The following is a 101,518-nucleotide window of genomic DNA, read 5'->3' as shown; positions in this document are numbered from 1 at the left end:
ATCAAAATTAGCTTCAGCGCCGCAGCTTCGCTGCGGTGGTAATGTGCATACAGTGGATAAAATATATTAGCTAGCGGCATCATATTGGAATATGCCCAAGTAAGGTTAGAAGGTGGGCATTAACATGGCTGTTGGTAATAAATTTTGCGAATGGGGGTAACAATCGGATTGGTATGACCGACGTTTTAGCCTCCAGGTTCCAATCCATTACTTGTCTTGTGAAATCAGGAGCCCATCTTACATTACCCATTTGCGATAAACCAACTGCATGTAAAAATCCAGTCAGGATACCGGTGCAGGCAGGATTATTAAGACCGAAAGTGATGTCGAAGCGAATATATTTAAATCTAAATGCGTAAACCAGTTCTTTTAAAAGTTGTAACATCGGACCTGCCAGATTAAAAAAATCTTTTATTGCCCAATGTCTCTTTAATTTTTCTGGCTTTTTTGGATGTTCAGGCGTTGGCTTCTTCTTTTCAAGGTGACGGAATATGCGTCTTCCGAATATGAGAATTTCGAGTTGCCTTTCCTTCAATGAATATAGGAGTATGAATATTGTCCAGTTAAGCTGAAGGCTTCCTGTGATTTTTTGTCCCGACCTGATTGAATTGATGGCTATCGTCACAGGAAACAACAGCGCTGCAATCGCCAATACAATAATGATTAACAGTATTATAGAAATCATCAGGAAATTAGCTTTATTTTTTTCTTATTCTGGCTTTTCTTCTTTTTTACCTTCTTCCCTGGATGACCTGCATTTATCTATTATTTCGGGAATAACTTCTGCCAATTGCGACACTATACCCTTATCTTTTACAGAGTATACTTTCACATCTTCCTTGGATATGACAAGAAATGCAACAGGTTGAATCACAGCACCTCCACCTCCGCCCCCTCCAAAGCCTTCATCTCCGCTTTTTCCTTTACCTTCACCTCCACCGCTTCCAAAGCCAAAACTCACTTTAGTGACAGGAATAATTGTCCTGCCTTCTATGGTAATGTGCTCTCCAATAACCGTCTTTGTGGAAATCATATTGGCGATCTCTTCTGTTAGTGTTTTTAAGATCTCTTCTACTTTCATTAATAAACCCCCTTCATCTAATTATTGTTATGCACGATTCTATTTATAAGTTATCGATTAACACTTTATCACAAAAATTAATAGGGAAGCCATTCATAATTGCCCTGAGGAGAGGATAATGAATCTTTTAACCCAGTACAAATTGGGAGATCTCAAACTATCAAATCGGATGGTTATGGCGCCGATGACCCGTTGTCGTGCACTCTCTGGCAATGTTCCTAATCCATTAGCCGTCACCTATTACACGCAAAGAGCCTCTGCAGGTTTGATCATCACGGAAGGATCGCAGGTAAGCCCTCAGGGAGTCGGTTACATCCGTACGCCTGGAATTCACTCGGAAGAGCAGGTCGCAGGCTGGAAAAAAGTGACTGGCGCCGTTCATAAGGCAGGCGGGAAAATTTTCCTTCAACTCTGGCATGTGGGACGAGTATCGCATCCCGACTTCCTGGGAGGTGAAGTGCCTGTAGCACCTTCTGCACTTCCATTCGAGGGCGAAGTTCATACACCACAGGGCAAAAAGAAATTCGTGACTCCAAGGGCTCTCGAACCAGACGAGATAGCTGGCATTATTGATCAATTTCGAAAAGGTGCCCAGAATGCGAAGGAGGCGGACTTCGATGGGGTTGAGATCCACGGTGCCAATGGATATCTGCTGGATCAGTTCCTGAGGGATGGCTCAAATCGACGGAGCGACAAATACGGCGGAAGCATCCAGAATCGCGCACGCCTTCCGCTTGAAGTCACAGAAGCCGTAGTCGGAGTATGGGGTGCGAATAGAGTCGGATACAGGATTTCGCCGCACTTTTCAGCCTATTCAATGTCTGATACTGATCCGCGTCAAACCTTTTCATACTTTGTAGAGGAACTTAACAATATCGGGCTCGGGTATCTTCACATGGTTGAGCCTGTTGGTGGCAGGATGGGTGCAATAGCACCCGATGCGCGAGTGACTCCCATTATTCGTGAGATATTCAAAGGGACACTCGTTTTGAATGGAGGCTATGATGCCCGCAGTGGAAACGAAGCAATTGAAAAAGGCGGCGCTGACCTTATCTCATTCGGAGTTCTGTTCCTGGCTAATCCAGACCTACCTCTGCGCTTCAGGAAAAATGCCCCGCTGAATTCCGCAGATGTTGCGACCTTTTACATGGGCGAGGAAAAGGGTTATATCGACTACCCTGAATTGGGAGAGTAAAAGTGGTAAATATATATCCTTACGATTGATTCTTACTTCGAGTCCAATTATCCTTCTGCTTACCTGTGTCACATTTTTTCCGATATCCAAAAGCGGGCTAATAATCCGCTATAACCAGTATTCTGGATATTTTCTATCTTTTGAAAGATTATTCACTAACAGAGCAACAATAAGAAGAATGAAAGCTCCCAATCCTGCAGGCAGGAAGGCATAGAGAAAGCCAAGATCGTGAATTTTTTCACCGCCGATTACTGCTATTAATGCAGTTGCACCTCCCGGCGGGTGAAGCGTCTTGGTGGCAAGCATTAAAACTATGGAAAATGATACAGCAAGAGCTGCTGCAGCCCATATTACATTTCCAAATATCTGGTAGCATAATACCCCCGCAAGTCCTGAGAGAATATGTCCACCGATAAGGTTCCTTGGCTGTGCCAGGGGACTTTTGATTGCAGAATAAATTAAGACGGCAGATGCCCCGAAGGAACCAATTATCATTGTCTGATCTCTGGGTTCAAAGTACATCGATGAAAGATATCCCAATATGCCGATACCTGTGACAGAACCGAGAAATGCCCACATCACCTCGGAAATACCAACCCCCGGAGGGCTTCTGGCACCACCTCTCATTTTCAGGAAATATTCTTTCATTGTTTCCCCAGGTATCTCAGAATGTCAGCCCTTGAAATAATCCCAATAAGCTTATTATTTTTATCCACAACGGGAAGCCTTTTGATCCTTTTCTCATCCAGTATCTTTGCCACTTCCCTGATATCCCTGTCAGGTGATGTTGTTATTACCCTGGTAGTCATTATCTCTTCGACCTTGCTCCCATTCCTGATTTTCGGATGTGGCTCACCAAGAATATTCCTTAAAATATCCCCAAAATTATGGCTTTTTTCCATTCCTGCTGAATAAAGGATATCAGCTTCTGTTACAATCCCTATCAGCCGCTTTTCTTCATTGACAACAGGCAGACCGCTTATCCTGTTTTCTGAAAGGATTCTGGCTGCTTCATGAATATCGGCATCTTTACTGATGCATATCGCATTCCCGGTCATCACATCTTTAACAGGAACTTTGAGAGTGAGCCTTTCTTTTGCATGCCGAAGAGCAATTACATAAATTTTCTTGAGGTCTTCTTCAGTTATGTCAACATATTGATGCAATTCCTCTAACGCTGCCTGAATGTCCTCACTTTCAAGTTCCATATCTTTCATATTTTTTTTGTTATTTCTTCCTGACCAGGATTAAGAAGACTATTGTCCCGAAAGCTGCAATTGTAACTTCGAATCCTGCTGCTGCTTTTGTTCCTTCTCCCATTGTCTTTTGAGCTTTTTCAAGCTCTGCTATCCTGCGTAATGTCCTGTTCTCAGACTTTATTTTTTCAAGGTCAAGATTAATCTGTGCCCATCCATACCAGTGGGCATAGTCAGGGTTCATATGATACGCCCCTTTCCAGGAATGAACGAGCGCGTATTTATACATTTCAAAGAATTCCGATTCTATTCCTGAGGTATTGGAGTATGTCTGCTGCCCGGTGAGAGTTAGTTTATCCCCCGCAACGGGATTTGGTGTCCTGTTTTCAGGCATGGGGTCAAGCAAGCCATCTTTATAAAGTCCTTCGATTATTGTTATGCCTTCTCCCACTTTTTTGTCAGCCTGGACCTTTATCTCATCCGCATTTTCAAGAACATTTTGTGCAAAATTCCTGGAATGGCAGCGTGCACATATAGATAGCATCTTTTCCCTGTTAGTATCGAACTCTTCCTGGGTTATTGCTCTCATTACAATGCCGTTTCCATCTTTGACATAATCATTTCCGCTGCTCTTGTTGCTTATGAACGCTCCCTGCGATACTGTGCCTATGGTTATTCCCTGGCTGACATCATGAGTGCCGCCGTCCATATGGCAGGTAAAACAAGCCGGGGCGCGGGAACTCGTTCTGTTCGTCTCCTGGATCATCCCATGTTTTGATTTCTTGTAATATTCTATCTGTTCATGGTCAAGTCCCATGTGACAGGTCTCACATGCTTCGGGCTGGCGTGCTTCAACTTTACTGAATACATGCCTCGTATGGCACGAGTCGCATTTACCAGTAGAACCGTCAGAATAAACTTTTCCTACGCTATGGCAGCCTTCACACATACTTGCCCGCATTTTATCATTCGGGATTGCCTTATATCGGGCTGCAACCTCCATCTTCGTCCAGCCTAGGCTGTGTTTCCCCGCACCGAATTGATTTACCTGGTCCGGATGGCATTTGGCACAGTCTTTAGGAGATGGCGTTTTTGTGATCAGAAAACCATTATGACTTAATGAGTCCTTATCCCCCTCTTCCGCCCCATGGCATTTATCGCATGTCACATTCTTTAACGCATGTTTGCTCTCTTTCCAGTCATTGATTATCCCTTTTGTGACCCCCACCGATGTATGACAGCCCACACAAGCGTTTTCAACTGCTGCAGACAATCCTGTCAAAAACAAAAAAACAATAGCTATTCCAATGAATCGCTTGATCATCTATTAACCCTCCATACGTTACTATATATCCCCGCATTAAAATTAAGGTGCGCTCTGGTCCGGCGCACCAATTTCTTCTATTTGGGATGGATTCTGTTACGCTGGAAGCCCCAGTGCCATCCGTTTCTTCATGATATGGGCCTCTATGCCATTTGCCGCGTCAACCATGTCCGTCTCTACGGCAATCTTCCCGCCTGTTATCCCTTCGAGGTCAGAAGTTAAGAGTTTCACAAGACGGGGAGCTCCTGCCACCGGCGGCATAGGCGCCACATGTGTATACAGGCCAAAAGCCAGCGCGAATATCGCATCGATCGTTGCCTTCTGTTCCATGTACTCAGGAGCTGTCACTGCAACAGGCAATTCAGACGGGTCAACGCCGAGAGCATCAGACACTGCCGTAACAAGCGAAATAATTCTTCCGGTATCCGTGCAAGTGCCAAAGCTCAGCACTGGCGGGATCTTGAGCAATTCACATACCGCCTTTAGACCAGGACCTGCTTCCTGCTTTGCCTCAAGCGTGGTAAGTCCTCCCACCTGAAGGGCAGCATTCCCGCATCCTGCGCTGATGACCAGTATATCCCGTTTGATAAGTTCGCGTGCCATTTTAAGTGTATTTACATCCTGACCGCTATCTCGCAGCGTTGTACAGCTCACAAGAGCCACAACACCTTTCAAAGTTCCCTTTTTTATTACGTCCAGAAGCGGGTCAAGAGTGCCGCCAAGCGCCCCGAGGCATGCTTCCGCCGAGAACCCGATCACAGCGTTCTGCTTAATTCTTGACGGGTTTGTGGCTTTTCCTTTTCTCTTCTTGAAATTCTCAATAGCGATATCTATGAGTTTTTGCGCCTGAGCAGCTGAATCTTCCGGTTTATATACAATATGGTCTTTCATTCCCGGAACATTGACGAGTTTTGAGACTGAAATAAGGGAGGTGTTGTATTTTTCCTGATACACTCCCATTGCCGGAGGCGAGCAGTTCATGTCCATGGCAAAAACATCGATGCCGCCTGTTGCAAGCGCTGGCTCGATCGATAACCAGTTACCGGTCATGCCCACGAATACATCGTCTATCTCGAATCTCTGCACAAGTTCCTGGCCAGTCTCGATAGAACCAATGATATGCAGGCCTTTAGCGCCCGCCTTCTTTGCATTTTCCTGGTTCTTTGCCTCATGGGCAGCTTTGATGAGAGCTGCTCCGATAAAGGGTTCATGACCGTTGGCGGCGACATTAACGTAGGCGGGGTCTATGATCCCGAGGTCCACATTGACCGCATGGGGCTGGGGAGTCCCGAAAAGTATGTCCTGTCCCATCTCAAGCGGTATCTGAGAGCCGTATATGCAGGAAATACCGAGGCGCAAAGCCTTCTTTGCAAGTGAAACATAATCCCCGTCGATATTTGTCATTGTGCTGCATACGGAATCCATTACTTCGTGAAGCGGTCCTCCCGGAAGGATGCCAAGCTTTCTCCATAGTTCTATCCTTGACTTTGGGGCAAAGAGAAGAACATTGGAAAGCTCGCTGTCTGAATCAGAGTTTATTGCAGTGATCATTGCATCTGCTACTGAAATTGCAATTTCTTTGGTACCCACCTTATCAGTTTTTATCCCAAGCTTCCCGGCAAGACCACGAAGCTTTGCTTCATCCTTGATCTGGAAAGGTGTTTTTCCCAATGCTGTTGCTTTGAGTGTTTTTGCAACTTCCTTTGCATGGAATGTATATGTTGCTGTTCCCATGGTATTCAGGAACATAAGGTTCCTCATAGCCATACCATCTGCATCTATGCCGCAAACCCCCCTCTCTGCGCCCGGTTTAATCCTGCACGGGCCGTTGCTGCAAAGCTGGCAGCTTATCCCCTGCTCGCAGAAAGAGCAGCGTTTTCCCTGGGCTTCTGCTCTATCAAAAGTGTTCGTTACTTTGTCTTTGTTCAATATATTGTGCAATTCTATTATTGATCTATGTGCGCTAACCGGTCCCATAATATCACTCCCGTATATTGTTGGTCAAATCTTCCCTGAATCTATTGTTGTTCAAGAAACTCTGCTGTTCTGATATTGTTTCTTGCGTTAATGTACATCCTTTTTCCTTCTTATTGACATTTTCGGTTCTGCGTTTGTCAATTATTTCAACCATTCGTATTACCTCCTTAAGGGCCGGTATCTAAATAGCATGCTATTATGTATAAATTTAGCTCCTATATATTATAAGCGAAATTTCAATAAAGACTATTAAAAATGCCTTCTATGATAGAATACCCGATGCCAACCAGACACCTGCCGCAATAATATCATACAGTCCCCATGGATTGGGTCTTTTCTAACCACCATTGACAATATATTTATTTATCATAGTGAACCAGTCATTTCCTGCGGGTATTACCTTTCAGGCAGTATTTTCCTGTGTTCATCTATTATGAACCTGATAAAATCACTTACATCCGACTCCCTTCCTTTCTCAAGATAGTTGAAATACTCGTATTTTTTTTCAGGGTTAAAAGCAAAGATAGGGTATCCATTCTTTAGCAGTATGAAAGAATGAATAAGTCGTGCCGCTCTGCCGTTACCGTCTTTGAATGGATGGATAGAAACAAAAAGAAAGTGGAATATCGAACCAAGTATGAGAGGATGAATGTGGTTTTTGTTAAGATTATAATAACTTATGAGCGACCTCATCAAATATTCAATCTCTTTGTTGGTCGATGGTAATTTCAATTTAGAACCTACAATTCGTTTTGATGAAGACGCAAAGAACAATCCTGCTTCTTTTATCAATCCGCGCATCAGTATCTGATGAGTGGTTTTAATAAGGTCAATATTCAAGTCCGTATCTTCATACACTTCTATTATATGATCCAGAGCATCTTTTGTGTTTTTAATCTCGATTATTTCCTTTGGTGTAAGGTTGGTGGGAAGGTCATTTATGATGCGTTCAACATCTTCATTGGAGGCAGTATTTCCTTCTGTGACTGTGGAAGAGTAAATGTGCAGTTTTATGAGTTTATCCATAATCTCCCTTGATCCGGTAATATCTCTATTGGCGTCCATATTGGAGATAGAATCTTTGCATTTGCTTTCCATATCCGGAACTGGCAGACCTTTCATTGTCAGATACCACAGCGTTACATCATTTAGAAGGAACTCGAAAACCATCGGTTTTTGTTGGATTGTGTGAATGAACCGGTTATCGATAAGAGCCCTTATATGCTTCCTGAGGGTTTTTGCTGACATTTTTGAACTCTGTAAAAGATTCTCATGGGATATTTTTTCAAATTTCAGGATATTAAAGATTAGAGTTTCTGTTCTGGGAGCCAGGAGCCTATTGTAGTCAATACCTTCTTTCCTGCACCAGATAAGGAAGGAAAGGTGATTGATGAGTGAATCGTTTTCAAGATTCAGGGAGTATTCGTAACCTCTTTTAGCAGATAAGGGTATTTTCAATACAAGCTCACCATCTATCAATTCCCTCAAATGCCTGTACAATATCTGGGTGTTCAGGTCTTCAAACAGTATGTTTCCCCGGAGAATATTTTCAAGAGTGTTAAATGTAACTGGCTGGTTGAAATGCAAGTAAATCAGTATATCATATTTGCCGGGTGTGGCCATATGTGGTAATTATGGTATACTGATATATAAATTCAATCCATCTTAGTTTATAAAAAATTCCTTTTTTTGTGATTGATAAGTAAAATGTGATAGAACATCAATTTCCTTGACGTTCTTTGTTATTCGGAGGGGTCTTTGGATGGGATGGCGGGTGAGGCACGCCAGCACCATCATGGTTTTTTCACGCTTTGTGATATTTTATGTAAGTGGTTCTACCGGAGGCTTAGCAGGCTCTTCTGACCTCAGAAGGCGAAAGGCGAGATTCCAGTAGCAACAAACCAAGCACCAGCGCCACAGCTAAAAATTTTATCTGCGAATCCATGCTTTCTTTAATCTACACGTAACTTTCCTTTTTCCGTCTGTGCCGCTTCATTTCCCCCACCAATATTTTCTATCATTGCCCTGGCATCCACAGCAACCGCTCCATTCTCATCCACCATGAGAGGATTGATATCAAGCTCGATTATCCTTTCCTTTTCAGCCAGAGCCGAGACCGAAATAAGCACACGAGCGATCGAGTCTATATCTGCAGGTTTCTTCCCCCTGATCCCTTTCAGTATCGGGTAGCCTTTAATCTCGGAGATCATCGCAAAGGCTTCTTTTTTTCCGATAGGAACCACCCTGAAAGAAACATCCCTGTATACCTCAACGAAAATACCACCAAGCCCGAACATCAGGGCATGGCCGAACTGAGCATCCTTCTTCAGCCCTACAATGATCTCATGGCCCGGCGGCGCCATCTGCTGCACCAGTATTCCCTCGATATTTGCATCTGGAACCGTCTTCCTTACACGCTCCAGGATCCCTGAATATGCAGCCTTCACTTCCTCTGCCTTTACATTCAACTCCACACCGCCTACATCGGTTTTGTGGGGAATATCTGGCGATGAGATTTTCATGGCTACAGGCGCGCCTATCCGGGCTGCGATCTTAAGAGCTTCTTCCGGACTCCTTGCAATACTCCCTTCAGTCACGGGAATCCCATATTTTGCAAGAAGTTTTTTTGCGTCGTTCTCGGTGAGAATTTTCATGCTATCCCTGCCCTGAGGAATCGGTTTTTACTGTATCAATGAATTCTTTATGTTTGATAAGGCATGCAAGTGCCTTCACTGCTCTTTCAGGCACAGAATAGTTGGGCAGGCATCCGCTCTTCAGGATATCCACCCCTTCCTCCGTACCCGCTCCACCCATCCAGCATGAGATCACCGGTTTTGGGGATTTCCGCTTCAACTCAACCACAGCCTCGGCCGGAGGCATTGCATTTGACATCTGGGTATGGACATAAATAACGATAAGGGCATCTACATTAGGATCAAGGAGAAGCGCTTTTATGACATCAGTATAAACCTCATATGTGGACGTGCCTGCTGTATCGATCGGATTTGAGCTGGAAGCAAATTCAGGTATGGCTTTTTTTATTCGCTCTTTCGTCTCTTCGGTCAGGTCGGCGATATTTATCCCATGCTTTTCGCACTCATCCGTAGCCACGATAGCAGCGCCTCCACCATTTGAAACAATAGCTACGTTATTTCCTCTGGGAAGAGGCTGGCATGAGAATGCGAGTGCTGCATCGAATACCTCATCTATGGTATCGACCCGCAGTATCCCTGCCTGCCTGAATGCAGCAGAGAAAATCTCATCCGAACCCGCGATCGAACCTGTATGCGAAAAGACGGCCTTTGAACCCCTTTTTGATCTTCCTGTCTTGATCGCGATTATGGGTTTTCTTATGCGCCGGGCAGCTTCCATGAAATCCTTTCCGCGATTGATCCCCTCTATGTACATCGCTATTACACCAGTGGAGGGATCATTATCCAGGTATTCGATCAGGTCGATATCATCAACATTAGCCTTGTTGCCCGTGCTGATTATCTTGCAGAGCCCAAGTCCCATATCGATAGTCCATTCTGCAAGTGCTAGGCCCAGCGTTCCGCTCTGGGTGATGAAAGAGATGGGACCGGGACGCGGCAGCCTGCCTATAATGCTTGCATTCAGGCGCATTGGCTCGTTGACGATTCCAAGCGAATTCGGTCCTATCATCCTCATGCCATAATCATTTATTACAGACACGAGCTTTCCTTCAAGTTCCTTACCTTCACTTCCCGTCTCCGCGAATCCTGCAGTTATGACAACAAGCCCTTTAACGCCTTTCTTCCCGCACTCTTCCGCTACACTGATAACATGTTGGACAGGCACCACAACCACCGCCATCCCGACTTCACCGGGTATGTCGAGAATAGAGCGATACGATGGCAAGCCCTGCACTTTCTCTTCGTTAAGATTCACAGGATACACCGGACCTTTGAAATTCTCGGCCAGGTTTTTCAGTATCCTCCCCCCCCATTTATTGATATTACTGGATGCGCCAATCACCGCTATTGAAGAGGGCTCAAATATCGAGGAGAGCATTTCTATGTTCACTCCCTGTATTTCATTGCTCGCTGAACCCTTTGTTTTGCTATGGCAAGCGCAGCATCGCGTGGATATACTTTTTCCCCATAGACTTTGTCCAGGATCTCTCTTGTGTTCTTTGGAATGGTGCTCCTTATCCTTTCAAATGCCTGCGTCTCAGTCCCGCCGTGATATTCGACAGACGCAGTAATAACCCCGCCTGCATTAGCCACGAAATCTGGCACGACAAGGATGCCCCTGTCATGAAGCATCCTCTCAGCATTTTCCGTAATTGGGATATTGGCCCCTTCGATCACTAATTTTGCTTCCAATACATCGGCATTGGCTTCAGTTATTACATCAGGTCTCGCCGCCGGGACAAAGATATCGGTGCTTATGGTAACGAGGTCAGTAGTTTTCAATACTTCCCCTTTTCTGTAATTTATTACAGAGCCGGTTGAATCCTTGATCCTTATCAATTCTTCGACATTCAGTCCTTTGGGGTCGTAAATCGTACCTTTTGAATCGCTTACGCCAATCAGTTTTACTCCCTTCTGTGCAAGGTTTCGAGCTGTGGGTTTTCCCACATTTCCAAAACCCTCAATGGTCAGGCGCGCTCCATTGAGGTCAAGGTTGATGTAATCCTTTGCCATTTCTGTACATAGCGCCACCCCATATCCAGTGGTGCCGATCTCATCGAGCGGTATCCCGCCAAGCTCTCTTGGAAGTCCCACCGAGCGGTGGATTTCATCGTGGATATACGCCATGCTGGTTTCGTCAGTACCCATATCAGGCCCTGGGATGTAATCCTCTAGATCTTTGATAGCGCGGGCAAATGTCCTGACCACCTTCTCCTTATCCACGGTTTTTAGATCGGCTATTATCCCCGATTTTCCACCCCCATGAGGAAGGTTTGCCATTGCGTTCTTGTACGTCATTGCGCGTGAAAGCCTTCGTACTTCAGTTGCCGTAACATCGGGCGCCATGCGCACCCCGCCGATAGCAGGGCCAGCTGCCACATTATCGATAATGACAATAGCTTCCAGCTGCGTTTTTGGCTCATATAAAAAAATGGTCTTCTCAGGGCCGATATCATCTATGACTTCGAACACATTATAAGTTATTTCCATTATTTTTCCTTATCCTTTAAGAGATTATTTTGTTTGTATAGTAAATTAACATTGTGGTGTTGGTAAATTTTATAACAGGATGATTCATATAAGCAGTGAAATGATTAAAAAATGCCCGAATCATGGATATTTCAGGGGAGATGTATGCCACTGCGGCGAGGTCGGAACCCTCATGCTGGATGACGGACAGACCGAGCGACTGGGGCGGTTCATCTCCGGGGCACTCAGGCATTTCCCCGACGACCTGGGGCTCGCTATGAACCAGCACGGGTGGGTGGATGTGGACGTGCTTTGTGACGCCATGCGGACGCGTTACAAATGGTCCAACAAGGAAAAACTTTATTCGATAATCGAATCTGATGAAAAGGGGAGATACGAAATATTGGGAAGGAAGATCAGGGCAAGGTACGGCCACTCGGTTGATGTTGACCTTGATTACACTGAAAACGCGCTGCCCAAACTTTATTATGGGGCAAGCCGCGAGGAAGTCGATATTCTGCTTGAAAAAGGGATAAAGCCGATGAAACAGAGATATGTCCATCTCAGTACATCGATCGATAAAGCTCTGGAAGTGGCAAGGATCCACACAGATGACCCGGTAATGATTATAATCAATGCGAAAGAGGCGCAGGAAAATGGGGTTTCAATGCTGTCAGCTACGGAAAATATTGTGCTTTCAGAGGAGATACCGCCCCAGTTTCTAAGTTTAAACCAGGACTGATTTACTGTACCTTTTTCCGAACTCAATGATGAAGCAAATCATATAATGTATCGGTCTGCATCATGGGAAAAATCCACATCCTCGATGAAGCCACAATAAATAAGATAGCAGCCGGGGAAGTAATAGAGCGACCGGCATCGGTTGTCAAAGAGCTCGTCGAAAATTCAATAGACGCGGGGGCTACAGATATCAGGATCGATGTGATGAAAGGGGGAAAGAAAATGATACGCGTCAGCGACAACGGATGCGGGATGAGCAGGGATGATGCTGCACTCTCTTTCGTTAAACATTCCACGAGCAAGATACAGAAAATTGACGATCTTGAAAATGTGATGACAATGGGATTTCGGGGGGAAGCGCTATCCTCCATGACAGCGGTGGCAAAAGTGGAAATTATCACGAAAACAAAAGAGGAACTGGCAGGCACAAAGATCAGCATTCACGGAGGGAAACTGATAGGAATAAACGATACAGGTGCGGCCGAAGGCACGGTTGTAACTGTCGAAGAACTTTTTTACAATACACCGGCCAGGAGAAAATATATGAAATCGGACAGCACAGAACTTGCCCATATAATCGAGGTTGTAACGAAAAATGCACTTGGTCACAACGATATCTCTTTTACGCTTCTCCATAACGGGAATGAAATACTGCGCTCGCCGGCCTCAGAGCTCTATGATACCATAATTCATATCTACGGCCAGGAAGCCGCAAGATCGATGCTTCCTGTAGATTCAAGCTCCAGGTTTGCCAGGGTGACGGGTTTTGTATCAAAACCTGCTGTCACGCGGGGAAGCATCGATCATCAATCTTTTTTCATCAATAACAGGAGCGTGAGTTCAAGGGCGATAAGCTATGCGCTTCGGGATGGATATGGAACACTTATTCCAAAAGGACGCTTTCCAATGGCGGTCCTTAAAATATCCGTGGATACGGGAGAAGTGGATGTCAATGTGCATCCAGCAAAGAACCAGGTTCGCCTGAGCCATGAAAGGGAGATCGCGGAGGCCGTGACAGAAGCCGTAAGGTGCGCTCTTTCAAACCAGAACCTCATTCCCGATGGGAATATCGCGACAGCACAGACTTCATTTTATGAGATCCCCCCGGAAATCCGGACGGCTGTCAGAGAAACTGATTCAGGATTCAGAGTACCCTCAAGAGATACGGAAAAAAGGCTTCGACAAACCGAGCGGAATACATTCGAAGAAGATATCAAGGCAGGCGAGATGCCGAAAGTTAAGGTTCTCGGACAGGTTGACGCTGTTTATGTTATCGCAGAAACAAAAGACGGATTAATGATAATCGATCAGCATGCTGCCCATGAGCGAGTACTTTTTGAACAGGTTAGGGACTCCAAGCGCGCCGATTCTCAGGAGCTTATTGTTCCCATTAATCTGGAACTGGATTCCAGGGAGAAGGTACTGATGAAAGAATGCATTCCTTTCCTTGAGGAATTCGGTTTCAGGATTTCGGAGTTCGGGCCTGATGCATTTGCCGTCACTGCTGTCCCGGATGTTCTTGGAAGGCTTGAGGACCCTTCCCTGATACATGACATAATATCCGATATACTTTCTGAAGGAAAAATAAAAGGCGAAACCGGGTTTTTTGAACGTGTCACGAAAAGTATGGCATGCAGGGGCGCTATTAAGGCAGGTGCATCATGTTCTACCGAACAGATGGAGAACCTTATCAAGCAGCTTTTTTCCACGGAGAACCCCTATACATGCCCGCACGGAAGGCCCACAATGGTGTCCTTTGGCAGGCAGGAACTGGATAAGATGTTCAAAAGAATCTGAATGAGTTCTTGATCCATTCTCGCTGTTAATCAGAAATCAGCGATTTCTTGAACTTCCAGAAATAGACCGCCAATATAACAAAAGCCACGATTATAACGATATCCAGACCGTTGAAAAATTTTATGATGTCTTTCCAGTAGGGGCCAAGCCTGTAGCCTGCATACGCCAGCGCAAAACACCAGGGCAGGGAGCCGATAAAGCTGAATGCGACAAGCTTCTTGAAATTATATTTCCCGATGCCGGCAGGAAAAGATATGAAAGTGCGTATCACGGGTAAGAGCCGCGAGAAAAAAACCGCTTTGTCGCCGTACCTATAGAACCATTTTTCTGCAAGATCCAAGTATTTATGCTCAAAGAAAAAATATTTTCCATATCTTTCAAGAAATGGTCTGCCTCCTTTCAATCCCACGAGATAGGAAAGCACAGAACCTGCAGCACAGCCCGCGGCTCCCACAAAACTTATGAGGACCAGATTGAATGTACCAAGGTATGAAAGGTAACCGGCAAAAGGCATCACCACTTCGGAAGGCACAGGCAATGCCGCACTCTCAAGCATCATGAGGATAAACACGCCCCAGTACCCGATCGAAGAGATAAATGCCGTGATATAATCAGATAACAGTTCAGCGATCATAAGTCCTGATTATAAAATCACCAATTAAAGGTTGCGGAATTAATACTGAGAATTTTGAAAAACCCACCAGCTAAAATCGGAACATTTACTACATAATAACTATATTTAGATACTATGGCATAGTTTATTGATTTTTCATTCCAGGAAGATACCAAAGAGTAAAGCGTTTAGGAGACAAATTAGCCGAAATTGATTCATTGATTGACTGGGAATCCTTTCGAACGATAGTGAAAGATATGTGTAACAACAAAAGCGAGCAGGGTGGACGACCAAACATTGATGAGGTGGTAATGATAAAAATCCTGGTTTTACAGGAATGGAATGGTCTATCTGACCCAGAACTCGAAAGACAGATCACAGACAGAATATCCTTTCGGAAGTTTTTATGCTTTCTGGAAGCCGTACCTGATTACACAACGGTATGGGCTTTTAGAGAAAGATTGAGCAAAACAGGCAGGGATAAAAAAATCTGGCAGGAGTTGCAGCGTCAGCTTTGCCCGGCCTGAAACCGGGAATTTTTACGTGTTCGGCCAAACATTCTATCGCTGATCATGATAGTGTTTCCATTTTTCAGCCGGAATTTCAATCGTCAGTTCAACTTGCGACTTGGGAAGTTTTTTAACATCTATTTTCATAATTCATCCTTAAAATTTATTTATTATTGGCCGGTCTTATGTTAAGCATTTTTAAAACAAAAAACCAAAACATATAAAGATACACGGTTCGCGTAAAAGAGATTTGCATTGGAAGTATTTTAAACAACGAAAGTATTCCAAAAGAGAAAATGGTTATACAAATGGTAAAAAATCCTACCATTCCGTTAACAAAATATACAGAAGCAATTTTAGCCGCCCATTCTTTGCCTTTAGAAAATATTCTTGCGTATGCCATTGTTCCAACATATGATGCCATGCTAAACAAAACAGAATATATTGCCAGCCAAAAAAAACCTTCTATGTTCGATGGAATTCCAAGTATCTTAATGGCGTATTCCACAGGTATAATCTCAATATTTAAAACAGCTTGAATTAGAAAAAATAACCCACAAAGTAAATATATAAACGACAATCTTTCTTCTCTTTTTATCATATTTATTTACTTAATTCCGCCATCAACAGTTGGATGCATCGGTCTTTCTATTTCAAACCGCCTGCATCGGGTACAGTACAGTCCTATCTTTTCTTTACCGGGCGCTGCCCTCCCATGCCCGAAGTACGCCGAGACCATCATGGAGCCGCAGCAGCGAGGTCGCCTGAATCTATAATTATCTTTTCTCATTTGCTGACTATTATGATTTCAAAGTATAAAAAAGTGTATATACTATGTGAATAAAATGGCATTGCTGGTATTTGAATTTCAAAATACTGTTGAGTTAAATTAATAATTTATATATATAGATAATATACTATAAAGGAATAATTACACTAATCAGATGAAACAAAATGATAGACCCTGTTAACAATTTTCATATTCCGGATGAATGGATGATGAGGGCAAACGTCCCGGCAAATGAACTCGATTCGATGATTTCGAGCGGGCGCTACGTGCTTCTTTCAAACGGTTTGCTGCTGCGGCGGGGTTATACCACGGGGACTACAGCGTCTGCTGCCGCAAAAGCCGCTGTATTGTCCTTGAGAAAAGGGATCTCAGAAGTATCGGTACCCACACCCGCAGGTCCGCGGGCCATCATGCCTGTAAACGCCAGGGATGGAAAAGCATCTGCTATTAAAGACTCAGGCGACCATGCCTTCGATGCTACAAAGGGCGTGGAAATCATCGCCGAGGCAAAGGATAATGAAAACATCATAATCAAAGCAGGCTTCGGTATAGGCAGAAAAAATGAGACACCCGCTATCAATCCAATTCCCATGCGGCAGATAGAGGAATCGGTCAAGGAGGCGCTTATTGAAACCGGGCTGAAAGGTGCTATAGTCACCATTTCAGTACCCAGGGGTAAGGAGATCGCAAAACATACGCTCAATGAAAAAGTGGGAATAATTGGCGGCATATCTATTCTTGGCACCACCGGCTTTGTCGAACCATGGAATGAGCATCTGGGTGAAATGAAAGAAGAACTCATTAGGCGCTCGGACAGGATAGTGTTCACAACGGGGCGCCTTGGCATGCGTTTCTCCCATTTGCTTTTCCCGGATTACGATGTGATACTTATCGGGAGTGATATTACCAGGGGATTAAGAGCGGCAAAGGGAGAAGTGATTATCGTGGGACTCCCTGGCTTGATCCTCAAATGGGCGTCCCGGGATCTGTTGAAAAACAGCGGGTACAGGACGATTGCGGATATGATCGAAGATAATCCAAAAAATGCTCTCATCGACAGCGCTCTTGCGGAGGCTGTGAAGTTATCGGGCAAAAGGGTCGTGCTTTTGAACAGGGATGGAACAATACTTCGGGACAGTGGTGAGCGAAAATGAAAATAGTAGGCGTAGGGGCTGGCCCGAATCTCCTTACTGAGGAAGCAATATCTGCAATTGAAAGCGCTGAAATAATATTCGGATCAAAGAGAGCGATAGAGCTCGCAAGAGAGCATAAAAAATGTGAGACTCATGAGATCACTGATTATAAATTGGATTCACTCCCTGAAAATGCAGTCGTGCTTTCAACAGGCGATCCTATGCTCTCAGGTCTTGGTAAATTCGCAAAAAAATACGACGAAGTGATCCCGGGGATATCATCGCTGCAGCTGGCATGCTCCCGCCTGTGTCTGGATATGGACAATCTTTCCGTGATCACAGCCCATTCAGGCGAAAGCATTATTGTGGAAAAACGAATCGTCGAACAGCTTAGGGAAGGGAGAAAACTGTTCATTCTACCGGGCCGGGACTTCGGGGTGAAAGAGATCGCAGATGTTATGAAATCCCGGGGGCTTTCGAGGAAAATCTCCGTTTGCGAGAGGCTTGCCTATCCGGATGAGAGAATAGTGACAGGCACGACAGAGGAACCGCCATCTGTAAGCTCTTCCCTTTATTGTATCGTAATCAGCGGGTAAACACAGGTTCCTTGCCAGTCAGGTTTTTTCTTCCCGCTGGATGATTATCTTTTTTATATCCTGCCAGTTAATGAAGAGGGACGGAGAACGATCGGCAGGCTCAAAAAATACCCCGGTCGGCCTGTTTGAGAAAGCCCGAGTACTGTTCTGTGGCAGCCACTTCACAGAGAAACGAAAGATTCGACCATTTATTGTTCTTATGCACTATTGGACAAAAGTATATTGGAATTGTTTTAGTGTCTAATTCAGGAAAAAATTACACTTTAAACGGAAAGACATAAATAGTCAACTAAATTAAACCTATTAATTATGACAGAAAGCGAATATGCATGCGGCAAAAGGGTTTCCAGCTCGCAATCATCTATTTCGATATCTAAGAATCCCAAATTCCATCTTGAATGCACAGGCTGTTCGGGCATTTATTTTGACGACCGGCTGAAGTGCACTACCGACAATGCCCTTTTGCGGACAAAGTACAGCAATCGCCAGATCATGCTGAAGGATGTTCCAGGGATGGGAAAGTTCCATGACTGGCTGCCCGTAAATGAAATCATCACTTCAGATTCCGGACCGATCACATACAAAAGCACTGAACTTGCGGCAGAATTGGGATTGAATAATTTATACGTATCTTTTAACGGCTACTGGCCAGAAAATGGGGCTTTTATCAAAACCTGCAGTTTCAAGGAACTGGAAGCCTTTCCCACCATCCAGAAGATCAAGAATTCAGGCAAATCTCTTGTCCTGGCGTCAGCCGGGAACACCGCGCGTGCCTTTGCCCACGTATCCGCGCTGACAGGCGTAAAAGTTTATATCGTTGTGCCGGCAAGCGGAGTGCCAAGGCTATGGCTTCCCGAGGAGCCTACAGATTCAATTCATATTATCCAGATGGGAAAGAACTGCGATTATACTGATTCCATTCACCTTGCAGAGCGCCTCTCATCCCTTCCTGGCATGATGGCGGAAGGGGGGGCAAGGAACGTGGCGCGGAGGGATGGAATGGGAACCGTGATGCTGGACGCCTCATTATACATGAGGCGGATGCCCGATCATTATTTCCAGGCCATAGGGAGTGGGACGGGCGGCATTGCGTCATGGGAAGCGTCGATGCGCTTGCTTGAAGATGGAAGGTTCGGAAAAAGACTGCCGCAGCTCCACCTTTCGCAGAACCTGCCTTTTGCGCCCATGTTCCATGCATGGAATGCAAAAAGACGCGAGATCATTAAGGACCTTGACATGCCTAATCCCAAGGAGCTCATTCATAAGATGTACGCCGACATACTATCCAACAGAGAACCGCCGTATTCTGTTCCGGGCGGTGTCTACGATGCGCTGTGTTCCACCGACGGAACGATGTACGGAATCTCAAATAATGATACAAAAGACGCACAGAGGTTATTCGAGCGGTTTGAAGGGATAGACATATTCCCTCCGGCCGCAGTTGCGGTTGCATCCCTTATGGAAGCGGTGAATAGCCATAAAGTAGACGCAGAGGAACACATTTGTCTGAACATAACGGGGGGAGGCGTGAAGCGACTCGAAATGGATTATTCCCTGCACAAAATAGAGCCGGCGGCATGTGCCGAAAATGCGATCGTGCCGCTTGAAGAGATAATCCACAGAAAAGTATTGGCCGTATAATGATAAGTCCGGAGAGCAAAGTCGTTGAAATCCTGAAAAAGAACAGGATAAATTTTGCAGCTACGCTTCCGTGCGATAGGATCAAAGCCCTTCTCCCTCAGATCGGCAAAAATATGACAACGCTTCCTTTGACCCGAGAAGAGAACGGTGTGGGAATATGCGCAGGCATATACCTGGGGGGCGGAAGACCTGTTATGGTGATCCAGAGCACAGGGATAGGCAATATGATAAATGCCCTGGAATCCCTCAATTTGACATACGGGATACCTTTACCAGTGCTGGCAAGCTGGCGCGGCGTTTACAGAGAATCGATCGAAGCCCAATGGCAGTTCGGTAAAAGGCTTCCTGCAATCCTGGATGCCGCAGATATAAAATATACGATCTTAAATACCCAGGATGAACTGGATGAGATCGATACTGCGATCAGGGATTCTTTTGACAATTCAAGACCTCATGTCATATTGGTTTCACCTGCAGTATGGGAAGGCTCCATGTGTGAAGTGTCTGAGCCTCTTGAGATAACCCCCCGAACAACGGAATTGAGGTTAAGGTCGGAAATAAGGAAACCTGCAATGACAAGATATGAGGCAATTAAGGTAATTACCTCACTGGTTAATGATGATATCATTGTCGCGAACCTCGGCATCCCTTCAAAGGAATTATTTGAGATCAGGGACAGGAAGTTTAATTTCTATATGCTCGGTTCGATGGGTTTGGTGTCTTCCATAGGTCTCGGTCTTTCCATTGTGCAGAAAAGGCATGTGTATGTGATCGATGGAGATGGGAGTCTCCTTATGAATCCGAACGCTCTGACAGCTATCGGCGCCTGCGCTTCCGAAAACATGACTGTGGTTGCCATAGATAATGCAGCATACGGCTCCACGGGAAACCAGGAAACGGCAACCTTCAGGCAGATTGATCTCGAATTTCTCGCAAAGGCAAGCGGGATAGGAGATACCGTCAAAGTGCATACCATTGAGGAATTGAGAGAGGCGTTGCAGCGCAAAGCAGGTTTTGTTCATGTGATAGTGAAGCCTGTAAACATGAAATGCAAGGAAATCCCCCTGTCGGCGCACGAGATCAAAGAGAGATTCATGAAAGCGTTGGCATGAACCGTCATCCGGAATTATCCGGAAAAATGAGCGAACTGTATAAATAGAAAGTCAGTGATAGTCGCTGATGCCGGAAACCTGCATTCGGCTGCAGTTCTAAAAAAGAAACCTATTTTGCCTAATAGAATCTTCAGAACCGCATGAACCCAGCGCAAATCCGGAATATCTTTGCAGGCTACGGGGAGATAATTGCAGCAGCTATACTCTGGGGACTTGCAGGAATATTTGGGAAAATGATCATTGGAATGTCAGCCCAGAGCATTATTTTTTACAGGGTGACCATTGCATTCATAATACTGTTCGCTGTATTATTGATTTCAGGAAATCTTTATAGAGTACACCTTAAAAATAAGAAATCCTATCTGGTCATGTTCAGTATTCTTCAGGCAGCAACCATGCTTACGTATTTCGAGGCCATATTGAATGCATCGGTCTCTATTGCAGTTCTACTTTTATATACAGCGCCTGTATATGTTACGGTACTTTCGCCACTGCTTTTGAAGGAAAGGGCAACTAAGAAAGGGTTGATAGCCCTTCTTCTATCCATCGCAGGCATCCTGTTCATTGTTGGCCCTGAAAAACCTGATTTCTCGCTGCAATCCATCGGGATAATAGCAGGCATACTTTCTGGCATAGCTTATGGCTTCCAGATAATGACCTCAAAGTTCATCAGCTCCACATATTCAGGTTACACCCAGGCTTTCTGGAGTTTCCTGGTAGCCGCGCTCGTCCTCCTCCCATCGGGTCTTGTACCAATGGATGTCTTTTCCTCCAACGTAATTTTTCTCATACTTTTAGCTATATTCCCGACCATACTTGCCGTTTCACTTTATTTTAACGGATTGGCGAAAGTGAGAGCTGCAAGTGCGAGCATCCTCGGGTTGATAGAGCCAGTAAGTGCTATTGTATTATCAGTTCTTATTCTTAATGAAAGGCTTGCATTTCCAGAGGTAATCGGGGGGGCATTTATATTGGCGGGTGCAGCATTAGTTGCTACGGACAGATGAACGAAACTATCCATGAATACTATATCGAAGCAGGAAAAATAGCCGCAAGTGCGAGGAACGAAGCCATTTCCAGGGTAAGAGCAGATGTTCCGCTTATTGAGATCGCCGAATTTGCCGAGAACAGGATAAGAGAGCTGGGGGGAAAACCTGCATTCCCCTGCAATATTTCTGTCAATGAGATTGCATCACATTACACACCCGAAGACGGCGCACCATGCTTCAAAAAAGGTGATGTTGTAAAAATAGACGTTGGTGTTCATATCGAAGGGTATATCGCGGATACAGCAAGCACTATCGAGATAGGGACAGATAAGCACTGCTGTCTGATAAAAGCCTGCGAAGAGGCGCTTGGGAATGCCATTACATCCACTAAGGACGGTATCCAGACAAGAACGATCGGGAAGATAATTGAAAGCACGATCAAGAGATACGGTTTCAACCCGATCAGGGATCTGACGGGGCACAGCCTGGAGCGATATGACCTGCACTCAGGTATCACTGTTCCGAATTATGGGAGCGTCTTCAGCCAGAAAATGAAAAAGGACATGGTATTTGCGATTGAACCTTTTGCCACATATGGCAAAGGAGATATAAGATACGGAAAATCCCACATTTTTGCACTAACGGGAAGGACAAAAGTGAGTGCTGAACTGAGAAAAAGCATTGGATGCCTTCCTTTTTCGCGCCGCTGGATTCCAGGTATAAGGATGGAAGACCTGAGAGGGCTTCGGGAATATCATGAGCTTATTGAAAAAAGCAACGAAATTGTAGCCCAGGCAGAACACACGGTGATAGTACACCCCGAAGGATGCGAGATTATTACATGATGACGAAAAGTAATATGTGCTATGAAACTTATTATTAACAAAGGAAATGGACAGAAAAGACATTATTATCTACGAAGCACACGGGAACCTGTATCTCAACATTACTAACAGATGTACCGCAGAATGTGTTTTTTGCATAAAACGCCATTCTGATGGAGTATACGGATACAACCTGCGCCTGTCAAAAGAACCAGCACTTTCTGAAATAATAAATGAACTCTCGATGAGCGACCTTTCAAAATACAATGAAGTGGTGTTCACCGGGCTTGGGGAACCTCTGGCGCGCTTGAACGAGGTTCTCGAGATTACAAAATGGCTCACGACGCGGGGTATGAAAACCCGGCTTGATACTATCGGCCATGCCAAACTTTTGTACCCTGATAGAAAGGTGGCAAGGGAACTGGCAGAAGCAGGTATGAAAATTGTATCCATAAGCCTGAATGCGCATGATGAAGATACATATAACCAGCTTTGCGATCCAAAGTTCAAGAACTCATACAAAAAAATGCTTGAATTTGCCCGGGACGTCTCGAAAGCGGGGATGGAACTTCGGTTCACAGTGGTAAATCTGCCGGTGGTGGATATTGGAAAATGTAAAGAGATTGCCAAAGATTATTGTGCCGACTTCAAGGTCCGGGGTTATGGGGGGCCTGCATAAATTTTTTACCATAAGTTATAATAATTAGGTTGGTTATCTATCCTGAATTGCAGGGTAGGAGGAGAATCTCTGAAAAAGCTACTGTGGTATCTGATTGCAGGAACGCGCGGAGGACAGACCCGCGCATTGATCCTGAAATATCTTATTGACAGGCCGTATAATGCAAACCAGTTAGCTGAGGTTTTGAATATGGATTATAAGACAATCAGGCACCATCTGGATGTTCTTATTAAAAATGGAGTGATAACGATGGAAGGAGACAAATACGGCGCAATGTATTTTATTTCCAAAGCTATGGAGGCCAATTTAAATGAGTTCAATGACATTTGGGAAAAAATTGATATGCAGAGTAAGAATAAATAGGAAGGAGGAAATTTTATTCAGATAACAGAGGTTGCTTATTATATCACGGCAGGTAATATCGTTTTACTTCTTGTGCTCTTTGTTTCTTACCTTGAGATTTACAGCAAGATCAAATCTAATTTTACTCTGGGGCTTATTATTTTCACCATAGCGCTCCTGCTCCAGAGCTTTTCCCGGGCTATCCTCTTGCTTTTGATTATCGGCAGTCCTCCTCCCCCGCAGGTGTACCCGATAATAGTGAATCTTCTGGGATATAATCCAGTGTATGTGGTAATCCCTGATGCACTTGAGTTCATAGCATTGAGCATATTGTTATATTTCACAAGGGAATAAGAACTGTTTAATCGACTTGACTCCAGAAAACATAAAAACGAACGACATCGAGAGGGAAATAAAAGATATAATTTCCTTCCCGGAAGACCATTTCATTGAAATAATCCGTGAGGTAGGATTTGAATGCAATAGCTGTGGCAAATGCTGCACCAGTGAATTCAATGATCATGTTTTTCTCCTTGATGAGGATGCGGAAAGGATCATCGAACATGCTGGCAAGGACTTCCTTCGCCCCGCGCCTTATTATGAATTTTGCGATAACAAGGGAAGATTCTATGTCATGGGCTATGCCCTTAAGAACAAATCACGAGGACATTGTATATTCTACACCGGGGGGCGTTGCGAACATTATGACATAAGGCCGCTTATCTGCAGGATATATCCATACACGCTTCACAGGGAGGCGGATGAAAAGGGAAATATTGATTGGAGACATATAGCCGGTTTGAACCAGCATGGTTTTTATTATAGTGATATGAACGATGAAACAAGCGAAAATATTGTAAAAGACGTAAAAAAATATGAAATAGCGTTCCTGGAGCAAAAACTGAGATTCATGAATTCAATTAGAGACCTTTTCAAAGAACATTCTCTCAGGCACAGCCAGCAAATGTATGATAAAAAAATGAGGGAGTTTGAAAAGGGAAAAGAAATAGAAGTATTTGTCTTCTTTCAAGGCAAATTTGAAAAAGAGACAGTATCCAAACCTATTATTATCCCGGGCTGATATAAGGACATAAAATTTCAGGTACCATGGCAAAAGAATGTGATTATTGTGGTTTCAGGGACCCCATGCCCTTCACATGCAAGTTCTGCGGCAGGTCATATTGTTATAATCACCGATTGCCCGAATCCCATGATTGCCAGGGACTTGCCGCCTACAAAGAAAAGGTCCGTGAGAGCGGGAAGTTCCCGTATAAACCCGCCGCCAATGTAAAGAAATACAGAAAGCCATTTTACAGCCCTTTGATGGGTGCATTATCAGTAATGAAAAGCAATTATTCGCTGACTATCCTGATAGTGGTTGCGATATCATTCATCCTGCAATATCTTATCCCATCGTATACTCTGGATCTGGCTCTTTTTCCTCAAGAAGTTCTAACACGTCCATGGACTCTCGTGACGCATATCTTTCTGCACTCAGGTCCGATACATATCCTATTCAACATGATGTTTTTATTTTTCCTCGGGCCTGAACTTGAGCGCAGGATTGGAAGCAACAGGTTCTTGATGGTCTTTTTCCTTTCCGGCATTGTGGCAGGTATTGGCTATTCGCTATGGTCCGTTCTTGTCCTGGATTCTTCTGCTCCCGCAATCGGGGCATCCGGAGCGCTATTTGGGATATTTGCATGCCTTACAGTCCTGGCCCCGCATATGGAAATATACGTCTATTTCATCCCGATGAAAATAACATATTCACTGATATTTTTTGCCCTGCTTGACCTGCTGTTCATAGGTTCGGGAGACGCGATCGCTCGCAGTGCCCATTTAAGCGGTGTGCTTGCAGGGCTGCTGATTGGCAGGCACCTCAAAAATACCGGGAAATACATCAGTTATTAGGAACCCGGTCCTACGACCCGCCTGTTATCGCTGTGGTACTCGTATAACCTATCGCCAACTTTCAGGATTATCCTGAATCCCGGGGTTATGACCTGCGCATACATCATTCCTTTTTGGGGGTATCCGAGGCTTGTATCCGGCCAGTCAACATTTTCAATTTTGACGACCTGGACCTGATCGATAGAGATATTGAGTCTTTTGGCAAGGTCGTTCTTTGCAATATCCACAACCGGGGGGGCCTCTGATTTATTATTGACCGCTGTAATGTTGGGTGCGGGAACTTCAGACCTGTTATCGGTGACATTGGGTTTTGTTTTCACACAGCCTGAAATGAGAAAAAGAAGTATCATGAGAGCCAGAAGTTTTTTCATACCCTAAATAGTACGCATGGCTTGTATTAAAGATTAATCGATGCACGAATATTTTAGATGAGTCCGAGTCAAATAATTATTAAATGTTGATCGAGGTGGATGGTGATTTTTTACAGAAAAAAAATTTGATGAAAGAATCAAGAATAACTATAAGGTGTACCAATGCTGTGGACGACCCGTTTCACAGGATTAGCTAATTTCAATATATCCTTATCCAGACCGCCTAACGCCGCAGAACAGTACGAATTTTCGATTTAAGTTCATTTAGATTAAATGGCTTTGTAATATATTCATCTGCCCCTAATTCCATGCCTGCCATTCTTCCTATTTCACCCATCCCTGTCAGCATAATAATTGGAATTGATCGGGTCAATGGATCTTTTCTAATCCTGTTACATACCTCATAGCCAGTCATGTCTCTAAGCATGATATCCAATAAGATTAAATCAGGAGCTTCGCTGCGTGCTTTCTCTATCGCTCCGTCACCAGTGTATGCTTCGACAACTTTGTAGTTATCTGATTCAAGAGACATCCTCAATGTATTTACTATAACTTTCTCATCATCTACAACTAATATTTTGATCTGCGTATCAGATAAATGGATTTTCCTATTCATCATCTCGTTTCTTCTGTTTTAATTAGACATGCTCACCGGCACCATGTTTTGCACCTATAACTTCATGTATAGTTTTCAATAATTTCTCGGCAGTGTAAGGCTTTGGTAAAAAGGCATTTACATGAGCCTCGGCGATTTTTTTAAGTTTATCCTTCTCTGCCAATCCACTAACTGCGATGATTTTGACTTCAGGATTGACTCCGCTTATTATTCTAATGCTTTCCTGACCCTCCATTACCGGCATCATCATATCCATAAGAACAAGTTTTATTATTTCTCTATTTTGTTTGTACAATGCAATCGCCTCTTCTCCATTATTGGCTGTGATTACTCTATATCCATGTGTTTCCAATGTTTTTCTGGTTAACTCAAGAATCTGGTCTTCATCATCAACAACAAGAATTGACTCTCCATGACCCACCGGCAGTTCATGTTGATGCTGCTGCGCTTTCAGTGTTTCAGTTGTTGTAATAGCAGGCAAATAAACTTTAAATACACTTCCTTTTCCAATCTCGCTATATACTGTTATAAACCCACCATGACTTTTCATAATCCCAAGTGCTGTAGAAAGACCTAGTCCTGTGCCTTTTCCATGTTCCTTTGTCGTAAAAAATGGCTCAAAAATCCTATCCAATATGCCGGGAGAAATTCCAGTTCCTGTATCAGATACTGTGACTACAATGTATGGACCGACTTTGGCATCATTATTGATATGAGCGTAATCTTCATCAATGAATAGATTTTCAGCAGATATGCGAAGTATTCCGCCGTCTGGCATCGCATCACGTGCATTCACGCAGAGGTTCATTAAAACCTGATGCAACTGTGTGGCATCTCCAGAGATATTCCACAGGTCTTTAGGTATATCAGTTCTGATTTCAATATTTCTTGGGAAAGTCTCTTTTGCTATCTGCCTTATCTCCGATATAAGGTGCGCTATTTGAAGCGCATTGCGTTCACCCTCAACGCCTCTTGCATATGACATAACCTGTTTCATCAAACTAGCTCCGCGTTGTGTACTCCTCTCGATTGCATTAAGCAATCTATGGCTTTCTTCATCTGTGAATTTTTCTTGTAATAGTTCCTGTGACAGCATTATTGGTGTCAGCACATTGTTGATGTCGTGTGCTATGCCGCTGGCGAGCGTTCCTATGCTGTCCATCCGCTGCGCTCGGAGTAACTGCGACTCAAGTTTTTTCTTTTCCGTTATATCCTTCACTGTCCCCATACTTGCCATCCCGCCGCGAAAAGTGATAAGTCCAACGTTCATATTGACAAGCATTCTGTTTCTCCCGTCCTTGTGCAGCATATGGAATTCATATTCACGAGGGATATCCTCTCCCGCCTGCCTTCGATGATAATGATCTGCAACTATCTTCAAATCCTCCGGTGCAACAAGTTCTCTAAAGTCCTTTCCTATAACTTCTTGCACCGTGTATCCAACCACTTTGGCAAATGCTTCATTGGCAAATTGGATCTTATCACCCTGTATAATGAACACGCCATCCTGAATGTTATCTATTAACATGCGATATTTTTCTTCAGATTGTATCAATGCCTCCTCCGCCATCTTATGCTCTGTAATATCGCGGATGATTACCTGTATCCCGGACTTACCCTGATAGGTGAAAGGCATTGCTATCACCTCTACATCTATAACTGACCCGTCAAGTTTGATGAACTTTTGTTCAGCAGGAGATACGTTCTTCCCTTCCTCTCCCATCAATTGGATTCGCTCCCTGGCGATATCCCGATAATCAGGATGAACGAAATCCATCACTGGTTTTCCAATCAATTGTTCAGGATTTGCAGCACCAAGAAGTTTCGCACCGGCAGCATTGATAAATACAATCTTGCCCTCGCTGTGAATTGATATTGCATCCGGAGACAACTCTACAAGTTTGCGGTAGCGTTCCTCGCTTTCTCGAAGCTCCTCGTTCACACGCCTATGCTCGACAGTCTCTTCTACATTGAAAATGTTCACTATATTCCAGAGAGACCAGGCAATTCCCACCGCAATCATAGCACGGAAAATTTGAACAGGAATGCCAAACGAGGAAGTAAACCATGCGTTGTTTATCGCCGAAGCTGGATAAAAATTCGCTTGGGGGACTACCCACCCTCCAAATATCGCATAAAGCCCAAATAATAAAGCGATAAGAATAAAATATTTTTTAACTTTGGCTTCTCCTAATTTCTTAGCTTCACTTTTATAATATAAAACAAATCCAATAGCACTTAAAATCGCACCTGGAAAACCCAAAAAGTATCTTGATGAAATATTCCAGTTATCAAAAGATGTTGCTCCAAATACTGCTGGCAGTCCAAAAAATAAAAGGGCGATTGTAAATGGAAACCAAGACCCGAGTCTCTTTCTCTCGCCGATATTAATCATCCGATAACCGAATAAGAAGAGAAATAAGAAAGAAATAAACAAAACCAAGGCACCAAGAATTCTTAGGAAAAGAAGGTTCCCTTTAATGAGCATGAACATATCGATGAATTCGCTTATTCCGTGAATGAACCCAAACCAGGCCAAAAGCCATAAAATATCAAGCAATCTAAATTTGCTCTGTTTGGTAACCCTGAGCTGCACGAAGATGATAATCCCAAGGATCGTAAACGCAAATCCATAAATAAAGAAGACCGAATCCAGATTTCTAATAAAAAAGTCAGTGAACATTATACTGTCCTCCATAGCCTGGCGGACATTTCCAATTCAATAATTTGTCGAAATATTTCCACTACAGTTATCATCGTTTTTCACGTGGTTGCATCTTGAGATAGAAACGCGTACTCTGATATCACTCAAATAACCCTTGTTATCTTAAATATGACGCCACCGAGTTCACCATGAAAAGTTCAACACATCACAAAATATATTCTAATATTCAGCAGGGATGGGTTTTCTTAAATCCATGGCACCCTGACGTGGAATTCAAGAAAAATTCATCTGCCAGCAATTAGCTAAAGCGCTATTAAGAAATACACATCCCAAGATTATCCCTGATGAAACCTGGTCAGAGAAAATTTGATATGTATTAATCTTAAGCATCCAATCTTCCAGCGGAAGCAGTGCGGTTTTACAGAACCTTCAAAAATGAATGAATGGTAAATGAAAAATAAGCCGGGGAGGTTTAAAGCCGAGGGGGATGACAGGGAAAAAGTGATGACATGCACATAGATTAAGATAAAAATTTTATTGTATAAATATTATCGCATATATATCATGAAACAAGACGAATCTTAAAAGGGTAAGGGGAAAAATAGTCTTTATATGGATAGGATAAGTCACCCCCCTTTACCCATTAGTATATTTGTAATATCGATGATATAAGCTTTTTTGTCTATAATACGATTGCATGAGCAGATTAATGAAAGTAGCATTTTATTACTTCGTATGAACAAATGCAATTTTTCATATTTATCTATGAACCTGTTAGATTCATGAATAGTTTCACCCCGCTATCCTATAGCTTTTACTATTGCTGACCTAACCAGATTATTATTCATGAACAAAGGAGAAAACCATGAACCATCGTATCAACTCTCGCCATCTACAGCTTTGCATTGAGCGATTAGTGGAGGAAGGATATACCATAAGCATTGAACACTGTAAAAAACTCATAATGATAAACTCTGAGGGGAGAAATCTCATACTCTTTGGTCAGACAAGATTAAACGAATTTGGTGGGTAATATGGCAGAACCGTGCGGAGCTTCCGTATGTTGCTTGACAAAATTGTTATGGAGCTTTCAGTATTTCGAAGAGCATTGCGGGGAGAGGATAAGGTTGCTTATTTCTTTTCGAACAATAGCATAACTGGAATAGGAAGCGTTTCATTTGGAGTTGATGTACTATTAACATTGAGTACAATATCTCCTGAAATTGTATTTGTTTGGCTAAGAAATTCATAATCCTGCGGGACATTTATATAAAAGTCTGCAGTTCGCGTTTCTTCTTTGGAAATCCATAACCCATCGCCTTCCATGCCTACCTGAAACTCTTTGGGTAAACTTTTATCCCTGCTAAGTTCTACAAAGCCTTCAAATCCGTTATGCGAAATGAGTTCAACAGGAAAAGTGGCTTTCTGTCCGGGTGTTATTTTTATTATCCCTTGAGGCAAATAATAACCAAGATGTGACCCATCAAGAGGCCCACCTAGCTCTGCCGTAACTTTTATTTCATTTTCTGAACTTCCACCATCCCCGACGCTTGGAAAATAACCTCTTTTCTCTGCAAAATAAGAATAATAGATAGCACTCATGTATATGTTAAGCTTACCGTTTTCTTGTTTTATTTCTAGAGCAGAGGTTAGTCCTGGAGAGCTGCTACTTTTCAGCACTGCTCCTTTCTTGTCTTTGTTGAGCTGTATCTCGACTGATTTCCCCCCGCTAAAGACCTGGAGGGTGTTTCCATCATCTATTTTGATGATTGTCACATTCTCCAGATCCCCGCCCTCGGTAATGAAATCATTATGCAGCACCCGCAGGAGTCTGCTGTTGTCTATTCCAGGAACATTGTCCCAGCTAAACAAATAAGTGCTCCATACAGTCTCAATTTCGGCTTTTCCTTTGGCATCAGTAATCAGCTTTACTATTGTGCTATTCGGAGTAAACTGATCTTTATGCTCGACAACGTAAACCTCTGCATTCTCCACTGGCATTTTATTGGAATCCACCAACTCTACCGAGAAGTTTCTATGTATTTCAGGAGCTTGTGTTTCTGGTCTATTTCCGATACATCCGCTTAATAACAATACTACCAAAGCGCCAATATACAACATCTTTTTCATTTTAGTTTCCTAATCACTCTGAGCCATATTGAATTTGTTTGCCGATATAGGTTTAGATCTGAAAACGAACAGTACAATGGTTATTACCCCGCTCAAAAATGCGATGCCTGGGGTTAAATACACCTAACATATCCCAGCCTATGTAAGAATTAGGGGCATCCGCACCAGCAATAACCCCCAGAACCACGCTTTTTTACAACCTTATTCAGATAAGAAATAAAGGTTTTTGGAACAATTTTTAAGCAAACAAGGTGTCTATATAAAAAATATGACACGCACGTTTATCGCTGTGGAATTGCCTGAAAGGTTAATCCCGGATATAGAGAAAATAGAGTCCATCCTGAAAGCTCCAAGTATCAAACTGGTAGAACCAAAGCTGGTACATATAACTTTGAAATTCCTGGGGGATATATCTGAAGACAGAGTCGAACCTATCGTTTCTGCTCTATCAGGGATCAATTGTGAGCCCTTCGAGGCAAGGATAAAAGGTATAGGTGTTTTCCCGAAGCCCAGTTATATAAAGGTCATCTGGCTGGGTACAGAAGGCAATTTTGACTTATTGCATAAAGAAGTAGAACGCGTGCTTTTCCCATTCAAATTCGAAAAGGACAGGAATTTCAGTGCGCATGCGACACTTGCGCGTGTAAAATTTCCGGGTGAAAAATCGGAGATCCTTGAAAAAATAAAAAAACTTGGAGAAGTGGACCTCGGAACGATGAAAGTGGATTCTTTAAGTCTGAAAAAAAGTACCCTTACACCGAAAGGACCAATATATGAAACCTTACGGGAAATAAGGCTGAAAACCGCCTGAAATTCCTGAGAAAATTGAAGCGATATTTATTCAATATCGCTCAGATCGGGTTTTTTCTTCGGGCGTTCATCTTTTGCAGATGCCATCACATCATCGATGCGCAGTATCATAGAAGCGGCTTCTGTCGCCGAAGTGATCGCCTGAGTTTTCACTCGAAGCGGCTCGATGACGCCAGCTTCCAGCATATCAATGGGTTTGCCCTCATAAACATCGAGGCCAACGTTCCTGTTGCCTTTCATATGCTGGTTTCGAAGTTCTGTGAGCATGTCTATGGCATCCAGCCCTGAGTTTTCCGCAAGGGTCTTGGGGATGATCTCCATTGCATCCGCGAATTTATTCACCGCGATCTGTTCCCTTCCTTCAAGCGTGGAGGCATACTCGCGAAGGTGCAGCGCCAGTTCCATCTCGGGAGAGCCGCCGCCTGCTACCAGTTTCCCGTCTTCAATAGTCACACCCACGACCCGCAGTGCATCGTGCATTGCCCTGTTAAGGCTTGTTACAACGTGTTCGGTTCCACCACGCAGTAAGATAGAATAAGTATCAGGATTCTTGCATTCTGTGATGAATATCATTTCGCCGTTCCCGACCATCTTCTCTTCGACAAGTCCCGCCTCTCCAAGAGCCTCCGGAGTTATCTCATCCAGGCTCGTAATGATCTTCCCGCCTGTGGCCCGTGACAATTTTGAAAGATCGTTCTTCTTGACCCTGTGGGTCACAAAAACACCCGCCTTGGCAAGGAAGTAGCGTGCAAGGTCATCCACCCCTTTCTGGCAGAATACTGCATTAGCGCCGCTTTTGATAACCTTATCGGCTGCTTCACGGACCTGCCTTTCTTCCTGTTCCAGGAACATCCGTGTCTGTCCCGGAGCTTCGATGGCTATCTCGGATTTTGTCTCGGCTTTACGGACCTCTATTGGCGTTGCCAGGATCGCTATCTTTGCGTTCTCTATACGCGCCGGCATGCTCTGATGGGTTTTGGTCTTATCCAGGATGATACCAGGCACAAGCTCGCTGTCCTCCACACTCCCTTCACCGCGTCTTTCAATGGAGATGTCCTTGATGTTTACTGTCCTCTTGCCGTTTTCCTGTTTGACAATAGACTTCACTGCTCTGACCACGAGGTCAGAAAGTTTTTCTCTTGAAAATTCAACCCCCTTTCCTGTCAGAGCCGTCTGGGCGATCTTACGCAGATGCCCGTCGTTCGCATCAACTGATATCTCCGATAAGATCTCTTTAGCCTTATGCGATGCAAGGGTGTATCCGGCAACTATGGTCGTTGGATGGATACCCTTTTCCATAAGCACCTGTGCTCCTTTGAGTAGTTCCCCGGTAAGCACAGCGGCCGTGGTTGTTCCGTCCCCGACTTCATCGTCCTGTGTCTTCGCCACCTCTGCAACTATTTTTGCAGCCGGGTGTTTAATATTCATCTCATCGAGAATAGTGGCTCCATCATTGGTGATGGTTACAAGTCCTGCCGAGTCAGTCAGCATCTTGTCCATGCCCTTAGGACCAAGAGTTGTCCTTACAGCTTCTGCGACTGCCCTCGCAGCCATTATATTACTTCGTACTGCCTCTTCTCCGCGTGTTCTCTCCGTTCCTTGTTTCAAAATTAAAATCTGCTGTCCGCCCATTTGGCCTGCCATAAATTACCTCCTTATAAGCAATCAAATACAATTGTGTGTGCCAGCTTTTTTTGTTGTTCCATGTTTGTGGTTCGATAAAAAGATTTCGCTCCAATAAATTTTTATTTTATGAAAATTTTAATTAAAAGATATCTTTTTTGGCAAAATATGAATTCATGATCCTATGAATTGCAGTAAACAAAATAAGGTCTGGATTGAACTGAATTCTTATTCCAATTCAAACCTGATTGTGCACTCGCCAACCGGACCCGGTTTTTCCACACCTTTCGTCAATACATTCCTCCCGATCTTCTTGACCGCTGCGTACTTGGCAGCCTGCACAATAGGGCATGCTGTTGCCAAACCTTCCTTTCTCAAGATCTCGTTCCCGTGGCATATGGCACATCCTTTGATATCGAGAGAATAGTTCTTTTCATCGCAGTCGACCTTAACGTACCTTGCGAATTCAAGCTGATTTTTAAGATAATCCTCGAAACTCTGTGCAAACTCGGCGTTGCTATTGATTTTCCCTGCATTATCTGCCCATTTGTCCGCCATTATCGAACCGACTTTTGCATTTACTTTCTTGGCATCTTCTCCCAGCGCTTTTATCACAGTGCTATGATATTGTTTGAAGAAATTCAGGCTTGTTGTCATGTTCTCTCCATTTATAGTTTTGCCAAAATCATACATAACCATCATCGGATATAAAGATTATGGTCGATATGGTCAATATTTTGATCAGAGACAAAAGCCTCGGGTTATCGCAACAGCCTGGCAAAATCGAAAGGCTCAGCCTTTCTTATCAGTTTGGCCCTATCTACGGGCTTATAGCCAGGATCCCTGCCCCTGCCTAATGTGCGAAAAATATGCTCTTCCGTAACGTCAAGTATGTTCATACCGCATCACATCCGGACGATTTTCAAACGTCCTTTAAAATCCATCCTTCGAATAAAACCGCATCCCGAAGTGCTCACATTGGCCACTTTCACAATTTTCCCCTTGGCGCTCTTCACAATGTGATTGAGTCAGGAGTCTTATTGCCATATCATGTTTCCTGCAATAAGGTGACACTATCATTTTATTCCTCCTATTATTAACGACCAAAATTATTTGGATTATTCGTTAACAAATAAACATTGACCACATAGTATATAATATTAACCCTTATTTATATATGTGTTATTATTATGATAATCATCTATCATTATCATTAATAGGAAGGGATGGCAAAAATTGCTCGGCAAATGGATATTTAAACTATCTGCAGCCTTCGAATTTTTCGCGGTAAAAAATCTCAGGGATATCTTTTCTTTCTGAAACCCGCGGTTTCTTAACAGGATGGCCGAAGGCCAGAACTGCCATCAATTCTTATCGCCAGGTGCTTCAAGAATTTTGTTCACCATCTCTTTTTTCTTCAGTATCTCGCCAAGCCAGACACCACCCAGACCGAGCGAATGAATGGCGAGAAGCATATTCTGGATACATGCCCCGATGGACTGGACATCTTTTGTTCGGTCATATAGATGTTCGGAGTCCAGAAAAACCACTATCAGTACAGGGGCATTCTTGATTATCACACCATAATGAGTGAGTCCGGAAAGGGCCTCTTTCGTATCAGGATTCTGGACTATTATGAACCTCCACGCCTGATTGTTCAAACCTGACGGGGCCCACCTTCCGGCATCTATGATCTTTTCTATGGTCTTATCATCTACTTTTTCATCTGTAAATTCACGCACGCTTCGGCGCGTTTTTATGGCCTCGATAGTCTCCATTGCTTCATCCATACATGTTAGGATCAGGTGGCTGCAGCTTCAAGATCGCAATGAGATCCTCCAGGGATGTCGGGAACATAGTAATTATTACCCCACCGCAAGATGGACATTCTCTTGATAATTGGATAGGTGTTACGATGATGGTTTCATCGTAAACAGATTCAGATATGAATGGACTGATAATTGAAGCAGGCTGCCCGATATTGAATTCCCCGCCAGATAAAAGGTCGAAATACATGATTTTTTCCAGATAGCCGCATTTACACTTCATTTCGATTTTATTCTTCAAAAACTCATTATCCCTGTTTTTCCGTAATAGTGAGATGATAGTATCTTTCATTTGTTCCTAGATTGGATTTAATGTACTAAATTCCTTCGGGCTTTTTCTCCAGATAATAAAATGTCAGAGCGCAGGTTATTATTGTAAGGGAGATGGTCACCAGACTTACGACTCCGATGCTTTCCTGCGGGATAATGGGGTGTGTCCCGACGACATAATCAAAGAAATCTGATATCAGGAAAAAACCTGCGATCAAAAGATATCTCCGCATGTTCAATTTCTTCATTTCCTTTAATAGTGTCATGGCAACAAGTATCATTCCGATATGCAGCAAGAGTATTATAAATCGATAGTCACTCGTCTCCGGGGAGAAATAATAGTCATAGTTCCAGAACAAAACGAAGATGGTCCATATACCGACTTTATTTAACCCGATAAACGTGAAAGCATCGAAGGCATTAGAACGCACGCCGAAAGAATAAAAAAGAAGCACAATGACATACATGAACGTGAAAAAGGGGCTGTCTGGAACAAAAAACCATAAATATACAGGTGTGATTTCAAACTGGCCTGTATAATAATAAAAACCGAAAAGAGTTCCCATAATGCATGAGATAAGCACGAAAATACGGGGTAGAGGCTCTTTTTTGAACCAGAAGAAGAAATCTATTACATCGTATTTCATAATCCCTGTTCTGTTTTCAGTGGGCGGGCAGGCACCCCTCCCACAAAACCCGAAACGTCGCTATTTACAAGAGAATGAGCTGAAACCGTGCTTCCGTCTGCGATAGTAACGCCAGGGAGGATGGTGGTGTTCGCACCGACGGTGACGTTCTTACCTATGACGACGCGACCGAGCCTGTATTCCTTCACCAGGAACTCATGGCACAGGATGGTGGAATTGAATCCGACTATGCTGTCATCTCCGATCTCTATGAGTTCAGGGAAGAACACGTCCATGTTTACCTCCAGCCCGATTGATACATGTTCGCCTATTTTGATCCCCATGGCGGTATAGAGCACGTTCTTCATCCGGAGTGAGGGTGAGATGCGTGCAAGTGACATGCAGATGTAATTGAAAATGACTTTCAGGGGGGAGACGATATCAGACCAGTACCAGAGAGAATTATGAGGGCCTTTGGATGGGAAGGTTTCAAGACTGCGCATTTATTTTTCTGCCTGCATAGTCACAGTTTTTATTTCTTTAAAAACAAAGGCTGCATCTTCAAAAGCTTTCCTTGCATCCTCTGATGTAAAGTCTCTTTCGCCATAGAACGAAGGTGCTCTTGCCTCTGAGAGCCACCGTGAAATCCTCTCGATTTCTGTTAGTGTGTTTTTATTAAAATTAAGTTTTTTTTCAGCTATTTTTACAAAAAGTAAACCTGCATCATGCACTTTTGGATAATCTATGCCCAATACTCTCAAACACCCTTTGAGGGAAAGCTCAACCACTTCCTGCGCTCTTCTGATTGCGAGATTATAGTTTTCTTCTTCCATAGCGCCTTTCAGGTCTTTTTCAAATATCCATTGCGCCTCTTTTAACAATTTCTCGCCCTGCTCTTTACTGGTGGTCATAATTCAATGACTTCCCCCGGTACACTGTCGGGTTTTAGATTCCAGTACCATGTTTTGTCCTCAAGCGTGATTTTTTTTGAGCCAAGCTGCAAAAGCCGTTTCTTCAACTCTTTGAGCCTGTTTTTGAAAAAGTTATTTTTGTCGTACAGGATTATGGAGGCATCAATCATGTCCAGAAATATATTGCGATTCTCCATAGCTTCTTCTTTTGATAAGACGATACTGCTGAAAATTAGCACAGCCTCGGTAGTTTCAAAGGCTTCCTCACGCAGTTTTAGCTCGATATCTATTACAGGTTCGAGGCGCTTGTAATAAGAATCGGGGGCATCTTTCAGAATTATGAGCAGGTCGATGTCGCTTTCTGTTTTTGCTGTGCCTCTGGCAACGGAACCGAAGAGGACAAGAGAGATGAGGTTGTCGCTGAATTTTTCCAGAAGTAGTTGCGAGAATTTGTCGAGAATTTGTTTGTAATCTTTGTATCCGCACATATTAATTCACTATATATATTATGTTTCAGCGATATCCAGCCTTCCGTATATTTAGAGTCGTAAATAAACATTCGTAGCTTATTTTTCCCTTAGTGCTACCCAAATTACAAAAGTAAAAATCAACCAGTAAGGAAAAAATACAAAAAGGTATGAAGTTGCTGCTGAGGATGCTGTTAAAAAATCTTTAGCCACACTGATAGCTAAAAAACTAGCCATTATTGCCGAGAAAAAAATAGCAATAACAAATCCAATAACCGATACAATTTTATTTTGATTCTCATTTACCTCTTTTTGTATAAGGATAAAATATAAAACTGAGAAAAAGATAACAATCATAAAGAGCGTTGTAATATTATTATCTTTTAAATGTATAATATTGCCATTTAGAGTTTCTGGAGTTTTAAGAGCAATAAGGATAGAGCCTACTATTAGAATAAGTTCGATTAGTCTTTTCCTAGATTCTCTCTCCAGATACAAATTATCCAGAAACTTCACACAAAACAAATGAACTTTTTTTTATTTAAAGTTATCTTTTTTGATAATTATATATGTTCAAATTTAAAATCCGTCCACCCTCCTCACCACCACCGACCCATCCCTCATCCTTACAAGCCTTTCCCTCATTATGCCGTACTTATGATAGCTCATGGCCTCCACGTGTCCCAGCCCAAGATATTTCATTATCTGTTTGCCATCCTCCTGCGTCATCGCCAGCTCCTCAATTGGAGGCGCTGTTTTTACTTTTTTCTTTGCAAGAACCACCCCGTCTTTGAGATTGGCACCCGCGTATCCTTTTGCATCCGTTAAGATAAGCGTGCCCTTTTTCATGTACGCGCCCGCGAACTCGCCCGCACGGCCTTCCACGATCACAACACCGCCATCGAGGTGAGCGCCGCTGTTCATTCCTGCATCACCCCTGACATGAACAATTCCTTTCTTCATCAATAAACCGGTACCGTTGTAAGCATTCCCTTCGATCGTTACCATAGCCTCACAGTTGCATCGCGCTGCCACAGTTCCCCGAAGAATTCCGTCGTCCAGCTGCAAATGCTTATTCAGCTCATCGAATTTATTCCTGATGAGGACATCATTCCCCAATCCTTTGCAGATGATCCCGGTTATTGACCTGAACTTCCTGTAACCTGGCTCGTCCGAAGCCATTTCTACCACATTTCCTACCGGCTCTTCAATGCTCCCTTTTACATATATCGTGCCGGAAACCATTCCCATTCCCATTTCCAGTGAGACATCACCATCGATATAGAGCTTTCCTATCTCTTCAGGCGCCCCACTTCCACCGAAATGCGCAAGGTCAACACCCATGCTGTAACCCAGTCTCTTGCCGGCGTTTCCAGTGATACACACCTCTTTGCCTTTCCTTAGTTCATCAACAAGGTCTTTATAAGTGTACTTTTTCCCCTGCTGGTAAGGTATGATGCTATCAGGTTTTATCTTATTATTCTGCCATGTGAAATTATACGTATAATCGCACAGGTTATCCACGCGTTCTTTTATGACAAGGTGCATAATATTTAACTCAAAATACTATTTACTTCGTGCTTTTTACGAACTTGGCGGTGGTAAATATTTGCCTACCGCAGAGAACACAAAAGACGCAAAGATATATTAATTCTTAGCTGCTGATATTGGACTAGAGAAAAAACCATAGCGGGTATCCACGCATGGCGCAGCCATGCGTGTGTGGGGAGTCGAGAACCCGCAGGGTTTCGGCGTTCATCTGCGGTCTTGTATATGCAAATTACTTCAATTTGTTCGGATCCGTGACGCCAGTCAGCACCGCAGTCACCTTCACACGTCCTGCAAGCGACTCATCCACTTTCGCACCCCATACGATGCGCCCGGTATTCGGCGCTTTCTGGAGGATGATCTCGCCCGCCTGGGTGACTTCGCCAAGGGTCATATCCTCGCCGCCCGCTATATGGACAAGAACCCCATAAGTACCCGAAATATCCGCAACATCAAGCAGGGGCGTCGAAAGTGCCTGTTCCATTGCTTTCTCTATGCGGTTCTCACCCTCAGCATCTCCGATACCGATCGCCGATATCCCACCGCGCTCGACAACACTTCGAAGGTCGGAATAATCGAGGTTCACAAGGCTGGGCTGCGTTATGGTTTCTGTTATGTTCCTGATAAAGGCGCCTACGAATTCGTTCGCTACTGCGAAACCTTCACGGAGCGGCAGACTGCCTGCGATGGCCCGGAGCTTGGAATTGTCTATGACCACAAGTGAGTCGCATCTCGCCGCAAGTGCCTTTATTCCCGCGATCGCTTTCTTGCGCCGTGTAAGCTCATAACTGAAAGGCAACATCACGCACCCTATGGTAAGTATCCCTGCTTCGCGTGTTGCTTCCGCCACTACAGGCGCAGCGCCTGTTCCTGAGCCGCCTCCCAGGCCTGCTATGATGAATATAAGGTTTGAATCCTTTAGCTCCTCCTTAATTTCCTTGAGGCTTTCCCTGGCTGCTTCAGTGCCGCGCTCGGCGAAGCCACCGCATCCCTTTCCCTGGTAGGTTTGCTCACCGAGGAGGACCTTCGCATCCGCCTTTGCGCCCATCAAATGCGTCGCATCAGTATCAGCCGCAATAATCCTGCTTCCAACCATTTCTTTTTGCGCTATCCACGAAACGATATTGCAGCCTGCGCCGCCCAGACCGATGATCGCCACGGTGGGTTTTGCAGCTTTTGCAAGCTCAGAAATTCTTGAATCAAGTGTCATAAAATCCCTCTATATTTCGATCGTACTTTTCGTACTTTTTAATATTTTGTATATTCCCTTATCACAAGATATATAACCTTTATCCAATAAGTTTGCAGGAATCAATGAGCAAGATAAACCTCGACCCCAATATCAAATACATCGAAGGTACCCAGCGCGTGCTCGACCCAGAGACCACGCTTGCCAATACAACAAAGCTCCTCCCCAGGATCGGCGTGACCAGAATAGCCAATATCACTGACCTTGACCGTGTGGGCATTCCGGTTTTCTCAGCCATAAGACCGAGCGCAGCGGAGGGTGCTATATCCATATATTCCGGAAAAGGCGCCACCGAGACCAATGCAAGGATCTCTGCGATCATGGAAAGCTTTGAGCGCTGTCTTGCGGAGCAGCCCGAGGTCAGCATCAACCTGAGCGGCGTTCCGCTCAAGGCGGAGAGGACCGTTGATACTTATGAGTCGCTCAGTGAGAACTATCCCACTTTATACCCAGATGCCCTCCTCCTGCCACAGCCAGTCTCTGAGTTTACAAGCCTCGAATGGGTCATGGGGTATGATTTCATGAACGACATTGAAGTTTTCGTCCCTGCCAATGCAGTTTTCCATCCGTACAATCCCCAGGGCGCAAGTAAGCTTTTCCGGAGCAACACCAACGGGCTTGCATCCGGGAATACCATCGAGGAAGCCGTGCTCCACGGCCTGCTCGAAGTGATAGAAAGGGATGCCCTCAGCATTGCCGAGTACACCCACAATCCCGGGAAAGAGATCATGCTTTCAGAAAGCGACGGCCTGAATTATGAACTCAAGAGGAGAATGGAAGAAACGGGGATAAAGGTCAAAATCTGGCTCCTCGATTCTGATGTGGATATTCCAACCGTGGTTACAGCGCTTGATGATACAGTTCTGAAGGACCCTGCGCTTCTCGTGATGGGAGCTGGAGCGCACCTGTCGCCTGAGATAGCGGTCACTCGGGCTCTTACCGAGGCAGCCCAGAGCCGCGTGGTCCAGATACATGGGGCGCGTGAGGATACGGACAGGGAGCGCGTGGTGCGCACCTTTGGTTATGAACACATGAAGAAAATGAACAGCTACTGGTATGAAGAGCTTCCATCCACAAGCATGGATGAGATGGAGGACAGTTCAGGCAACACGCCCTCTGCAAACATCAGAACAGTGGTGGAGCGTCTGGAAGGGATCGCTGACGGGACAATAATCGTTGACCTTTCAAGAGGCGTTGACGTCCCCGTTATCAGGGCGATAATCCCCGCATTTGAACTCTATACCCTTGACCGCGAGAGAAAGGGTGAGCGCATCAAGAAGAAAAAGAAGAGAGTGGCTAAATGAAGGCCGTGGTATACACGGGCACGAGCATAAGCCACCGCGATGCAGGAAAGATACTGGATGCAGATTATCGCCCGCCCGTAAGGCGTGAAGATATCAGGAGGCTCTTAAGATCGGCGCCGGAAATTATCGGGATAATCGACGGGGTTTTTTTCGACAGCGCTGCAGTAGCGCACCGCGAGATAATCGAAGCCCTTAAAATGGGCATTATCGTGGTGGGCGGGGGAAGCATGGGGGCGCTTCGCGCATATGAACTTGAGCCCTACGGGATGATAGGCGTAGGGAGGATATATGAAATGTACCGAAGCGGTGTTATCGAATCGGACGACGAAGTTGCATTGACTTTTGACCCGGAAACGATGCAGCCACTGTCAGTGCCGCTTGTAAATCTCCGGCTGACGCTCAGGCTTGCACAGGATAAGGGGATATTGACCGCAGAAGAGACAGCCGGCATCCTGGACATCACCAGGAAAATATTCTATCCTGACAGGAATTTCAGGAGTATAATCAATGAATGTGCAAAAAAGGGGATCATTGCAGATCCTGAAAAGGAAAGAGTGTTAGATTTTTTCAAGGGAAATGAAGTGGATGTAAAGAGGGAAGACGCCATTCTTGTTCTTGAGAAGATCAAAGAGCTGTGCAAGTGACAGTTTGGATTTATCGAAGAAAGAGTTTGAGCCGCAGGATTTTTATTGCAGTGAATGTATATCTTTTTCCAGCATCCTCAAAAATATTCCGTAGGCTGTATCGCGGGGGAGTGAAATAACAGAATGGGTTTTCTTGGCACCAAAGCTGGTCCGTTTACAGATTAAACCTTGATCATCTCAATAGCGGGTTTTATTATGCTCTGTTTGAGCGTTGTATGTGCAAAAAGAAAGATTCTTGTAAAGCATTTTAAAATGTCAAGACCTCGAGCATCCTCACCTGATGCGCTCGGAATTCATTCCGGCGGTCTGTGACTATAAACGATTGATTTTTCATGCTTGGAAAGGCGAAAAGAGGTAAAAGCAATAGACTTTGAATCTTAATTGGACGCGTCGAATATCGTCAACAAAAGCAGATAAAATATATTCTCATTAGCTTTCAGATAATTTACTATTAAATCATTTGATTATATAATCGGAAGGGTTATATCAAATAAAAAATATCTTCTCCTGATATGAGTATTTGCCTTTGGAAAGGTTGTGAGATCAATGGTGATACTAACATTAAGCAGGCAATGGTACAATAACCCTTTTGCAAAGGTAAACCCTCAAATCAAAAACTGCAATAAAAGAAGAAATACAAAAAACGGAAAGGTGAACATATGACTGCAAAGAAGATTTTGATAATAACAGGTGACTACGTAGAAGATTATGAAATGATGGTTCCATTTCAGGCACTACAAATGGTTGGACATACTGTGCATGCTGCGTGTCCAGGTAAGAAAGCTGGTGAACAGATACGAACTGCAATCCATGACTTTGAAGGAGATCAAACATATAGCGAAAAGCGTGGTCATAACTTTACTCTGAACACCACTTTTGATGATATCAATGCTGAAGATTATGATGCACTGGTAATTCCAGGTGGACGAGCACCAGAATACATTCGTTTAAATAAAAAAGTAATACAAATTGTACAAGATTTTGCTAAAAGAAATAAACCAATCGCTGCCATCTGTCATGGTCCACAGGTATTAGCCGCTGCCAACATTCTAAAAGGAAGAAATTGTGCAGCATATCAAGCTGTTGGACCCGAAATAAATTGTGCCGGTGGCAAATGGGTAGACATAGCTTTGGACCAGGCTCACATAGATGGTAACTTGGTAACTGCACCGGCATGGCCTGCACATCCTGAATGGCTGGCTAAGTTTCTTGATGTACTAGGGACAAAGATTGAACCATGAGAGAAATAAATTAAAAATATAAATTTTAAAATCCATGAGCATCCCTGTGATGCCTCCCGCTTCTAACGGGAGACTAAAGACAATAGGCGTTCTCGTGCATCCATAGCGGTATCTCTTATCAAATAATAATTAAGGCGCTAAAATTGGGTATGGTTAAAACCACAAAGTAGGCATAAAGAAAGGAGCTTATTCATAGTCCCAGTTTAGGTGATTATTAGGCGTGGAAATGCCTATAAAACTCAGTGAGTTTTGTTAATAAAGTCGTAGTTCAAGCATACAACTATGACCTCAACCGAAGCTTCTGGAATTAACGAAGAATTAACGGAAAAGGATTTAAATTTACACTAAATTATAATTATTTTAAAGTATGAAAATACTTAATTGCATGCATACCGTAGGTAGTAATATAATCTATTGATATATTTCCGCCATATGTCCCTTTCTCCGCATTATCTGGAATTGCAATTGTTACTTCTACCTGAGTAGGCTCATCCAAGACAAAGTCGTTCCTATTTAAGATGGTCCAGTTCTGTATCGTCCCGTTTACGGTGATATGAATCTTCGCTGGCGGCTCATTTCCCCTTGTCAGATTCATTGTTTTTTGAACCTTGGTTCCCGGGAATGTGGTTCCAAAGTTGAACATCCTCTGGGGCTCCTTTGTTGTATACACTCCGATTTGTCCTGGCTCGCTTATTGTTATTACAACAGGCAGTGTCTCACTGAATTTCCCAACCGGAATATTCCATATAATAGCTAAGAAGAAAAATAAAAAAATGAGAGGAATGAGCCAATACAATCTCATTTTCGTCGCTTTAAGACCACTACTAAGAGAACTACAAATAGAACGACTATTCCGGCGGCTGCAATCAGAGTGCTGTTGCTCCCTCCTTTTTCTTCACCTATGATCAAAGGCACGGGCTTATACGCAGCCGATGTTGTCCTCTCCGAGCCTTTAGCAATTGTTGCGGCTTCGACATACACATCATAATTACCATCTGTTATCCCTTGAGTGTCCCAGAAAAGCTTAACGGTCTTTTCTTCACCGAGAGCAAAATCAACAGGAGTGCTCGGAATGCTTGCCATAACATTGCCATCCTTTTTGACCTCCAGTTTAAAGCTGGCAGAAGTGGCTACATTTCCGTTATTCTTTGCTGTAACTGCAAACCTAGCGACACTGCCTGCCGACACGGTTGCGGGAACTTCAGCTCCTGTTATTTCAACCGAAGCAACAGCTCCAGGTTTTATCACATTGGCATAGATATTTCCCTTCGTAGCTACCGCATATCCAACATTTGCGCCTCCGCCACCGCCAGAAGTAGGCACAGTCTTTTTACCTTCAGCAGTTACAGTACCTGTGAGCTCGCCAAGACCGGCATCCTGAGGCACTTCAAGGTCGAGGGTTATCTGCATTACATTCCCTTTTGCGAGATCAAACTCGACTGGTGTGACTTTTGTCCAGCCTTTTATGTTTCCGTCAATCGTAACCACGAAATGGTTATCGAAATCATACTGGGAATTTTCCAGCGTGACAGTCTGGTTATAGGTCTTGCCCTGCTCCACATCGCCGAAGTTGGCGCTCGATATGCCGAGGGCGCTGGCGCTGTTTATCATGAGGATGAAAAATAACAATGCATAAACAATTTTTATCATTTTTTCCATAATTTTGACACCTATTCTGAATTGGAGAATGTTAATATAATAGTGCCGCTGTAATCACCTGCTGGTTGGGCTTGAGGCACGGAAAGTCGTGCAGCCAATCTTGTTATGGCACCAAAGGCTTGTGCAATCGTAATTCTGACATCAGAGCCCGAGTCGCTCAAGACATTCATGTTTTCGACAGCCAAGTTTTCGTTGGTTCTTGCTAATGCAAAGTTAGAAGCGTTGAGCACAAAGCGACCGCTTACAAGCCCGTATGTGCCATTTCTGCTATCATTGAATCTCGCATCTACTGTTGCGTTCACATCACCAGTGTTGTTCAGTGTCACAGAGTTATTGATTATCTTGCTCTGTCCCACCAATATTGTGCCGAAGGTGCCGTTGGAGGATTGAACGTATGTGTTTTGACCAGTAGCAACGGTGGCGCTGTAGCCGATTGAGTTGGTTTCAGCCGCACCTGTGTTTGCAAAACTTGCAGTAACTATTACTGCAAGCAATATTTTTGCTCTACCCATGTTTCTCATTTTACCACCTCATATATTATTCGAAAACGTCAATATCATAGTCCCGCTATAATCCCCAGCAACCGCATCCACAGGCACACCCAGCCTCGCATCCATCGCAGTCACACCCGGCGGCGCGACCGCTACCTGCACATCGGCGCCGCTGTTATCTTAAGCAACAGGCACGCCTGGAATTCCTAAAGCGAAGTTTGTGGCGTTGAGCACATTGGCGCCGCTGATTAATCCGAACACTCTTGCTGTGCTGTCGTTGAAGCGCGCCTCGACTTTAGCAGCGAGGTCGTTTATGCATCTGTTTTTATCTGCGTTCATATGCGGTTCATTCCTGCGCGTTAAAAAATATGGAAATCAGGTGCTGTTACACCTAATTTCCAAACGTCAAAATCACAGTTCCGCTGTACGCTCCTCCCGGCTGCGCCTGGGGCACGAAGAGTCTTGCGTCAAGTACTGTCAATGCCCCGAAGCCCGGCGCAGTTGCAACCCTGGCATTCGTCCCGGCATTATTTAATGATGTCCAGTTTCCCGTATTTGTTTTTGCAAGCGAAAAGTTGGAGGCGCCGATTATGTTGCTGCCATTTACAAGTCCATACACACCGCCAACATTGTCACTCAACCTTGCATCAACGGTTGCGGTCGCATCGCCTGTGTTGTTCAGGGTAACAGAGTTATTGATTATCTTACTCTGTCCTGCAAGTATTGTGCCAAAGTTGCCGTTGGATGCCTGGACATAAGTGTTCTGTCCGCTTACGACAGTGGCGCTGTAGCCCACAGTCGAGCCTGCCTCAGGACCTATAAACTGACCGAAAGCAACAGGACTGGTTCCGACAGGCACTGTGGCTGTAACAGTGTTCGTGGCAGTGTCAATCACAGAGACGTTCTTGCTGCCAACGTTCGCCACGTATACCTTTGTTCCCGCCGGGTTTACTGCAACTCCTAAAGTCCCGCTTCCTACAGTTACAGTAGCTGTAACAGTGTTAGTGGCAGTATCAATCACAGAGACGCTGTTGCTGTTTTGGTTCGTCACATATACCTTTGTTCCCGCCGGGTTGACTGCAACTCCAAAAGGACCGGTTCCTACCGTTACGGTTGCTGTAACAGTGTTTGTGGCTGTGTCAATCACAGAGACGCTGTTGTTGTTATAGTTCGCCACGTATACCTTTGTTCCCGCCGGGTTTACTGCAACTCCAAGAGGATAGCTTCCTACATTCACGGTGGCTGTAACAGCGTTTGTTGCAGTATCAATCACAGAGACGCTTTTGTTGTTATAGTTCGCCACGTATACCTTTGTTCCCGCTGGGTTTACTGCAACTCCATAAGGAGAGCTTCCTACAATCACACTGGCTGACACAGTGTTTGTGGCAGTATTAATCACAGAGACGTTGTTGCTGTTTAAGTTCGCCACGTATACCTTTGTTCCCGCCGGGTTGACTGCAACTCCATAAGGAGAGCTTCCTACAATCACGCTGGCTGACACAGTGTTTGTGGCAGTATCAATCACAGAGACTTTGTTGCTGTTTTGGTTCGTCACATATACCTTTGTTCCCGCCGGGTTTACTGCGACTCCATAAGGAAAACTTCCTACAGGCACGGTAGCTGTAACAGTATTTGTTGCAGTGTCAATCAAAGAGACACTGTTGCTGTCATCGTTCGTGATATATGCAAACGGCGCCGCGCCTGCGCTTCCTGCCAACAATAATATTGCCAGCACTGCTAGCAACCTGACTAAATATTTCATTTTTTTACCTCCTAAACATTATTCGAAACGTCACTATTACCATCCCGCTGTAATTCCCATATGCTCACCCTGCACAATAGATATGTCGAGATTTTTCTCATACTCTCACCTAAAAAAATATGGAAATCAGGTGCTGTTACACCTAATTTCCAAAGGTCAGAATCACGGTTCCGCTGTACGCTCCTCCCGGCTGCATTTGAGGCACGAAGAGTCTTGCGTTAAGTATTGTTAAAGCGCCAAAGCCAGGCGCAGTTGCAACCCTGGCATTCGTCCCGGCATCATTTAATGATGTCCAGTTTCCAGTATTGGTGATTGCAAGGGAAAAGTTAGAACCTCCGAGAACGTTGCTTCCACTTACAAGTCCATACACACCGCCAGCATTGTCACTCAACCTTGCATCAACGGTGGCGGTCGCATCGCCCGTGTTGTTCAGGGTAACAGAGTTATTGATTATTTTGCTCTGTCCTGCAAGTATTGTGCCAAAGTTGCCGTTGGATGCCTGGACATAAGTGTTCTGTCCGCCTACGACAGTGGCGCTGTAGCCCACAGTCGAGCCTGCCTCAGGACCTATAAACTGACCGAAAGCAATAGGCTGTCCTCCTACATTCACGCTGGCTGTGACAGTGTTCGTGGCAGTATCAATAACGGAGACATTGTTGTTGAAATAGTTCGCCACGTATACCTTTGTTCCCGCCGGGTTTACTGCGACTCCAACAGGATAGCTTCCTACTTTCACGGTTGCTGTAACAGCGTTCGTGGCTGTGTCAATAACAGATACGTTGTTGCTAAATTCGTTCGTCACGTATACCTTTGTTCCAGCCGGGTTTACTGCAACTCCAGAAGGATAGCTTCCTACATTTACGGTGGCTGTAACAGTGTTCGTGCCTATGTCAATCACAGAGACGCTGTTGTTGTTATTGTTCGTCACGTATACCTTTGTTCCCGCCGGGTTGACTGCAACTCCATAAGGACCGCTTCCTACAGGCACGGTGGCTGTAACAGTGTTCGTGCCTGTATCAATAACAGAGACGCTGTTGCTGTTATAGTTCGCCACGTATACCTTTGTTCCCGCCGGGTTGACTGCAACTCCATAAGGACCGCTTCCTACAGGCACGGTGGCTGTAACAGTGTTCGTGCCTGTATCAATCACAGAGACGCTGTTGCTGTTATAGTTCGCCACGTATACCTTTGTTCCCGCCGGGTTGACTGCAACTCCCCAAGGAGTGCTTCCTACATTCACGGTTGCTGTAACAGTGTTCGTGGCAGTATCAATCACAGAGACATTGTGGTCGTTTTCGTTCGTCACATATACCTTTGTTCCCGCCGGGTTGACTGCAACTCCATAAGGACTGGGTCCTACAGTCATGGTGGCTGTAACAGTGTTCGTTGCTATGTCAATCACAGAGACACTGTGGCCGCCAAGGTTCGTGATATATGCAAACGGCGCCGCGCCTGCGCTTCCTGCCAACAATAAGATTGCCAGTACTGCTAGCAACCGGACTAAATATTTCATTTTTTTACCTCCTATTCATTTCGTATTTCGTTAGATGCTCGGCAAAGGTAATCTACCACTACTTCTGCAGTATGTTATAGCCTGCCTCTGCTATTATGAGGCATCCATTCCACGGTTAACGGTGTTAACCATTATGATATAGATAATATATATGAATATAACAATTGTTACTTTTTTTTTGTACCATTTTTGATTCAATTTCAATTAAAATCCTTTCAAAATTACAACCGGCAGGCAGTGCCCACATGGACAGTTTGACCCCTTCGGACGTGCCTTTCAATAGCTGCCTCCCCGCGTAAAAAGACAATCCGAATAGTGCCAGACCCAAAACACCAATAAGAAAAGACCATATCTTGTTTGTTGCTTGCGTTCTCATCCTTACTAATGAAGCTCTGAGCCTGACAGTTTCTCTCTTATCCCGCACGTCTTCGGTGAGGAACATACGAGCATACCAACATATCGCCTCTTAACAATTTTGCGAACAACTTAGCATCAAGTTTATCGTTATTTAATTTGTTCGATGCTATCGCCTTTGTCTTGAGAGGATGGACAAGATGAAGATCAGATTCGATCTCCTCAAGCTTATCCCACAATACTACCCACATGTTCCCGGTGGATTCTATTGCGATATGTGAATTGTTGTTCCCCAGCTTCTCTTTGACTTTATTTATTGCTTCTATATTGTTTCCAAACCGAAATTCATACTATTTCTCCTTTCTGATCCTGGACACAGGCTACTCAATAGTCTCGATGGATGTCTATTCCAACGTATTTTTTCTCCATTGTTTTACCTCTCTGGGGGTTTTTCGCTGCATACAGCCATTCGCATGTTGTTTTATGCACATCGACAGCTGCGCGGAAAGGTCCAGTCACCAAGTCGACCGAGGTGGTCATGTTGGTAATCGGACCGTTACCACGCTACCCAAAAAAGATTATGGAGGCATTAACATGTCGTCATGAATTGAAACGGTCATTTTCTTCTGCGCTGATATTATTGTTCAGTCGATAAAATTAGTTATCTGAAGATCCTGCATACTATTTTTTGCCACCATACATTGTAAATATTCCATATTTATAGAAGCAATCCACATCTTTGAAGCCGATAAATTTTAAAGCGCCAATCTGAGCATCCAAAGTATCAGGTTTGTTTTCCACAAGGTCTTTATATCTTTGGATGATCTCCTCAAAATAATTACCTTCTATTTTTAAGAAGGTTTTTCTTTCATCAATCCATTCTTTCCAAAGCAAGAGATACCATCGCTCAAGGGCTTTTGCTGGAGCAAGGACTGCATCAATGTTTAGAAAGTACCCATCGGTATCCAAATGGGAATAGATACTCCTGAATATTGCTTTTTTCTCATCCATTGTTAAATGATGTATTGCGAGTGAAGAAACTATAAAATCAAAATTCCCTTGCACAAGGTTTTTATCAATAATCTCTTGAAAACTTGCTTTAATAAAATGAGTATGATTAAAACCATTTAGACGCTTTCTAGCTTTATTGAGCATATCCTCCGAACCATCTATCAGAGTGGTTGATATCGAGTTATTAACTTTCAAAAGCTCATGAGTAATAATCCCGTCTCCACATCCAAGATCAAGAATGTTAATTTTTGGTTTGTTGTTAATGAAATGGTTGTAAAAAGATCTCAGAATCTCAAGCAACCTCCTCCGCTCTACGATATAGATATCCGAATTTTCTATGTATTCTTGAGAAAACTCAGCTTTTGCCCACTTAGATTTATTGAATTCTGTCACAATTCTATAGCCTCACCTTTGCAGAATATTTCATATAATATTTAGAGATTATGGCCATCCTAGCGTTCAGAGACCTTTCCGTATGAAGTCCGGCGCCGCAAAAAAATCGAAAAAACGTTAGCTGCATCTTGAATCCTGAACCATCGAGCATCCTCACCCGATGCGTTCGGAATTCATTCCGGCGATCTGTGACTGAAGGCAATTAGTTTTCATGCTCATAAAAGACTATAGGCAGCCTGCACAACTTTCCAAATCCCAAAATTCAGCGCACTTTGGATAATGGAAAAACCTGTACTAAGTCTTTAATTTCCTGGCTCTCTCTATGTCGAATTTGAAAAAGTAAATCCCTTTTTGGGACCCTGCTACTATATATGAACCATCTGACGAAACTGAAACGCTATGAACGTTCCCACCTATTTTGTATTTCCATAGAAGCTCTCCATTTTTATTAAAAAAATAAATGCTTCTGTCTTTAGATCCGGCTACTATATATGAGCTATCAGATGAAATTGTGACACTATTAACCATGTCACCTGTTTTGTATTTCCATAGAATTTCTCCTTTTTTATTAAATAGATATATGTTATTATCCTGTGACCCAACTACTACATATGAACTATTAGAGGAGATAGAAATACATAGCATCCGGCTTTCTGCAAGATAGCTCCACAAATGTGCACCTTTATCACTGAATAAAAGAACTTCCCTTTCAGAACCTGCTGCTATGCGGGTGCCATCTGAAGAGATGGCCATTAAATGAACGTCTCAATCTGTTTTATGTTTCCATAGAACCCTTCCTTGTCTATCAAATAAGTAAATATCATTACCAGAGATTACAGCTACAAATGAACCATCAGATGGAATTGATACTACAGTTTCTTTAAGTGAGATAATATCGTAGTCCCATAAGCTAGTTCCCTGTCGATCAAACAGAAAAATCTTATTCTTATCACATTCTTCTCCACCAAGATTAAAAACCGCCGCTATAAAGCTACCATCAGAAGATATAGAGATACATTGTACGAAGCCTTGTCGCATATATTTGCATAAGAGTTTACCATTAATATCGAATAATTTTAGATTATTTTGAGTGCCTATAGCTATGCTAGAGCCATCTGAAGAATGAGAAATGGAGGTTCGGTAAACATCATCCCACCACAAGAGCTTTCCATCTTTGTTGAAGATGAGGGCATCGTCATAGAAACTTCCTTTAGCATATGTTGCTGCTATATATTTGCCATCAGAAGAGATAGAAGTAAATGAAATACGGTGATCAACTGCCAAAAAAGCTCCAATTAAAGCTCCTATAAAAGAGATAATTGGTGCTAATTTGTTAATTATTTCATTGGAACCACCACTTATAAAGGCGATAAAAGGAATAATGATAATAACAAATATAAAAGCACCAAAAATCATAGAAAAAATTATGCGAACAATATCGTAACCTTGTTTATAAGTCCATAACAAAGTTGGATCTTCTGATTCTTTCCCGCTAAATATTTTTAGCTCTTCATCGAGCTTTTTAACCGTGTCAACAAGCGGTTTCCTAAGTTCTTCATATTCTTCATCAAGTAGGTCTCCAGAAGAATAATTTTTTTCAAGATATTTGATTTTAGAAATTACTCCATTCTTTTCTTTCTCCAATTCCCCAGTTTTATCGGTAGATTCTTGAGTTTTCCCTATTTCATTAGATAATTCAGATTTTTCTTGTTTTTCTTTTTCATACCAAGCCGTATTATCACTACCGATTAGATAAACAACCTAAGGTTTATTCTGTATAAAAAAGCATCTTTTTTATTTTATTAACCTACGCCTGAATAAAAACACAGAATCCCAGCAAATTACCAGAGACGCCAAACCCTCGAGCAATCAGCGCTCTGATGCATCGGAACTCATTCCGGCAGTCCGTGACAGCGATCGTGTGAGCTCTCCACGAAGAACCGTGACTGCCTGTCCCCCGGGATAAACCCGCTTCCCACTCAAGCGAACACGCACGACACCACCACGTCCAGAAGCTTGATAGGCTATGAACTCATTTTTATTAAGATGTTTCCTCCAAAAGGGGCCTAAGCAGCAGTGAGCAGATCCCGTGACTGGATCCTCATTAATCCCTAACTTCGGCGCGAAAAAACGGGAGACGAAATCATAGCTTTGGGTAGCAGCAAGGCTAGTAACTATGACCCCTTCGGCTGAAATTTCGCTGAGTAAACCGAAGTTCGGCTTCAAGTTCCGTACTGTCTCCTCTGAGTCTACTTCCACAAGATAACCAAATCGGTTTTTACCGACATATTTCGGCGTAACTCCCAATGCTCTGGCAAGACCGAGTGGAGGAGCTACCTGCTCTTCTGGTTCGGCTGGGAAATCAAGTTCGATCCAATCGCCATTGTGTTCAGCCGTCAGAAGCCCGCTGCGTGTATAAAAGCGCACTTGCTGGTCTGGCTTCATGTAACCTGCTTCCCATAATACATGCGCACTTGCCAATGTTGCATGACCACAGAGGTCAACTTCAACTGCCGGGGTAAACCAGCGCAGATTGAAGCTATCTTTTTGCCTATAAAGGAAAGCAGTCTCTGATACGTTCATTTCTTGCGCTACTTTCTGCATCCAACATTCATCTCGCGGTTCGGGCAGTATGCAAACCGCAGCAGGGTTGCCTGTAAATGGTTTATCTGTGAATGCATCTACCTGAAAGATTACTGATCTCATGTTTTCCTACTTGCCTGCAATGGCGTATAACGTGTGTTTGCGAAGTATTAAGATTAGTGTCTAATCCCCATATTTGGGGGAAGCAAATCTGCTTTTTGGCTGTTATAATTTCTAAAGGACTTCTAGATAAATGCCACTATCCCAAAATTCATTATCTTCACGCCAAGAGCAGCTCTTTAAAAAGCCTGCTTCAGCCTTCATGACCCCTGCGTGTCAACCTGATTATGAAATATTGGGGTCGGAAGAATATGCGCACTCTGCACAAAACAAGGTGCTGCACTCACAATGTTTGTTGATGTCGTCCTGGTCATACATGCCCAGCCTCCTTTCATGCTGAAGTGCATGCCATCGCAGATATCCACATGATCAAGCACATCGATGCCTGTCTCTACCAGCATCTTGGTGAGCCACATCTTCTCTGATCGACCTGGTATCGCCCAGATGGGTGATTATGGGCCACGATGATATGTGCCGCGGATTCTACTAGGGGGGCGCGGAAAGATCATTGTGTTTCCGGTCGGAAAATGGGCTGAGAATTATCAGTATATTGCATCCTTATTAGCTACTTTGCAGGTTGCAGGGCAAGAATGGGTTTGAAAACCTTGAAAAGCTACTCAGACAGGAATTGTGTCTGAGCTAAACAATACAAAAATTATATTCCTGTCATAATAAGGGTCGCCGCCCCCTCGAATACTTCTCCACTCACCTTGCTTCAATCTCCCTCTTAATTGTGTCATCTATCTTAAGAATCATTCATTAAAACCTGACCTCGACATGACCAGCGCGCCCTCCGGGCGTAATTGCCAGGGGTTTAGTTCACGGTGAATAACCACCTCCTGCGGTAATTCGCCTGCTGCCTGGGCGGTAGTCGTCGCTCTGCTCCGACAACCGTCGGTTAGCTTATTTCCCTGATGCTTGCAGTTGCTCACTGCCTGGGCGCCCAGTTGGGTCAACTGGGGCACTGCGAGGGGATTATTTATAGTTATTATGCGGGCGAGATGCCCCAAAACGATACCCGCCAGGTCTCTGTCATAAGCCATCAGAACTATCTGTCGCAGGGTACGGATCATATGGTGTTCGCTCCTAAATATATTGAAACGATTCTACTATCAAATGTATCCCGGCAATCTATATCAACATCATCGGTATATATACCAAAAACTCATATTATATCCACAACATCATGTCCACCGAATCCCTGATAGACCTCTCCAAAAAACTCAGCAGGAATAGCAGAGTAGACATTTTAGAAAAGCTTTGCATGAAATCCTGTCGGGTCCGCGATCTATCAGATGATCTGGATATCAGCAAAGAAAGAATCTCAGAGGCGCTTACAGACCTTGTTTCATCTCGTCTGGTTATTAAGTTTGAAAGCGAAGCCATTATCGTCGAACCACACTCAATATATGTGATATCTCCTTTCGGGAGCGAAATTCTGGACATTAGTGATAAGCTGGATTCAATCAAAGGAAAAGTTCCTGAAAAGATCAGGGATTTCGGGGATGGGATTGGATATATTTTAAATTATTGTCTAGAAGCTGATTTCAAAGTAAATCATAATGCAAGAAAAATCAAGGAAGGGATCAGGATCAACATGGACATAGAAAAAAGAACTCCGTGTGAGAAGAAAAATTGTGAGATCACCTGCGAACCTGTGATCAAAAACATAGTAAAACGATTTGGGAGTGTTGACCAATTTGAAAAAGGAGATCACGCCAATTGCAGTTTCAACATAAAATTGATTCGAAAATAACTACTCTAACCTTTTTTCCTCCTCATTGACAAGTTTTTCCTCCTCAATGACCAGACTCTCTCTGATGTACCTGATCACCAATTCAAGACGCTTGGTCTCTCCCTGATCCTTAAATCTCTCATTATCCAGTAGAATGCGGACATACTCAAAAAGAGCACCAGGCATGCTCTCATCTGCAAGATTCCAGGATAATACTTTAATAATTCTTGAGACTTCATCGTGGGTCAGTAAACCTTTTCGTTCAATTTCTATCAGCCCAATCTTAATAGTTCTCAATATTTCATCATCTAACGTTTTGCGGACATTCTCAAAAATCGCACCAGGCATGCTCTTATTTATAATATTCCGGGTTGATACATCAATCATTCTTGAAACTTCATTATGGGTCAATAAACCATTTTTTTCAAATTCTTTTAGCATATTTGCATTATTTTCGAGTTCAGAATGTATGCTCAATTTTTTATGTTTAAAATTGCCCTCCTGGAGATCAGGGAACTCTAAATCGAACCTGCTGTTAAAATATTTGTTTGAGATCATTTTCATCCTATCATGTCCTACGATCTTTTCCCATTCATCGATCAATTCAGAGTCCATACCTGTGTCTTATGTGATAAAAGTAAATAAAAATTGTTATGGAGAAAAAAGGAGAATCCAATGATGGATTGAGGGGCAAAATCAACGGTAAAAGGGAAGCCTCCAAATCGCTCATAATACATGTCATTTGGTGCTAATATAAAGTCAGGTTAAAAAGATTTGTTACGACATTTCCGGAACAAAACCCAATTTGTTCCGATTTTCAGGTAACAAATATTATAGACTACCAATTATTATATACAAATAATCTATTGTAAAATTCAGTCAATAAAGTAAATAAGGGTGATAATATGGATAAAAGTTTCCGTACAAATGTAAAAAAAGAATACAACAAAAACTACAACAAATCCAGTTTTACATCTGGGGATTGAAATTATGGGCATGAATTTGAAAAATATAAACTACAAAGTAGCTCAATGTTTTCCTGTTCATTATTCAAATGAGGATTCAGAATGAAAAACTATAGAGGTATTGAAGAAGATTGGCCAAGAGTTTATGTCTGCACTTTCTGCAAAAAGGAGTTCGCTTCAATGGATTCCGTGTTTAGCCACATGAGAGATGAGCATGAATTTGTTCAAAAAAGCAAATAAAAAGGAGGCGAGTAACAATGGATATATTCGAAGTACTAAACGCTATCTTAAAGAGAAAGAAAGCAATCATGAATAGCGGTGTGGACGAGCAAGACGCCTTGATAAAAGCAGAACTTGATGTATCTAACGAATATCACATATCGCTTTTTGACATCAAGAAGTTAGTTGAGCCGCGGGCAAAAACATAAAACATCCCGAGATTCAAAAATATATCTTATCCAAAGCTCAAAACGATGAAAATGTTGTATAAATACTCAAACACATAATCGCCTGAAAGCACTTGGTGCTCTTATCAAATCATATCTACCAACTTTACAAGCAGCAAGTAATAACTATCGAGATACAGTAGAAACCCAATTTAATTGACTGCAATTCGCGGGGTGCTGTATTTGATCTAAACAGGTAGCTTGAACTATATCCTTTTTTATCAGTTTACCCAACCAAAATCTCCATCTTTTTTCTTTATTTTCAGACTGATGTGCTGAAGTTTATTATATATGCTGATCATAGATACATAGCAGTGCCTATGAATTTAAGAAATGTGGATAATATAATAAAAATTAGCTTATTTATAAATAAAGTTTCTTTCCTATCTATCAATAGACTAAATTAAATGGATGTGATTGTGGGCTTTGGCAAATGGATGAAAGATATTCTCAAAAAGCAAAATGAAAAATGATAGCGGAGGGGGAACATGAACCCAGATGATTTAAAGGATTTATCTGATGAATTAGAAGCGATAAAGAAAAAGTACACAAAGCAAAATAACCCTGCAGGGACGGCTCGTGAAGCTGGAGATAATGATACTGCAATAAGAGAAGGGGATTGTGATGAAAGAATTAAGGTTATGATAACCTCAACCAAAGTAACCTGGGAAGATATTGCAGGTATTGATAATGCTAAGAAAGCTATCAATGAGTCCGTTACTTTTAGTAAAATTAAGGGAAGACCTGACCCATGGAAAGGCATTCTTCTTTTTGGACCTCCCGGAACTGGTAAGACAATGCTTGCTGCGGCAACTGCCGGCTCTTTTAAAGCTACTTTTTTTAATGTAAAAATAAGCGATATATTATCAAAATATTTCGGTGAGTCTTCAAAGATCATCTCTGCTTTATATGATTGTGCATGGAAAAGAGCCCCGTCTATCATTTTTCTGGACGAAATCGATTCTATTGTGAGTATCCGTAATACTGAGAAATCTGAAGCTTCGATAAGAATATTGTCCACATTGCTTTCAGAAATGGATGGATTGCATAATAAGAATTCAAGCCGGCATATTGTGACAATGGGCGCAACCAATACTCCATGGGATATTGACTCTGCAGTGCTCAGCCGGTTCCAAAAGCGAATTTACATCCCTCTGCCTGATCCGCAGGCTGTTATGAAAATGATTAAACTGTATATACATAAACATGATTTAGAGTTCGACGGGGATATGCAGGAGATAGCGAAAAGCTGTGTCTCGAAATTATTTTCAGGACGCGATATCGCAACACTTTGCACGGAAGCGCACTGGAACATGTGGAATGAACTAAATAAAGGAATTATAGATCCAATTTCTCCTATAATAAGGTCGCTAAATAATTCAGATTTCAAAAAAGCTTTAGCGAGTATAAATGGTACAGTAACAAATCAAGATGTGGATAAACATGTAGATTGGGCAAAAAAAAATAGCTCATATTTCGCTGATAAAGAGCAGACAACAGAAGCCCTGCCTTTCCTTGAAATAGTTGAAACGGAAAATAAAGAAAAAAACAAATCAATAAAAGAGAAGGAGAAGAAGGAAAAAGAAGATGATGAGAAAAAAGCCAAAGAAGAGCAAGATAGACTAAAGGCTCAGCAGGAAATAAAAGGCATGAAGTTCGCGCTCATCCCCGCAGGCAATTTCATGATGGGTTCGAATGAATCTGATCGGGAAAAACCTGTTCATAAAATAACAATAAGCAAGGCGTTCTATCTTGGCGTCTATCCTGTGACTCAGCAGGAATGGAAAGCAGTTATGAAAAACAATCCTTCAAATTTCAAGGGCGAAAACTTGCCTGTAGAAAGAGTATCCTGGAAAGATGTTCAGGAATTTATAAAAAAACTCAATGAAAAAGAAGGTACAAACAAGTACCGCATGCCTTCAGAAGCTGAATGGGAATATGCAGCGCGCGCCGGGAAGACAACACGATATTCATTTGGTGAAGATGAATCAAAACTTGGCATTTATGCATGGTATGAAGAAAACTCAGGGGGCAAAACCCACGATGTTGGTCAGAAAAAGCCCAATCCATGGGGTTTGTATGACATGCATGGCAATGTTCAGGAATGGGTGCAGGACAGTTGGCATGAAAATTACAATGGAGCTCCAGCAGATGGAAGTTCATGGGAAAGTGTAGATGGCTCTTATCGGATTATTAGGGGCGGTAGCTGGAACAGAAGCGCAGGAGGATGCCGGTCGGCGCTTCGCAACCATGAAAAATCTGACCACCCCAGCAACTTTCTCGGCTTTCGTCTTGTGAGGGATTTGTAACCACTTTCCACTTTATCCCTTTACTGGGTAGATGAAAAAGAGTTCAATCTGTGAAATCTGCGGATTTTCCTCTGAAATATTATCCACAGATTGCGCAGATTATCACAGAGAGAGATTATATAGCATAGACAATAATTTAGTAAATTCAGGACATTCCCGAATTAATTCCGTCTTTTCTCCTTTTGAATGCCATGAATATATCATAGCACATGATAATAGCTGCGATTATCAAGATTATCCCTATAATACCTGCAACAATGTTTCCGGAAGGTGTATCAAAAGTTTCGGAAGAGACCAGAAGGGAAGTAAATCCCCTGGTTAGCGACTGGTAGCTTACATAACTGAGAGCTGCTATCGATGTCACGATCATGAATACACCGGGGATTCCAGATATCATCCAACCTTTCTTTGTATCAATAAGCCATAACGTAATTATCATGAGTGAAAGTCCTGCCATGAGCTGGTTTGATCCCCCGAACAGCACCCAGATATATATCCATGTACCTCCGAAATTGGGAGATGCAAGAAAAAAAGTCGCAGCAAGGAAAAGCACAGAAGCTATTATCTTATTCCTAAGGAGTGGTATTTTCTCTCCCCCGATTTCGTGGATTGTTAACCTTCCAAGTCGCACAATAAGAATCATCACAGCAAGCGCAAGAGCAACGAATATGAGCCCGACATAAGCGTTCGCAGTATCGCTTCCGCCAAGAAGATTTGCTGCTCCCTTTGAGAAAATGTCTGCTGCTGAGAGTGGATTTCCATGTGCATCAGTCGTATCCGCAACTGATAGCGTGGCAACTATTGACAGCGCAAGGAGCGCAAGCATACCTTCTGCAAGCATGGAGCCCGCAGTCACAGGTGCAACATCTGTCTCTTTGTCTATTTGCTTAGAGGTAGCTGAACTGCTCACAAGGCTGTGCCAGCCAGATATAGAGCCGCAGGCGATCGTTACAAAAAGAAGCGGCCATAGCGGCATTGCTGCTGTGCCTGACATTCCAGCGAAAAATTCTGTATATTCAGGCATTAAATAAACATGATTCCCGAATATGAGAGTGGCTGCGAGGGCTATGATTCCGAACAACACTACATAAAAGAACATGTAAATCGTGGGCTGGGTAAATTTCCAGATGGAAGTTAGAGCCGCTACAAGGCAGATCGCAAGTAGAACTGTAAGCCAGATATTCGGAACTTGGATCCCCCAGGTACCGAAATATGGGAAATCGATCACCCATCTTCCGCCAATCGGGTTAGGGATCATATTCAAAGAACCTGCCCATATTCCACCTACGATCAATACTATGCCTGCGCTTGTTGCTATGATTGGGTCCATCTTCAACCGGTACATCTTCAATCCCACAAGTACACCTGCTAAAAGTACTGTAGCTGTGGGTATGATGTAGTTGATATTTTTTGATAGCATCACTGCTGCCAGACTTGAAAAAGCTGCCATAAGGAGTATCAGGTAGAAAAGAAGGAATATCAGAAGGATGTTCCGTGTGCGCGGGCTTATTAGCTCATAAGAAAGCGGACCCAAGCTCTTGCCATCCTTCCTGACTGACATCATGCATGAAAAATAATCCTGCACCCAGCCAATAAAAATATTCCCCACAAGTATCCAGATAAGCGCAGGAAGCCAACCCCACAGCAAGCCGGCTACGATAGCGCCCACGACAGGTGCGAGTCCTGCTATGCTTTTGAACTGGAAACCAAAAAGGACGTTTTTATTTGTGGGGAAAAATTCCACCCCATCATTATATCTATCCGCAGGAGTACGTATAGAAGGGTCACATTTCATTACATATCTATCAATTTTTTTTATACGTAAATAATATACATGAATAAATATTAGGATACCTACAACAAGTATTAATGCTGCATTAACTGCCATTTTATAAATAATCCTCTATTTTGACACCAAACCTTCAGGTGTTAACATGAAATTATCATGATTATTTATCAATGTTTCGGTTTAAGCAAGTGATCTTGCCAGATTTGCATCTTTCAAAGATGATACAACAGTGCATGAATAATGACCAGGTCGCTGTCCTGCGTCGCTGTTAACGGACGAAGAGACACATGCCTGCCGGGCTGGGTGATGAACTTCGAATGAATAAAGTCAGGTTAAAAAGATTTGTTACGCCATTTCCGTAACAAAATCCCATTTGTTCCCAGTTTTCTGTAACCGATCTTATAAACAACTAATTCTTATCCACAATTAATCTACTGTAAAATTATATCAAATACAAGTAGATGGTTTAATAAGGAGGCAAAATGACCAAGAATAAACCACATAAAAGTTATGAACTCATTATAGTTTCAATAATAATAACTATGACGATCCTACTTGGGTCAGGATTGCCAGCGCAGGCGGAAACGTATACTTACGTAACGAATTATGGTGGCAACACCGTATCGGGGATTTACCCGATGACCAATACAGTCATGGGCACACCCATCACAGTGGGAACAAATCAAATCGGTTTTGGAGTGAATACGGCTGGGATGTCGGTGAATCTTTATGGCAACACCGTATCGGGGATTTACCCGACGACCAATACAGTCACGGCCATACCCTTCACAGCGGGAACAAATCAAATCGGTTTTGGAGTGAACACGGCTGGGATGTCGGTGAATCCGTATGGCAACACGTTATCGGGGATTTACCCCATGACCAATACAGTCACGGGCACACCCATCACAGTGGGAACATATCATATAGGAGAGGCAGTGGACACGCCTGGGACATGCGGGGAAAATCTTAATGGCGATCCCGTATATAAAGGCTCTTTTGTCTGCACTTACCCCGAGTTTTCTGGGTATCTGGGTATTTTAATAATGCTATTGCCATTAATATTTCCATCTATATTTCAAGGTCAAGACGAAGACCTTTAAATATTCAAGATAAGGATTGAAGGTCTTATTCCTTTTTCAACAAGGATTCCGCGAAGACCCCAATCATTTAAAAACAGATTTGTTACACTATTTCCGTAACAAAACCCCTTTTATTACGGTTTTCAGGTAACAGATATTATAAACTACCAATTATTATATACAAATAATCTACTGTAAAATTCAATCAAAGAATTGGAAAACAGATAGTGAAGTTAGATAAGAAGTGATTTATCATGGAAAATTGCGGTTTGAATTTAAATGATAAAAAGAGAGGGGATAAAATATGTTTGATATATTCTTAAAATTTCTTGGGATTCAGTTTAACTTTTGGAGATCGAAATTATCAGTATGAGTTTGAAATATATAATCACCAAAGGATTGGGGATGCTATTCATAATTGCAACACTTAGGGCAAGGGATGCTGGTGAATCCTGGCTCTTGATAGGAACATTTGCAGGACTTGCTGTATGGCTTATATCAATGGATACAGAATGAATAAGAAATTTGGTTTGATTGCATTTGTCACAATTGGAACAATATTATTTTTTGTTGCTTCCGCAACGATAACCAGTGCATCAACGATTTATGTGCCTGATAATCACATAACTATTCAGGAAGCAGTTAATGCTTCAAATGGTGGGGATATGATTATTGTCAGGGATGGAACTTATTCCGAGAATATTAAGGTGAACAAGAGATTGACCATTCGATCTGAAAATGGATCTGCATTTTCGAAGATCATAGCAGCAAATCCCAAAAACAATGTATTTACAGTAACAGCGGATTATGTGAATATTAAAGGGCTTACGATCACAGGAACAACATCCAATAAACTCACTGAATTTGCCGCCGGAATATATCTTGAATTGGGCGTGGATTATTGCAATATTTCTGATAACAACGTATCAAATAATGGTGATGGGATATGGCTCTGGAATTCGGGCAATAATATCATTGCAAATAACATTGCAAACTCAAACGAAAACATTGGCATTTTCGTTGTTTCTATAAGTGATAATAATACGATAATAAATAACATCGTGAACTTTAATAATGTTAGCGGCATCGAACTTTGGGGCTCGAACAACAACATGATCGTAAACAACACCGCATCAGGCAATGACCGGGGTGTCTATTTGTGGGATTCGAGTGAAAATTCTCTTTCAGGTAACAATGCTGACTCAAATAAAAACAACGGTTTCTATCTCCTTTTGGGGGGAGATAACCTGTTACAAAACAACGCTATCTCGAAAACTCATAATGGTATCTATCTCGATAAATCGAGAAATAACAGATTACAAAACACCACCTTATCGAGCAATAATTATGGAATTTATATGTTTTCGTCTGACAGCATTATCGACTCGAATAATTTTATAGATAATAAAGAGAACATCTACAATGTAACCTATCCACTACCATTATTTGAAATAGTTTTTTCATTCGCTGGATTATTGGCAATGTTGTATGTAGCCTTTAGATATAGAAGACATTTTTCACGTTTTGGTGATTTATCAAGAAAATCTATAACTGGATTTCAAGTTTTTATTATAATAATAAATATACTTCTTTATCTAGAGTTGATATCACAAAACTTTATGCCGATAATGAATGTTTTCAATCTAACTATTTTAATAATATTGGCATTTATTGGATTACTTATTTTTGTACTGGGAGTATTCATCATATTCTGGAGTATATATCTTCTAATAAAAGAGGTTTTTATTCATGGAAACAAATTGATAGAAAGAGGTCCCTATAAATTCGTTCGTCATCCCTTGTATCTCGGTTGGATTATTGGAACCCTAGGACTCGCATTATCAGCGAATTCATTAATTGGTTTAATATATTCATTGATTCTTGCTTTAATTCTGTCCTATATAGCTGAATATGAAGAAGAAGACTCAAGAACAAGAATTGGCGATGAATATGGGGAGTATATGAAAAAAGTCCCTAGGCTTTTTCCTTTTGGGAGATAATTATGCTCAAAGAGGTAGCTTTGGCAGGGATGTTAATTGATTCGTGAGGTGAGTAAAATATGACTACATTTCACGCAATAACCAAGAAATGTTATGCATGTAATAAGGCAAGCATACATAAAGAAATTGGGTCTACAATTACCTTTGGTTCGCCTGATTTAGATACAAGGCCCCCTGAAATGGAACGATCAACTATTGATATGTGGGTACAAATGTGCCCATCATGCGGATATTCTTCCGCGGACATATCTGAGGGAAATGAAAAAGCGTTAGATGTTATATTTACAGATTCTTACCAAGAACAAATAGACAGCCCGGAATATCCCAAATTAGCAAATGCATTTCTTTGTTTTTCATTAATTCAAGAAAACAACTGTGAATATTTGGGAGCAGGATGGAGTAGTGTTCATGCGGCATGGGTATGCGATGATGCTGATTATGAGACCAGTGCACAGAAATGCAGAATGAGAGCTGTGTCTTTATTTCGAAAAGCAAAAGAAAATAATCAAAAGTTCGCTGAACAGGATGGTGTAGAAGAAGTTATAATTGTTGATTTGCTGAGACGATCGTGCCAGTTTGAACTGGCATTCAGTATATGTGAGGGGGTATTAAAGAAAAAACCAGAGAAAATAATCTCAAATATCATGAAATTACAAAAAATGCTCATCAAGAATAAAGATGTCGCTTGTCATCTAATTGCAGATGTAAGTGAGGTGCCAATGGAAGTTGGGCCAATTATTGAGGCTTTGAAGGATGAAGACTACAATGTTCGAAGGAATGCAGCAGAGGAGCTTGGAGAAATAAAAGATGTAAAAGAAGTAGAGCCACTTATCGAGGCATTGAAGGATCAAGACCTCCCTGTTCGAATGAATGCAACGGATGCACTTGGCAAGATAAGGGATGCAAGAGCAGTAGAGCCACTTATTAAGGTCTTGAGGGATAAAGACTACAATATCAGAATGAATGCAGCTGATGAACTTGGTAAGATAAGAGATGCAAGAGCAGTAGAGCCACTTATTGAGGCATTGAAGGATGAGGATAATGTCTTTCTAAATATTCATTGGAAAGCGGCTGATGCCCTCGGTGAAATAGGGGGTGATAGGGTCATCGAGCTTCTTGTTCAGGATTTAAAGGATGAAAACAAAGGTGTTCGAGAGGGAGCGGCATATGCTCTTGGAAGATAAAAGACTGCAAGAAGTATAAGAAGAGCATATTGCATCGAATTTGCGATCTTCTGCGCCTCAATGTAGATAAGAAATTTCAATAGACTGATAGGCATTCAAGAAACAGCAATTTAAATAAACTTGGAGAAAACTATATGAAAGCAGTGAAATTATTTAGAGAGCAGGAGGTGTTAAGAATGAGCGGGATAAATATTTTAATTATTTGTTTGATATTCTTTTCATTTATGGCCCAAGTAGTAGAGGCAAAAACTGCTGATGAATGGGTTGCTGAAGGTATTGAATTGGGTCAAGCAGGAAATTACACAGAAGCAATCAAAGCCTATGATGAAGCTTTAAAGATTAATCCACAGGATGCTAAAGCGTGGAATAAAAAAGGAAAAACTCTTTCTGACCTTGGAAGAAATGACGATGCAATCAAAGCATTAGATGAAGCATTGAAGATTGATCCACAATATGCTGAAGCCTGGTATAACAAAGGAACTGCTCTTTACAGTCTTGGAAGAAACGATGAAGCATTTAAAGCATTGAATGAAGCAATCAAGATTAATCCACAGGATGCTGATGCGTGGAATAACAGAGGAAGTGTTCTTATCAGTCTTGGAAGATACGATGAAGCATTTAAAGCATATGATGATGCCTTGAAGATTGATCCACAACTCGCTGAAGCATGGTATAACAAAGGTTTTGTTCTTAACAATCTTGGAAGATACGATGATGCAATCAAAGCATTAGATGAAGCATTGAAGATTAATCCACAATATGCTCTATCGTGGAATGAAAAAGGATTTTCTCTTATCAATCTGAAGAGAAATGATGAAGCATTTAAAGCATGGGATGAAGCCTTGAAGATTAATCCAAAGTTTGCTCAAGTGTGGAATAACAAAGGAAGTGCTCTTTACATTCTTGGAAGATACGATGATGCAATTAAAGCTTACGATGAAGCATTGAAGATTGATCCACAACTTGCTGAAGCATGGTATAGCAAAATTAAAGCTTATGATGGAATCTTGAAGATTAATCCACAGGATGCTGATGCGTGGAATAACAAAGGTATTGCTTTTAAGAATCTTGGAAGATACGATGAAGCAATTAAAGCCTATGATGAAGCCTTGAAGATTAATCCACAACTCGCTGAAGCGTGGAATAATAAAGGAAATGCTCTTAACGATATTGGGGACAACGAAAATGCAATTAAAGCATATGATGAAGCCTTGAAGATCAATCCACAATTGGATGCAGCATTGTATAACAAAGGATGGGCTCTTGTTAAACTTGGAAGAAATGAGGATGCAATTAAAACATATGATGAAGCCTTGAAGATTAATCCACAAATTGCTCAAACATGGTATGAAAAAGGATTCGCTCTTTCTAATCTTGGGAAATACGAAGATGCAGTTAAGGCATTAGATGAGGCCTTAAGGATTAATCCACAATATGCAGAAGCATGGCATGATAAAGGACTTGTTCTTTCCATTCTTGGAAGATACGATGAAGCAATTAAAGCTTATGATGAAGCATTGAAGATTAATCCACAGTATGCTCAAGTGTGGAATAACAAAGGAGTTGCTCTTGAGACTCTTGGAAGAAACGATGAAGCAATTAAAGCCTATGATGAAGCCTTGAAGATTAATCCACAGTATGCTCAAGCGTGGAATAACAAAGGAGATGCTCTTGGGAAACTGGGAAGAAACGATGAAGCAACTAAAGCCTATGATGAAGCATCGAAGTTGCAAAAAACACCAGGATTTGAAATAATAGTTGCAATCGCCGGGTTGTTCATGATAGCGCATTTATTGAGAAAAAAAGGATGATAATTTCCGGGATCCACCTGCATTATCGTGATGCTTTTCACCTGCTTCCCTGAGAGCCTGCAGGTAACTAGATGCCTGGAATGCACATATGGAAATTGCAAAAAAAAAATTAGCGAATCTATAAATACGAAAAATATTCTCTTTTATAACAAAATGACCGACTCTAAAAATCTGGGTCTAAAATGCCCCAAATGTGGGGAAAAGGTAAACATAACTATTTGGAATACCCTGAATATAACTCTTAATCCAGAATTAAAAGAAGAACTATTTCAGGGACGCATCAATATATTTCACTGCCAGAAATGCAAATTTGTGGTTCAATTTCCTAACACTTTTATGTATCACGATATGAAGAGAAAATTTTGCGTTATGTATTTCCCCGTACTGATATTTGGTAATGAAGATATGTTAAACAAAACGTTTACAGAAGATGGTGATTGTTATACCCATATCAAATGATATGCCAGATTATATGAAGAAAATGCATATAGTTTTTGATATGGATGAACTTGTACGGTATATTCAATTTAGAGAAAGATTGTTCAATTGTTCAAGCGAAAAGGGGTAAATCCTTCTGTTTCTTCATTATTCTTCTATTTCTGTTAGGTTTCATAGAATCTGCAATTTTCACAAGCAGATGAATGTTTTATAATTTCTAATACTTTTCGCAATGTACAATAGTATCAAAAAGAGGAAATTCCTGGCTTGAGAGAATTGGAGGAATAAATAAAATACGAAAGTAAATTGGCAATTCGGGACCAGATGATAAGCCCATACATACCGCTTTTTTGGAGAAACTGATTTGTTACACAATTTCCGTAACAAAATCCAATTTGTTCCGGTTTCTGTGTAACAATTATTATAGGCAAATAATATACTATAAACTTTAATCAAATACAAGTAAATAAGGGTGATATTATGGATAAAATTGAAGGCTTAAAATTAATAAGACAAACAAATAGGAAATAAAGATGGATATATTAGGTTTAATTATAGGAACAACCGTGTTGTGGATATTGACTTATGTTGTTGCATTGCCTTTGGCAAGATTATTTGCAGGGACTGAAATAACTACACTTAATGCAGTTGATAGCATACCCACTGGGACTGAAATAACTACACTTGATGCAATTGATAGCATACCAACGGAGACATTTGTTTTTGTTCATTCTCTGGTGCTGGGCATAGCAGGCTTATTGCTCGGATCATTCTTCGGTTTATATTTCATCGGTTTTGCATGGAAGGCCAAAATGTGGCCTGGTTTAATCGCACTAATGGTAGCGAGTATGTATAGTTCTGGATATAATCCCTTTTCTAATTGAAGTGTCCTGGGATAGCTTGAAGGCAGGCTGTATCCGAGAACGATTTTTGCACGAACTAAGGATTATCTATGAGAGTAGCCCAGAATTTGTCGGTTTCAATATGCGAGATGCAGGTTGAGCAATATTCAAAAGCCAGAGGAAAAGCTGTAAAAAATGCCAGTATCCTGCGCGCTCTGGGTAAGGAAGCACTTTATCTTGGCAAGCTGGATGAAGCCTTTAATTATTTCATCGAGGCACTTTCTGTGGATGAAGAACAAAAAGACCACATAGGAAAGGCAATAGACCTGAACAACATTGGAAGCGTGTACAAGCAATGGGAGAACCTTGGGCACGCGCTGGCATACTTCAAGAAGGCTCTGGAAATAGCCGAGGAACTCAAGGATGCAAGAAATGCAGCAGTGGTAAGAGGCAATATGCTTCATTAAAGCAAAGCAGAGCACGTTAAAAGCTTTCTCTGAAACACGCATATTGACCAAGATATTGGGTGTCTATAGACGCTACTTGCACCTGCACCTGAATTGAAAACAGAAGTAATCCTCATGAAATGCTGAAATTCAGGCGCGCATATGAGCGAGATTATTGTAACTCATTATACCTTCGGCCTTAGTATCATGAATTGCACTCTTCTTTTACAAATTTTGTAGCAATGGTAGCTAATATAATAAAAATAATTACACAAAGAAGCCAGTCCAAAAAACCTTCAAAATTATATAAAAGCGCATAAACAATTAAAATTACAAAGATAATTAAATCTATGATTACTAATATCTTCCAGATAGTCTCTAAGATTTTGATAACAGAAATCCTTTCAATAGGGATAAGTTGTATGTTGTAAAGCTCCAGTAAAAATGCTTTTGATAACAGAAGCCTTTTTCTTAAGATTAATAACTATTTTAGTTATAACCTTTTTAATAAATAAGTATTGCGTGAGGTGGTGCTATATAATAAGTCGGTAACTTCTCATACTTCGGATATAAACCTGATAGATGTATAGTATTTTGCTGAATATTTTAGATAATGATTATACTGCTGAATGTTATTTAACCCATATTATTACCAATGCTCCCAAAAGCAGGATCAAACCTCCTGTAACTCTCATGCATCTGCTCAAAATCCTCCCTTACCTTCTCATAATGCCTTTCCTTGATCACCATAGTATGCCCTGCTGCTACAGCAGATAATTCTCGGGATCCACCTGCATTTTCGTGATGCTTTTCACCTGCTTCCCTGAGAGCCTGTAGGTAACTAGATGCCTGGAATGCACATATGGAAATTGCTAAAAAAATTAGCGAATCTGTAAATACGAAAAATATTCTCTTTTGTAACAAAATTACCGACTCTAAAAATCTGGATCTAAAATGCCCCAATGTGGGGAAAAGGTAAAAATAACTATTTGGAATTCCCTGAATATAACTCTTAATCCAGAATTAAAAGAAGAACTATTTCAGGGACGCATCTATATATTTCACTGCCAGAAATGCAAATTTGTGGTTCAATTTCCTAACACTTTTATTTATCACGATATGAAGAGAAAATTTTGTGTTATGTATTTCCCCGTACTGATATTTGGTAATGAAGATATGTTAAACAAAACGTTTACAGAAGATGGTGATGTTATACCCATATCAAATGATATGCCAGATTATATGAAGAAAATGCATATAGTTTTTGATATGGATGAACTTGTACGGTATATTCAATTTAGAGAAAGATTGCTCAATTGTTCAAGCGAAAAGGGGTAAATCCTTCTGTTTCTTCAATAATTCTTCCATTTCTGTCAGGTTTCATAAAATCTGCAATTTTCGCAAGCAGATGAATGTTTTATAATTTCTAATACTTTTCGCAAAGTACCATAGTATCAAAAAGAGGAAATTCCTGGCTTGAGAGAATTGAAGGAATAAATAAAATACGAAAGTAAATTGGCAATTCGGGACCAGATGATAAGCCCATACATACCGCTTTTTTGGAGAAACTAATTTGTTACTCCATTTCCGTAACATAATCCCATTTGTTCCGGTTTCTGGGTAACAATTATTATATGCAAATAATATACTCTAAACTTTAATCAAATACAGGTAAATAAGGGTGATATTATGGATAAAATTGAAGGCTTAAAAGGCCAGAGTTTCTGTACAAAGGTAAAAAAAGCTGTTGAAAATATCCCTATAGCGGTCATTCTGCTGTTCTTAGGGATAATGGCAGGGTCGGCAAGTGCAGCAGTACCGAAATTCACAGAAATAACTCCAAGTTTTGGAGTTGCTGGAACAGATGGTCTCACCATTCTAGCATCAGACCATATAGCGGGTTCCAGATATCAGGACATGCTTAAATCTCCGGGAAGACTTGAGGCTAAAGGCATGCATTTTGAAATTAATGACAGCAATTATTTAAACATAACCCTGGACAGCTCAGAGACCATTAATATAATTCTTGAGTCAGCCCCGAAAATGGTTACAATTAAGTTTGAATCAGCTTCTGGCCCCCTGGCAGCAAAGATAACTCTGGGTGGTTTTGTCCCACTAACTACATACAACAAATACGAGGATAATTACCATAACTTTTTATCCTTCCAAACAGATAGTAATGGAAATTATACTTATACTCAGGAGCTTTCAAAGCCGCATTTTGTTTTCATTCAGCCTGAGACAGGCAAGTTAAATAACCTCAATACTCTCGCTATCAGTCCCGCCGATATGCTCCCCAGTACAATATTTATTCAGGATAATGCAACTGGTGGTGACTGTATCTTAATAGGTACTTGGAATATAAGCTCAAAGACCTGCACACTGACAACGGATATGACTTCCAACATCCAAATAGATAATGATAGCATAACCCTTGATGGCAATGGGCACACAATAACAGGAAGTGGTACGGGTAATGGTGTTTATCTTTCGGGAAGAAGTGAAGTCACAATCAAGGATTTGAATGCCAATAAATTTTATAATGGCATTTTTCTGTATTCTTCCAGCAACAACATGCTGAGAAGCAACAACAATGTATTGAATAACGGTGACGGCATTTCTTTGTGGTCTTCCAGCAACAACATATTGAGTAACAACAATATTTTGAGCAACTATGGAGGCATTTATCTGTACTATTACAGCGACAACAACACGCTGAGTAATAACAATGCATCGAACAATAGTGTCGGCATTTTTCTGGGCCCTCATGGCAACAATACATTGAACAATAATAATGCATCGAACAACCGTTTCTATGGAATTGGTCTGGGCGATTATTACAGCAACAATAATCTTCTAAGCAACAATACTGCATCCAACAACGGCGCCACTGGCATTGTTCTGTTGCCGTCCAGCAACAATGTACTGAGCTACAATAAAGCATTGAATAACAACGGATCTGGCATTATTCTGTACTCTTCCAGCAATAACAATATGTTGAGCAATAACAATGCATCGAATAACAACTATAACGGCATTTCTCTTAACTTTTCAAGCAATAACAACATTCTGAGCAACAACAATGCATCGAATAATAAAAATTACGGCATTTCGTTGGGCGATTCCAGCAGCAACCTCATCTATAATAACTACTTCAACAACACCAACAACGCTTTTGATAATGGAAACAACATCTGGAATATCACAAAAACATCCGGAACTAATATCATAGGCGGATCTTGGCTTGGTGGCAACTACTGGTCTGATTATGTTGGAATGGACACTGAGGGAGATGGTCTGGGAGATACAATGCTTCCCTACAATTCCTCAGGTGGAATAACAAATGGTGGGGATTTTCTGCCTTTGATGCATGTCAATACACCTGATAACGTTGCACTGGGTAAACCCGCCTATGCAAGCTCTTCTTGGTATAATACCCCTCCTAGCAATGCATTTGACGGAGATTGGAATACGCATTGGAATTCTGGAGGTTATGCCCCCGCATGGATTTATGTTGACCTACAGCAGAATTATAATATTTCTCGAATTAAGCTTATTGTGTCTCAAACTCCCGATGGTAATACCACACACAATATTTATATCTCACAGGATGCTTCTAATTGGACCCTGGTAAAGACGCTTAGTATGTACACAAATAACAAACAAATCTTAGCAGAAGACTTTACTCCGCCACTACTGAATGTGCGTTACGTAAAAGTGGAGACTGTCAGCTCTCCATCTTGGATTGCTTGGTTTGAAATTGAAATCTATGAAAACCCCATCGGTCCTGGAGCACTTAATATAACCAGCTTCTCTCCAACTACTTCAACAGTGACAAATAATGTGAGTGAATCAAGAACATTCAACATTACAACAAATCAGACAGTGAATGTAAGCTGGCTTATCGACGGAACAGAAGTATTCAATGAAACTGATGTAATTACATCATCCTATACCAACTCTAGCGCAGCGTTGGGCACATGGAATGTTACTGCGGTTGCAAGCAATGCTAACGGCACTGCTATGCAGACATGGGATTGGATAGTAAAAGCACCTCCAGTAGCTGGAGTTCCTGTTATGATAAGCTGGAGCAACACTAAAACAAACGATGCTTCTTTGAATATCGCGGCAAATGTTTCTGATGCAATTCGCTTTAATGCCGCTGCAAACCAGAGCATAGATACATGGAACTGGCTCTTGAATAATGTTAATCAAAACAACAACTTTGATAACTTCAGTAATCATTTTGCAGCACCAGGCAATTATATAATTAAGGTGAATGCCAGCAATGCCAATGGCACATCGGATACAGTAACTTGGAACGTAAATGTGACTGGAATTACACCACCAACCGGGACTCCCAATATAATTGACTTCTCGCCACTTACTACAACTGTGACAAATAATGTGGGTGAATCAAGAACCTTCAGCATTACATCGAATCAGATTGTGAATGCAAGCTGGCTTATCAACAGAACAGAGGTATTCAATGAGACTGGCGTGATCACATCATCCTATACAAACTCTAGCGCAGCGTTGGGTACATGGAATGTTTCTGCCGTTGCAAGTAATGCCAACGGTACTGCCATACAGACATGGGACTGGAATGTGGCATCCATTACAACTACTAACCGTGTTCATAACATCAACAAGGGTACCAATTACTCAACTATACAGGCTGCCATTGACGATGCCAACCCGGGTAATGAAATAAATGTGGACAGCGGGACGTATTATGAGAATGTGAATGTGGACAAGCAGCTTATACTACGTGGTATTGATACTGGCGATGGTAAGCCTGTTGTAAATGCTAACGGAAGCAATGCTGTAACTCTGAGCGCAGGGGGAATTACGCTCGATGGATTTGTTGCGGAAAATGCTAGCTCCTATTTTGGAATTTGGGTGAATTCGACTGATAATATACTCCGGAATAATATAGCCTCAAATAACACTTATGGCATATTTCTGACCTCTGATACTATTGGCGCCAACAGTAACAATACACTTGATAACAACACCGCAAATTCGAACAGCTTTAGTGGAATCCAAATTGAATTTTCCGGCTACAACGTTTTAAAGGACAACACCGCAAACTCAAACCTATTTGGAATCGTCATTTTCGATTCGAAAAAAAATAATTTAACTAACAATATCGTATACTCGAACAGTATAGGAATCCTTATTCAAGATTTCATTTCCCCAACCATAAACAATACCTTAACTAATAACACCATAAAATCGAATAAATATGGAATACAAATCTATTCTTCCCTGCATTCTTCCAGCGGCAATCTCATCTACAACAACTACTTCAACAACACCAACAACGCTTATGACGATGGAAATAACATCTGGAGCATCACAAAGACGCTTGGAACGAACGTCATTGGTGGTTCTTATCTTGGCGGTAACTATTGGTCGGATTATGCTGGCAATGATACTGACGGGGATGGCCTGGGAGATACAATGCTTCCATACAAATCCTCGGGCAACATAACAAACGGCGGAGATTATCTGCCTTTGATATATGTCAGTACACCTGGTACCGGAGCGCCAAATATAACCAGCTTCTCTCCAACTACTTCAACAGTGACAGATAATGTGGGTGATTCCAGAACATTCAGCATCACAGTAAGCCAGACCGTTAATATAACCTGGCTGATCAATGGTACACAGGTTCAGAAAAATAATGGTGTGACTGCAGCAAGCTATACCAACACCGGTGCAGCCCTTGGGATATGGAATGTATCTGCGCTGGCCCAAAATACTAATGGCAGCGACATGCAGACATGGGACTGGAATGTGACACAATTAATAATCGGAAATGGCAGTATCTCAGGCTTCAAGATCAATGATACCAACGGCAACGGAAAATGGGATGCAGGCGAAGCAGGAATTCAGGGCTGGAATATCACTCTTAAGAATGCCACAACTGGCATAGTAATATCCAGTGACTTAACAGATGCTAACGGATTCTACCAATTCATGAACCTTGTAAATGGCAGCTATAATGTAACTGAGGAAATGAGGATAGGATTTACTCCCAGGAATGCTACTTTCAAACTGGTTAATATAGCTGGTCTAAACGTTATGAACCTAAACTTCACGAATCAGCCACTGATACAACCACTCGGAGGCATTATCTCAGGATTTAAGATAAATGATACCAATGGTAATGGAAAATGGAATGCAGGTGAGAAGGGCATATCAAATTGGACTATCAGGCTGATTGGCATCATTGGCAAAGGAAAAAATGCAAAGGTCATAAGAAAAGAAACCTTCACCGATGCTATGGGTTTCTACAAGTTCGATAATCTTGAAGCAGGTAGATATTTTGTGATCGAGAAGCTCAAGAAAGGATTTGTGCCCACCGGGTCTCCTGTTAAGCGTATAAAGCTCGCCCAAGGTAAGAACTCCATGAACAACAATTTCACGAACAGGCCAGTAAACAGCCGGGATAAAATAGACGACCAAAGAAACGTGGACGACTATGAGGCCATAAATAGAGATATCGACAAATATAAAGAAGATATGGAATGGAACTGAGCCTACCTATAATGTTTAGAGATGAAGGGATAGATAGGAGAATTTGTCCCAATTTTTATCTCTACTCATTTAAAATGGTATTTAGAAAATGAAGTAATATCGGAGAACGTCCTGTTGAAGGACATTCTGACAAAAAAATATTAGAATATGCAGAGAACAACTCAATTGACCTTATCATAATGGGAACATCAGGAAAAAACTGGTGGAAATGATTCTTGCATGGGAGTGTTTCTGAGAAAGTAATCCATAATTCGAAAATGCCTGTACTCGTTGTTCGTGGAATTCAAGATAAATATTAATATTATTTTATTCTAAATAGACATTTATTCAAATTAATATTATACATGAATTTCTGCTAAAAATCAATGCCATCCAGTCTTGATAGTCAATTATTGTACATGACCAAGCCCTGTCTCCTGGAGGCAAAGATTATAGACTTTGGATACTGATAGATTATAAGAGAAGTGAATAGGTAATTCATTAATACATGCCTGAAAATTTATCAATCTTTAAAACACCTTTAAGTCAAGCCAAATATATGGCCTCCTATGACGCCGTTCTTGCCCTCTGGCCTGTGCCCTATGAGTCTTTTGACATGCCCACGCGGTTTGGCAAAACCCATGTCATTGCAAGCGGGCCAAAAGGTGCGCCACCATTAGTGCTTTTGCATGCCACGAGCGCAAGCGCTACCATGTGGTTCCCCAACATTGCTGACCTGAGCCGTGAATATCGAGTCTATGCGTTGGATATAATAGGGGATGCAGGCAAAAGTGTGGTCAGTCACCCACCTCAAAATAAGTCTGATTACGCCCTCTGGTTAACTGATGTGTTTAATGAGCTTGATGTTACACAGGCTGATGTGGTGGGAGCATCGTATGGCGGATGGGTGACATTGAATTTGGCTCTGTATGCCCGGGAGCGAGTGAAGAAGATTGTGCTGCTCAGTCCGCCAGCGGCATTTGCCCCGTTCAATAAAATGTACATTTTGCGTATAGTTCCTTCGATGCTCTTTCCAATTCGACCTTTTATAATCAATAGCATACGGCCGTTATTCGTAAAATGGCCGAATGAGACCTATTTTGAGCAATTGGTTTTGGCTGCAACTTGCAGGTTTAAACTGGTATTCCCGACCGAATTCACAGATGACGAACTGCGGCAGATCAAAACCCCTGCCCTCTTGCTGATAGGGGAAAAAGAAGTCATCCTTTCCGCTTCGAAAGCCATAGACCGGGCCACTCGACGGATGCCAAATATCCAGGCTGAAATGATTCCTGATGCAGGTCACATATTGTCAATGGACCAGCCCAAGATGGTTAGTGATCGCATTCTAAATTTCCTTAACAAAAATTTCCAAATTTCAGAGTTTTAAAGATGAATTCTATTTACTATCCTGCGGTCCTTGCTATCCCACCCAGCGCCTGAATATGAAAACAGAAATCAAGTAAACCGAAGGAAAGACAAAATTCATGAGCATCGGCTCTGATACCTTGCGGATTTCAATCTGATTTCCTTCCGACACCAAAAACATTAAAGTTTTATACCTTTGATGTTATTATAATAATGATGGATTTGGACAGCATAATAGCAATTTTCGCAGCCTTCACAGCGATTTCAACAATGACTCTTGTGGTATCCATAATTCATTTAGCAAACATCAATAACAAACTATGGCTCGCCCAGGACAAACCCTGGCTGAATTTCAGGACCACTTACGTTTCGGTGATCATAGGGGAGACGAGAAGACGCCAGGTTTTACACGTCAAGAACATAGGCAAGGGACCAGCCCTAGAGATAACATTCAAGATAGGCCCGGTAGATGAGCCGGTTTCAATCTCATCCCTCTCGCCCGGGCAGGAAGAAAGTGTTAACAACATACATCTGCCAGATGAATTCCAGATCAAGGAAATATCCTATAATGACATCAATGGCGTGAAAATAAGACAGAAAACTTACAATACGCGCTGGTAAATAAGAAAAATCTTTGCGGCCTGACCCGCAAAGATGCTCATTCAAATTATTAACGTGCGGCTTTTGCTACGCGTTCGATGTTGTCCCTCTTCCCCATGGCATACCCTTTGATGTCAAAGTTGGCTGCAGCGATTATCTCATCTGCAAGAGCGTCAACAAGAGACTTCTTCTTGCCGAAAGCGGCCTGCTGTGCACCTTCAGCTATTAAGCGAAGAGCGGTATCCACACGGCGCTGTGGTGCCGTATCAACGGATTTCGGAACCGCGATACCACCGTACTGCAACCTGACGGTCTCTTCCCTGGGTCCAGCATTTGTGACTGCATTGACCAGTATCTGCACGGGGTTCTGTCCGGTCTTTTTATTGATTATCTCAAAAGCTTTTTTTACTGTCTTGATTGCGGTGATCTTCTGACCGGTATTGTTCTCTTCGCGCAGCATCTTATTGACAAGGCGCTCAACAATGTTCAGGGTCGACTTGCTGAACTGCCGTTTTGAATTCCTTCCCCCCGAGTGGGGAATAAAGATCGGCGTAATTGTTATATAATTCTTGACACTCGGATCCTTGACCTCAACTTCAGAAAAATCCCATTTTCCAAACAATTTGTGCATACTATCTCACCGGTTTTTCCTTCTTGCCAAGTACCATCTGTCTTAAATCCACGTTATTGACCGTTACTACTTTCCAGCGTACTCCAGGAATATCTCCCATTGCTCCGCCCATCCTTCCGCCTATGCGTTCAACCATAACCTCATCATGTTCATCTATGAAGTTGATAGCGCCATCACTCGGACAGAATGCAGTTATCTGTTTACCATTCTTGATGAGCTGCAGCCTTATGCATTTCCGTATTCCTGAGTTTGGCTGTTTAGCCTCGATCCCTACTTTTTCCAGTGCAATTCCTCTTGCCCGGGGTGCTCCCCCGAGAGGGTCGGCCTTTACGTCAAGATTTAGAGCCCTGCGGCTGTAATTACCGTCGCTCCATCTGAAATTTTTATGATCATTTTTGAGCTTGCGAGCAGCATATATTCCTTTTCCCATGAAGTTTTTCCTCCAAAAACCCCGTAAAATATTACGGGGACTTATTGAATAATAACATCCTCAATATTGTGGTGCCTCAGGGAGAGTTTTTTGACCTTTTCAATATTCTTTCCATCTCTCCCGATGGCAAGACCCTTCTCTTTAGTATTTACCTCTACATAAGCTATACGCTTGTCATCCTTCACAACGATACTGGCATTCTTTATTACGATCGGGTGAAAAGCGTTTTTCACGAACTCAACAGGGTCTTCGGAGTGTTCGATTATCTCTATATGTTTGCCTATGGCTTTCTTTACGCGGTTTATCCGGTCCCCGCCTTTTCCAATAGCAAGTCCCATATCGCCATTCTTAACCACGAAAATCAATCTGTTATTCTCAACATCCTCATAGCAATCCTTTGTGCGGGCACCTGTGAGGTTTTCAAATAATGCGATGTACCTTATTCCTTCAGTGCTTAATTTAACTTCACTCATTCATGCTCCCGAAAGAGAGTATATCCGATTCTCCCGGTTCTATCACCGCGAGGGCGGCTATGGAGAACGGTTTGCCGCATGCAACCCCGAGATCAACAATAGACCCTGCGTATTTTATTACTGGTACGCCCTTTATTTCATTCCTCGCTTTTTCTGGACAATTAGACGATACTACAACAGCCTGCGCTTTTCCACTCTTTACTGCATCCATGGTTTGTTTGGTTCCAATCAGTACTTTGCCAGTCGATAAAACGCTTCTCAGTGATTTGTTTATGTCGATTTCCATGATTATTCTCCTTTAATTGCTTTTTTTGCGATCAGTTTAACATTTCCGGTTCCCAACTTTATGGGCTGTCCTACTATTACATTTTCGGTCACTCCACGAAGTTCGTCAACATCGCCGCTCAGACCTGAATCCAGGAGATGGGTGACGGTTACCTCAAATGCAGCTCTTGCAAGGACACTTGCTTTTTCGCCGGATATGCCGTGTCTGCCTATTGGTTTTACATCGCCGTCCACAGTCATTATATCAGCTACGAGCATGATATGGCGGACATCCACTGTCAAGCCCTGTTCCCTGAGAGTTTCTGTTGCCTCATGGATGAGTGAGCTTCTTGCCGCTTCTATCCCCATGACCTCAAAGATTTCATTAATATTGTTCGTTCTCGTCCTGGTAGCGTCAACCCCATCTATCGCCAGCACCTCTTTAAGTGCAGAGCCTTCAGTGTATAAAACATATTCGCCACCCTCTTCTTTCCTGATCACGACCCTTTTTATGCCCTTTATGCCTTTCAATATTACGGATTGTACGCTCTTAACGAGCTGGAGCAGTTGCCTGTAGGAAGGCTCTTCGGGTCTCATCAGCAAATCGTCTCCGGATACTTCGGCTGAAACACCCAGTTCTTCCTCGATTTTCTTGGCTATTTCCTGGGGTGTCATATTGCGCTGGAGGATTGCTTTTTTATTGAGTTCCACCACGATTTTCATTTCTGTGATATCCGTTGACATGCTTCCCAGCACGGTAATATTTGTAGACTCTATCTTCCAGGCAAGCTCACGCGCCTTATCCCTGTCGAATGCATAATCTTTCTCCAGGAATATGGTCATCATTGGCGTGCTCGGGTTTTTCCGCGCGTCCACGATTTCGATAAGACGCGGCAAACCCAGCGTAACGTTTATTTCAGCAACTCCAGCGTAGTGGAAAGTTCTCATTGTCATCTGCGTACCCGGTTCGCCTATCGACTGCGCCGATACCACACCTGCCGCCTCGCCTGCCTCGATCTTAGAATGATCATACATGTTTGCGGTGCGTTTGATGATCTCATCAAGCTGTTTTTTCGTCACCTTCATGCTCTTAAGTTCACGCAATAGGTTATCCGCTATCTTCTGGGGAAGCCCTATACCTGCAACTGCCTCTTCTGTTGCTTTTTGGTCCATACTTATTCCTTCCCCCCCATCACGGAATCGATAACCCGCTTGATGGCCTCAGGTTTACTGAAATCGCTGTTCATCGGATTGATCCCATCTTCTCCATACTTGAACTGTATTATCATTTTTCTTGTATCCCTGACAGTGCCATCATATTGTACTTCCAGGTCCTGCAAAGCGTTAACAAGCCGCCGCTGCAGATAACCTGATTGCGAGGTCCTGACGGCTGTATCTACCAGACCTTCTCGTCCACCTATGGCATGGAAGAAATACTCTGTGGGTGACAGGCCGCTCTTGTAGCTTGCCCTCACAAACCCGTGAGCCTTTGACCCAAGATCCCCTCGCTCAAAATGCGGAAGCGTGCGTCCGGCGTATCCTCTCTTAATTCTCTCACCTCGGACTGCCTGCTGTCCCACGCATGCAGCCATCTGTGTCAGGTTGAGCATCGAACCTCGTGCGCCGGAGCGGGCCATTATAACTGCTGAGTTATCCATCCCAAGATGTCTTCCAGCAATATCACCCGTTGAGTCTCTTGCTTTTGAGAGTTCTTTCATTATCTCCATCTCAAGTGTTTCAGTAAGGGTTCGTCCAGGCAATTGTTCAAGCTCGCCTGCTTTATACGCAGCTATCAGTTTTTCAACTTTGTCGCTGGCCTGTCCCAGAACCTCATTAATGTGGGTTTGAGCCTCGGGAGGTATATATTCATCGTCTATCCCGAAACTGAATCCCTTTCTCATTATCCCTCTTATAGAGAGACGAGTCGCATCATCAATGAATTTGCATGCGACCTGGGGATTGAATTCTTTCATGAGTTTATCCAGTATCACACTCTTGAAAGCGCCGATGGCTTTTTCATCGATCGTTCCCCTTTCCAGAACACCGTCTTTAATAACCACATAGGCATCGTTCTCACAATCCACACCCTTGCAGACATCACAATGTTCGCATATCTCAGCTTTGAACTGTAAATCCAAACCCTTCGGGAGTATCTGGCTGAATATCTGTTTACCAGTCCAATAAGGTTCCTTGTTTTCCTTGCCCGCAGGTTCCGGCAGTTCCCTGATCTCGGATTTTGCCAGAAGCTCGAGTGCTTCATTCTTGTTTATCTTTTCTTTGCTGTTGGTGAGCAGGAAAAGACCTGATATGTGGTCGTGAATGCCACCGATAATGGGGCCGCCGAACCTGGGGGACAGGATATTTTCCTGTACATGCATCAAGATCTTGGCTTCGGCCCGTGCCTCCTCGTTCTGCGGCACATGCAGGTTCATCTCGTCACCGTCAAAGTCCGCGTTATATGGTGGACATACTGCTGGATTAAGCCTGAAAGTCTTATAGGGCAGCACTTTTATTTCATGAGCCATAATGCTCATTCTATGCAGAGAGGGTTGCCTGTTGAATAGGACAACATCTCCGTCTTTTATCTGCCTGTCGACCTTCCAGCCCAGTTCTACCAGACCGGCAAGTTCCTCGCAATTCTTGTCAGTGATCTTTACACGCCGTCCATCTGCTCTGACAATATAATTAGCTCCCGGATGATTTTCCGGACCGCGCTTTACATATTCTTTTACTTCCTCAAGATTTCTCGGCGTCACGTTCAACGTGATCGTAAGTTCTTTTGCCACCTCAAGAGGTACGCCTACCTCAAAGATACGCAGATTCGGGTCAGGCGAGATAACAGTTCTCGCTGAGAAATTGACTCGTTTTCCTGACAGACTTCCCCTGAACCTTCCTTCCTTGCCTTTCAACCTCTGGGATAGTGTTTTTAATGGTCTGCCCGACCTGTGTCTTGCCGGGGGAACTCCCGAGACGGCATTATCGATGAACGTGGTCACGTGATACTGGAGCAACTCCCACAGATCTTCGATGATGAGCTGTGGCGCTCCAGCTTCCCTGTTCTCCTGGAACCGCTGGTTGATTCGGATAATATCCACCAGCTTATGGGTAAGGTCATCTTCACTTCGCTGTCCTGATTCCAGTGTAATGGAAGGCCTCATAGTGACCGGCGGGACGGGTAATACGGTGAGTATTATCCATTCAGGACGTGCGTTTTGAGGATCCATGCCGATCACTTCGATATCTTCATCCGTCATCTTTTCAAGGCGGGAACGAATATCGGTGGGCATCAGTTTATGCTCGTTCTCGATATAAGTGGTCGGCTTTTCAAATTTGATCTCCTGCTGCTCTTCGTTGCAGTACTGACATGTCCCGGCTTTTCTCGCTTCTTTGAACACTTCACTGACAATATCTTCTGTCGACTGTCCCATTTTTTTAAGTGTTTTTATCTGTTCAACATATTTCTTTTTCTGATCCGGTGCAAGAAGCAACGCTCCGCATTTCCTGCATGTGGCCCTCAGAACCTTCCGTATCAGCTTTGCAAAACCTACATGGATGACAGGCGCTACAAGTTCGATATGCCCGAAATGGCCCGGGCATTCACCTGCGCGGCCGCCGCATGTTTTGCATCGCAGACCGGGATCGATGACACCAAGTTTGGTATCCATCAATCCCATTTCAATGGGAAAACCGTCGTCATCATAGGTGTCCGCAGTTATCACCCTTGTGACGCTCATTTTTCGAAATTCTTTTGGTGAAATGAGACCGAATTTTATTTCTTTTATTCTTTTTGGAGTTGCAATTATCATAATCTTCTCCTACACCGCATCTTCAAGTACAAGCCTTGGCGCAACGCCCAGGGATATTATCTCATCAAGCAGGAGCTTGAATGCATAGCTCATCTCAGCGGGGTATATGTCTGTCTCAGCCCCGCAGTTAGGACATATCGTGATATTTTTCCGTTTATCTAACGTGGCGATCATACCGCAGTGGGAACAGACATATTCCACCACTCTGTCAGACTCATCAAGCAACCTTTCCTTTAAAGCCATTGCCGCGCCGTGACCTATCAGAACATCACGTTCCATTTCTCCGAACCTCAAGCCGCCTTCTCTGGCACGGCCTTCGGTGGGCTGTCTTGTCAATACCTGGACAGGGCCTCGCGACCTGGCATGCATCTTTGAAGAGACCATATGGTAGAGTTTCTGGTACAGGATAACGCCGACAAAGATATCGGCCTGGATCCTGATCCCGGTTATGCCATCATAAAGTACTTCCTTGCCGGTATGAGAGTAACCGAATTTCTTAAGGGAGTTGCGCAAATCTTCCTCGGATGCTCCCGAGAACGGGGTACCGTCCATTTGTTTTCCATCCAGTGAGCCTACTTTGCCGCCTATCATTTCGAGCACATGGCCTACGGTCATACGTGAAGGGATAGCATGCGGGTTGATTATGAGGTCGGGAATGGTCCCGTTCTCAGTAAAAGGCATATCTTCATGAGGCACTATCAGGCCGATCACGCCTTTTTGCCCGTGCCTCGAAGCGAACTTGTCACCAATTTCAGGAATTCGCTGGTCCCTTGTTCTGACTTTCGCAAGCCTCGATCCGTTTTCTGATTCAGTTAATATGACGGTGTCAACTGTGCCCTTCTCGTTGGATCTCATAGTGACCGAGCTCTCCCTGCGCTGGAGCGGACTTATTCCAAGTTCGGTTGGTTCTTCCAGGAACCTTGGAGGGCTTGTCTTTCCTATCAGGACATCGTTCGGTCCCACAGGTATTTCGGGGTTTACAAGACCATCGTCATCCAGTTGTTTGTAGACCTCAGCACCCCTGGCACCTCTGACTTCAGCATCGGGGATCTCAAATTTATCTTCCTGCCCGCCGGGGTATTTACGCTCTTCCCCCTCGTTTGTCCTGAAGAAATGGCTTCTTCCCAATCCGCGCTCTATCGAACCTTTGTTTATGACCAGGGCATCTTCTATATTATAGCCCTCATACGAAAGGACTGCAACCACATAATTCTGCCCGGCCGGACGGCTATCAAAACCTATGGCTTCAGCGGTCTGGGTTGTGACCAGCGCCTTCTGCGGATAATGAAGTACATGGGCGCGTGTATCGGGTCTCAGTTTCATGTTAGGAGTGGACATACCGAGACACTGTTTGATCATGCCTGCACCCATTGTATTCCTGGGTGATGCATTGTGCTCCGGGAAAGGCACCATGCCTGTGCAGATACCAAGTATTAGAGCCGAGTCGATCTCAAGATGGGTATGCCTTGGAGTTATATCCTTTTCATCTATCGCTATGAACGCATTTTCTTCTTCTTCGGCATCCAGGTACTCTATTAATCCTGCATTAACAAGAGCATCGAAGTTTATCTCACCATTTTTTAATTTCTCGATATGTTCGTTTGTGACCAGAGGTACGCCTTTTTCAACAATTATCGCAGGTCTTCTTGCCCTCCCCTGATCCGAATTGATCACAATCTCATTCGTGTCATCATAGTAAATGATATTTACCTGCCTCTTAATTTCACCGCGCCTGCGTTTCTGCCGCAGTTCTTCCACCAATTCTTTTGGTGACTCATGGGAGCCTACAAGCTCACCATTTAAGAAAATCCTGGTCTTATTCAAAGACTTCGACCTCCACTTCTTCTTCGGTTTCAACTTTTGTTTCGCCCTCTTCTTCAAGCGCTTCCAATTCTGTCGCGTATGTTGTAGGTACTTCCTCCATCCCCACAAGATGTGGGATGATGGGAACGACACCCAATTCATAAAGTATGTTCTTGAGTTGCTTTTCCTCACCTGCGCTCGTTGAGATTTCAACTAATTGTGCAAAGTTCTTCACCAGGCCGCAGTTAGGTCCTTCAGGCGTCTCCGAAGGACACACTCTGCCCCACTGAGTGGGATGAAGGTCCCTTGCCTCGAAATGTGGTTGTGATCGTGACAGCGGTGAAATGACCCTTCGCAAATGCGAAAGAGATGCGATGTAATCTGTCCGGTCAAGCAGCTGAGATACGCCTGTGCGCCCGCCGACCCAGTTGCCTGTAGCCAGGGGATGTACCAGACGCTCTGTCAGCACATCTGAACGCACAACTGTGGCAACGTTCAGGTCCCTGTTCCTCATGCTTGCTCTCTCAAGCTGGTATTTGATATCCCTTGTGAGCCTGTTGAATGAAACCCTGAAGAGATCCTCCATAAGGTCGCCTGCAAGTTTGAGTCTTTTGTTAGCATAATGGTCTTTATCGTCGCTTTCCCTTTTGCCGAGAGCAAGTTCGAAACAGGCCTGTGCCATGCGTCCCAGGAACTGTGCCTTAAGCATCCTGTGGGCCTCATCATTCCCCAGATGCGGTAATAAATAGCGGTCAATCACATAGTTTGCTCTTTTTATCTGGTATTCCCTTGCCTGACCTGATGCGACTCGAGTGCCTATTTTCTCCATTGCCTTTTCCTTGTCGCCAACTTCGGCTTCTTCAAGGTTCTCAAGCATGAATTTTACAATCTCGGGGTCGTTGGATACCGAATTCACGATATCCTGATCGGTCTCGATACCTAGCGCCCTCACAAGCGTGACGAAATTTATCCTGCCCGAGATGGACGGGAACGAGACCTCTAATATCGATTTCCGGTTGCGTTCCACGACCACGAGGGCACGATAACCACGCCTCTGCGAGAAAACTTTAGCTACCTCGATATTTTCACCATACCTTTCCTCAAATTCTACGAGGATCTTATTCGGTGCAAGGTCTTCAAGTGTAGTTATTACGCGTTCCGTCCCGTTTATTATGAAATATCCGCCAGGATCCTGCGGGTCTTCCCCTAACTCGACCATTTCCTTTTGAGTTAAACCCACAAGGTTGCATTTCTTTGACCATATCATCATCGGCAAATGTCCTATTTCAGCTTCTTTTTCTTCTTTTTCACCTTCCGGGCTTATAATGGTCATGCCGAGATAAAGCGGCGCAGCGTATGTTATGTTCCGCAACCTTGCCTCGGTTGGATAGAGCTTGTCCATAGCACCGTCGGCTTCCCTGACAACCGGGTGACTGATACGGATCTTCCCGAGTTTGACAAATGTGCCTTCGATATCAGTCTCAATAATCCTCTGTTCATCAATGACTTTCTGAAGACCGTAATCCAGGAAATCATTGAAAGAATCCACGTGATGCCTTACGATTTTATCACTTGTAAAATATGCTTTTGATAATTCTCGCCTGTCTAACATATTACGACTCCATCAATTTATGCGATAACCAATCTGTAGAATAGGGACGTGCCTGCAGTATGGCTGTCACGCGTGACCTGTACGACATCCCCGACTTTTGCTTTGATCGCCACTGCAGCCGGGTCTGAAACCCGGATCTTGGGCATTTGTTCTTTCTCTATATCATATTCTGCCAGAACTTTACTTAATTCATTTTCATCTACAATTTCATGCTTTGGTACCAGTTTATGTCCTAAGGGCGCAAACTCCCTTCCAGTAGGCTCCTTCTCCTTCATTTTATTACCTCCCGGGCAAAACGGGCTCGGAGGGATTTGAACCCTCGACCATCGGGTATCTTTTCATTCTTTCGTCTGAATAAAAGCCCGGTGCTCTGCCTGACTGAGCTACGAGCCCAAACCCATTATCCTTTATTCTAATGCTCTCAATCATGAAAGATAATTGCTCAACAATAAATTGCAAATCAGTTAAAACCTCGTGGACGTGCGCCCCTTACACAACCTCCTTAGTCTTAAATCTTTCTCTGTTCCCATATTGACTTTTTAATTAACCCTGGAAAAGTGATGATCAAAGCATGTCTGTTTGACAGGAGAATTTCATGAAATAATTTATATATCCTTGAGTAATTCTGCATGAATGAATAATGGACGAAACATGGATGAGATAAAAACAACCGAAAAAGAAAAAGATGAAGTCCTTGACCATCTTGAAAGTATGTTGAAACGCATGCCGGAAAACGCAAGACAACCCATCCTTAACCTGATAAATAAACGGAAAGTAGAGCTTGGGCTCATGAAATCGGAATTACCGCTTGCCGGCTATAAACTTAAAAAAAGAAGATCAAAGCCCAGGCAGTCTACAAAAGAAATCAATGATTCCAGGGAATCCCTTAAGAAAATCGCAATGAATGTTGGGATTGTCGCCGAGAAGCAGAGACCGATCAAAGGGGATATCGATATCAAAAATGAACCTCTCAAGAAAGAAAAAAAAGCTATAGAAGAGGCAGACTCTTATAAATATTGAGTCCTATTGGCATTCCAGACCGCTGGAAAAAATTTTATTATCCAACCATGTTTGATCTCTTATGGCAGACCTGATAATTAAAGGCGGTCGTGTGCTCATCGCGGACGGGGCAATCCTTGATAATGGGGTAGTTGTCATCGAAAATGGCCTCATAACATTCGTGGGAAAAGAGACAAAAGAAAGAGCCGATAAAGTTATTGACGCAAAAGGCTGCGCTATCATGCCAGGTCTTATCAACTCCCACACGCACCTATCAATGGCGCTTTTTCGCGGGTTTGCAGACGACCTCGCGTATAACGAATGGACCAAAAAAATACAGAGAGCTGAGATGGAACTCACCCCTGCCGATGTCAGGGCTGGCGCGTATCTCGGCGCGCTTGAGATGATCAGGTCCGGTACCACGACTTTTGCGGACATGTATATCCATATGGATGAGGTAGCACGGGTCGTGGAAGAGACCGGTATCAGGGCGGCGCTTGGTTACGGCATGATAGAGGGGCTCAATGAAGATTCAGAGACAAAACTAAAGAGCAGGGCGAATTTTGTAAGAAAATGTAACGGCGCTGCAAATGGCAGGATCACGACCATGTATGCGCCGCATTCAGCGTTATCATGTTCAAGAGAATTTTTGATTAAAGTCAGGGAACAGGCGAGGAAGGATAAGGTAGGGATTCATATCCATGTCCTTGAAACAGAATATGAATTGAATTTAATGAAAAAACGCTACGGCATGTGCTCAATAAATTTCCTCAAAAGCATTGGTTTTCTGGGGGAAGATGTCATTGCAGCTCACTGTATCTGGCTGTCAGATGATGATATTGATATTCTGAAAAACGAAAACGTTAACGTCGTCCACTGCCCTGCAAGCAACATGGCTCTCGGCGCCGGGATATCGCCTGTGCCGAAGATGCTTGAGCGAGGCATTAACGTGGCGCTTGGCACCGACGGCGCCGCTTCAGGAGGGAGCCTTGATATGTGGAAGGAGATGCGTATGGCGTCGTTGCTTCACAAGCTCAAAGACCCCGCTGCGATGCCAGTATCAAAAGTGCTCGAGATGGCGACAGTGAACGGGGCGCGTGCGCTGGGGATAAAAGCGGGTATGCTCAAGCCAGGGTATCTTGCGGATATTATTCTTGTTGAGCTTAAAAAACCGCAGTTTACATCTTCGAATCTGATTTCGGCTCTTGTTCACGGCGCTTCGGGATGCGATGTTAGGACAACGATAGTGGATGGAAAAATACTGATGGAAGATCATGAAGTGAAACTTGACGAAGAGAAGATCATTGAGGATGCGAGGAATGCGATATTGAATATCACGGGATAATTATTAAGAATATTTAATAAGTATGAAATCTATTCAGGTCAAAAGGGTGAGATATTGTTTACAATCGAACACATTCATGCCAGGGAAATACTTGATTCGCGTGGAAATCCCACAGTAGAAGTTGATGTCCTTACCGAAAGCGGTTTCGGGCGTGCAAGCGTCCCATCGGGCGCGTCCACGGGAACTAATGAGGCGCTGGAGATAAGGGACAAAGATAATCGTTATTCCGGCAAGGGCGTTATGATAGCGGTGAACAATGTCAATACCGAAATAAAGGAAGCGCTCCTTGGAATGGACGCCCGGGAGCAGCGTGATATCGACAGGATAATGATCGAGCTTGATGGAACCGAGAATAAATCAAGGCTTGGCGCCAATGCGATCCTTGGCGTCTCACTGGCTGTTGCACACGCCGCGGCGGATTCCCTCGGGCTTTCCCTTTACCGCTATCTGGGCGGCACGAACTCATTCATGCTCCCCTGCCCAACAATGAACGTGATAAACGGGGGAAAACATGCGGGCAATGAACTTGCGATACAGGAATTCATGATCCAGCCCAGAGGAGCAAGGACCTTTTCCGAAGCCCTTCGAATGGGCTCAGAGACCTATCACACCCTGGGCGCCATACTTGTAAAAAAATACGGCGCTTCCGCGGTCAATGTGGGATACGAGGGCGGATACGCGCCGCCGCTTTCAAGGACGATTGATGCGCTTGATTCCCTCGCAAATGCCATTGAGGAAGCCGGGTATGAGAAAAAGATCACCATAGGCCTGGATGCTGCAGCTTCCGAGTTCTATAAGAACGGTATTTATCATGTGGACGGCAGGACGTTCTCAAATGACGACCTGATAGACTTTTATTCCGGCCTCGTAAAGACCTATCCTATCCTTTCCATCGAAGACCCGTTCCACGAAGATGCGTTCGATGATTTCGCAGCTCTGACAAAGGAACTCAAGGATACCATAATCATAGGAGATGACCTTTTTGTAACCAATGTGGCGCGGCTGGGAAAGGGCATTAAGATGAACGCTGCAAATGCACTGCTGCTCAAGGTCAACCAGATAGGCACGCTCTCCGAGGCATTTGATGCTGCAAGGCTTGCCCAGAAGAATAAATATAAAGTAGTAGTGAGCCACAGGTCAGCGGAAACAGAGGATACCACCATCGCAGATATCTCCGTTGCCCTTGGAGCAGAGATGATAAAGACAGGCGCGCCTGCGAGGAGCGAGCGCAATGCCAAGTACAATCAATTGCTGAGGATAGAGGAAGAGCTTGGGAAAGCGGCGCGGTTTGTGCAGATTTGAATATGTCGTTTGCGGATTATAAGAACCAACAGATTTTTATATTACAATATAAAATAAACCTAAATGATACTAAATGGCGAAATATTCAAATCTTTTATTAATCATGATCACCGGTTTAGCTATTATTGCTTCCGGTTGTACTGGTGGTCAGGATGTTACTTCAGCATTCAAAGCTTTACCTGAAGTTCAACAATTTATGAATGAACATCCAAGCGCTAAAATAACAGTTACTTATTGGTCAAAAGATGATGTGGTAAAATCATTACAAGAAATTAGCCAACAATGTGACAAGCCTATAACTCCTGTAGCTATGTACAAGGCAACAGTAAGCGAAGGAGATTTAAAAGTTGTATCTTGGATCAATGCTGAAAATCAGATATTAGTATGTTCCACAACTCAAGGTAGCGGGGGTTCGCAAATAAAAAATCCAACACCTAATCCAATACAAACCCAAATTCCGACACCTATAGCAACTCCTTCACCAACGTCGGCAAAACCCACACTTATACTGTGGGTTTCCACGAATTTAACAGATAAAGGGACACCCATGGTAAATAATGTCACTTTTGAGGAGTCCAGCGTACCAGTCTACTATAAGAGAGCAGATGCGCTCGCGGAATTCCCCGAAATCGATGCAAATGCCCGTACCAATAAGTTAGATTCTGTCCCGGTAAGTTTCTGGGCTTCTGTCCACCGTCCAACTGAAGGCGTATATACCCTCACTCTGTTCTTCAAGGATGGAATGGAACCTAAAAAAGGCGACGTTTTGATCATACCCATCCGACTTGTAAGTAACACAGGCGCTATCCAATATAAGACTACGGCGTTCTATTGCTGGAGTTGTGAGGAGTGAGAAAATCATGTGGGATTGCTTGGGTCGCATAGATATTTTTTACTTAATAGCTTCGTGAATTATTTACCTTGCGGAACTCAAAGAGTCCCTGGAGATTTTGTTCTACTAATTGATAATTTCTGGAAATTCTTCTTTTGTAATCAATTTTAAGGGCTTCCTCGTAGGCCAAATATCACCACTACATTAAATTTTCCATCTAAAATCACCGTATTCATAGCTATTGCTTTTCAATATTATATTTTTTCTTAAAGTCAAAGATGTTAACTACATGATCAGGTACTGTTTTTTTGGCGAGCTTTTCCCCAATCGATTCTTGATTAACTGCAATGATTTCAGAAACTCCTGTTATACCTAAGCCGGCGAGTAATCCTACTCCCCCTACTGCCAATGTTCCAACTAATGCCATTGTAATTGGAATTCCATATCTTAGACCTGTAATTCTTTTTTCTAATGTTGCATCAGTCCAAACATTTTCTAAAATATCAGATAATTCAATCTTTTCTTTGTCAATTAAATCAATATCTGATTCAGTTATGCCTTTATGCAGTGAAACTGATACTTTGTATAAGTCTTCTTGCTCATATCTGTCAATAACATATTTACAGGCATCAAAGCTTTCGGGCATGAATGTTAATTTATTTAAAAGAAATTTTCCTATTTCATGAATATTATTGTTTTCAATCAAATCAGGTCTATTGATGCAAGAGCTTAATTCAGCTACTGATTTCAAAGAAAAAACATAGTCTGATTTTAAGGAATTTCGATTTGTATCAACAATTAATTCCCCAAAACGAGCTAATAAAATCATTGCTTTTTCTGAATCAAACAGCGACAGATATTCAAATTTTTCTATTAGTTCATTATATCCATATTCCTTAAAAAAAGCATAATATTGCAAATTTTCAATTAAGAGTTCTTTAAGATTATAGTGAGTTGCACTATTTTTAACTAAAAAATTTAAATAATCGATACAATTCGTACCTGTTTGAGATTGTAGATTAATTAAAGTTTCAAATTCGGTCTGATAATTGTCTAATTTTTTGGGTTCAATTTGATATCTTAATGGTATATTATAAACTAGTGGTGAATGTAATTCTTCGAATAATGGATCCAAAAAGTCCAAACCTTTAAATAATTTTGGATCTCCATTCAATGTGAATTGAACTTTTCCTGTATCTTTACAGAAATCCATTAGTCTCTCAAAATCTCGCTTTTCTATGCCATAAGATTTATAGAAAATATCCTCTGGTTCTGGGCCTTATCGGGATTATAAGTGAACCAAATAATGGAATTTGCGTTCAAATGGAATTATAAGTATCAGCCATCCCAATTGGTTCTTTTAATTTATGAAATCGGTTTTTATCAGGATATGAAGAATGAGAATCTACTCTAAGGAGATCATCTAAAAATCTCTCTATTTCCTTTTCTTCTTTTGCAAGATAATCTTCCAAATATTCTTTTTCCATTTAGATCAATTTTCACTCTAAAATCTCTTTAATTATATACTTTTAAATTGAATTTTTCTTATAAAACCATATTTTGAATGGTTTGTATATTTTGTGCCAATTATAGACAGTTTTAATTCGTGTTGGCATTGTCAGAGTTATCTTCTTCTGTATCCTTACACTTTTTGACCTCTTTTTTTATTTCAGTATTAGCATTCTGTATTTGTGTCACTGCTTTTTCTATTGTTTCTGTTTTTTTGCTTACTTTTTCCAGTATTTGGAATAGGACTTTTACCAATTGTTTGTATTTTCCTATATCCCCTTCTTTTTTGAGTTTGATGTATTGGTCGTGCAGCATGTGTGCTATTGGAAATACATCCTTATATGTGCATACGAATACATTTTCTTCTTTTCCCATTCCTACGAGTTCTGGCGCTATTTCTAGTATTCCGTCTGGTACAACCAATAAGCACGTGTCTATTGTATTTGATAGATTTTGATATTTTTGTACACGTTTAATCTCTTTCCTTGTTTTATCAATAATCTCTTTTCTATAATCTTTTCTTTCTTTAGCATCTTCTGTTTCATGATATTTTTCCAGAAGGTCAAAAACATCTGGTAGTTTTGAATCTATAGGAATATATTTTCCATCTTCAAGATTCCATGCAAATTCTATTTCTCCACCATCAGTTTTCAGGTTGTATTTCACAACATCTGCTTTAATAGAGTTACTAAGCACTTCTTTGAGTATTTCTTCTCCGATGATTCCTCGGCTTTTTGTTCCGGAAACAGTCTTAGTAAACGAAGAAATCATCCTATTCATATCTGCAATCTGTGCATCTCTCTTCTTTTCGATTTCTTCACGTGATTTTCCTTGTTCTAATAAGAAGTTTTCAGTATTCTTCTTTTCTCCCTCGAAGAATTTCTTACTTTGTTCCATCATCTCCTTAATACGCTTCTCTTTCTCTTCATCAGATTTGGCATATTTTTCCCCTTGTTCCATGAACAATTTATGAACATTATCCATGAATTCTTTTATACGTTTATCTTTCTCTTCAGATACCTTCTCTCGTTCCTTCTCGATTCTTTCACGAGATTTTTCTATTTCAACAAACTTGGTCTTAATCTCGGCAACCTGAGTAGCCAAACCATGAATAGCAGAAACATCCGCAGGCTGATAGGTTTTAGCTTTACCGTAAAAGTATCCTGCAACAAAACCGGCAATTAAACCAATTATTAGTAAAATAATTTCGATTTCAATCATTTAAATCGCCCCTTATTGATCATTGTTTAAGAATTAACTTGACTTTTTCGTGTTTTTTACCATGCCAAACACTGCCTTTATTTAGTTTCGTACCATCATTATCCCTTTTTTCACCTTTATTAATAGTAATATTATATCTTAAAGTTTATCTTTATAATTAAAAGTAATCCTACAGATTTTTTTATTCTCATAAAAAATCCATCTCTCCATCTTAACGGTCAATTATTGTATATCTGCTCCAAGCCCTGCGCCGCCCTGAGCACGCCGGGTGCGGGCAAAGGCGCCTGCGGGCGGTTGGGCGACAGTCCCTGCGCGCCGTCCAGTGCTCGGTGCCCGGGTAGTCGCGGGTAACATGAAGCTGCTCATCGACGCATTAATATGTTATTAAAATGCGCCGCAGCTTTGCGTTCTTTGCGAACTTTGTGGTGAAAAGCGCCACAAATATATCACTTTTTTAATATTAAATTATTGGCGCGATGCTTCAGATACGATGCAGCAAATCTGCGTTCATCCGCGTTCATCTGCGGTTTTATATTTTCAAAGATGTATTTACCACGAATTGGACGGATTTTCATGAATATGTTTAATCCGTGAAATCCGTGTTTCTATTTTCGGCTTTCGCTGAAGCGCCGCAAATTAATTCAATTTAATTTATAAATATTAGATAAGATTTAAGGGATTTGCAGGATTTATAAAAAATTATCTTGTTAATCCTGTTATCCTGTCAAATCGGTGCGCCGCCCAGAGCACGCCGGGTGCGGGCAAAGGCGCCTGCGGGCGGTTGGGCGACAGTCCATGTGCTCTGCTCGGAAGCACATTTCTTTTGCACCCTCTTTTTTGCTTTCAGGGTTTTAAAATCTCCAACCCCGTTACTTTTGAGATATCCTCGAATCTCTTATCTGTCGAGGCGATCTTGTCTGCTCCATTCGTTACTGCAATGCCCGCAATAAGCACATCAAGAGCGTTAACAGGTTTTCCAATCGTTAAGAGATTTGCCATTATTTCGCTTGATTTTTCTGCGGCTTTAAAATCAAAATCTAATACCGGTGTTTCAGAAAAAAATCGTCTGAAAAATCTCTCCTCTTTTTTAACTTTTTTATGTTTTACACCTGACATTATTTCGTGAAATGTTACAACCGTGGTTGCAACATCTGAATCAAAATCAAGAGTAATATCAAGATCATCAATTTTTGTAATTTCAAAAGCTCCCAGTGTCTCTTTTTTGCCCATGAAAAAATCAATGAGAAAGGCTGTATCAAGAACTATCATAAAGTTCGCAGCTTCGCAGACTCTCTTATTTTCTTACAGTCTTCTTTTATTTCGATTATAGCTTTACTATCCTTCAAGCTTCCGAAATAATCTCTCATATTTGGTTTTCGTTTCTTTGTCAGCTTCCAAATCACATCACTGAAGCTTTCATTCTCTCTTTTTAAGCGGGCGAGGATATCGTATACATCTTCTCTTATCGATATTGTCTTTGTTGCCATAATAATCTGTGTATGCATACACAGATATAAAGATTATCATATCCAGACCGGCGTATCTTTTCCTGAAATAATTTCCTCTTCGTAATTTTTTTTATCTTTTGTACAGTTTTCGTGAAATTCACCATCCAAACATCTTAAAAGCTAAACCCAACCAGACCTCAGGAAGCATCTTTCTCATGTAAGTAATCCTGCAGGAATTTCTATTCTCCTAACCCATCTCCCAATACTGACTGTCAATTATTGTATCTGCTCCAAGCCCTGCGCCGCCCTGAGCATACCGAGGGGTGCGGGCAAAGCGCCCGCGGTGGCGACAGTCCCAGCGCGCCCTCCAGTGCCCGGGCAGCCATATTGCAAGTTGCTTATATAATAAAAGTGACTTTTTAATTCATTCTGGATAAAATTGTTATGGCAATCAACCACGGAGGACACAGAGTTCACAGAGAGAGTTGTTTTTTCTCTGTGTCATCTGCGATCTCTGTGGTTTTTGCAATATTCCGGTTCATAAGGAATTTAAATACAGACGTTAATAAGGAATCATATGCATTTTAAAGTCGTCGTAGAAAAAGATGAAGAAGTCGGAGGCTATGTAATCAGCTGCCTGAGCCTTCCAGGCTGTTTTTCTCAGGGGGATACAATTGAGGAGGCCCTGGAAAACATCAAAGAAGCTATACAGGCATGCCTTGAGTCTCTCGCTGAAGACGAGATCAAGTCTTATTTGACCAAACCCTCAACCCAGGTAATTGACGTGGTTGCCTGATGCCCAAACTTCCAATAATTTCAGGAATGGAAGCTATAAAAGCATTTTCCAGGGCTGGTTGGATTCCTCACAGACAGGTAGGGAGCCATGTTGTTTTGAGAAAAGAAGGTTCTAAAGTTACATTATCAGTTCCGAAACATAAGGAATTAAAACCTGGTCTGTTGGAGAGGTTTAATTAAAGCTGCCGGGCTTTCTGTGGAGGAATTTGAAAAGTTATTATAATGGCCTAAGCGCTGATTTTACTCTTTCTCAGGAACCTCACAGCATTCGGATGAAGCCTGACATCAAAACCCATCAAATTTCATCCAGAGAGACTAATTTATCTTTTTCCTGAAGGAGTTTGTACTGCCGTTCCATGAACTCGTCATGATCTACCTGCTTCATCGTGCGGCGCAGGATGTTATCATAGGTCTCACCCTTTAATCCGTATGATTTTAGCATATCTCTTACTTTTTTTGTTATTGGGATAGTAGTTATCTCGTTCATATTATAGTCACTTATAAAAGTTATTAAAACTATAAGTATTTATAAATTCCTCAATGACAATGCGAAGAAAGACTCTCTCGGAGGTCTAATTTTGACCCCGCCCCTACTCACCCTTAGGGTTCGGTAATAGCCCGAAATCCGCCTGCGGACGTCCTCAGCGCGGGCGGTGGCGGCAGTCCCCTGCGCGCCGTCCAGTGATCGTTCAGCCATATTGCAGGTATGTTGCCTACATAATAACAGTGACTTCTATTCTGTATAATTGTTATGGCAATGAACCACGGAGGACACAGAGTTCACAGATAGAGGGTTGTTTTTCTCCGAAGTAAAGGAAACAAAAACTTTTAGCAGCATAGGACAAGAAACAAAAGTTCCATTTAGGTTTCATTACAGCTCGAAGACCTGGACAACGTAAAAAGCATGACTGTAAAGTTCAAAGACATCAACCTTGAAATAAAAAAAGCAGATCAAGCGCACTGCATTAAAAAAGCAGTGCATCCTTTCTTTTTTTATCTTTTGATTAACGCATTAGATGGTTTATGGCGGGTTTTATACTGCAAAGCATACTATTCATCCTATCATGGGTTTTTCCTTCAATATGTACTGTCCCAATTAAAGGAGTTGACTATAATACCACTATCACAGAAAAACTAATATACAATGAAAACCAATGATTATTATTAGAATGGGGAAAACGGGTTATCATTCAGGACATCAAAAACAGTCCTGTTATGAAAATAATAAGTGAATTGGGGGAATTAAAATGTTAGAATCAAGATGGGTAACAGAATGGCCTTTCAGACTTACCGAGAACGAAAACATAGGATGCCTTTCATCAGACCCGCAGGGTGCAGCACAAAAATCTATCTATGGAAAATTTCTAAATGTTGGACGAATATCAGAAGGTTCAGGTTGGGATTGAAAGTCTTTATAATTTTTGCCCCAATAGGTATCTTATCTCATGGGTGAAAGTTTAGGATATTACCCCTAGATATTGTTTTCTGGTAAAGTCCGTGAAAAATGTGCATATAACTTTTGTGGGCGAAAATATAGAATATTGCCTCTGGATATTGTTTTGAGATAGCGACCTCGTAAGAGTTGCATATAACGTTTATAATATTCAATTTTTAGGTCATTTCAATTTACCAACATAGTTATGATTGGATACAATATCTTTTTCCTGCCAATCTTTAATCCATTTTCGTGAAGATTCATATGGATTTCTTTCTTATTAATTTGTTCTTGCTCATAATAATTAGAATAATTATTATTCACATAAAAAGATATAATAAAATCCCAAGATTTAAATACCAAATTGGTATTGAATAATTATAGTAATAATAATAGGCAAATTCATGGGCGGATGAAATATATGGTATATGATGATCACATTGAAAGAGGGCATGCCCTCAGAATAGCTTTTGGACTAACGATGCTGGTATTATTGCTGGCTGGCGGGGCGGGGGCAGAGACGCCAATAAGTGCCTGCACTACGATCTCCTCTCCTGGTGAATATGTGCTTACTGCTAACATCATCGAAATGTCACTTTCCAGTTGTATCAATATAACCTCAAACGATGTAATATTTGATGGTGCTGGCCACACAATTGATGGTAAGGCTACGACGAACACTTACGGCGTTTATGTTTATAATTCATCAACCGCCCTTACAAATGTAACCGTAAAGAATTTATTCGTAAAAATTTGGTTTTATGGCATTTACTATGGAAATGCAGGAAATGGAAGAGTAATCAACAACACAGCAAGCGGGAACAGCCATGGAATAGAACTGCAATCGTCCAACAACAACACTTTAACCTATAACACAGCAAGCGGGAACAGCCATGGAATAGAACTACAATCGTCCAACAACAACACTTTAACCTATAACACAGCAAGCGCGAATGGCAATTTAGGAATCCACCTGTCCGATTCCAGCAACAACACTTTAACCTACAACACAGCAAGCGGGAGCGGCAATTTAGGAATCCACCTATCCGAATCCAGCAACAACAACACCTTAACCTACAACACAGCAAGCGGGAACTATTTTGGAATAGAACTACAATCGTCCAGCAACAATACGCTCATCAGCAATAATGCCAACTCGAACGCTAACGGCATCATTATGTTGTCTTCCAGCAACAACACGATCTACAACAATATATTCAACAACTATAACAATTATCAAATTATAGGCTCAAACACCTGGAATACCACCTTCCAATCCAGCCCCAATATCATCGGGGGCTTCTACCTCGGCGGCAACTTCTGGGCAAACCCAGGCGGAACAGGTTTTAGCCAGACATGCATCGATGATGATGGAGATGGGATTTGCGATACAAATTATAGTCTAAATTCCCTGAATATCGATTATCTTTCCCTTGCTGATTCTACCCCATCAACGGAAATAAGCTCATGCCAGAATATTACCGCTGCAGGGAAATATGTGCTAACTGCTAACATCACTAACAGCCCCTATTCCAGTTGTATCAATATAACCTCAAGCGATGTATTATTTGATGGCGCTGGCTACACAATTGATGGTAAGGATATAACGAACACCTACGGCGTTTATGTTTATAATTCATCAATGGCCCTGACAAAAGTAATCATAAAGAATTTGATCGTAAAAGATTGGTATAATGGCATTTACTATAGAAATGCAGGAAATGGAAGAATAATCAACAACACCGCAAGCTCGAACGCGGGTGTCGGTATCAATCTGTATTCGGCCAGCAACAACAACACCTTAACCAACAACACAGCAAGCTCGAACTTTGTTGGAATTAGGCTGCAATCGTCCAGCAACAACACCTTAGCCAACAACACAGCAAGCTCGAACAGTTATGGAATCTATATGGTAGTGTCCAGCAACAACATCTTAGCCAAAAACACCGCAAATTCGAACACCGATTATGGAATCTCCCTGTACTCGGCCAGCGACAACACCTTAACCAACAACACCGCATGCTTGAACAGCAATAATGGAATAGACCTTGAATCGGCCAGCAACAACAACATCTTAACCAACAATACTGCAAATTCGAATACCGATTATGGAATCTACCTGAACACGGCCAGCAACAACATCTTAACCAACAACACCGCAAATTCGAACAGTTATTATGGAATCGTCCTGAACACGACTAGCAACAATACTATCTACAACAACTACTTCAACAATACCAACAACTCTTATTTCACAGGCACAATCTACAGCAACCAGTGGAACACTTCAAAAACTCGGGGAATGAACATGGTAAGCGGCCATTATCTCGGCGGCAATTTCTGGGCGTCTCCCAACGGCACAGGTTTTAGCCAGACATGCATGGATGATGATGGAGATGGGATTTGCGATACAAATTATACTCTAAATTCCAAGAATATTGATTATTTTCCCCTTACTGATTTTACCCCATCAATGGAAATAAGCTCATGCCAGAATATTACCGCTGCAGGGAAATATGTGCTTACTGCTAACATTATCAACAGTTCACTTTCCAATTGTATCAAGATAACCACAAGCGATGTAATATTTGATGGCGCCGGCTACACAATTGGCGGCACGGATACAACGAACACTTATGGCGTTTATGTTTATAATTCATCAATAGCCCTAACAAAGGTAACTGTAAAGAATTTGAACGTAAAAGATTGGTATAATGGCATTTACTACAAAAATGCAGGAGATGGAAGAGTAATCAACGACACCGTAAGCTCAAACTCTATTGGAATCTCTCTGTACTTGGCCAGCAACAACGCCTTAACCAACAACATAGCAAGCTTGAACAGCAATATTGGAATAGACCTTGAATCGGCCAGCAACAATACGCTCAGCGGCAACAATGCATCGAAAAACACCCTTTATGGCATCGATCTTACCCATTCAGACAACAACACACTGATCAGCAACAATGCATCAAACAACTACTACGGCATCTCTTTGATTCTATCCAGCTACAATAAGATATACGACAACATTTTCAACAATATTAACAACTTTTTTTTCGCTATACCAAACATTAACACCTGGAACACCACCCTGCAATCCAGCCCCAACATCCTCAACGGCTCCTACCTCGGCGGCAACTTCTGGGCAAACCCAGCCGGCACAGGCTTCAGCCAGACATGCATGGATGCAGATAGGGATGGGATTTGCGATTTAAAATATACTATAAATTCCCTGAATATCGATTATCTTCCCCTTGCAGTGCCTGATACTATACCGCCTATCATAATGGTGGAATCTCCGCAGAACACGACTTATACGCTTACAGATATACCTTTGAATGTTTCAGCCAGCGAAGCAATATCAATCTGGCGCTATAGCTTAAACGGCGCTCCCAATATTACTTTTGTTCCCAATACCACGATTACTTCCACCGAAGGATCGAACAATCTGATAGTATATGCCAGGGATATGGCAGGCAACTGGAATTCTATTCGTATTGATTTTTCCGTGGATTCCACACCACCTGACAGCGTCACGAACTTGAAAAACATAACGTATGCCTCCACTTACATCAACTGGACCTGGAATGATTCATCAGATGAACAAATGTCTAAAGTAATGATCTATCTGGATGGCGTCTATAAGAACGATGTCAATAAAGGTGTGCAGTATTACAACGCTACTGGTTTAGCTCCAGGGACCTATACAATCGGCACAAGAACCGTTGATACAAATGGAAATATTAATGCTACCATGAAGACGCATACAGCTACCACAATACTCCCGGCGATAAGGTTCATAAACGGTACAGTTATGGACAGCATTAACAAAAACGTACTCGCAGGAGTGGCAATATCAACCAACGGGGCTTCAGCAACGAGTAATGCATCTGGATTCTATTCGCTGGAAGTTGCTTCTGGAACATACCCCATTACTGCGACGTACGATATCAGATATTATCCAAATAGTTCGATTTCGGTTTCGACTGAATTGAGTGCCGTAGTGGTGCAGGATATTGAACTCGTTAAGAAGCCGACAGGAAATATTAGTGGTTCAGTAACAAAAGTCTAATGACGGCACTTCCTTGTCCCTAATAAACATATTAAAAAAGCCTCAAATACACGATGTTTTAGGCTTTTTTATCCCTAGATATTGTATCCTCACATAATTACCAACAGCCATGTTAATGCCCACCTTCTAACCTTACTTGGGCATATTCCAATATGATGCCGCTAGCTAATATATTTTATCCACTGTATGCACATTACCACCGCAGCGAAGCTGCGGCGCTGAAGCTAATTTTGAT

At 42.4% G+C, this 101,518-nt stretch carries 101 protein-coding genes, 1 tRNA gene and 3 pseudogenes; 41 read left to right on the top strand and 64 right to left on the bottom strand.

What is annotated here, in order from left to right; translation table 11 throughout:
- Positions 1 to 79: 79 nt before the first annotated feature.
- Together O8C65_15995 and O8C65_15990 are read right to left on the bottom strand one after the other, a co-directional pair.
- Entirely contained in the window at positions 80 to 685 is a 606-nt protein-coding gene (locus tag O8C65_15995) for a DUF2953 domain-containing protein (protein ID MCZ7358420.1), read from the bottom strand.
- 24 nt (positions 686 to 709) lie between these two features.
- Positions 710 to 1,081 (bottom strand): spore germination protein GerW family protein, encoded by a 372-nt coding sequence (locus O8C65_15990; protein MCZ7358419.1) that lies wholly within the window; start codon positions 1,079 to 1,081, stop codon positions 710 to 712.
- Between the two features lie 118 nt (positions 1,082 to 1,199).
- On the opposite strand from O8C65_15990, the gene O8C65_15985 reads away from it, so the two are divergent.
- Positions 1,200 to 2,276 (top strand): alkene reductase, encoded by a 1,077-nt coding sequence (locus O8C65_15985; GenBank protein MCZ7358418.1) that lies wholly within the window; start codon positions 1,200 to 1,202, stop codon positions 2,274 to 2,276.
- A 108-nt stretch (positions 2,277 to 2,384) separates the two neighbouring features.
- Here the strand turns inward: O8C65_15985 and O8C65_15980 are convergent, their stop codons facing one another.
- The 9 genes from O8C65_15980 to O8C65_15940 form a co-directional block, all read right to left on the bottom strand.
- On the bottom strand, positions 2,385 to 2,924 hold the full coding sequence (locus O8C65_15980; GenBank protein MCZ7358417.1) for an HPP family protein: 540 nt from the start codon (positions 2,922 to 2,924) through the stop codon (positions 2,385 to 2,387).
- Positions 2,921 to 3,484 carry a CBS domain-containing protein gene (locus O8C65_15975; GenBank protein ID MCZ7358416.1) on the bottom strand — a complete coding sequence of 188 codons (564 nt, stop codon included), beginning with the start codon at positions 3,482 to 3,484 and terminating at the stop codon, positions 2,921 to 2,923. The genes O8C65_15980 and O8C65_15975 overlap by 4 nt, the downstream gene beginning before the upstream one ends.
- Positions 3,485 to 3,503: 19 nt before the next feature.
- The gene (locus tag O8C65_15970; GenBank protein MCZ7358415.1) at positions 3,504 to 4,796 is read right to left on the bottom strand and encodes a multiheme c-type cytochrome; all 1,293 of its coding nucleotides are present in this window, start codon (positions 4,794 to 4,796) and stop codon (positions 3,504 to 3,506) included.
- 96 nt (positions 4,797 to 4,892) lie between these two features.
- Complete coding sequence (gene cooS, locus O8C65_15965) at positions 4,893 to 6,773, bottom strand: anaerobic carbon-monoxide dehydrogenase catalytic subunit (GenBank protein ID MCZ7358414.1); 1,881 nt, start codon at positions 6,771 to 6,773, stop codon at positions 4,893 to 4,895.
- Between the two features lie 4 nt (positions 6,774 to 6,777).
- Positions 6,778 to 6,927 carry a hypothetical protein gene (locus O8C65_15960; protein ID MCZ7358413.1) on the bottom strand — a complete coding sequence of 50 codons (150 nt, stop codon included), beginning with the start codon at positions 6,925 to 6,927 and terminating at the stop codon, positions 6,778 to 6,780.
- A gap of 242 nt (positions 6,928 to 7,169) precedes the next feature.
- The gene (locus O8C65_15955) at positions 7,170 to 8,396 is read right to left on the bottom strand and encodes a Fic family protein (protein ID MCZ7358412.1); all 1,227 of its coding nucleotides are present in this window, start codon (positions 8,394 to 8,396) and stop codon (positions 7,170 to 7,172) included.
- Between the two features lie 329 nt (positions 8,397 to 8,725).
- Entirely contained in the window at positions 8,726 to 9,427 is a 702-nt protein-coding gene (locus O8C65_15950; GenBank protein MCZ7358411.1) for an acetate--CoA ligase family protein, read from the bottom strand.
- Between the two features lies 1 nt (position 9,428).
- On the bottom strand, positions 9,429 to 10,817 hold the full coding sequence (locus tag O8C65_15945; GenBank protein MCZ7358410.1) for a CoA-binding protein: 1,389 nt from the start codon (positions 10,815 to 10,817) through the stop codon (positions 9,429 to 9,431).
- Complete coding sequence (locus O8C65_15940; protein ID MCZ7358409.1) at positions 10,814 to 11,917, bottom strand: Glu/Leu/Phe/Val dehydrogenase; 1,104 nt, start codon at positions 11,915 to 11,917, stop codon at positions 10,814 to 10,816. Before O8C65_15940 ends, O8C65_15945 begins: the two co-directional genes overlap by 4 nt.
- Positions 11,918 to 12,017: 100 nt before the next feature.
- On the opposite strand from O8C65_15940, the gene O8C65_15935 reads away from it, so the two are divergent.
- Together O8C65_15935 and mutL are read left to right on the top strand one after the other, a co-directional pair.
- A complete protein-coding gene (locus O8C65_15935) occupies positions 12,018 to 12,638 on the top strand; it encodes an RNA 2'-phosphotransferase (GenBank protein MCZ7358408.1) in 621 nt (206 codons plus the stop codon).
- A 62-nt stretch (positions 12,639 to 12,700) separates the two neighbouring features.
- Positions 12,701 to 14,434: a DNA mismatch repair endonuclease MutL gene (gene mutL / locus O8C65_15930; protein MCZ7358407.1), complete on the top strand. Its 1,734-nt coding sequence runs from the start codon at positions 12,701 to 12,703 to the stop codon at positions 14,432 to 14,434.
- 25 nt (positions 14,435 to 14,459) lie between these two features.
- Here mutL and O8C65_15925 read toward each other — a convergent pair whose 3' ends face one another.
- Positions 14,460 to 15,068 carry a DedA family protein gene (locus O8C65_15925; GenBank protein ID MCZ7358406.1) on the bottom strand — a complete coding sequence of 203 codons (609 nt, stop codon included), beginning with the start codon at positions 15,066 to 15,068 and terminating at the stop codon, positions 14,460 to 14,462.
- Positions 15,069 to 15,205: 137 nt separating this feature from the next.
- On the opposite strand from O8C65_15925, the pseudogene O8C65_15920 reads away from it, so the two are divergent.
- Together O8C65_15920 and O8C65_15915 are read left to right on the top strand one after the other, a co-directional pair.
- A pseudogene (locus O8C65_15920) lies at positions 15,206 to 15,562 on the top strand (transposase).
- A 290-nt stretch (positions 15,563 to 15,852) separates the two neighbouring features.
- Positions 15,853 to 16,095, top strand: a complete 243-nt coding sequence (locus tag O8C65_15915; GenBank protein MCZ7358405.1) for a hypothetical protein — start codon at positions 15,853 to 15,855, stop codon at positions 16,093 to 16,095.
- A 68-nt stretch (positions 16,096 to 16,163) separates the two neighbouring features.
- On the opposite strand, the gene O8C65_15910 is transcribed toward O8C65_15915, so the two are convergent.
- Positions 16,164 to 16,346 (bottom strand): hypothetical protein, encoded by a 183-nt coding sequence (locus tag O8C65_15910; protein ID MCZ7358404.1) that lies wholly within the window; start codon positions 16,344 to 16,346, stop codon positions 16,164 to 16,166.
- Positions 16,347 to 16,510: 164 nt separating this feature from the next.
- Between O8C65_15910 and O8C65_15905 the strand changes: the two genes are divergently transcribed.
- The 8 genes from O8C65_15905 to O8C65_15870 all read left to right on the top strand — a co-directional run bounded on the left by O8C65_15905 (position 16,511) and on the right by O8C65_15870 (position 23,683).
- Complete coding sequence (locus tag O8C65_15905; protein MCZ7358403.1) at positions 16,511 to 17,500, top strand: cobalt-precorrin-5B (C(1))-methyltransferase; 990 nt, start codon at positions 16,511 to 16,513, stop codon at positions 17,498 to 17,500.
- The gene (locus tag O8C65_15900; protein MCZ7358402.1) at positions 17,497 to 18,075 is read left to right on the top strand and encodes a cobalt-precorrin-7 (C(5))-methyltransferase; all 579 of its coding nucleotides are present in this window, start codon (positions 17,497 to 17,499) and stop codon (positions 18,073 to 18,075) included. The genes O8C65_15905 and O8C65_15900 overlap by 4 nt, the downstream gene beginning before the upstream one ends.
- 309 nt (positions 18,076 to 18,384) lie before the next feature.
- A complete protein-coding gene (locus O8C65_15895; protein ID MCZ7358401.1) occupies positions 18,385 to 19,716 on the top strand; it encodes a cysteate synthase in 1,332 nt (443 codons plus the stop codon).
- The gene (gene comE / locus O8C65_15890) at positions 19,716 to 20,828 is read left to right on the top strand and encodes a sulfopyruvate decarboxylase subunit beta (protein ID MCZ7358400.1); all 1,113 of its coding nucleotides are present in this window, start codon (positions 19,716 to 19,718) and stop codon (positions 20,826 to 20,828) included. The genes O8C65_15895 and comE overlap by 1 nt, the downstream gene beginning before the upstream one ends.
- Positions 20,829 to 20,968: 140 nt before the next feature.
- A complete protein-coding gene (locus O8C65_15885; protein MCZ7358399.1) occupies positions 20,969 to 21,835 on the top strand; it encodes a DMT family transporter in 867 nt (288 codons plus the stop codon).
- Positions 21,832 to 22,662, top strand: coding sequence for a type II methionyl aminopeptidase (gene map, locus O8C65_15880; GenBank protein MCZ7358398.1), 831 nt, complete (start codon positions 21,832 to 21,834; stop codon positions 22,660 to 22,662). Before O8C65_15885 ends, map begins: the two co-directional genes overlap by 4 nt.
- Before the next feature lie 46 nt (positions 22,663 to 22,708).
- Positions 22,709 to 23,320, top strand: a complete 612-nt coding sequence (locus O8C65_15875) for a TatD family nuclease-associated radical SAM protein (GenBank protein MCZ7358397.1) — start codon at positions 22,709 to 22,711, stop codon at positions 23,318 to 23,320.
- 126 nt (positions 23,321 to 23,446) lie between these two features.
- Positions 23,447 to 23,683: a winged helix-turn-helix domain-containing protein gene (locus tag O8C65_15870; GenBank protein MCZ7358396.1), complete on the top strand. Its 237-nt coding sequence runs from the start codon at positions 23,447 to 23,449 to the stop codon at positions 23,681 to 23,683.
- Positions 23,684 to 23,781: 98 nt separating this feature from the next.
- Here the strand turns inward: O8C65_15870 and O8C65_15865 are convergent, their stop codons facing one another.
- A complete protein-coding gene (locus O8C65_15865; GenBank protein ID MCZ7358395.1) occupies positions 23,782 to 23,979 on the bottom strand; it encodes a hypothetical protein in 198 nt (65 codons plus the stop codon).
- Between the two features lie 53 nt (positions 23,980 to 24,032).
- Between O8C65_15865 and O8C65_15860 the strand changes: the two genes are divergently transcribed.
- Positions 24,033 to 24,743: a YkgJ family cysteine cluster protein gene (locus O8C65_15860; GenBank protein ID MCZ7358394.1), complete on the top strand. Its 711-nt coding sequence runs from the start codon at positions 24,033 to 24,035 to the stop codon at positions 24,741 to 24,743.
- A gap of 26 nt (positions 24,744 to 24,769) precedes the next feature.
- Entirely contained in the window at positions 24,770 to 25,576 is an 807-nt protein-coding gene (locus O8C65_15855) for a rhomboid family intramembrane serine protease (protein MCZ7358393.1), read from the top strand.
- Here O8C65_15855 and O8C65_15850 read toward each other — a convergent pair.
- The 4 genes from O8C65_15850 to O8C65_15835 all read right to left on the bottom strand — a co-directional run bounded on the left by O8C65_15850 (position 25,573) and on the right by O8C65_15835 (position 31,358).
- Entirely contained in the window at positions 25,573 to 25,947 is a 375-nt protein-coding gene (locus O8C65_15850; protein ID MCZ7358392.1) for a hypothetical protein, read from the bottom strand. The genes O8C65_15855 and O8C65_15850 overlap by 4 nt on opposite strands.
- Before the next feature lie 223 nt (positions 25,948 to 26,170).
- Positions 26,171 to 26,566 carry a response regulator gene (locus tag O8C65_15845; GenBank protein MCZ7358391.1) on the bottom strand — a complete coding sequence of 132 codons (396 nt, stop codon included), beginning with the start codon at positions 26,564 to 26,566 and terminating at the stop codon, positions 26,171 to 26,173.
- A 19-nt stretch (positions 26,567 to 26,585) separates the two neighbouring features.
- Positions 26,586 to 29,246, bottom strand: coding sequence for a PAS domain S-box protein (locus tag O8C65_15840; protein ID MCZ7358390.1), 2,661 nt, complete (start codon positions 29,244 to 29,246; stop codon positions 26,586 to 26,588).
- 1,113 nt (positions 29,247 to 30,359) lie between these two features.
- Positions 30,360 to 31,358 (bottom strand): hypothetical protein, encoded by a 999-nt coding sequence (locus O8C65_15835; protein MCZ7358389.1) that lies wholly within the window; start codon positions 31,356 to 31,358, stop codon positions 30,360 to 30,362.
- A gap of 268 nt (positions 31,359 to 31,626) precedes the next feature.
- On the opposite strand from O8C65_15835, the gene thpR reads away from it, so the two are divergent.
- Complete coding sequence (gene thpR, locus O8C65_15830; GenBank protein ID MCZ7358388.1) at positions 31,627 to 32,169, top strand: RNA 2',3'-cyclic phosphodiesterase; 543 nt, start codon at positions 31,627 to 31,629, stop codon at positions 32,167 to 32,169.
- A 26-nt stretch (positions 32,170 to 32,195) separates the two neighbouring features.
- On the opposite strand, the gene thsA is transcribed toward thpR, so the two are convergent.
- From thsA to ftsZ, 12 genes and pseudogenes are all read right to left on the bottom strand, one after another.
- Positions 32,196 to 33,800 (bottom strand): thermosome subunit alpha, encoded by a 1,605-nt coding sequence (gene thsA / locus O8C65_15825; GenBank protein ID MCZ7358387.1) that lies wholly within the window; start codon positions 33,798 to 33,800, stop codon positions 32,196 to 32,198.
- Between the two features lie 219 nt (positions 33,801 to 34,019).
- Positions 34,020 to 34,493, bottom strand: coding sequence for a hypothetical protein (locus tag O8C65_15820; protein ID MCZ7358386.1), 474 nt, complete (start codon positions 34,491 to 34,493; stop codon positions 34,020 to 34,022).
- A gap of 59 nt (positions 34,494 to 34,552) precedes the next feature.
- Entirely contained in the window at positions 34,553 to 34,690 is a 138-nt protein-coding gene (locus O8C65_15815) for a hypothetical protein (GenBank protein MCZ7358385.1), read from the bottom strand.
- Between the two features lie 361 nt (positions 34,691 to 35,051).
- Positions 35,052 to 35,569: pseudogene (locus tag O8C65_15810) on the bottom strand (nitroreductase family protein).
- 4 nt (positions 35,570 to 35,573) lie between these two features.
- Entirely contained in the window at positions 35,574 to 35,909 is a 336-nt protein-coding gene (locus tag O8C65_15805) for a hypothetical protein (GenBank protein MCZ7358384.1), read from the bottom strand.
- Positions 35,910 to 35,934: 25 nt separating this feature from the next.
- Positions 35,935 to 36,534: a DUF1405 domain-containing protein gene (locus tag O8C65_15800; GenBank protein MCZ7358383.1), complete on the bottom strand. Its 600-nt coding sequence runs from the start codon at positions 36,532 to 36,534 to the stop codon at positions 35,935 to 35,937.
- Positions 36,531 to 37,016 carry an acyltransferase gene (locus O8C65_15795; GenBank protein ID MCZ7358382.1) on the bottom strand — a complete coding sequence of 162 codons (486 nt, stop codon included), beginning with the start codon at positions 37,014 to 37,016 and terminating at the stop codon, positions 36,531 to 36,533. Before O8C65_15795 ends, O8C65_15800 begins: the two co-directional genes overlap by 4 nt.
- A complete protein-coding gene (locus O8C65_15790; GenBank protein ID MCZ7358381.1) occupies positions 37,017 to 37,394 on the bottom strand; it encodes a HEPN domain-containing protein in 378 nt (125 codons plus the stop codon). It lies immediately after the preceding gene.
- Positions 37,395 to 37,420: 26 nt separating this feature from the next.
- Positions 37,421 to 37,912, bottom strand: coding sequence for a nucleotidyltransferase domain-containing protein (locus O8C65_15785; protein ID MCZ7358380.1), 492 nt, complete (start codon positions 37,910 to 37,912; stop codon positions 37,421 to 37,423).
- Between the two features lie 78 nt (positions 37,913 to 37,990).
- Positions 37,991 to 38,407 carry a hypothetical protein gene (locus O8C65_15780; GenBank protein ID MCZ7358379.1) on the bottom strand — a complete coding sequence of 139 codons (417 nt, stop codon included), beginning with the start codon at positions 38,405 to 38,407 and terminating at the stop codon, positions 37,991 to 37,993.
- Between the two features lie 63 nt (positions 38,408 to 38,470).
- Positions 38,471 to 39,439 carry a formylmethanofuran dehydrogenase gene (locus O8C65_15775; protein ID MCZ7358378.1) on the bottom strand — a complete coding sequence of 323 codons (969 nt, stop codon included), beginning with the start codon at positions 39,437 to 39,439 and terminating at the stop codon, positions 38,471 to 38,473.
- A gap of 232 nt (positions 39,440 to 39,671) precedes the next feature.
- Entirely contained in the window at positions 39,672 to 40,649 is a 978-nt protein-coding gene (ftsZ, locus tag O8C65_15770; GenBank protein MCZ7358377.1) for a cell division protein FtsZ, read from the bottom strand.
- Positions 40,650 to 40,753: 104 nt separating this feature from the next.
- On the opposite strand from ftsZ, the gene O8C65_15765 reads away from it, so the two are divergent.
- The 3 genes from O8C65_15765 (at position 40,754) to O8C65_15755 (ending at position 43,877) form a co-directional block, all read left to right on the top strand.
- Positions 40,754 to 41,992 carry a YcaO-related McrA-glycine thioamidation protein gene (locus O8C65_15765; protein ID MCZ7358376.1) on the top strand — a complete coding sequence of 413 codons (1,239 nt, stop codon included), beginning with the start codon at positions 40,754 to 40,756 and terminating at the stop codon, positions 41,990 to 41,992.
- On the top strand, positions 41,989 to 42,636 hold the full coding sequence (locus O8C65_15760) for a TfuA-related McrA-glycine thioamidation protein (protein MCZ7358375.1): 648 nt from the start codon (positions 41,989 to 41,991) through the stop codon (positions 42,634 to 42,636). The genes O8C65_15765 and O8C65_15760 overlap by 4 nt, the downstream gene beginning before the upstream one ends.
- A 659-nt stretch (positions 42,637 to 43,295) precedes the next feature.
- Positions 43,296 to 43,877 carry a DJ-1/PfpI family protein gene (locus O8C65_15755; GenBank protein MCZ7358374.1) on the top strand — a complete coding sequence of 194 codons (582 nt, stop codon included), beginning with the start codon at positions 43,296 to 43,298 and terminating at the stop codon, positions 43,875 to 43,877.
- Positions 43,878 to 44,232: 355 nt separating this feature from the next.
- On the opposite strand, the gene O8C65_15750 is transcribed toward O8C65_15755, so the two are convergent.
- From O8C65_15750 to O8C65_15685, 14 genes and pseudogenes are all read right to left on the bottom strand, one after another.
- Positions 44,233 to 44,679: a hypothetical protein gene (locus tag O8C65_15750; protein MCZ7358373.1), complete on the bottom strand. Its 447-nt coding sequence runs from the start codon at positions 44,677 to 44,679 to the stop codon at positions 44,233 to 44,235.
- Positions 44,676 to 45,536 (bottom strand): hypothetical protein, encoded by an 861-nt coding sequence (locus O8C65_15745; protein MCZ7358372.1) that lies wholly within the window; start codon positions 45,534 to 45,536, stop codon positions 44,676 to 44,678. The genes O8C65_15750 and O8C65_15745 overlap by 4 nt, the downstream gene beginning before the upstream one ends.
- 11 nt (positions 45,537 to 45,547) lie before the next feature.
- Entirely contained in the window at positions 45,548 to 46,057 is a 510-nt protein-coding gene (locus O8C65_15740) for a hypothetical protein (GenBank protein ID MCZ7358371.1), read from the bottom strand.
- A gap of 9 nt (positions 46,058 to 46,066) precedes the next feature.
- Entirely contained in the window at positions 46,067 to 46,189 is a 123-nt protein-coding gene (locus O8C65_15735; GenBank protein ID MCZ7358370.1) for a hypothetical protein, read from the bottom strand.
- A gap of 18 nt (positions 46,190 to 46,207) precedes the next feature.
- Positions 46,208 to 46,366, bottom strand: a complete 159-nt coding sequence (locus tag O8C65_15730) for a hypothetical protein (GenBank protein ID MCZ7358369.1) — start codon at positions 46,364 to 46,366, stop codon at positions 46,208 to 46,210.
- A 52-nt stretch (positions 46,367 to 46,418) separates the two neighbouring features.
- The gene (locus O8C65_15725; GenBank protein MCZ7358368.1) at positions 46,419 to 47,789 is read right to left on the bottom strand and encodes a YncE family protein; all 1,371 of its coding nucleotides are present in this window, start codon (positions 47,787 to 47,789) and stop codon (positions 46,419 to 46,421) included.
- Positions 47,790 to 47,931: 142 nt separating this feature from the next.
- Positions 47,932 to 49,302, bottom strand: a complete 1,371-nt coding sequence (locus O8C65_15720) for a YncE family protein (GenBank protein ID MCZ7358367.1) — start codon at positions 49,300 to 49,302, stop codon at positions 47,932 to 47,934.
- Between the two features lie 413 nt (positions 49,303 to 49,715).
- Positions 49,716 to 49,988: pseudogene (locus O8C65_15715) on the bottom strand (transposase).
- A gap of 349 nt (positions 49,989 to 50,337) precedes the next feature.
- Positions 50,338 to 51,060: a class I SAM-dependent methyltransferase gene (locus tag O8C65_15710; GenBank protein MCZ7358366.1), complete on the bottom strand. Its 723-nt coding sequence runs from the start codon at positions 51,058 to 51,060 to the stop codon at positions 50,338 to 50,340.
- Between the two features lie 294 nt (positions 51,061 to 51,354).
- Positions 51,355 to 51,813, bottom strand: coding sequence for a DUF5711 family protein (locus tag O8C65_15705; GenBank protein MCZ7358365.1), 459 nt, complete (start codon positions 51,811 to 51,813; stop codon positions 51,355 to 51,357).
- Positions 51,814 to 51,825: 12 nt separating this feature from the next.
- Complete coding sequence (locus O8C65_15700; GenBank protein ID MCZ7358364.1) at positions 51,826 to 52,704, bottom strand: hypothetical protein; 879 nt, start codon at positions 52,702 to 52,704, stop codon at positions 51,826 to 51,828.
- Positions 52,705 to 52,929: 225 nt separating this feature from the next.
- Complete coding sequence (locus O8C65_15695) at positions 52,930 to 53,766, bottom strand: PhzF family phenazine biosynthesis protein (GenBank protein MCZ7358363.1); 837 nt, start codon at positions 53,764 to 53,766, stop codon at positions 52,930 to 52,932.
- 197 nt (positions 53,767 to 53,963) lie between these two features.
- Complete coding sequence (locus O8C65_15690) at positions 53,964 to 54,179, bottom strand: hypothetical protein (GenBank protein MCZ7358362.1); 216 nt, start codon at positions 54,177 to 54,179, stop codon at positions 53,964 to 53,966.
- A 336-nt stretch (positions 54,180 to 54,515) separates the two neighbouring features.
- Positions 54,516 to 54,806, bottom strand: coding sequence for a hypothetical protein (locus tag O8C65_15685; GenBank protein ID MCZ7358361.1), 291 nt, complete (start codon positions 54,804 to 54,806; stop codon positions 54,516 to 54,518).
- Positions 54,807 to 54,949: 143 nt separating this feature from the next.
- Here O8C65_15685 and O8C65_15680 point away from each other — a divergent pair, with 143 nt between their 5' ends.
- A complete protein-coding gene (locus tag O8C65_15680; GenBank protein ID MCZ7358360.1) occupies positions 54,950 to 55,519 on the top strand; it encodes an ArsR family transcriptional regulator in 570 nt (189 codons plus the stop codon).
- On the opposite strand, the gene O8C65_15675 is transcribed toward O8C65_15680, so the two are convergent.
- On the bottom strand, positions 55,520 to 56,113 hold the full coding sequence (locus tag O8C65_15675; GenBank protein ID MCZ7358359.1) for a hypothetical protein: 594 nt from the start codon (positions 56,111 to 56,113) through the stop codon (positions 55,520 to 55,522). It lies immediately after the preceding gene.
- Positions 56,114 to 56,565: 452 nt separating this feature from the next.
- Here O8C65_15675 and O8C65_15670 point away from each other — a divergent pair, with 452 nt between their 5' ends.
- The 3 genes from O8C65_15670 to O8C65_15660 all read left to right on the top strand — a co-directional run bounded on the left by O8C65_15670 (position 56,566) and on the right by O8C65_15660 (position 59,218).
- Entirely contained in the window at positions 56,566 to 56,703 is a 138-nt protein-coding gene (locus O8C65_15670; GenBank protein MCZ7358358.1) for a hypothetical protein, read from the top strand.
- 17 nt (positions 56,704 to 56,720) lie between these two features.
- Positions 56,721 to 56,891, top strand: coding sequence for a hypothetical protein (locus tag O8C65_15665; protein ID MCZ7358357.1), 171 nt, complete (start codon positions 56,721 to 56,723; stop codon positions 56,889 to 56,891).
- Positions 56,892 to 57,397: 506 nt separating this feature from the next.
- A complete protein-coding gene (locus tag O8C65_15660) occupies positions 57,398 to 59,218 on the top strand; it encodes an SUMF1/EgtB/PvdO family nonheme iron enzyme (GenBank protein MCZ7358356.1) in 1,821 nt (606 codons plus the stop codon).
- Between the two features lie 145 nt (positions 59,219 to 59,363).
- On the opposite strand, the gene O8C65_15655 is transcribed toward O8C65_15660, so the two are convergent.
- Positions 59,364 to 61,106 (bottom strand): hypothetical protein, encoded by a 1,743-nt coding sequence (locus tag O8C65_15655; protein MCZ7358355.1) that lies wholly within the window; start codon positions 61,104 to 61,106, stop codon positions 59,364 to 59,366.
- Between the two features lie 383 nt (positions 61,107 to 61,489).
- Between O8C65_15655 and O8C65_15650 the strand changes: the two genes are divergently transcribed.
- The 7 genes from O8C65_15650 (at position 61,490) to O8C65_15620 (ending at position 68,831) form a co-directional block, all read left to right on the top strand.
- Complete coding sequence (locus O8C65_15650) at positions 61,490 to 62,110, top strand: hypothetical protein (protein MCZ7358354.1); 621 nt, start codon at positions 61,490 to 61,492, stop codon at positions 62,108 to 62,110.
- Between the two features lie 348 nt (positions 62,111 to 62,458).
- Positions 62,459 to 62,605, top strand: a complete 147-nt coding sequence (locus tag O8C65_15645; GenBank protein MCZ7358353.1) for a hypothetical protein — start codon at positions 62,459 to 62,461, stop codon at positions 62,603 to 62,605.
- Entirely contained in the window at positions 62,602 to 64,089 is a 1,488-nt protein-coding gene (locus tag O8C65_15640; protein MCZ7358352.1) for a right-handed parallel beta-helix repeat-containing protein, read from the top strand. The genes O8C65_15645 and O8C65_15640 overlap by 4 nt, the downstream gene beginning before the upstream one ends.
- A 59-nt stretch (positions 64,090 to 64,148) precedes the next feature.
- A complete protein-coding gene (locus tag O8C65_15635) occupies positions 64,149 to 65,273 on the top strand; it encodes a HEAT repeat domain-containing protein (GenBank protein ID MCZ7358351.1) in 1,125 nt (374 codons plus the stop codon).
- Between the two features lie 134 nt (positions 65,274 to 65,407).
- Positions 65,408 to 67,084, top strand: coding sequence for a tetratricopeptide repeat protein (locus O8C65_15630; GenBank protein MCZ7358350.1), 1,677 nt, complete (start codon positions 65,408 to 65,410; stop codon positions 67,082 to 67,084).
- A gap of 971 nt (positions 67,085 to 68,055) precedes the next feature.
- Entirely contained in the window at positions 68,056 to 68,406 is a 351-nt protein-coding gene (locus O8C65_15625) for a hypothetical protein (GenBank protein ID MCZ7358349.1), read from the top strand.
- Between the two features lie 68 nt (positions 68,407 to 68,474).
- On the top strand, positions 68,475 to 68,831 hold the full coding sequence (locus tag O8C65_15620; GenBank protein MCZ7358348.1) for a tetratricopeptide repeat protein: 357 nt from the start codon (positions 68,475 to 68,477) through the stop codon (positions 68,829 to 68,831).
- A 615-nt stretch (positions 68,832 to 69,446) separates the two neighbouring features.
- Here the strand turns inward: O8C65_15620 and O8C65_15615 are convergent.
- The gene (locus O8C65_15615) at positions 69,447 to 69,734 is read right to left on the bottom strand and encodes a hypothetical protein (protein ID MCZ7358347.1); all 288 of its coding nucleotides are present in this window, start codon (positions 69,732 to 69,734) and stop codon (positions 69,447 to 69,449) included.
- A 765-nt stretch (positions 69,735 to 70,499) separates the two neighbouring features.
- Here O8C65_15615 and O8C65_15610 point away from each other — a divergent pair.
- The 3 genes from O8C65_15610 (at position 70,500) to O8C65_15600 (ending at position 77,324) form a co-directional block, all read left to right on the top strand.
- On the top strand, positions 70,500 to 75,356 hold the full coding sequence (locus O8C65_15610; protein ID MCZ7358346.1) for a right-handed parallel beta-helix repeat-containing protein: 4,857 nt from the start codon (positions 70,500 to 70,502) through the stop codon (positions 75,354 to 75,356).
- Positions 75,357 to 75,894: 538 nt separating this feature from the next.
- Positions 75,895 to 76,725, top strand: a complete 831-nt coding sequence (locus tag O8C65_15605; GenBank protein ID MCZ7358345.1) for an alpha/beta hydrolase — start codon at positions 75,895 to 75,897, stop codon at positions 76,723 to 76,725.
- A gap of 191 nt (positions 76,726 to 76,916) precedes the next feature.
- Positions 76,917 to 77,324 (top strand): hypothetical protein, encoded by a 408-nt coding sequence (locus tag O8C65_15600; protein ID MCZ7358344.1) that lies wholly within the window; start codon positions 76,917 to 76,919, stop codon positions 77,322 to 77,324.
- Between the two features lie 49 nt (positions 77,325 to 77,373).
- On the opposite strand, the gene O8C65_15595 is transcribed toward O8C65_15600, so the two are convergent.
- The 10 genes from O8C65_15595 to O8C65_15550 all read right to left on the bottom strand — a co-directional run bounded on the left by O8C65_15595 (position 77,374) and on the right by O8C65_15550 (position 86,715).
- Positions 77,374 to 77,934: a 30S ribosomal protein S7 gene (locus tag O8C65_15595; protein ID MCZ7358343.1), complete on the bottom strand. Its 561-nt coding sequence runs from the start codon at positions 77,932 to 77,934 to the stop codon at positions 77,374 to 77,376.
- A gap of 1 nt (position 77,935) precedes the next feature.
- Entirely contained in the window at positions 77,936 to 78,364 is a 429-nt protein-coding gene (locus O8C65_15590; protein ID MCZ7358342.1) for a 30S ribosomal protein S12, read from the bottom strand.
- 41 nt (positions 78,365 to 78,405) lie between these two features.
- Positions 78,406 to 78,837: a NusA-like transcription termination signal-binding factor gene (locus O8C65_15585; protein MCZ7358341.1), complete on the bottom strand. Its 432-nt coding sequence runs from the start codon at positions 78,835 to 78,837 to the stop codon at positions 78,406 to 78,408.
- A complete protein-coding gene (locus O8C65_15580) occupies positions 78,830 to 79,123 on the bottom strand; it encodes a 50S ribosomal protein L30e (GenBank protein ID MCZ7358340.1) in 294 nt (97 codons plus the stop codon). The genes O8C65_15585 and O8C65_15580 overlap by 8 nt, the downstream gene beginning before the upstream one ends.
- Positions 79,124 to 79,125: 2 nt before the next feature.
- A complete protein-coding gene (rpoA2, locus tag O8C65_15575; protein ID MCZ7358339.1) occupies positions 79,126 to 80,274 on the bottom strand; it encodes a DNA-directed RNA polymerase subunit A'' in 1,149 nt (382 codons plus the stop codon).
- 2 nt (positions 80,275 to 80,276) lie between these two features.
- Complete coding sequence (locus tag O8C65_15570) at positions 80,277 to 82,907, bottom strand: DNA-directed RNA polymerase subunit A' (GenBank protein ID MCZ7358338.1); 2,631 nt, start codon at positions 82,905 to 82,907, stop codon at positions 80,277 to 80,279.
- A gap of 9 nt (positions 82,908 to 82,916) precedes the next feature.
- Positions 82,917 to 84,731, bottom strand: a complete 1,815-nt coding sequence (gene rpoB / locus O8C65_15565) for a DNA-directed RNA polymerase subunit B (protein MCZ7358337.1) — start codon at positions 84,729 to 84,731, stop codon at positions 82,917 to 82,919.
- On the bottom strand, positions 84,724 to 86,322 hold the full coding sequence (locus O8C65_15560) for a DNA-directed RNA polymerase subunit B'' (GenBank protein ID MCZ7358336.1): 1,599 nt from the start codon (positions 86,320 to 86,322) through the stop codon (positions 84,724 to 84,726). The genes rpoB and O8C65_15560 overlap by 8 nt, the downstream gene beginning before the upstream one ends.
- A gap of 17 nt (positions 86,323 to 86,339) precedes the next feature.
- Complete coding sequence (locus O8C65_15555) at positions 86,340 to 86,597, bottom strand: DNA-directed RNA polymerase subunit H (protein MCZ7358335.1); 258 nt, start codon at positions 86,595 to 86,597, stop codon at positions 86,340 to 86,342.
- 21 nt (positions 86,598 to 86,618) lie between these two features.
- Positions 86,619 to 86,715: transfer RNA gene (locus tag O8C65_15550), tRNA-Lys, on the bottom strand.
- A gap of 240 nt (positions 86,716 to 86,955) precedes the next feature.
- Here O8C65_15550 and O8C65_15545 point away from each other — a divergent pair.
- The 4 genes from O8C65_15545 to O8C65_15530 all read left to right on the top strand — a co-directional run bounded on the left by O8C65_15545 (position 86,956) and on the right by O8C65_15530 (position 90,821).
- Positions 86,956 to 87,342: a hypothetical protein gene (locus O8C65_15545; GenBank protein ID MCZ7358334.1), complete on the top strand. Its 387-nt coding sequence runs from the start codon at positions 86,956 to 86,958 to the stop codon at positions 87,340 to 87,342.
- A gap of 61 nt (positions 87,343 to 87,403) precedes the next feature.
- Positions 87,404 to 88,666, top strand: a complete 1,263-nt coding sequence (locus O8C65_15540; protein ID MCZ7358333.1) for an amidohydrolase family protein — start codon at positions 87,404 to 87,406, stop codon at positions 88,664 to 88,666.
- A gap of 27 nt (positions 88,667 to 88,693) precedes the next feature.
- A complete protein-coding gene (eno, locus tag O8C65_15535; protein ID MCZ7358332.1) occupies positions 88,694 to 89,968 on the top strand; it encodes a phosphopyruvate hydratase in 1,275 nt (424 codons plus the stop codon).
- Between the two features lie 73 nt (positions 89,969 to 90,041).
- Complete coding sequence (locus O8C65_15530; GenBank protein MCZ7358331.1) at positions 90,042 to 90,821, top strand: hypothetical protein; 780 nt, start codon at positions 90,042 to 90,044, stop codon at positions 90,819 to 90,821.
- 217 nt (positions 90,822 to 91,038) lie between these two features.
- On the opposite strand, the gene O8C65_15525 is transcribed toward O8C65_15530, so the two are convergent.
- From O8C65_15525 to O8C65_15500, 6 genes are all read right to left on the bottom strand, one after another.
- A complete protein-coding gene (locus O8C65_15525) occupies positions 91,039 to 92,013 on the bottom strand; it encodes a hypothetical protein (GenBank protein MCZ7358330.1) in 975 nt (324 codons plus the stop codon).
- 106 nt (positions 92,014 to 92,119) lie between these two features.
- Entirely contained in the window at positions 92,120 to 92,287 is a 168-nt protein-coding gene (locus tag O8C65_15520) for a hypothetical protein (protein MCZ7358329.1), read from the bottom strand.
- A gap of 112 nt (positions 92,288 to 92,399) precedes the next feature.
- Complete coding sequence (gene rmuC / locus O8C65_15515; protein MCZ7358328.1) at positions 92,400 to 93,530, bottom strand: DNA recombination protein RmuC; 1,131 nt, start codon at positions 93,528 to 93,530, stop codon at positions 92,400 to 92,402.
- A 222-nt stretch (positions 93,531 to 93,752) separates the two neighbouring features.
- Positions 93,753 to 93,884 carry a hypothetical protein gene (locus O8C65_15510; GenBank protein MCZ7358327.1) on the bottom strand — a complete coding sequence of 44 codons (132 nt, stop codon included), beginning with the start codon at positions 93,882 to 93,884 and terminating at the stop codon, positions 93,753 to 93,755.
- A gap of 489 nt (positions 93,885 to 94,373) precedes the next feature.
- Positions 94,374 to 94,799 carry a type II toxin-antitoxin system VapC family toxin gene (locus O8C65_15505; protein ID MCZ7358326.1) on the bottom strand — a complete coding sequence of 142 codons (426 nt, stop codon included), beginning with the start codon at positions 94,797 to 94,799 and terminating at the stop codon, positions 94,374 to 94,376.
- Complete coding sequence (locus O8C65_15500; protein MCZ7358325.1) at positions 94,796 to 95,017, bottom strand: antitoxin VapB family protein; 222 nt, start codon at positions 95,015 to 95,017, stop codon at positions 94,796 to 94,798. Before O8C65_15500 ends, O8C65_15505 begins: the two co-directional genes overlap by 4 nt.
- 538 nt (positions 95,018 to 95,555) lie before the next feature.
- On the opposite strand from O8C65_15500, the gene O8C65_15495 reads away from it, so the two are divergent.
- Together O8C65_15495 and O8C65_15490 are read left to right on the top strand one after the other, a co-directional pair.
- On the top strand, positions 95,556 to 95,774 hold the full coding sequence (locus O8C65_15495; protein MCZ7358324.1) for a type II toxin-antitoxin system HicB family antitoxin: 219 nt from the start codon (positions 95,556 to 95,558) through the stop codon (positions 95,772 to 95,774).
- On the top strand, positions 95,774 to 95,953 hold the full coding sequence (locus O8C65_15490) for a type II toxin-antitoxin system HicA family toxin (protein MCZ7358323.1): 180 nt from the start codon (positions 95,774 to 95,776) through the stop codon (positions 95,951 to 95,953). The genes O8C65_15495 and O8C65_15490 overlap by 1 nt, the downstream gene beginning before the upstream one ends.
- A 115-nt stretch (positions 95,954 to 96,068) precedes the next feature.
- Here O8C65_15490 and O8C65_15485 read toward each other — a convergent pair whose 3' ends face one another.
- The gene (locus O8C65_15485) at positions 96,069 to 96,260 is read right to left on the bottom strand and encodes a hypothetical protein (protein ID MCZ7358322.1); all 192 of its coding nucleotides are present in this window, start codon (positions 96,258 to 96,260) and stop codon (positions 96,069 to 96,071) included.
- A gap of 760 nt (positions 96,261 to 97,020) precedes the next feature.
- Here O8C65_15485 and O8C65_15480 point away from each other — a divergent pair.
- Together O8C65_15480 and O8C65_15475 are read left to right on the top strand one after the other, a co-directional pair.
- A complete protein-coding gene (locus O8C65_15480) occupies positions 97,021 to 97,179 on the top strand; it encodes a hypothetical protein (protein MCZ7358321.1) in 159 nt (52 codons plus the stop codon).
- Positions 97,180 to 97,629: 450 nt separating this feature from the next.
- Positions 97,630 to 101,283 carry a right-handed parallel beta-helix repeat-containing protein gene (locus O8C65_15475; GenBank protein MCZ7358320.1) on the top strand — a complete coding sequence of 1,218 codons (3,654 nt, stop codon included), beginning with the start codon at positions 97,630 to 97,632 and terminating at the stop codon, positions 101,281 to 101,283.
- Positions 101,284 to 101,518: the final 235 nt, after the last annotated feature.

Origin of the sequence: Candidatus Methanoperedens sp. (assembly GCA_027460535.1) — an archaeon.
Lineage (GTDB): Archaea > Halobacteriota > Methanosarcinia > Methanosarcinales > Methanoperedenaceae > Methanoperedens.
This window is presented reverse-complemented; position numbering and strand designations above follow the sequence as displayed.

What these genes read in the sequence shown, in the direction of transcription:
- O8C65_15995 (MCZ7358420.1), bottom strand. Translation starts at nt 685, where the DNA reads ATGATTTCTATAATACTGTTAATCATTATTGTATTGGCGATTGCAGCG.
- O8C65_15990 (MCZ7358419.1), bottom strand. Translation starts at nt 1,081, where the DNA reads ATGAAAGTAGAAGAGATCTTAAAAACACTAACAGAAGAGATCGCCAAT.
- O8C65_15985 (MCZ7358418.1), top strand. Translation starts at nt 1,200, where the DNA reads ATGAATCTTTTAACCCAGTACAAATTGGGAGATCTCAAACTATCAAAT.
- O8C65_15980 (MCZ7358417.1), bottom strand. Translation starts at nt 2,924, where the DNA reads ATGAAAGAATATTTCCTGAAAATGAGAGGTGGTGCCAGAAGCCCTCCG.
- O8C65_15975 (MCZ7358416.1), bottom strand. Translation starts at nt 3,484, where the DNA reads ATGGAACTTGAAAGTGAGGACATTCAGGCAGCGTTAGAGGAATTGCAT.
- O8C65_15970 (MCZ7358415.1), bottom strand. Translation starts at nt 4,796, where the DNA reads ATGATCAAGCGATTCATTGGAATAGCTATTGTTTTTTTGTTTTTGACA.
- cooS (MCZ7358414.1), bottom strand. Translation starts at nt 6,773, where the DNA reads ATGGGACCGGTTAGCGCACATAGATCAATAATAGAATTGCACAATATA.
- O8C65_15960 (MCZ7358413.1), bottom strand. Translation starts at nt 6,927, where the DNA reads ATGGTTGAAATAATTGACAAACGCAGAACCGAAAATGTCAATAAGAAG.
- O8C65_15955 (MCZ7358412.1), bottom strand. Translation starts at nt 8,396, where the DNA reads ATGGCCACACCCGGCAAATATGATATACTGATTTACTTGCATTTCAAC.
- O8C65_15950 (MCZ7358411.1), bottom strand. Translation starts at nt 9,427, where the DNA reads ATGAAAATTCTCACCGAGAACGACGCAAAAAAACTTCTTGCAAAATAT.
- O8C65_15940 (MCZ7358409.1), bottom strand. Translation starts at nt 11,917, where the DNA reads ATGGAAATAACTTATAATGTGTTCGAAGTCATAGATGATATCGGCCCT.
- O8C65_15935 (MCZ7358408.1), top strand. Translation starts at nt 12,018, where the DNA reads ATGATTAAAAAATGCCCGAATCATGGATATTTCAGGGGAGATGTATGC.
- mutL (MCZ7358407.1), top strand. Translation starts at nt 12,701, where the DNA reads ATGGGAAAAATCCACATCCTCGATGAAGCCACAATAAATAAGATAGCA.
- O8C65_15925 (MCZ7358406.1), bottom strand. Translation starts at nt 15,068, where the DNA reads ATGATCGCTGAACTGTTATCTGATTATATCACGGCATTTATCTCTTCG.
- O8C65_15915 (MCZ7358405.1), top strand. Translation starts at nt 15,853, where the DNA reads ATGGTTATACAAATGGTAAAAAATCCTACCATTCCGTTAACAAAATAT.
- O8C65_15910 (MCZ7358404.1), bottom strand. Translation starts at nt 16,346, where the DNA reads ATGAGAAAAGATAATTATAGATTCAGGCGACCTCGCTGCTGCGGCTCC.
- O8C65_15905 (MCZ7358403.1), top strand. Translation starts at nt 16,511, where the DNA reads ATGATAGACCCTGTTAACAATTTTCATATTCCGGATGAATGGATGATG.
- O8C65_15900 (MCZ7358402.1), top strand. Translation starts at nt 17,497, where the DNA reads ATGAAAATAGTAGGCGTAGGGGCTGGCCCGAATCTCCTTACTGAGGAA.
- O8C65_15895 (MCZ7358401.1), top strand. Translation starts at nt 18,385, where the DNA reads ATGACAGAAAGCGAATATGCATGCGGCAAAAGGGTTTCCAGCTCGCAA.
- comE (MCZ7358400.1), top strand. Translation starts at nt 19,716, where the DNA reads ATGATAAGTCCGGAGAGCAAAGTCGTTGAAATCCTGAAAAAGAACAGG.
- O8C65_15885 (MCZ7358399.1), top strand. Translation starts at nt 20,969, where the DNA reads ATGAACCCAGCGCAAATCCGGAATATCTTTGCAGGCTACGGGGAGATA.
- map (MCZ7358398.1), top strand. Translation starts at nt 21,832, where the DNA reads ATGAACGAAACTATCCATGAATACTATATCGAAGCAGGAAAAATAGCC.
- O8C65_15875 (MCZ7358397.1), top strand. Translation starts at nt 22,709, where the DNA reads ATGGACAGAAAAGACATTATTATCTACGAAGCACACGGGAACCTGTAT.
- O8C65_15865 (MCZ7358395.1), bottom strand. Translation starts at nt 23,979, where the DNA reads ATGAACTCAAGTGCATCAGGGATTACCACATACACTGGATTATATCCC.
- O8C65_15855 (MCZ7358393.1), top strand. Translation starts at nt 24,770, where the DNA reads ATGGCAAAAGAATGTGATTATTGTGGTTTCAGGGACCCCATGCCCTTC.
- O8C65_15850 (MCZ7358392.1), bottom strand. Translation starts at nt 25,947, where the DNA reads ATGAAAAAACTTCTGGCTCTCATGATACTTCTTTTTCTCATTTCAGGC.
- O8C65_15845 (MCZ7358391.1), bottom strand. Translation starts at nt 26,566, where the DNA reads ATGATGAATAGGAAAATCCATTTATCTGATACGCAGATCAAAATATTA.
- O8C65_15840 (MCZ7358390.1), bottom strand. Translation starts at nt 29,246, where the DNA reads ATGTTCACTGACTTTTTTATTAGAAATCTGGATTCGGTCTTCTTTATT.
- O8C65_15835 (MCZ7358389.1), bottom strand. Translation starts at nt 31,358, where the DNA reads ATGAAAAAGATGTTGTATATTGGCGCTTTGGTAGTATTGTTATTAAGC.
- thpR (MCZ7358388.1), top strand. Translation starts at nt 31,627, where the DNA reads ATGACACGCACGTTTATCGCTGTGGAATTGCCTGAAAGGTTAATCCCG.
- thsA (MCZ7358387.1), bottom strand. Translation starts at nt 33,800, where the DNA reads ATGGGCGGACAGCAGATTTTAATTTTGAAACAAGGAACGGAGAGAACA.
- O8C65_15820 (MCZ7358386.1), bottom strand. Translation starts at nt 34,493, where the DNA reads ATGATGGTTATGTATGATTTTGGCAAAACTATAAATGGAGAGAACATG.
- O8C65_15815 (MCZ7358385.1), bottom strand. Translation starts at nt 34,690, where the DNA reads ATGAACATACTTGACGTTACGGAAGAGCATATTTTTCGCACATTAGGC.
- O8C65_15805 (MCZ7358384.1), bottom strand. Translation starts at nt 35,909, where the DNA reads ATGAAAGATACTATCATCTCACTATTACGGAAAAACAGGGATAATGAG.
- O8C65_15800 (MCZ7358383.1), bottom strand. Translation starts at nt 36,534, where the DNA reads ATGAAATACGATGTAATAGATTTCTTCTTCTGGTTCAAAAAAGAGCCT.
- O8C65_15795 (MCZ7358382.1), bottom strand. Translation starts at nt 37,016, where the DNA reads ATGCGCAGTCTTGAAACCTTCCCATCCAAAGGCCCTCATAATTCTCTC.
- O8C65_15785 (MCZ7358380.1), bottom strand. Translation starts at nt 37,912, where the DNA reads ATGTGCGGATACAAAGATTACAAACAAATTCTCGACAAATTCTCGCAA.
- O8C65_15775 (MCZ7358378.1), bottom strand. Translation starts at nt 39,439, where the DNA reads ATGCACCTTGTCATAAAAGAACGCGTGGATAACCTGTGCGATTATACG.
- ftsZ (MCZ7358377.1), bottom strand. Translation starts at nt 40,649, where the DNA reads ATGACACTTGATTCAAGAATTTCTGAGCTTGCAAAAGCTGCAAAACCC.
- O8C65_15765 (MCZ7358376.1), top strand. Translation starts at nt 40,754, where the DNA reads ATGAGCAAGATAAACCTCGACCCCAATATCAAATACATCGAAGGTACC.
- O8C65_15760 (MCZ7358375.1), top strand. Translation starts at nt 41,989, where the DNA reads ATGAAGGCCGTGGTATACACGGGCACGAGCATAAGCCACCGCGATGCA.
- O8C65_15755 (MCZ7358374.1), top strand. Translation starts at nt 43,296, where the DNA reads ATGACTGCAAAGAAGATTTTGATAATAACAGGTGACTACGTAGAAGAT.
- O8C65_15750 (MCZ7358373.1), bottom strand. Translation starts at nt 44,679, where the DNA reads ATGAGATTGTATTGGCTCATTCCTCTCATTTTTTTATTTTTCTTCTTA.
- O8C65_15745 (MCZ7358372.1), bottom strand. Translation starts at nt 45,536, where the DNA reads ATGGAAAAAATGATAAAAATTGTTTATGCATTGTTATTTTTCATCCTC.
- O8C65_15740 (MCZ7358371.1), bottom strand. Translation starts at nt 46,057, where the DNA reads ATGAGAAACATGGGTAGAGCAAAAATATTGCTTGCAGTAATAGTTACT.
- O8C65_15730 (MCZ7358369.1), bottom strand. Translation starts at nt 46,366, where the DNA reads ATGAACGCAGATAAAAACAGATGCATAAACGACCTCGCTGCTAAAGTC.
- O8C65_15725 (MCZ7358368.1), bottom strand. Translation starts at nt 47,789, where the DNA reads ATGAAATATTTAGTCAGGTTGCTAGCAGTGCTGGCAATATTATTGTTG.
- O8C65_15720 (MCZ7358367.1), bottom strand. Translation starts at nt 49,302, where the DNA reads ATGAAATATTTAGTCCGGTTGCTAGCAGTACTGGCAATCTTATTGTTG.
- O8C65_15705 (MCZ7358365.1), bottom strand. Translation starts at nt 51,813, where the DNA reads ATGGCCATCTCTTCAGATGGCACCCGCATAGCAGCAGGTTCTGAAAGG.
- O8C65_15695 (MCZ7358363.1), bottom strand. Translation starts at nt 53,766, where the DNA reads ATGAGATCAGTAATCTTTCAGGTAGATGCATTCACAGATAAACCATTT.
- O8C65_15690 (MCZ7358362.1), bottom strand. Translation starts at nt 54,179, where the DNA reads ATGTGGCTCACCAAGATGCTGGTAGAGACAGGCATCGATGTGCTTGAT.
- O8C65_15685 (MCZ7358361.1), bottom strand. Translation starts at nt 54,806, where the DNA reads ATGGCTTATGACAGAGACCTGGCGGGTATCGTTTTGGGGCATCTCGCC.
- O8C65_15680 (MCZ7358360.1), top strand. Translation starts at nt 54,950, where the DNA reads ATGTCCACCGAATCCCTGATAGACCTCTCCAAAAAACTCAGCAGGAAT.
- O8C65_15675 (MCZ7358359.1), bottom strand. Translation starts at nt 56,113, where the DNA reads ATGGACTCTGAATTGATCGATGAATGGGAAAAGATCGTAGGACATGAT.
- O8C65_15670 (MCZ7358358.1), top strand. Translation starts at nt 56,566, where the DNA reads ATGAAAAACTATAGAGGTATTGAAGAAGATTGGCCAAGAGTTTATGTC.
- O8C65_15665 (MCZ7358357.1), top strand. Translation starts at nt 56,721, where the DNA reads ATGGATATATTCGAAGTACTAAACGCTATCTTAAAGAGAAAGAAAGCA.
- O8C65_15660 (MCZ7358356.1), top strand. Translation starts at nt 57,398, where the DNA reads ATGAACCCAGATGATTTAAAGGATTTATCTGATGAATTAGAAGCGATA.
- O8C65_15655 (MCZ7358355.1), bottom strand. Translation starts at nt 61,106, where the DNA reads ATGGCAGTTAATGCAGCATTAATACTTGTTGTAGGTATCCTAATATTT.
- O8C65_15650 (MCZ7358354.1), top strand. Translation starts at nt 61,490, where the DNA reads ATGACCAAGAATAAACCACATAAAAGTTATGAACTCATTATAGTTTCA.
- O8C65_15645 (MCZ7358353.1), top strand. Translation starts at nt 62,459, where the DNA reads ATGAGTTTGAAATATATAATCACCAAAGGATTGGGGATGCTATTCATA.
- O8C65_15640 (MCZ7358352.1), top strand. Translation starts at nt 62,602, where the DNA reads ATGAATAAGAAATTTGGTTTGATTGCATTTGTCACAATTGGAACAATA.
- O8C65_15635 (MCZ7358351.1), top strand. Translation starts at nt 64,149, where the DNA reads ATGACTACATTTCACGCAATAACCAAGAAATGTTATGCATGTAATAAG.
- O8C65_15630 (MCZ7358350.1), top strand. Translation starts at nt 65,408, where the DNA reads ATGAAAGCAGTGAAATTATTTAGAGAGCAGGAGGTGTTAAGAATGAGC.
- O8C65_15625 (MCZ7358349.1), top strand. Translation starts at nt 68,056, where the DNA reads ATGGATATATTAGGTTTAATTATAGGAACAACCGTGTTGTGGATATTG.
- O8C65_15620 (MCZ7358348.1), top strand. Translation starts at nt 68,475, where the DNA reads ATGAGAGTAGCCCAGAATTTGTCGGTTTCAATATGCGAGATGCAGGTT.
- O8C65_15610 (MCZ7358346.1), top strand. Translation starts at nt 70,500, where the DNA reads ATGGATAAAATTGAAGGCTTAAAAGGCCAGAGTTTCTGTACAAAGGTA.
- O8C65_15605 (MCZ7358345.1), top strand. Translation starts at nt 75,895, where the DNA reads ATGGCCTCCTATGACGCCGTTCTTGCCCTCTGGCCTGTGCCCTATGAG.
- O8C65_15600 (MCZ7358344.1), top strand. Translation starts at nt 76,917, where the DNA reads ATGATGGATTTGGACAGCATAATAGCAATTTTCGCAGCCTTCACAGCG.
- O8C65_15595 (MCZ7358343.1), bottom strand. Translation starts at nt 77,934, where the DNA reads ATGCACAAATTGTTTGGAAAATGGGATTTTTCTGAAGTTGAGGTCAAG.
- O8C65_15590 (MCZ7358342.1), bottom strand. Translation starts at nt 78,364, where the DNA reads ATGGGAAAAGGAATATATGCTGCTCGCAAGCTCAAAAATGATCATAAA.
- O8C65_15585 (MCZ7358341.1), bottom strand. Translation starts at nt 78,837, where the DNA reads ATGAGTGAAGTTAAATTAAGCACTGAAGGAATAAGGTACATCGCATTA.
- O8C65_15580 (MCZ7358340.1), bottom strand. Translation starts at nt 79,123, where the DNA reads ATGGAAATCGACATAAACAAATCACTGAGAAGCGTTTTATCGACTGGC.
- rpoA2 (MCZ7358339.1), bottom strand. Translation starts at nt 80,274, where the DNA reads ATGGACCAAAAAGCAACAGAAGAGGCAGTTGCAGGTATAGGGCTTCCC.
- O8C65_15570 (MCZ7358338.1), bottom strand. Translation starts at nt 82,907, where the DNA reads ATGATAATTGCAACTCCAAAAAGAATAAAAGAAATAAAATTCGGTCTC.
- O8C65_15560 (MCZ7358336.1), bottom strand. Translation starts at nt 86,322, where the DNA reads ATGTTAGACAGGCGAGAATTATCAAAAGCATATTTTACAAGTGATAAA.
- O8C65_15555 (MCZ7358335.1), bottom strand. Translation starts at nt 86,597, where the DNA reads ATGAAGGAGAAGGAGCCTACTGGAAGGGAGTTTGCGCCCTTAGGACAT.
- O8C65_15545 (MCZ7358334.1), top strand. Translation starts at nt 86,956, where the DNA reads ATGAATAATGGACGAAACATGGATGAGATAAAAACAACCGAAAAAGAA.
- O8C65_15540 (MCZ7358333.1), top strand. Translation starts at nt 87,404, where the DNA reads ATGGCAGACCTGATAATTAAAGGCGGTCGTGTGCTCATCGCGGACGGG.
- O8C65_15530 (MCZ7358331.1), top strand. Translation starts at nt 90,042, where the DNA reads ATGGCGAAATATTCAAATCTTTTATTAATCATGATCACCGGTTTAGCT.
- O8C65_15525 (MCZ7358330.1), bottom strand. Translation starts at nt 92,013, where the DNA reads ATGGATTTCTGTAAAGATACAGGAAAAGTTCAATTCACATTGAATGGA.
- O8C65_15520 (MCZ7358329.1), bottom strand. Translation starts at nt 92,287, where the DNA reads ATGGAAAAAGAATATTTGGAAGATTATCTTGCAAAAGAAGAAAAGGAA.
- rmuC (MCZ7358328.1), bottom strand. Translation starts at nt 93,530, where the DNA reads ATGATTGAAATCGAAATTATTTTACTAATAATTGGTTTAATTGCCGGT.
- O8C65_15510 (MCZ7358327.1), bottom strand. Translation starts at nt 93,884, where the DNA reads ATGTTACCCGCGACTACCCGGGCACCGAGCACTGGACGGCGCGCAGGG.
- O8C65_15505 (MCZ7358326.1), bottom strand. Translation starts at nt 94,799, where the DNA reads ATGATAGTTCTTGATACAGCCTTTCTCATTGATTTTTTCATGGGCAAA.
- O8C65_15500 (MCZ7358325.1), bottom strand. Translation starts at nt 95,017, where the DNA reads ATGGCAACAAAGACAATATCGATAAGAGAAGATGTATACGATATCCTC.
- O8C65_15495 (MCZ7358324.1), top strand. Translation starts at nt 95,556, where the DNA reads ATGCATTTTAAAGTCGTCGTAGAAAAAGATGAAGAAGTCGGAGGCTAT.
- O8C65_15490 (MCZ7358323.1), top strand. Translation starts at nt 95,774, where the DNA reads ATGCCCAAACTTCCAATAATTTCAGGAATGGAAGCTATAAAAGCATTT.
- O8C65_15485 (MCZ7358322.1), bottom strand. Translation starts at nt 96,260, where the DNA reads ATGAACGAGATAACTACTATCCCAATAACAAAAAAAGTAAGAGATATG.
- O8C65_15480 (MCZ7358321.1), top strand. Translation starts at nt 97,021, where the DNA reads ATGTTAGAATCAAGATGGGTAACAGAATGGCCTTTCAGACTTACCGAG.
- O8C65_15475 (MCZ7358320.1), top strand. Translation starts at nt 97,630, where the DNA reads ATGGTATATGATGATCACATTGAAAGAGGGCATGCCCTCAGAATAGCT.